Origin of the sequence: Acidaminococcus massiliensis (genome assembly GCF_900095825.1) — a bacterium.
GTDB lineage: Bacteria > Bacillota > Negativicutes > Acidaminococcales > Acidaminococcaceae > Acidaminococcus > Acidaminococcus massiliensis.
On record NZ_LT608315.1, the window covers coordinates 1437748 to 1553090 of the forward strand.

General features: G+C 53.3%; 108 protein-coding genes, 9 tRNA genes, 2 pseudogenes and 2 riboswitches (2 of these 121 only partly in view). Of the genes and pseudogenes, 111 read left to right on the plus strand and 8 right to left on the minus strand.

The window, feature by feature from the left end; all coding sequences use genetic code 11:
- The 15 genes from BQ2657_RS07010 to BQ2657_RS07085 form a co-directional block, all read left to right on the plus strand.
- On the plus strand, positions 1 to 350 hold the end of the coding sequence (locus tag BQ2657_RS07010) for a hypothetical protein (RefSeq protein ID WP_075579996.1). It extends 895 nt beyond the left edge of the window; only the last 350 of its 1245 coding nucleotides appear in the window; its start codon lies beyond the left edge, outside the window; the stop codon is at positions 348 to 350.
- Complete coding sequence (locus tag BQ2657_RS07015; RefSeq protein ID WP_075579997.1) at positions 350 to 985, plus strand: hypothetical protein; 636 nt, start codon at positions 350 to 352, stop codon at positions 983 to 985. Before BQ2657_RS07010 ends, BQ2657_RS07015 begins: the two co-directional genes overlap by 1 nt.
- Position 986: 1 nt before the next feature.
- A complete protein-coding gene (locus tag BQ2657_RS07020; protein WP_075579998.1) occupies positions 987 to 1322 on the plus strand; it encodes a hypothetical protein in 336 nt (111 codons plus the stop codon).
- The gene (locus BQ2657_RS07025; protein WP_075579999.1) at positions 1315 to 2814 is read left to right on the plus strand and encodes a hypothetical protein; all 1500 of its coding nucleotides are present in this window, start codon (positions 1315 to 1317) and stop codon (positions 2812 to 2814) included. Before BQ2657_RS07020 ends, BQ2657_RS07025 begins: the two co-directional genes overlap by 8 nt.
- On the plus strand, positions 2811 to 3935 hold the full coding sequence (locus BQ2657_RS07030) for a radical SAM/SPASM domain-containing protein (protein ID WP_075580000.1): 1125 nt from the start codon (positions 2811 to 2813) through the stop codon (positions 3933 to 3935). Before BQ2657_RS07025 ends, BQ2657_RS07030 begins: the two co-directional genes overlap by 4 nt.
- Positions 3910 to 4269, plus strand: a complete 360-nt coding sequence (locus BQ2657_RS07035; protein ID WP_075580001.1) for a hypothetical protein — start codon at positions 3910 to 3912, stop codon at positions 4267 to 4269. Before BQ2657_RS07030 ends, BQ2657_RS07035 begins: the two co-directional genes overlap by 26 nt.
- A 12-nt stretch (positions 4270 to 4281) precedes the next feature.
- A complete protein-coding gene (locus BQ2657_RS07040) occupies positions 4282 to 4641 on the plus strand; it encodes a hypothetical protein (protein ID WP_075580002.1) in 360 nt (119 codons plus the stop codon).
- A 15-nt stretch (positions 4642 to 4656) separates the two neighbouring features.
- Positions 4657 to 5061: a hypothetical protein gene (locus BQ2657_RS07045; protein ID WP_075580003.1), complete on the plus strand. Its 405-nt coding sequence runs from the start codon at positions 4657 to 4659 to the stop codon at positions 5059 to 5061.
- Entirely contained in the window at positions 5058 to 5900 is an 843-nt protein-coding gene (locus BQ2657_RS07050) for a hypothetical protein (protein ID WP_222704323.1), read from the plus strand. The genes BQ2657_RS07045 and BQ2657_RS07050 overlap by 4 nt, the downstream gene beginning before the upstream one ends.
- Complete coding sequence (locus BQ2657_RS07055; RefSeq protein ID WP_075580005.1) at positions 5893 to 6834, plus strand: radical SAM protein; 942 nt, start codon at positions 5893 to 5895, stop codon at positions 6832 to 6834. The genes BQ2657_RS07050 and BQ2657_RS07055 overlap by 8 nt, the downstream gene beginning before the upstream one ends.
- The gene (locus tag BQ2657_RS07060; protein WP_075580006.1) at positions 6831 to 7481 is read left to right on the plus strand and encodes a hypothetical protein; all 651 of its coding nucleotides are present in this window, start codon (positions 6831 to 6833) and stop codon (positions 7479 to 7481) included. Before BQ2657_RS07055 ends, BQ2657_RS07060 begins: the two co-directional genes overlap by 4 nt.
- A 23-nt stretch (positions 7482 to 7504) precedes the next feature.
- Positions 7505 to 7804 carry a hypothetical protein gene (locus BQ2657_RS07065; protein WP_075580007.1) on the plus strand — a complete coding sequence of 100 codons (300 nt, stop codon included), beginning with the start codon at positions 7505 to 7507 and terminating at the stop codon, positions 7802 to 7804.
- On the plus strand, positions 7789 to 8106 hold the full coding sequence (locus tag BQ2657_RS07070; RefSeq protein WP_075580008.1) for a hypothetical protein: 318 nt from the start codon (positions 7789 to 7791) through the stop codon (positions 8104 to 8106). Before BQ2657_RS07065 ends, BQ2657_RS07070 begins: the two co-directional genes overlap by 16 nt.
- Positions 8103 to 8657: an N-acetylmuramoyl-L-alanine amidase family protein gene (locus BQ2657_RS07075; RefSeq protein WP_075580009.1), complete on the plus strand. Its 555-nt coding sequence runs from the start codon at positions 8103 to 8105 to the stop codon at positions 8655 to 8657. The genes BQ2657_RS07070 and BQ2657_RS07075 overlap by 4 nt, the downstream gene beginning before the upstream one ends.
- 249 nt (positions 8658 to 8906) lie before the next feature.
- Positions 8907 to 9341: a peptidase M24 gene (locus BQ2657_RS07085; RefSeq protein WP_075580011.1), complete on the plus strand. Its 435-nt coding sequence runs from the start codon at positions 8907 to 8909 to the stop codon at positions 9339 to 9341.
- Positions 9342 to 9390: 49 nt separating this feature from the next.
- Here BQ2657_RS07085 and BQ2657_RS07090 read toward each other — a convergent pair whose 3' ends face one another.
- Positions 9391 to 9966 (minus strand): transcription repressor NadR, encoded by a 576-nt coding sequence (locus BQ2657_RS07090; protein ID WP_075580012.1) that lies wholly within the window; start codon positions 9964 to 9966, stop codon positions 9391 to 9393.
- Positions 9967 to 10818: 852 nt separating this feature from the next.
- On the minus strand, positions 10819 to 11817 hold the full coding sequence (locus BQ2657_RS07095) for an N-acetylmuramoyl-L-alanine amidase family protein (protein ID WP_075580013.1): 999 nt from the start codon (positions 11815 to 11817) through the stop codon (positions 10819 to 10821).
- Positions 11818 to 12308: 491 nt separating this feature from the next.
- Here BQ2657_RS07095 and BQ2657_RS07100 point away from each other — a divergent pair, with 491 nt between their 5' ends.
- The 8 genes from BQ2657_RS07100 to BQ2657_RS13845 all read left to right on the plus strand — a co-directional run bounded on the left by BQ2657_RS07100 (position 12309) and on the right by BQ2657_RS13845 (position 22870).
- Complete coding sequence (locus BQ2657_RS07100) at positions 12309 to 12701, plus strand: RNA polymerase sigma factor sigma-70 region 4 domain-containing protein (protein ID WP_075580014.1); 393 nt, start codon at positions 12309 to 12311, stop codon at positions 12699 to 12701.
- On the plus strand, positions 12694 to 12858 hold the full coding sequence (locus BQ2657_RS13105) for an SHOCT domain-containing protein (RefSeq protein ID WP_187119182.1): 165 nt from the start codon (positions 12694 to 12696) through the stop codon (positions 12856 to 12858). Before BQ2657_RS07100 ends, BQ2657_RS13105 begins: the two co-directional genes overlap by 8 nt.
- 45 nt (positions 12859 to 12903) lie before the next feature.
- Positions 12904 to 14241 (plus strand): recombinase family protein, encoded by a 1338-nt coding sequence (locus BQ2657_RS07105; RefSeq protein WP_232709030.1) that lies wholly within the window; start codon positions 12904 to 12906, stop codon positions 14239 to 14241.
- Positions 14242 to 14262: 21 nt separating this feature from the next.
- A complete protein-coding gene (locus BQ2657_RS13255; protein WP_261796539.1) occupies positions 14263 to 14538 on the plus strand; it encodes a hypothetical protein in 276 nt (91 codons plus the stop codon).
- Complete coding sequence (locus BQ2657_RS07110) at positions 14538 to 16103, plus strand: recombinase family protein (protein WP_075580015.1); 1566 nt, start codon at positions 14538 to 14540, stop codon at positions 16101 to 16103. The genes BQ2657_RS13255 and BQ2657_RS07110 overlap by 1 nt, the downstream gene beginning before the upstream one ends.
- 415 nt (positions 16104 to 16518) lie before the next feature.
- Entirely contained in the window at positions 16519 to 16803 is a 285-nt protein-coding gene (locus tag BQ2657_RS07115) for an ESPR domain-containing protein (protein ID WP_075580016.1), read from the plus strand.
- Positions 16804 to 16908: 105 nt separating this feature from the next.
- A complete protein-coding gene (locus tag BQ2657_RS13110; protein WP_198524530.1) occupies positions 16909 to 22194 on the plus strand; it encodes an S-layer protein in 5286 nt (1761 codons plus the stop codon).
- On the plus strand, positions 22175 to 22870 hold the full coding sequence (locus BQ2657_RS13845) for a YadA C-terminal domain-containing protein (protein ID WP_198524531.1): 696 nt from the start codon (positions 22175 to 22177) through the stop codon (positions 22868 to 22870). Before BQ2657_RS13110 ends, BQ2657_RS13845 begins: the two co-directional genes overlap by 20 nt.
- A 247-nt stretch (positions 22871 to 23117) precedes the next feature.
- Here BQ2657_RS13845 and BQ2657_RS07165 read toward each other — a convergent pair whose 3' ends face one another.
- On the minus strand, positions 23118 to 23642 hold the full coding sequence (locus tag BQ2657_RS07165; RefSeq protein ID WP_075580017.1) for a hypothetical protein: 525 nt from the start codon (positions 23640 to 23642) through the stop codon (positions 23118 to 23120).
- A gap of 172 nt (positions 23643 to 23814) precedes the next feature.
- Here BQ2657_RS07165 and BQ2657_RS13260 point away from each other — a divergent pair, with 172 nt between their 5' ends.
- The 37 genes and pseudogenes from BQ2657_RS13260 (at position 23815) to BQ2657_RS07345 (ending at position 57142) form a co-directional block, all read left to right on the plus strand.
- A complete protein-coding gene (locus BQ2657_RS13260) occupies positions 23815 to 24078 on the plus strand; it encodes a hypothetical protein (RefSeq protein ID WP_075580018.1) in 264 nt (87 codons plus the stop codon).
- Positions 24079 to 24500: 422 nt separating this feature from the next.
- A complete protein-coding gene (locus BQ2657_RS13650) occupies positions 24501 to 24692 on the plus strand; it encodes a Dyp-type peroxidase domain-containing protein (protein WP_390621275.1) in 192 nt (63 codons plus the stop codon).
- Positions 24693 to 25448: 756 nt separating this feature from the next.
- Positions 25449 to 25694 (plus strand): SemiSWEET family transporter, encoded by a 246-nt coding sequence (locus BQ2657_RS07185; protein ID WP_187119226.1) that lies wholly within the window; start codon positions 25449 to 25451, stop codon positions 25692 to 25694.
- A 163-nt stretch (positions 25695 to 25857) separates the two neighbouring features.
- Positions 25858 to 26049, plus strand: coding sequence for a hypothetical protein (locus tag BQ2657_RS12875; protein ID WP_143224850.1), 192 nt, complete (start codon positions 25858 to 25860; stop codon positions 26047 to 26049).
- Positions 26050 to 26121: 72 nt separating this feature from the next.
- Positions 26122 to 26346 carry an ATP-binding protein gene (locus tag BQ2657_RS13380; protein WP_187119184.1) on the plus strand — a complete coding sequence of 75 codons (225 nt, stop codon included), beginning with the start codon at positions 26122 to 26124 and terminating at the stop codon, positions 26344 to 26346.
- 71 nt (positions 26347 to 26417) lie between these two features.
- Entirely contained in the window at positions 26418 to 26828 is a 411-nt protein-coding gene (locus tag BQ2657_RS13385) for an ATP-binding protein (RefSeq protein ID WP_187119227.1), read from the plus strand.
- A 339-nt stretch (positions 26829 to 27167) separates the two neighbouring features.
- Positions 27168 to 28359: pseudogene (locus BQ2657_RS07195) on the plus strand (IS256 family transposase).
- Between the two features lie 50 nt (positions 28360 to 28409).
- Positions 28410 to 28703: pseudogene (locus BQ2657_RS13850) on the plus strand (transposase); the annotation flags it as partial.
- A 204-nt stretch (positions 28704 to 28907) separates the two neighbouring features.
- Complete coding sequence (locus tag BQ2657_RS07205; RefSeq protein ID WP_083236202.1) at positions 28908 to 29051, plus strand: ComF family protein; 144 nt, start codon at positions 28908 to 28910, stop codon at positions 29049 to 29051.
- An 88-nt stretch (positions 29052 to 29139) separates the two neighbouring features.
- On the plus strand, positions 29140 to 30987 hold the full coding sequence (locus tag BQ2657_RS07210; protein WP_198524533.1) for an ABC transporter ATP-binding protein: 1848 nt from the start codon (positions 29140 to 29142) through the stop codon (positions 30985 to 30987).
- Entirely contained in the window at positions 30980 to 32854 is a 1875-nt protein-coding gene (locus BQ2657_RS07215; RefSeq protein WP_075580021.1) for an ABC transporter ATP-binding protein, read from the plus strand. Before BQ2657_RS07210 ends, BQ2657_RS07215 begins: the two co-directional genes overlap by 8 nt.
- A 102-nt stretch (positions 32855 to 32956) precedes the next feature.
- Positions 32957 to 34150 carry a pyridoxal phosphate-dependent aminotransferase gene (locus BQ2657_RS07220; RefSeq protein ID WP_075580022.1) on the plus strand — a complete coding sequence of 398 codons (1194 nt, stop codon included), beginning with the start codon at positions 32957 to 32959 and terminating at the stop codon, positions 34148 to 34150.
- Between the two features lie 22 nt (positions 34151 to 34172).
- A complete protein-coding gene (locus BQ2657_RS07225) occupies positions 34173 to 35042 on the plus strand; it encodes a M48 family metalloprotease (protein WP_075580023.1) in 870 nt (289 codons plus the stop codon).
- 166 nt (positions 35043 to 35208) lie between these two features.
- The gene (locus tag BQ2657_RS07230) at positions 35209 to 35688 is read left to right on the plus strand and encodes a CarD family transcriptional regulator (protein WP_075580024.1); all 480 of its coding nucleotides are present in this window, start codon (positions 35209 to 35211) and stop codon (positions 35686 to 35688) included.
- Between the two features lie 134 nt (positions 35689 to 35822).
- A complete protein-coding gene (locus tag BQ2657_RS07235) occupies positions 35823 to 36932 on the plus strand; it encodes a PIN/TRAM domain-containing protein (RefSeq protein WP_075580025.1) in 1110 nt (369 codons plus the stop codon).
- Between the two features lie 31 nt (positions 36933 to 36963).
- Positions 36964 to 38151, plus strand: a complete 1188-nt coding sequence (gene ispD, locus BQ2657_RS13390) for a 2-C-methyl-D-erythritol 4-phosphate cytidylyltransferase (RefSeq protein ID WP_075580026.1) — start codon at positions 36964 to 36966, stop codon at positions 38149 to 38151.
- A gap of 23 nt (positions 38152 to 38174) precedes the next feature.
- The gene (gltX, locus tag BQ2657_RS07245; protein WP_075580027.1) at positions 38175 to 39647 is read left to right on the plus strand and encodes a glutamate--tRNA ligase; all 1473 of its coding nucleotides are present in this window, start codon (positions 38175 to 38177) and stop codon (positions 39645 to 39647) included.
- Between the two features lie 15 nt (positions 39648 to 39662).
- The gene (gene cysS, locus BQ2657_RS07250; protein WP_075580028.1) at positions 39663 to 41108 is read left to right on the plus strand and encodes a cysteine--tRNA ligase; all 1446 of its coding nucleotides are present in this window, start codon (positions 39663 to 39665) and stop codon (positions 41106 to 41108) included.
- A complete protein-coding gene (locus BQ2657_RS07255) occupies positions 41105 to 41584 on the plus strand; it encodes a Mini-ribonuclease 3 (protein ID WP_075580029.1) in 480 nt (159 codons plus the stop codon). The genes cysS and BQ2657_RS07255 overlap by 4 nt, the downstream gene beginning before the upstream one ends.
- On the plus strand, positions 41584 to 42294 hold the full coding sequence (thyX, locus tag BQ2657_RS07260) for an FAD-dependent thymidylate synthase (RefSeq protein WP_187119228.1): 711 nt from the start codon (positions 41584 to 41586) through the stop codon (positions 42292 to 42294). Before BQ2657_RS07255 ends, thyX begins: the two co-directional genes overlap by 1 nt.
- 6 nt (positions 42295 to 42300) lie before the next feature.
- Positions 42301 to 42984: a hypothetical protein gene (locus BQ2657_RS07265; protein ID WP_075580031.1), complete on the plus strand. Its 684-nt coding sequence runs from the start codon at positions 42301 to 42303 to the stop codon at positions 42982 to 42984.
- 120 nt (positions 42985 to 43104) lie between these two features.
- A tRNA-Asp gene (locus BQ2657_RS07270) sits at positions 43105 to 43181 on the plus strand.
- Between the two features lie 3 nt (positions 43182 to 43184).
- Positions 43185 to 43260 (plus strand) — tRNA-Phe (locus tag BQ2657_RS07275).
- A gap of 8 nt (positions 43261 to 43268) precedes the next feature.
- Positions 43269 to 43343: transfer RNA gene (locus BQ2657_RS07280), tRNA-Gly, on the plus strand.
- Between the two features lie 9 nt (positions 43344 to 43352).
- Positions 43353 to 43426: transfer RNA gene (locus tag BQ2657_RS07285), tRNA-Cys, on the plus strand.
- A gap of 72 nt (positions 43427 to 43498) precedes the next feature.
- A complete protein-coding gene (locus BQ2657_RS07290) occupies positions 43499 to 44014 on the plus strand; it encodes a phosphatase PAP2 family protein (RefSeq protein ID WP_075580032.1) in 516 nt (171 codons plus the stop codon).
- Positions 44015 to 44134: 120 nt separating this feature from the next.
- Positions 44135 to 44758: a hypothetical protein gene (locus BQ2657_RS07295; protein WP_222704324.1), complete on the plus strand. Its 624-nt coding sequence runs from the start codon at positions 44135 to 44137 to the stop codon at positions 44756 to 44758.
- Positions 44759 to 44814: 56 nt separating this feature from the next.
- Positions 44815 to 45744: a radical SAM protein gene (locus tag BQ2657_RS07300; RefSeq protein ID WP_075580033.1), complete on the plus strand. Its 930-nt coding sequence runs from the start codon at positions 44815 to 44817 to the stop codon at positions 45742 to 45744.
- 18 nt (positions 45745 to 45762) lie between these two features.
- A riboswitch (ZMP/ZTP riboswitch) is annotated at positions 45763 to 45841 on the plus strand.
- 47 nt (positions 45842 to 45888) lie between these two features.
- Positions 45889 to 47064 carry a phosphoribosylaminoimidazolecarboxamide formyltransferase gene (locus tag BQ2657_RS07305; protein WP_075580034.1) on the plus strand — a complete coding sequence of 392 codons (1176 nt, stop codon included), beginning with the start codon at positions 45889 to 45891 and terminating at the stop codon, positions 47062 to 47064.
- Positions 47065 to 47514: 450 nt separating this feature from the next.
- Entirely contained in the window at positions 47515 to 49203 is a 1689-nt protein-coding gene (gene leuA, locus BQ2657_RS07310; RefSeq protein ID WP_075580035.1) for a 2-isopropylmalate synthase, read from the plus strand.
- A 123-nt stretch (positions 49204 to 49326) separates the two neighbouring features.
- Positions 49327 to 49860, plus strand: coding sequence for an NUDIX hydrolase (locus BQ2657_RS07315; RefSeq protein WP_075580036.1), 534 nt, complete (start codon positions 49327 to 49329; stop codon positions 49858 to 49860).
- On the plus strand, positions 49857 to 50549 hold the full coding sequence (locus BQ2657_RS07320; protein ID WP_075580037.1) for a Crp/Fnr family transcriptional regulator: 693 nt from the start codon (positions 49857 to 49859) through the stop codon (positions 50547 to 50549). The genes BQ2657_RS07315 and BQ2657_RS07320 overlap by 4 nt, the downstream gene beginning before the upstream one ends.
- Before the next feature lie 104 nt (positions 50550 to 50653).
- A complete protein-coding gene (gene pflA / locus BQ2657_RS07325) occupies positions 50654 to 51385 on the plus strand; it encodes a pyruvate formate-lyase-activating protein (RefSeq protein ID WP_075580038.1) in 732 nt (243 codons plus the stop codon).
- Positions 51386 to 51495: 110 nt separating this feature from the next.
- Positions 51496 to 53775, plus strand: a complete 2280-nt coding sequence (gene pflB / locus BQ2657_RS07330) for a formate C-acetyltransferase (RefSeq protein WP_075580039.1) — start codon at positions 51496 to 51498, stop codon at positions 53773 to 53775.
- A gap of 78 nt (positions 53776 to 53853) precedes the next feature.
- Positions 53854 to 53955, plus strand: a riboswitch (SAM riboswitch).
- 88 nt (positions 53956 to 54043) lie between these two features.
- The gene (locus tag BQ2657_RS07335) at positions 54044 to 54871 is read left to right on the plus strand and encodes a MetQ/NlpA family ABC transporter substrate-binding protein (RefSeq protein WP_075580040.1); all 828 of its coding nucleotides are present in this window, start codon (positions 54044 to 54046) and stop codon (positions 54869 to 54871) included.
- Between the two features lie 22 nt (positions 54872 to 54893).
- Positions 54894 to 56213, plus strand: a complete 1320-nt coding sequence (locus BQ2657_RS07340; RefSeq protein ID WP_232709033.1) for a M20/M25/M40 family metallo-hydrolase — start codon at positions 54894 to 54896, stop codon at positions 56211 to 56213.
- Between the two features lie 59 nt (positions 56214 to 56272).
- Complete coding sequence (locus BQ2657_RS07345; protein WP_075580041.1) at positions 56273 to 57142, plus strand: RluA family pseudouridine synthase; 870 nt, start codon at positions 56273 to 56275, stop codon at positions 57140 to 57142.
- A 107-nt stretch (positions 57143 to 57249) separates the two neighbouring features.
- Here the strand turns inward: BQ2657_RS07345 and BQ2657_RS13655 are convergent, their stop codons facing one another.
- The 5 genes from BQ2657_RS13655 to BQ2657_RS07370 form a co-directional block, all read right to left on the minus strand.
- Positions 57250 to 58125: an IS3 family transposase gene (locus BQ2657_RS13655; protein ID WP_408607743.1), complete on the minus strand. Its 876-nt coding sequence runs from the start codon at positions 58123 to 58125 to the stop codon at positions 57250 to 57252.
- Positions 58092 to 58670, minus strand: coding sequence for a helix-turn-helix domain-containing protein (locus BQ2657_RS13660; RefSeq protein ID WP_075578809.1), 579 nt, complete (start codon positions 58668 to 58670; stop codon positions 58092 to 58094). Before BQ2657_RS13660 ends, BQ2657_RS13655 begins: the two co-directional genes overlap by 34 nt.
- 76 nt (positions 58671 to 58746) lie before the next feature.
- Complete coding sequence (gene sfsA / locus BQ2657_RS07360) at positions 58747 to 59427, minus strand: DNA/RNA nuclease SfsA (RefSeq protein ID WP_075580042.1); 681 nt, start codon at positions 59425 to 59427, stop codon at positions 58747 to 58749.
- A 26-nt stretch (positions 59428 to 59453) separates the two neighbouring features.
- Positions 59454 to 60254, minus strand: coding sequence for an MBL fold metallo-hydrolase (locus tag BQ2657_RS07365; protein ID WP_075580043.1), 801 nt, complete (start codon positions 60252 to 60254; stop codon positions 59454 to 59456).
- Positions 60255 to 60353: 99 nt separating this feature from the next.
- Positions 60354 to 61232: a LysR family transcriptional regulator gene (locus BQ2657_RS07370; RefSeq protein WP_143224852.1), complete on the minus strand. Its 879-nt coding sequence runs from the start codon at positions 61230 to 61232 to the stop codon at positions 60354 to 60356.
- A 119-nt stretch (positions 61233 to 61351) separates the two neighbouring features.
- On the opposite strand from BQ2657_RS07370, the gene BQ2657_RS07375 reads away from it, so the two are divergent.
- The 51 genes from BQ2657_RS07375 to BQ2657_RS13120 form a co-directional block, all read left to right on the plus strand.
- Positions 61352 to 62977 carry a malolactic enzyme gene (locus tag BQ2657_RS07375; protein ID WP_075580045.1) on the plus strand — a complete coding sequence of 542 codons (1626 nt, stop codon included), beginning with the start codon at positions 61352 to 61354 and terminating at the stop codon, positions 62975 to 62977.
- A gap of 89 nt (positions 62978 to 63066) precedes the next feature.
- Positions 63067 to 64488 carry an anion permease gene (locus tag BQ2657_RS07380; RefSeq protein WP_075580046.1) on the plus strand — a complete coding sequence of 474 codons (1422 nt, stop codon included), beginning with the start codon at positions 63067 to 63069 and terminating at the stop codon, positions 64486 to 64488.
- 99 nt (positions 64489 to 64587) lie between these two features.
- Positions 64588 to 69525, plus strand: a complete 4938-nt coding sequence (locus BQ2657_RS07385; protein WP_075580047.1) for a nucleotidyl transferase family protein — start codon at positions 64588 to 64590, stop codon at positions 69523 to 69525.
- 28 nt (positions 69526 to 69553) lie between these two features.
- Complete coding sequence (locus BQ2657_RS07390; RefSeq protein ID WP_075580048.1) at positions 69554 to 70540, plus strand: lactate/malate family dehydrogenase; 987 nt, start codon at positions 69554 to 69556, stop codon at positions 70538 to 70540.
- Between the two features lie 25 nt (positions 70541 to 70565).
- The gene (locus BQ2657_RS07395) at positions 70566 to 71669 is read left to right on the plus strand and encodes a flavodoxin family protein (RefSeq protein WP_075580049.1); all 1104 of its coding nucleotides are present in this window, start codon (positions 70566 to 70568) and stop codon (positions 71667 to 71669) included.
- A 297-nt stretch (positions 71670 to 71966) separates the two neighbouring features.
- Positions 71967 to 73337 (plus strand): SLC13 family permease, encoded by a 1371-nt coding sequence (locus BQ2657_RS07400; protein WP_075580050.1) that lies wholly within the window; start codon positions 71967 to 71969, stop codon positions 73335 to 73337.
- A gap of 45 nt (positions 73338 to 73382) precedes the next feature.
- A complete protein-coding gene (locus BQ2657_RS07405; RefSeq protein WP_075580051.1) occupies positions 73383 to 74585 on the plus strand; it encodes a CaiB/BaiF CoA transferase family protein in 1203 nt (400 codons plus the stop codon).
- Between the two features lie 19 nt (positions 74586 to 74604).
- A complete protein-coding gene (locus BQ2657_RS07410) occupies positions 74605 to 75534 on the plus strand; it encodes a hydroxymethylglutaryl-CoA lyase (protein WP_075580052.1) in 930 nt (309 codons plus the stop codon).
- Between the two features lie 161 nt (positions 75535 to 75695).
- Positions 75696 to 76388, plus strand: a complete 693-nt coding sequence (locus tag BQ2657_RS07415; protein WP_075580053.1) for a GntR family transcriptional regulator — start codon at positions 75696 to 75698, stop codon at positions 76386 to 76388.
- 152 nt (positions 76389 to 76540) lie between these two features.
- Entirely contained in the window at positions 76541 to 77974 is a 1434-nt protein-coding gene (locus BQ2657_RS07420) for an anion permease (protein ID WP_075580054.1), read from the plus strand.
- Positions 77975 to 78067: 93 nt separating this feature from the next.
- Entirely contained in the window at positions 78068 to 78853 is a 786-nt protein-coding gene (locus tag BQ2657_RS07425) for a basic amino acid ABC transporter substrate-binding protein (RefSeq protein ID WP_075580055.1), read from the plus strand.
- A 165-nt stretch (positions 78854 to 79018) separates the two neighbouring features.
- Entirely contained in the window at positions 79019 to 79798 is a 780-nt protein-coding gene (locus tag BQ2657_RS07430) for a basic amino acid ABC transporter substrate-binding protein (protein WP_083236204.1), read from the plus strand.
- Positions 79799 to 79825: 27 nt separating this feature from the next.
- Entirely contained in the window at positions 79826 to 80482 is a 657-nt protein-coding gene (locus tag BQ2657_RS07435) for an amino acid ABC transporter permease (protein ID WP_075580057.1), read from the plus strand.
- Between the two features lies 1 nt (position 80483).
- Positions 80484 to 81203: an amino acid ABC transporter ATP-binding protein gene (locus tag BQ2657_RS07440; protein ID WP_075581019.1), complete on the plus strand. Its 720-nt coding sequence runs from the start codon at positions 80484 to 80486 to the stop codon at positions 81201 to 81203.
- 166 nt (positions 81204 to 81369) lie between these two features.
- Complete coding sequence (hpf, locus tag BQ2657_RS07445; RefSeq protein WP_075580058.1) at positions 81370 to 81915, plus strand: ribosome hibernation-promoting factor, HPF/YfiA family; 546 nt, start codon at positions 81370 to 81372, stop codon at positions 81913 to 81915.
- A 184-nt stretch (positions 81916 to 82099) separates the two neighbouring features.
- A complete protein-coding gene (secA, locus tag BQ2657_RS07450) occupies positions 82100 to 84565 on the plus strand; it encodes a preprotein translocase subunit SecA (protein ID WP_345742843.1) in 2466 nt (821 codons plus the stop codon).
- Positions 84566 to 84685: 120 nt separating this feature from the next.
- Positions 84686 to 85786, plus strand: coding sequence for a peptide chain release factor 2 (gene prfB, locus BQ2657_RS07455; RefSeq protein WP_075580060.1), 1101 nt, complete (start codon positions 84686 to 84688; stop codon positions 85784 to 85786).
- A gap of 16 nt (positions 85787 to 85802) precedes the next feature.
- Positions 85803 to 87902, plus strand: coding sequence for a DUF5693 family protein (locus BQ2657_RS07460; protein ID WP_075580061.1), 2100 nt, complete (start codon positions 85803 to 85805; stop codon positions 87900 to 87902).
- Entirely contained in the window at positions 87895 to 88983 is a 1089-nt protein-coding gene (csaB, locus tag BQ2657_RS07465; protein ID WP_075580062.1) for a polysaccharide pyruvyl transferase CsaB, read from the plus strand. The genes BQ2657_RS07460 and csaB overlap by 8 nt, the downstream gene beginning before the upstream one ends.
- A gap of 30 nt (positions 88984 to 89013) precedes the next feature.
- Positions 89014 to 89700, plus strand: coding sequence for a cell division ATP-binding protein FtsE (ftsE, locus tag BQ2657_RS07470; RefSeq protein WP_075580063.1), 687 nt, complete (start codon positions 89014 to 89016; stop codon positions 89698 to 89700).
- Positions 89690 to 90577, plus strand: coding sequence for a permease-like cell division protein FtsX (ftsX, locus tag BQ2657_RS07475; RefSeq protein ID WP_075580064.1), 888 nt, complete (start codon positions 89690 to 89692; stop codon positions 90575 to 90577). The genes ftsE and ftsX overlap by 11 nt, the downstream gene beginning before the upstream one ends.
- 12 nt (positions 90578 to 90589) lie before the next feature.
- Complete coding sequence (locus BQ2657_RS07480; RefSeq protein ID WP_075580065.1) at positions 90590 to 91723, plus strand: murein hydrolase activator EnvC family protein; 1134 nt, start codon at positions 90590 to 90592, stop codon at positions 91721 to 91723.
- 138 nt (positions 91724 to 91861) lie between these two features.
- A complete protein-coding gene (locus tag BQ2657_RS07485; protein ID WP_075580066.1) occupies positions 91862 to 93010 on the plus strand; it encodes a S41 family peptidase in 1149 nt (382 codons plus the stop codon).
- Between the two features lie 18 nt (positions 93011 to 93028).
- A complete protein-coding gene (locus BQ2657_RS07490) occupies positions 93029 to 94363 on the plus strand; it encodes a sensor histidine kinase (RefSeq protein ID WP_075580067.1) in 1335 nt (444 codons plus the stop codon).
- A gap of 21 nt (positions 94364 to 94384) precedes the next feature.
- Positions 94385 to 95230: a deoxyribonuclease IV gene (locus BQ2657_RS07495; protein WP_075580068.1), complete on the plus strand. Its 846-nt coding sequence runs from the start codon at positions 94385 to 94387 to the stop codon at positions 95228 to 95230.
- The gene (gene thiT, locus BQ2657_RS07500) at positions 95227 to 95829 is read left to right on the plus strand and encodes an energy-coupled thiamine transporter ThiT (RefSeq protein ID WP_075580069.1); all 603 of its coding nucleotides are present in this window, start codon (positions 95227 to 95229) and stop codon (positions 95827 to 95829) included. The genes BQ2657_RS07495 and thiT overlap by 4 nt, the downstream gene beginning before the upstream one ends.
- A 162-nt stretch (positions 95830 to 95991) precedes the next feature.
- Complete coding sequence (gene infC / locus BQ2657_RS07505; RefSeq protein WP_198524577.1) at positions 95992 to 96525, plus strand: translation initiation factor IF-3; 534 nt, start codon at positions 95992 to 95994, stop codon at positions 96523 to 96525.
- 18 nt (positions 96526 to 96543) lie between these two features.
- A complete protein-coding gene (gene rpmI / locus BQ2657_RS07510; RefSeq protein WP_075580071.1) occupies positions 96544 to 96741 on the plus strand; it encodes a 50S ribosomal protein L35 in 198 nt (65 codons plus the stop codon).
- 46 nt (positions 96742 to 96787) lie between these two features.
- Positions 96788 to 97141, plus strand: a complete 354-nt coding sequence (gene rplT, locus BQ2657_RS07515; protein ID WP_075580072.1) for a 50S ribosomal protein L20 — start codon at positions 96788 to 96790, stop codon at positions 97139 to 97141.
- 203 nt (positions 97142 to 97344) lie between these two features.
- Positions 97345 to 98196 (plus strand): polysaccharide deacetylase family protein, encoded by an 852-nt coding sequence (locus tag BQ2657_RS07520; protein WP_075580073.1) that lies wholly within the window; start codon positions 97345 to 97347, stop codon positions 98194 to 98196.
- Positions 98193 to 99038 carry a polysaccharide deacetylase family protein gene (locus tag BQ2657_RS07525; RefSeq protein ID WP_083236205.1) on the plus strand — a complete coding sequence of 282 codons (846 nt, stop codon included), beginning with the start codon at positions 98193 to 98195 and terminating at the stop codon, positions 99036 to 99038. The genes BQ2657_RS07520 and BQ2657_RS07525 overlap by 4 nt, the downstream gene beginning before the upstream one ends.
- 26 nt (positions 99039 to 99064) lie before the next feature.
- Positions 99065 to 99892, plus strand: a complete 828-nt coding sequence (locus BQ2657_RS07530; RefSeq protein WP_083236206.1) for a substrate-binding periplasmic protein — start codon at positions 99065 to 99067, stop codon at positions 99890 to 99892.
- A gap of 21 nt (positions 99893 to 99913) precedes the next feature.
- The gene (locus BQ2657_RS07535) at positions 99914 to 100750 is read left to right on the plus strand and encodes a transporter substrate-binding domain-containing protein (protein WP_075580075.1); all 837 of its coding nucleotides are present in this window, start codon (positions 99914 to 99916) and stop codon (positions 100748 to 100750) included.
- A 28-nt stretch (positions 100751 to 100778) separates the two neighbouring features.
- On the plus strand, positions 100779 to 101435 hold the full coding sequence (locus tag BQ2657_RS07540; protein WP_075580076.1) for an amino acid ABC transporter permease: 657 nt from the start codon (positions 100779 to 100781) through the stop codon (positions 101433 to 101435).
- A gap of 1 nt (position 101436) precedes the next feature.
- Positions 101437 to 102162 (plus strand): amino acid ABC transporter ATP-binding protein, encoded by a 726-nt coding sequence (locus BQ2657_RS07545; protein WP_075581021.1) that lies wholly within the window; start codon positions 101437 to 101439, stop codon positions 102160 to 102162.
- A 7-nt stretch (positions 102163 to 102169) separates the two neighbouring features.
- Positions 102170 to 102850 (plus strand): aspartate/glutamate racemase family protein, encoded by a 681-nt coding sequence (locus tag BQ2657_RS07550; protein ID WP_075580077.1) that lies wholly within the window; start codon positions 102170 to 102172, stop codon positions 102848 to 102850.
- 126 nt (positions 102851 to 102976) lie between these two features.
- Positions 102977 to 103243, plus strand: coding sequence for a 30S ribosomal protein S15 (gene rpsO / locus BQ2657_RS07555; protein WP_075580078.1), 267 nt, complete (start codon positions 102977 to 102979; stop codon positions 103241 to 103243).
- Positions 103244 to 103503: 260 nt separating this feature from the next.
- Positions 103504 to 107625, plus strand: a complete 4122-nt coding sequence (locus BQ2657_RS12670) for an autotransporter outer membrane beta-barrel domain-containing protein (protein WP_083236207.1) — start codon at positions 103504 to 103506, stop codon at positions 107623 to 107625.
- A 178-nt stretch (positions 107626 to 107803) separates the two neighbouring features.
- A tRNA-Asp gene (locus tag BQ2657_RS07565) sits at positions 107804 to 107880 on the plus strand.
- A 3-nt stretch (positions 107881 to 107883) separates the two neighbouring features.
- Positions 107884 to 107959: transfer RNA gene (locus BQ2657_RS07570), tRNA-Phe, on the plus strand.
- 8 nt (positions 107960 to 107967) lie between these two features.
- Positions 107968 to 108042: transfer RNA gene (locus BQ2657_RS07575), tRNA-Gly, on the plus strand.
- Between the two features lie 9 nt (positions 108043 to 108051).
- Positions 108052 to 108125, plus strand: a tRNA-Cys gene (locus BQ2657_RS07580).
- Between the two features lie 8 nt (positions 108126 to 108133).
- Positions 108134 to 108222, plus strand: a tRNA-Leu gene (locus BQ2657_RS07585).
- Positions 108223 to 108334: 112 nt separating this feature from the next.
- Entirely contained in the window at positions 108335 to 109603 is a 1269-nt protein-coding gene (gene uraA, locus BQ2657_RS07590; RefSeq protein ID WP_075580079.1) for a uracil permease, read from the plus strand.
- A gap of 78 nt (positions 109604 to 109681) precedes the next feature.
- Complete coding sequence (gene guaA / locus BQ2657_RS07595; RefSeq protein ID WP_075580080.1) at positions 109682 to 111226, plus strand: glutamine-hydrolyzing GMP synthase; 1545 nt, start codon at positions 109682 to 109684, stop codon at positions 111224 to 111226.
- Positions 111227 to 111733: 507 nt separating this feature from the next.
- On the plus strand, positions 111734 to 112003 hold the full coding sequence (locus BQ2657_RS07600; protein WP_075580081.1) for a hypothetical protein: 270 nt from the start codon (positions 111734 to 111736) through the stop codon (positions 112001 to 112003).
- The gene (locus BQ2657_RS07605; protein WP_075580082.1) at positions 111987 to 112265 is read left to right on the plus strand and encodes a DUF4160 domain-containing protein; all 279 of its coding nucleotides are present in this window, start codon (positions 111987 to 111989) and stop codon (positions 112263 to 112265) included. Before BQ2657_RS07600 ends, BQ2657_RS07605 begins: the two co-directional genes overlap by 17 nt.
- 57 nt (positions 112266 to 112322) lie before the next feature.
- The gene (locus BQ2657_RS07610) at positions 112323 to 112946 is read left to right on the plus strand and encodes a hypothetical protein (RefSeq protein WP_075580083.1); all 624 of its coding nucleotides are present in this window, start codon (positions 112323 to 112325) and stop codon (positions 112944 to 112946) included.
- A gap of 368 nt (positions 112947 to 113314) precedes the next feature.
- A complete protein-coding gene (locus BQ2657_RS07615) occupies positions 113315 to 114349 on the plus strand; it encodes a threonine aldolase family protein (protein ID WP_075580084.1) in 1035 nt (344 codons plus the stop codon).
- A 534-nt stretch (positions 114350 to 114883) separates the two neighbouring features.
- Positions 114884 to 115327 carry a nitroreductase family protein gene (locus BQ2657_RS07620; RefSeq protein ID WP_075580085.1) on the plus strand — a complete coding sequence of 148 codons (444 nt, stop codon included), beginning with the start codon at positions 114884 to 114886 and terminating at the stop codon, positions 115325 to 115327.
- Positions 115267 to 115343, plus strand: the 5' end (the start) of a protein-coding gene (locus BQ2657_RS13120; protein WP_232709097.1) for a nitroreductase family protein. It continues 190 nt past the right edge of the window; only the first 77 of its 267 coding nucleotides appear in the window; the start codon lies at positions 115267 to 115269; the stop codon falls past the right edge of the window. The genes BQ2657_RS07620 and BQ2657_RS13120 overlap by 61 nt, the downstream gene beginning before the upstream one ends.

Consider the following 115343-nt stretch of genomic DNA (forward strand, 5'->3'; position numbering starts at 1 on the left):
ATGCCCAAAGGTGGGGAGAAAATCAGATCAGCCAGTACAAGGCCCCGGTAAAATCCGCCAAAATCAGCGGCGTCCGGCTGGAATATCCCTACCCGGATGGAACCTTTAACGTCCGCCATATGTCCACGGAGGGCCTTGCGGAAATCCGGAGACTGGACGGGAACGCGGATACGTATCCCATCAAGAAAATCAAGTATACCCTGTCTGGGGAAAACGGCATCAAGACAGAGATGGAACTGGGCGAGCCTCAGTTTTCCGTGGACCGATACCTGTCCGACATCGAACGCCGGTCCAAGGATATCGAGCAGTCCCAGTCTTCGGCCCTGAAACAATGGAAAGGAGGCAGCTGATGGCCATTCATGATTATCGGTTTGACCCGTTTGAAAATACTTTCAACATCAAAAAGATCTATGACGAAACCCACGTGATCCCCAGCAACAGTCCGTACACCATCCGGCTGACGGAAGTGCCCCAGAAGACTTCTCCTACTACCTTGCAGGTGAAGTTCCAGAACGGGGCGCTCCTTACGGAGGTGTCGGAAGAACCGGCCCAGGGACAGTACTGGCCGGACTATCTCACTACAGAGCATGGCATCGAGGGATGGAATACCGGGACGCTGAAGTTTTCGGCAGCTGACGCGGGAAAGACCGTCCTTGTCACCTATAACGGGATGGGGACCCTGACCGATGACCGGCTCATCGACCAGGTGGAGATCGCCGTCACTTCCAGTACCCAGCCGGAGCGGGAGGCCACGGTAAGCGATGTGAGTTCCTGGGACAATACCATCACTTCCGGCCCGGAGCGGCATTCTTTTACCACCACCCGGGGAAGGCTCAAGACCCACCGGGGCATCCCGGCCGGAACCTACTCCCTGCGGCGGATCCTGCAGGAATTGGTGAACCGTTCCCATACCCAGGAATATACCCGGGAAATCATCTATTCCAACTGTGACTGCGACTGTACCGATGATTCGGGAGGAGGCTAATATGCTGGTCATTGACGAAAATAAGAATATCCAGGTGTCCCAGTACGACACTTTTTCCATTCGGTTCCGCTTCACCAATTACAAGCTGACCCCTGCAGACAAAGTGGTCTTTGCCATTAAGAAGACCACCAACTCTTCCGAAGTGGTCTACACGGATACCTTCTACAATCCGGACAACAACTATGTGGATGTGGTGGTACCCAAGGGAGCCCTGGATTCCCTGGAACCCGGGGCCTACATCTACGACCTGGCCATTATGAACAGCGAGACGGAGCGGATCCTTACCTGCTTCTTTACCAAGTCTTTCATCATCAAGGGGGTGGCCCACAATGTCTGATGCGGCCAATGTGGAAGTGACCCTTACGGTCCAGAACAACACGGAAGTGGAACTGGGGGATGTGGCTGACGGGTACGCCGCCGATCAGGCACGGGCCTATCGGGACAAGGCCGGGGAATATGCGGCGGATGCCTTAAACAGCAAGAACATGGCAGAAGCCTGGGCGGAAAGCGACAGCGCACCGGCTGGAGAAGGAACCCGGTCCAGTAAGTCGTGGAGTGAGGCATCCCAGCAGTGGGCGGAAAGTTCCACTAATCCAGATGGCGTCACCGGAGCACGTTCCGCCAAGTCTTGGTCTGAAACGGCTCGGGCCTGGGCGGAAAGTGACGGAGAGCCGGACGGGGTCACAGGAGCCAGGTCCGCCAAAAGCTGGGCCACGGTTTCCTCCCAAAAAGCAGCGGAAGCCGAAACCAGTGCCAAAGCGGCGGACGCCAGTGCCAAGGCTTCTGCTAATAGTGCGGCTGAAGCGAAGAATTCGCAAGAAAGTGCAACCACCCAGGCCACCCTGGCAAAACAAAGTGCCGACAGTGCGGCAGAGAAACTGGCCCAGATGCAGATCGACCTGAAGTTGAAGGCGGATGTGGATAGCGCCATTCTTACGGGAACCCCTGCAGCCCCTACTCCGGCAGAAGATGCCCAAAGTACACAGATTGCCAATGTGGCCTATGTAAAAGAGAAGATTGCCGAGCTGGTGAATGGCTCGGAGGCTTCTCTCGATACCCTGAAAGAACTGGCCGATGCCCTGGGGAATGACCCGAATTTTGCCACCACCATCATGGAAGCCATCGGGAAAAAGCTGGATGCCACAGCAACCGCCCAGGCCGCTTTGGCCGATGGCAAGGGCAACAACATTGCAGAAACCTATGCCACAAAGGAAGAACTCACCGGGGAAACAGGGACCCTTGCTGCAGTAGCCAAAAGCGGCAGTTACACGGATCTCCTGGACAGACCGGTGATTCCGGATAAGACAAGTCAGCTGACCAACGACAGCCGATATGTTTCCACGGATGCCAACGGGAATGTGACTCTCACCGGGACCCTCACCGCCACGAAAGTCTACAACGCGGTCTATAACGACTACGCTGAATTCTTCCCTCGGGGTGGTGACACCCAGCGGGGGGACATTATCGCCCTGGACGAAACTTCGAATAAAGAGCAATACAGCAAGGCAACGTCCAGCAGCCAGTGTGTGGTGGGGGTCCATACGGAAGACTTTGCCTCCATCATCGGCGGTCGTACCCTTTCTCCGGGAGATGACATCTTAAAGACGAACCTGCCCGCCTACATCCCGGTAGCCCTGGCCGGCCGTGTCCCGGTCCGGATGTATGGGAAAGCCCGGAAGGGAGGCTGGGTCATCCCTTCGGAGATGCCGGGCGTAGGCCGGATGGCCCTGGAAGGAGAAAGCCTCACCCAGGCGGTGGGGCAGATCGTGAAGGACGATACCGCAGAAAACGTGCGGCTGGTGAAAATCATCGTAAGGAGTGGAAGATGAAATATTTAAGAAGGAACATCAACACCGTATTCCTCATGCTGGGGAATTCCTGCAATATGAACTGTGCCTACTGCCTCCAGCACCCTCTGGTGCATAAACCTTTGACCCGGGAGGTGAATCCCGAAATCTATGACTTCCTGGGAGAAGTGGCCCAAGAGAATCCCCGGACTCTTCACCTGCAGTTTTATGGCGGGGAGCCTCTTTTGTACTTTAGAACCATCCGAGAAGTGGTGGAAGAAATCGAAAAAAGAAAAATTCCCATGACCTTTGGCATCATCACCAATGGCCGGGCACTGACGGACGAAATGGTCCGTTTTTTTCATGCCCATCAGTTCTCCGTCACCCTTTCCTGGGACGGGCCTCACGTCTTGGAAACGAGAGGCTATGATGTGTTTTCCGTCCCGGAAACCCGGGAGCGGATCCTGGCCCTGGAGCATCTCTGTCTGTCCGGGGTGCTATCCGCCAGGGCCTATCCCCGGGAAATCCTCCAGGCTTTCCAGCAGATTTCAGAAGAGTACCGTGCCATCATCCATGGCTACCAGGTTGCGGTGAACCTGGACGAAATCATGGATACGGGGCTGCCTCAAAAGGATCTCCTGGAAATCGACTGCGGCCGGGTGGAGCGGGAGATGGAAGACATGACCCTCCGGTTCCTGGAGGGCTTCGGGAAACGGGTCCAGCCGGAGCGGTACACGGAAGAAGCCTATATCCGGCAGCTGTTCCACTGTTTGAAAGACTTCTATCTTACGGGGAAAGGGAAATGGGACCGATATACGGCAGCCTGCGGAAACGGGCTCACGGTGCTGAACCTGGACCTTGAGGGGAACCTGTATCCCTGCCACAACACTTCCCGGAAGGCAGGTTCCATCCATGACGGGTACTTCACTTACCTGCAGCACATCCTGGCGGGGGATCATACCCACGAACACCGGAAAGAGTGCCTTTCCTGCACGGCCCTTGCCTTCTGCCAGGGTGGCTGCAAGCTGGTGGGGGATAAGGCCCGGAAGGCATCCTACTGCCGGCTGAAGCAGGCCGTCTTTACCCCGGTCCTTATGACCATCCAGCAGTACGGGCAGGAGATTTTGGAGAAAAGCCATGGCGAAAAACGGAACCATCAATAAGACGACCTTTACCGATACAGCCGCCATCACAGATTCCAGCGACCTTAAAGTGAAGGCCATCCACGTGACGGAACTGCAGACGGCTCTGACCCAGCTCACATCCTATGCCGCCAACGTGGACAACTGCGGGAACTGCGTGTACTGCCAGACTTGCCAGGGGTGCCAGACCTGCCAGAAATGCCAGAGCAGCAGCTGCCAGTCCACGTCCTGCCAATCCTGCCAGAGCATCTCCCAATGCAGCCAGCGGGACTGTACCTGCCAAACACGGGGCCAGTGTGACTGTAACTGCAACTGCAGCGGAAGCAGCGAATGCAATTGTTCGGACGACTCCTAAGGTGGTGAAACTATGGCGGAAACAGGAGAAAACGTCTTAAAGAAGCATCTGACAGATGTGCAGTCCGGCCTTGAGACCCTATCTACCAAGACGAAGGTGAGCATCGACCTGTCTTCCCTGGATTACGCCCAGGTGAAGAAGGTCAACATCAAGGTACTGGATGCGGCCATCAACAAACTGGAAGAAAACTTTTCGGGGAACTGCTGCCAGGCCAACTGCTGTCAGACCTGCCAGAGCTGCCAGGGATGCCAGACATGCCAAACCTGTCAGGGCTGCCAGACATGTCAGGGATGCCAGGGGTGCCAGACCTGTCAGAAGTGCCAGTATTACATGACGTTCAACTGCAACTGTGACTGCAGTGACGATAGCTAAGGAGGAACGGAAAAGATGATCATTGCCAAAGGAAACGTGCAGACAGCAGAAGGACCGGTTCCCGTGGAGAAACTGGAACCAGGGATGCTGGTGGTGGACCGGGGCCACAGGGCTAGGAAACTCCTCAAAGTGGAACAGGTCCAGCTCCATCAGACCCTTCACTTTGAGAAAAATACCGAGCTGGTCCTGGCAGGGAACAGTGTCCTTTTCACCCTTACCGGGCTGCGGAGTGCCATCAGCCTGAAGAATGTGCGGAAAGCCCTGAACGGGCGGATCCAGATGTTCTTCCAGACATCTCGGGTCCAGGATGATGTGATGAAAGTGAAGAAGGAAGAAGTGACCGGCTATCGGCTGACCATTGAAGGGGGCCGGGATGTGCTGGTGAACGGATATGATGTGGCGGACCGGGAGGTGGAATGATGCTGAAGATTTATTACAACGAAGAATCCAACGCGGACCATGTGGTCCATTTAACCTTGAGCGGGGACTTCTGCAAAGTGGAGTGCAGCAGTGCCATTGACGGCCGGGCTGGATCGGATGCCATTGAGAATCTTCGTCCTTATAGCTCTTATGCCCTGACGGAAAGCAACGGGACGGTAAAAATCTTCCGGCAGCCCATGCAGTCCGACTACCGGTTCCTGGATCTGAACCGGCTGGGGGTATCCATCCGCATGGACTTTGCCATCCTGACCCAGCTGTATGGGAACTATACCATCCTCAGCGTAGACACGGGCATTCTGGCAGACAGGGAACGGGATATTGTGGTCCGGCTCTTTAGCGGGAAGAAGGAGAACTTCACCATCGAAGCGGACCAGGAATATGAGCTACTGCCCTTCAGTACCAGCGACCTGATCCTGGGAGACCATCCCCGGATGAAACTGTGGGACAGCTACAGCCTTTCCGCCGGGGGCCGGGAGCTCATGGCCAACAGGAAAGGGGACCTCATTGATGGGGATCCGGAGGAACCATTCTTTCCCGAAGAAGGTAAAGAGTATATCGACTTCACCATTCAGAAATACAAAGGGGACTTTTCCACCAAAGAAAAGCTCACCCGGGACATCGATGACGAGGAGGTCTTCGTGGATGCTTCCGCAGGCCTTGTGAACAAACGCCGGATTAAATTGGACCACGGGACGGGAAGTTTCCGGCTGTACCCCTTCGGTGTGGAAGGGCCAGTGAAAATCAAGCTGGGCCGGAAATGGTACGAGGTATGGAACGACTATTTTGTCTTTATCGGAAAGGGGGAGCGGCATGGCTGAACCACGGAAAGTGACCCTCTACCTGGGGAGTCAGTGCAATCTCCACTGTGCCTACTGCCATCGGGAAGCCTCCAGTGATGAACAGGGCATTTCCAATAAATTTCTGGAAGAACTGAAACGCAATCCTCCCGGGGCCATCAAGTTCATGGGTGGGGAGCCCCTGCTCTATATGGACGAAATCCGGAAAGTAGTCCGTGCGGTTCCCGGGGCCAAGTTTTCCCTCAGCACCAACGGCATCGGCATAGCAAAACACCTGGACTATTTGCGGCAGCACGGTTTCCAGATCTGCATCAGCTATGACGGGGCGGAGAAAGACCTGCGGGGCTACGACCCTTTTACGGACCTTCTGGATTACCCGAATGTGGCCGTATCCACCACTCTGTACCATGGCAACACAGACCTGGGGGCCATCATGGAGCGGTTCCGAGAGAAGGAGAAAGTCATCGGACGGTCCCTTTCCTTTTTCCCTCATCTCCTTCATGTGACCAATGAAGCCAACCGGAAATATGCCTTGACGGAAGCCGACTACGATTCTCTCCTGGAACAGTACAAAAAGTACGTGGGGCTGTACCTGTCCCGGTTCCGGAGGTTCGGCATCCGGGACAAGCGGTATGAAGGACTCTACCAGACCCTGGAACGGCGGAGCAAGGCACACTATACCTATGGGGAAACCTACTGTAGCAACCGGAAGCTGCGGAAGGTGGATGCCAAAGGGCAGTCCTATCCCTGTCTGTACATCCGGAAAGAGAAACTGGGGAAGGAATGGCTGAACGATCAGAAAAGGCTGCTGGATGCCTTGAGTCCAGCCTGCCGCCAGTGCCCTGTCTACGACATGTGCGGCGGGGCCTGCATCGTGAGCAAGGAGCATGAACTGGAGTGCCGGTTCTGCAAGGCTCTCTACACCTGGTTCAAGAAGGAAGGGAGCCAGCCATGAATTCCCTCTTTATCTTCCCAGAAGCCATCCATACAAAGGATACCATTGCCTTGGACCTGGATGGGAACCGGATGAGCTTTTTCTGCAATAGTGAACGCGTGTTCATCGACCTTGCGGCCCTGCGGAGCGGTTCCTCTACGGTGATCCTGAAGAACCCCATCACCGGGACCGTCTATCCCTTGTTCAATTTCCGGGAAATCCTCCAGGTGATGGACATGGGGCCTCAGGAATTTTTGCGTGTCCTGCAGATTACCTCTTATATGCAGATCGACAAGTCCGGGATGGATACCTTTATCAAGGTGTTCCTGCCCAAGGGGCAGAAAGAACTCAACAGCCGCACCCATGACTTTTCCCGCTTTCCCCATGTGCCTCTTACTGACCTCCATAAGCTGGACCGGGCCTACAGCTGGACGGTCAGGAAGGTGAAGGCCCAGATCCATTATGGCCGGATTGAGGGGTCCCTGGTGTTAGAGCGCTCCGGGTTCTGGAAGGAGCCGGTGTATGTGAGCCATGCCGGCCAGACAAAGGAACTCACGGAAGGGGAGAACACCTTCTCCTTTTCCTGGAGCCCAACAGAAGACGTGTACTGCGGACCGAAATGCGGACGGTACAAAGGCCGGGCCCTTCATGTGACGCCCGGCCGCTAAGCAAAGAAAGGAGGGGGTGCAATATGAATTTCATCAGCTACACCTTTGTGAACGCAGTGATCAGTGCCCTGGCCGTCTTCGGGTGCTGGCTGATCCTGCGTCCCCAGAAAATCGAGAACCTGGCGCTTCATAAGAGCATCGACAATAACACCAAGGCCCTGGAAGATCTGACGGGACTCATCAACGAAATGCGGGTGGCCCAGGCCGGCATCGAAACCAACATCGACAACCTGTGGCACCGGTATAAGGATCTGAAGGGGGAAGTCGATAAGCTCCATGAGCACAACCGGAATCTGGGGAATCCGCCATGTTTGAAAAAGTAAGAGGCTGGCTCAATAAGGGTCTTGGGGCTGTGAAGAAACGGCTTAACCAGTTCCAGCAGCCCATCAAATGGATCGTCATCGGGTATATGGTGACGGTCTTTCTTTTTGTGGTTTCCTATTATGGCTTCTGGGTCTATCTGGCAGTGACGGGGAAAATCCAGCTGCCGGACCTTCTGGCTATGATACGGGAACTGGTAGGGCCTGCCATGGTAGGGTTCATCACCTTCATTGCAGGCTGCTTTGTGGATCTTGACGGGAACGGGATCCCGGATCATTTTGAAAAGGAGAAGGATAAACCATGAAGATTTACATCAATCCGGGCCATATGCCCGGTGTGGACAGCGGGGCCGTCAACGAAGAACATGGGGTCACCGAAGCGGGTATCGTGAAGGAAATCGGGGCAGGGGTTCAGCAGTACCTGAACCGGGTGGGCTATGACTGTATGCTGGTCCAGTCCGACAACCTCTGCGGGGAATCCCCCAACTATACCAACATCTGTGCCAGCGCCAACGGGTGGAAGGCGGACCTCTTTATTTCCATCCACTGCAATGCGGCAGCCGCAGAAGAAGCCCAGGGAACGGAAACTCTGGTGCACAGTGAGGACAGCGAGGAAGCCTATGCCCTGGCCGAATGCATCCAGAACCAGATCGTCCAGAGCCTGGGGACCGTGGACCGGGGTGTGAAGGAACGTCCGGGTCTGGCTGTGCTCCGGGAAACGGATATGCCGGCTGTCCTTGTGGAGACGGCTTTCATCACCAATGAGGACGATGTGCAGCTCCTGATGAATCGGAAGGACGAATTTGCTCGTGCCATCGCCCGTGGGGTGACGGATTATGTGGCCAAGAAAGGATGATGCTCTGTGAACCCGTGTAAAATGAACGATGATTTCCTTTTGGGCTTCCTTCTAGGCATGCTGGCCGGCATTCTTTTCTTTTCTTTACTTTACTCCTCTAAAGAAAATGGCCTGCGAAATTGGCCCAGGAGCCGTTTTTTAGAAGGGACGCAGCCCATGGGAGTCCAGAAAAGAAAAAATCCCGTCATAGTAAGGATATGACGGGATACCGGCCTTTCGGTGATTTTGACGGAAAGAGGGTGGGGATGATTGAGAAAAAACGTCTGTATCTTGCTGCTGTGCTTGTTCTTCTGCTGTCCGCAGGTGTCTTTGGCTTCTACGTATACCATCACAGAAGAGGAACTGACTCGGTTGGAGGAGAATATCAGCGAGCTGCAGAGAATCAACAACGGATTACAGAAGGAATCCAGTCTGCAGAAGAAACGAATGCTGGAATTGGAGACTCAATTGACCGAAGCGCAGACCGAATTACAGAAAGCCAGGGAACTGTCCAATCAGCAAGGGAGTCAATTGAACGAGCTGAAGACGACCTCGATACGGCAGGAAGAATCCTTGAGGATTGCCAACGAATCCTTAGCCGCGTACGAGAAAGAAAACAATAGAACACAGAAACGCCTGAAGGCACAACGGAACCTGGCTTATGGGATTGGAACGGTTCTGCTGGTGGCTTTAGTGCGGCAATAAAGAAAGGGGCTTGAAAATGATTTCTCATTTTCACAGCCCCTTCTTTGTTTTAAAGTGTTGTTTTTTCACCTTCACATGGGACCAACAGTCCCATGCCTTTTAGCCCTTCTTTCAAGGCATTCATATCCTCATTATTTCTTGTTTCGACACTGAGAGTGTGTTTTCCCTGTGTCAGGGCTGTGATTAGGAGCCCTTTTTCCTTCCGGAGTCGGTCCATGTACTGATGCACATCTCTACGACTATACAGGTCCATGGCTATCCGAATTATCCCATATACAGCATGGGACAGAGTCATCCCATGGATAATTCCTCCGTTGTCTACTACTACATTCAGTTCATCTTCCAGCTCTGCTGCATCCATGTTCTGGCTCTGGCAGTTCAGATCTTGCCAAAATTCCTTCCCTTTTTCTGGGTCTTCCAACTTATAGCCTCGCGCTGTCGAAAGAATTTTTTTACCTCCGCTCCGGAGAATGGCCACGTCTCCCACAATGATCTGCCTAGTAACATTCAAGACTTTGGAAAGATATGTCCCGCTTAAGGGTTCCTCTCCTTGTTCCAGCATTTTATACAATTGTGCTCTTCTTTCCCGGTTGTCCATGATTTTCCATTTACCTGCTTTCTCCATAAAGAATCCATTTCGTTGAAGATTCCTGCAGTACTGACGATGTTTATAACCTAAAAGAACATGTGGCATTACTAGAGAACTTTTTTGATTATAGCACAAACTTTCATATAAATTGTGAACAATTTATATTTTTTATCTCATTAATATGTAAATATCCGTGACCAGTATGCAACTATCATATGTAATATGTTATTAACAAATTGTTATCAAACTAAATAGACATCAATATACATTAATATTTACGAAAATTCGCTTTATTGATCTTCTATATTACCCAAAGAGCATTTAGCTAAACAGATGCTGCAATATTACTTAAATTTGAAATCGGACTTCTATTACAGTACTTATACTATAATTTCGGCTTTTTTGAGGGTATATATTTTTAATAGCGCAATGAGCTTACTACGGTGAGAAGAGAAATGCATACCTTTTTTTTTACATGATTTCACATGACAAGAAAATATAACTCTGACACTATTATTTGACATAGGAGGAACAAAATATAGCAGTCGACGAAAAATTTTCTAAAGAAGAGTTAAAAACTAGAAGGGCCATACAACATTTATTTTGAACGACTTAAAGATGAAATTTACTAAAACTCTTTACGGCGCGTTATAGTTCCAGTGGTTATATATCGAATCTATAAAATAAATCAATGAAGATATAGAAATCTGCATCAAATCGGATCAATTTTACTCTGAATAAAAATAAGAGGAAACCTCATAAAGGACAAGCCGATCACTGAGAGTTACGGGCTTTCTATCTTGCGATACGCCATTGCACCATTAATATATTTACAAATGAATGACTTTACGTCTTTCATTAAAGTTGCCAAAATTATAACCTTCCAAATCACTTTTCAAATTGCTCTATCCCCCTCGCAATCGCTTCGGCAATCTTATCTAGAAAACTATCCGACAAAAGCAACTGTTCTTCCCGAGCATTGGTCATAAAAAGACACTCTACAAGGGCACTGGGCATGGTGGACTTCCGGTTGACATACAGCCCGGAATCGTAGATGCCCCGGTCCGGTACATTGGCCGTTGTCATCAGCTCCTTCTGGAGGATGGCAGCAAAACGTTTGTCATAGGGAGTCTTGGGGGTATAATACGTGGAATATCCGCCCACACTCCGGTCCGTACTTGCATTGCAGTGGATGCTGAGGAACAGGTCGGAACCGGATTTTTCGGCCACATCTACACGGGCCTGGAGTTCTTGCTGGTCCGTTGCATCTGGACCATAGACGTCACGGTCACTGAGCTGCGTCAAATAGACTGTAGCGCCCTTTTGCGTAAGAATCTTCTTTACACGAAAGGCAAGGGGCAGTGTAACTTCCTTTTCTTTGAGCCCGGTTTCAAGCCCATGGGTACCAGGATCTGTACCGCCATGCCCCGGATCAAGGGTGATTCGTTTGCCTTTAAGACCGCCACCTACCCGGTATCCACGCGTAAATACCGGCGCCACATCAATGACTATGCGATTCGGCCGCTTGGTTATCGTATCTGCTTTTAAAGAAAAGATTTTAAAGTCAGCCAGGGTTGGGTTTTCATCTGTATGTATATGAATTAGCGTTCCGTTGGTAGTTTTTTGGAAACGGACCGTTTTCACATGGGTGGATTCACGGGGATGGTAGACAGGCGCAATCGAAGCAGCCAGTGTACCTTTAACAAAAACATGGGCCTCTCCTTCTAAAATCTTCATTTCGTAAGGAAGCGGTTGATTTGACTCAATGACAACCCGCAACTGCCCTGCCTGATTGACACCGTACGAGACACCCGTGATATGCCCCGAAGCTTCTGCACGCCCCCAGCAACAAAACAACATACAAAATACCGCAATCCATTTTTTCAATATTTTTCAGCCTCCTGATTTGCAAATAGTTTGCATTTGCATTTAATTATAGCTAGAGAAACCAAACTTGTCAATAAAAAAGCCAGGTTGCTGCTTTAATATTAAAAACTAGAAATACCCATCACGGATTGTAGTTTTCAGACAGATACTTAATAGAAATTACAGTATATACTTTTTTTTTACCAAACAAGATGCCATCATTGCTTGTTGTAAAATCATTCTAGTAAAATAGAAAAATGCAACTATTTAGACAGAAAAAATAGAGAATTGTGAGACTAGAGTAGACTGGAAAATGAAAGAATGTAATGATCCAGTTTACTATATCAAACTTTTATCACGGCTTAGAAAAATGATAATGCCAAGTGATGGTTGAACTAAAATGTTGAAAAACAGGATGCTCTTAACGGGCATTTTTTTTCAACCGAAAGTACTTAATAGCACCCTTTTTGTCCTGTTACTCCTGAAAAACAAATTTTCAGGAGGTATTCGTTATGAAGGACGAACAAAAGAGACAGATCATTGCCCTGCGCCGTGATGGGGCAGGGTATGGCAGCATAGCCTGCCAATTGGGCCTTTCCATCAACACCGTGAAATCTTTCTGCCGGCGAAAAGGACTTGCCGCACCGCCGACAGAGTCCGTTTGTGAGCAGTGCGGCAGCTTCATTGAACAGGCCACTGGTCGGAAACGGAAGCGGTTCTGCTCCGATGCATGCCGGAACAAGTGGTGGAACTGCCATCTGGAACTGGTGAAGCGGAAAGCAGTCTACACCTTTACTTGCCCGACCTGCGGGAAAGAGTTTACCGTCTATGGAAACAGCCACCGGAAGTTTTGCTCCCATGCATGCTACATTGCCTACCGGTTCAGAGGTGTGCGCCATGGATAAAAAGACCTTTCAAAACGAAGCCACCTTCCAGATGACTTTGCATCTGGCCCGAAAGATGCTGTCCCAAAAGCTCATCACCGAGAAGGAGTACCAGGACTTTGAGAAGGATATGATCCGCCGCTGTCAGCCTTTTTCTGGGGACTTATTTACTTGCTAATTGTATCAAACAGAGTGATATATGGTGTCGGAAGGAGCTGATGCTATGCGGACTATCCGTAAAATCGAACAAAGTATACCCAATCTAAGACAGCGCAAGAAGGTGGCCGCCTATGCCCGGGTATCCGTGGAATCGGAGCGGATGCACCATTCCCTTTCGGCCCAGGTTAGCTATTACAGCAGATTGATCCAGAAAAACCCAGAATGGGAATACGCAGGGGTCTATGCCGACTATGGGATTTCGGGTACCGGGATAAAGAAGCGGCAGGAGTTCCAGCGGATGCTGAAAGATGTCGAAAAAGGAAGAATAGATATAATTCTGACAAAATCTATTCAACGATTTTCTCGCAACACAGTGGACTTGTTAAATACTGTACGTCATCTAAAAGAGATCGGGGTAGATGTATGGTTTGAAAAAGAAAATATCCATACAATGAGCGGCGAAGGAGAACTGATGTTGACTATTCTCGCCTCTTTTGCTCAGGAAGAAAGCCGTTCTATTAGCGATAATATCAAGTGGCGATTTCACAAAAAAATTGAACAAGGCATTCCCCATGCAAAGTTTTTGGTTTACGGATATCGGTGGGAACACAATAACTTAGTAATTCAACCAGAAGAAGCCAAGATTATCAGAAAAATTTTTGATGACTATCTAAGCGGAAAAACTAGAAAGGAACTTATACGTGATTTAGAGAAAAATGGGATACGCACTAGATATGGTTATTTTTTTAGAGATTCGAGTATAAGACAAATTCTTACGAATCGGATTTATACGGGCATCCTTGAGATCCAAAAAACTTTTGTAACAGATCCAATCACAAAACATCAAGTTGCTAATAATGGAGAAAAAAGTAAATACATAGTAGAACGCCATCATAAGGCAATTATTACGGCTGCCACATTTGAGAAGGCTCAGCAAGAACTGAAACGACGCAAGGAGATGGGAAAACGCCAGGGTGGTTATGCTAGGGAGTTTTTGAACACTTCTTGCTTCACAGGGATAATAAAATGTGGAATATGCGGGAAAAGCTATACACATGTAAAGCGTAAATATAAAGGCGAATGCCATGAATACTGGACTTGCGAATCGCATAAAGGCAAAGGTACCAATTGTGGTGCTTATGGTTCTGTTCCCCAACCCGTTTTGGAAGAGATATGTGCGACTATTCTTGGTACAGACAGTTTTAATAAAAATACATTTTTTCAGCAAGTAAAAAAGATTGTTGTTCCCGCTTATAAGGTATTGGTTTTCCACTTGAAAGATGGACGCATTATAGAAAAGCAATGGAATTCGACGGCTCGAAAAGAGTGTTGGACAGATGAACTGAAAGAGAAACAGCGACAGTGGATGAAGAAATACCATCAAAATGATGCTTCTAAATGATATACAGCTTTTTCAGAACGTATTTGTTGCCCAATTTGTGGTGTAACTTTTACTCGCTGCTTGGAGAAACGAAAAAGAGAAAAAGTTGCTTATTGGCGATGCAAGGGGAAACGGAAATGTAGTCACGTCACTGGAATTAAAGAAGAGACTTTGAAAATCATTGCCGCTAGTGTACTACAGATGGTTTCTTTTGACGGAGAAATATTTCGAAATAAGGTAGAACGAATCGAAATTCAAAGGGATGGTAGTTTGTTGTTTCAATTTTTTAATGGCTATAGTAAAGGAGTGACACTTTAATGAAAAAAGTACATGTAATACCAGCTTCAATTCAAAAGTATTCAGAGAAACCTCTGGATCGTCATTGCAAACGAAAGGTCGCAGGCTATGCAAGAGTTTCAACAGATCATGATGACCAGCTTACCAGTTATGAAGCCCAGGTCGATTATTATACTCATTACATCAAAAGCCGATCCGATTGGGAATTTATTGGGATGTATACAGATGAGGGTATCTCGGCCACTAACACAAAATATAGAGAAGGTTTCAAACGGATGATAGAGGATGCCCTTTCTGGGAAAATCGATCTAATTATTACTAAGTCCGTTAGCCGTTTTGCACGGAATACGGTGGACAGTTTAATGACGGTCCGTAAATTGAAGGAAAAGGGCATCGAAATCTATTTTGAAAAGGAAAATATTTGGACATTAGACGCCAAAGGGGAACTCCTCATTACGATTATGAGCTCCTTAGCACAGGAAGAAAGTCGTAGTATTTCAGAGAATGTTACTTGGGGACATAGAAAACGATTTGCTGATGGAAAAGTTAGTCTCGCATATAGTCATTTCCTTGGATATGAGAGAGGGGTAGATGGCAATCTAGTAATTAATAAGGAACAGGCAGAGACTGTAAAAGAAATATATCGTTTATTTCTTAGCGGATTCACATATCATTCTATTGCACGCAAATTAACTGAAAAAGGTATTAAAAGCCCAGCCGGAAAAGATTCTTGGTGTGCTGGAACAGTACGAAGCATTTTAACTAATGAAAAATATAAAGGGGATGCTCTTTTACAGAAAAGACTTACTGTCAATTTCCTTACGAAAGAAATGAAGATCAATGAAGGTGAAGTCCCACAGTATTATGTGGAACACAATCATGAAGCCATTATAAGTCCTCAAGTTTTTGATTTGGTGCAGGAAGAGATTTTGAAACGGAAGTCAGGAAAAACACGGTACAGTGGGATATCTATCTTCTCAACAAAAATCAAATGTGGACAATGTGGGAGTTGGTATGGTGCTAAGATATGGCATTCTAATGATTCGTACCGCAGAGAAATATACCAATGTAATAGTAAATTTAAAAATCACTGTAACACACCACATCTTACGCCAGAAAGAATAAAAGAAATTTTTGTGAGTGCCGTTAACAAGCTGATAACAAACAAAAATGAAATTATTGAGAACTTAGAAATGATTCGACAGCAACTATGCCAAACAAAGTCCCTTGAAAAGGAACGAGAACATTTGAAACAGGATATGTTAATTCTTTCTGAAATAATAAAAAAGAATATTGCCGAGAATGCTAGAATTGCACAGAATCAAAATGAGTATGAGAAAAAATATGATGGTTTAATGAACAAGTACAATAAAATGAAAAATAAATACGAAATAATATTAGATAAAATCAAAAAACAGCAAGCACGCAATACGCAGATAGTAGAATTTATTGATCGAATTAAAAAACAAGGTAATATCACTGAATTTAACGAATATTTGTGGGCAAGCCTGGTAGATTTCATTACAGTATACAATGAACAAAATATACGGATAACATTTCGGGATGGGACGGAGATAAAGGTATAAAAGCACAAGACACAAGACTTTGCAATAAAATACTCACTCCATAGGTTAAATTTCAACAAGGGAAAATTAGACTGATTAATCATAATTTTTTAGAAAAACAAAGACAGTTATTTATGAGTAAATATACAAAATAATGAAAAAATATTAAAACAAAAATTCATAGAAAAAACTAAAACAAAATTATGAACATAAAATAAAATAATAATTTCATACTTTGCTATGTTAAAAATATTCCTGTTAAATTCACCACAAAGAGCTGAATAAATACTATATATAGTGTAGAATATACCATAAATGTTAAATGTAACTCTATATATAGATAACTGAACAGATATAAAACATTGTAAAAAACATGGCAAAATGTATTGTTAAGCAGAAATAAGAATGATAGAATAAAACAAAACAAATTCATGAAATGACAAAATTAATTCAAAGATTTTGCCGAATAAATGAATATTTTATCAAAAAGGAGGCGACTAGATTGAATAGGATTTTTAAGGTTATATTCAATCGCGCAAAAGGACAGTATCAGGTTGTGTCAGAATTAGCCAAAAATGGAGGGAAAACGTCAGGAAATTCTTTGCTAAAATCGTTTACTAATTCTGGAGGAACACTGACAAGAAGCATACTAACAGCTATCCTAGTCTTTGGGATCACATATGGGGTAACGCTGAAGTCGTTAATGACGGTGACGTTTTAAATGCTGGAACTAACATCTCTATTGTTAAAGATGATGCAACAAAGACGATTACTGTATCCGCTGACGGAGTCGCTACCAGTACAGAGCTGGAAGCAGTAAAAAACGATGTGCAAAAAAAAACAGACAGATATTGCTACCAATGCTGGAAAAATAACGAATAACAGCACGGAGATCGAAAACAACAAAACTGAGATTGAAAACAACAAAACGGAAATCGCAAACAATAAAACTGAGATTGAAAACAACAAAACGGAGATCGCAAACAATAAAACTGAAATCAGTAAAAATTCTAATGAAATCCAGCAGAATAAGGCAGATATTACAGCAAATAAGAACTCCATTTCGAGTAACACGACAAAAATCAATAACAACACATCAGATATTACAGAATTAAAAAATGTGAATTCTGCTTTGGGGTTGGATAAAACCAAACCGGGAATGAAATATTTTCGCGCAAATTCTTCAGGAGAAGACGCTTCTGCTACGGGAAAAGATGCTGTTGCTATCGGTGTCAGTGCTAAAGCAAGTGGCAAAGACTCTGTTGCATTGGGTGATGATGCTAGATCTTCTTCCTCTGCTGAGAACAGTATTGCCATTGGCCGGAAATCTGTCAGTGGATCCTTTAGTGGCATGACCGCTGATGGGGACAGTTCTACTGTGATTATAGGTGGAGGAAAATCAAGCATATCTATTGGTGATGCAGCAAATGCCCGTGGAAACTCTTCGATTGCACTAGGGGACGGCGCGACAGTTTATAATGACAGGCCGAATGCTCAAATTAACAATAACAGCATGGCAATCGGAACCCAGGCCAGCACCATAGCTTCTAACAATGCGATCGCCCTTGGTAATAAAGCTACTGTAACGAAAAACAGCAATAGTGCGGTGGCAATTGGAGATGGTGCAAAGACTGGTGCAGAAAATGCATTAGCTATTGGTAAAAGCGCTGCTGCTACCGGAACAGATAGTATGGCAGCTGGAACAGATGCCGATGCTAGTGGGTTAAATGCCGTTGCTTTGGGCAAATCTACACAAGCCTCTGGGACAGATGCTGTTGCTATTGGAAGTGGAGCTACTGCTGAAGGCAGTGCCTCTGTGGTTTTGGGAAAAGACGCAAGTGCAAATGCTGTTCGATCTGTCGTACTTGGCCCTAATGCAGGGGTAGGCATGGTAGGAGATGTATTAGGGGCGAAAGGTTCCCATGTAGTCATTGGAGATGGTGCTGGTAATAATGTTGATGGGCAGCAAAATATTGCAATTGGCTATAAATCAGGGAATGATGTAAAAAGTGACCATAATGTTGCCATAGGTTCTGAGGCTGGGACTAATATCGGATCTAGCGGAAATACATCTGAAGGGAAAAATGTTTCTATCGGTTATCATGCTAACAAAAATGACTCTGCTGTTTCGCGAATCCAATCTACTGCATTGGGTAGCGAGACAAAAGCTACTGATGACGCCGTTGCGGTAGGGTATCAAGCCCAAGCAAATGGGAATGGGTCTACAGCAATTGGGTTTAATGCTCAGGCAGCGGATGCAGCTAGCGTGGCTGTAGGGCAGGGCGCACAGGCTTCTGGTGGCAATATCGCCATCGGCAATGATTCCGTGGCCAATGCCTCTATGATCAGTGGAACGGGGTATCTGACAGGGCAGGCAGCACCTAAAACCGCAGTTTCAGTTGGCAATACATCAGCTTTGCGCCGTATTACTAATGTTGCTGATGGGGCCCAAGACCAGGATGCAGTTACAGTAGCACAGCTCAAAAAATCAATAGATGCTACGGTAGCTCAGGTTAATGCTAATGTATCTTCGGCAACAGCAAGTGGTGTTTATTATGACACAGTCACTTCTGGAGATGGAGATAGTATTACCCTTCGGAACAATGACAATAAGGGAACGAAAATTCATAATGTTGCTGCGGGTACCCTGGGGACTGATGCAGCAAATGTAGCCCAGGTTAATGAGATTGTAGATACAGCCAAAACTCATTACTATTCTGTAAAGTCCAATAATCTGAATAATTATGATAACGATTTGGCTACAGGCGAAGATTCTATGGCTGCTGGCGTAAGTGCAAAGGCATTAGGAGATCGAAGTGTCGCACTGGGGAATAACACAGAAGCTCAGAGCATCGGCAGTATCACCGTAGGAGCTGGCTACGAAGACCCGGATAATCCGGGGAGTCTGAAACAGACTCTAGCCATCAGCGGTTACCAATATAATACGGCAATCGGGGCAGGTGCTCAGGCTGCAGGAAATAACTCGCTGGCTATAGGCACTTTGGCAACTTCTTCTATAAAAAATGGTGGAAGTAGCGTAGATAAAGCTGTGACTATTGGCTATTCTGCTGGCGTTTCTGACGACAAGGCCATTGCTATTGGCAGTGAAGCGAAAAGCAACAGCAAAAGCGCTTCCGCTATTGGCGATACAGCTCTGGCATTGGCCGAAAATGCACTGGCAGTGGGAACTAATGCTCAGGCAGAAGGCGTTTCATCTGGAGCAATTGGTACGAGAAACCGGGTTACAGGAACGAATACGTATGTTTTGGGTAGCGAAAATAGTACGAATGCAACAGGAACCGGCGCTGATGTAAGTGCCTTGAATTCAGGGATTTTTGGGAACGAAAATAGTATGGAAGGCGATAGTAATCGCATTGTAGGGAATAAAAACATTCTGAAAATGGAATCCCTAGCCAATAATTCTTCTAACCCGAAAGTCTTTGAAAATATTTTTGTGACGGGTAATCAGAACACGGTAACCGGGGATCCGGATACAAGTACGGCTGGCGATGCAGGTAACGTGTCCGACATTACTGTTACAGGTTCAAAGAATATCGTCAGAGCAAAAAATCAGAAAAACCAAGATCTGACAGATATCCAAATCCTGGGAAATCAGAATACTATTGATGCTACTACTCTGAATACGGATTTGTCTAATACACAGATTCTGGGTAGCTATGTAACGGCTACTTTGGGAAATTCTGTTTATCTTGGGAGCAACTCTACTTATACTGCGTCGGGAGCCAGTACCAAGGGAATAGATACATACAGCAGCAATGGGACATATCAATATGCTGGAGGCACACCTGCTGGTGTTGTAACGGTAGGTTCTGTGGGAGCAGAACGGCGAATTCAGAACGTCGCGGCTGGCTTGGTTAGCGCAAAAAGTACAGATGCAGTAAACGGTAGCCAGCTTTACAGCATGACTCGACCTTTACGTTTTGCGGGAGACAATTCGACCATTGGAAGCACATCTGAAGCAGATGTGAATGTGCTACATCGAGGTTCTGACCAGGCAATGTCTTTCGTGGGCGGTGCTGACAGTAGTAATTTAAGCAATAATAATATTGGGGTGGTTGCCGATTCGTCCAATAATACAATAACCGTAAAACTGGCAAAAGATGTAACTGGGCTGAACAGTGTCACGGCAAATACTGTAAACGCTGATACTGTAAAAGCTGGAGACACAACTGTCAATAATCAGGGCGTAACCATAGCGGGCGGACCTTCTGTAACTAAAGATGGAATCAATGCCAACAGTACAAAAATTATCAACGTGACAGCTGGTACAGCGGACACAGATGCTGTCAACGTAAGTCAGCTAAAAGAAAAAACTAATGAACTTACGGAAAAAGGTTTTGGATTAAAAGATGAGAATGGAAATATCGTTCACAAATCCCTTGGGGATGATATTGAAGTCACAGGGGACGGCAAAAATATTTCTACGAAAGTGGAAAATGGAACGCTGAAAGTAGTCTTGAAAGATGATCTGAATGTAAATAGTGTAACTACCACCGCCGCTGATGGGAATAAGACCGTGACCCAGGGAAGCGGCATGACCATCACGGATAAAGATGGGAATGAGACAACGATTGGTGCTGGCGGTATTACGATTACACCGAAAAATCCGGCGCCTGGGACTTCACCAGTTTCTTTGACAGAAAAAGGACTGGATAATGGCGGCAACCAGATCCACAATGTGGCGGCCGGCACTGCTGGGACGGATGCGGTGAATGTCAGCCAACTGAAAGATGAAATTGCCAAGAATGCCACCAAATTGGTAGACGGAAAAAATACGACAGTTACAGGCATAGGCACAAAGGAAGATCCCTACAAGGTCAATGTCAATGACAATCTGAATCTGGGTGAAAAAGGCGAAAATGGTATAGACGGTTCCATCGGTGTGGCGGGCAAAGATGGCTCAGCTGTTACCATCAATGGGAAAGATGGCTCTATCGGGATGAATGGAAAAGACGGGAAAGATGGGCTTACCATGAAATCTGCGAAGGGTCAGGACGGTGTGGCTGGTTCCAATGGTACCAATGGTATGACCTGTATTGTTTACGAAGATGATGGGCATGTCACCCATGAAGTTGCCACATTAGATGATGGACTGAAGTTTGCGGGAAATACAGGATCTGTGGCCAAAAAACTGAACAGCACCATGACCATCAAAGGGAATGGTACGAAAGCGGACGCAGAATATGATGCTTCCAACATCAAGACTGTAGTGGATGCAAATGGAGATCTGGTCATCGGACTGGACAAGAATCTGAAGGCAGATACGGTTACCGTGGGCGGCCAGGGCAAAGACGGCGCTGATGGCATCAATGGGGCTACTGGTGTAAAAGGTGCCGATGGCAAAGATGGGGTTACCATTTCTTCTATAGGCAAAGACGGAACCAATGGTACTGATGGTCATATTGGCATCAATGGCAAGGATGGTGCTTCTGCGGACATCCATGTTGTAAAAGGTGTGAATGGAGTAGACGGCACGGATGGCTATAATGGCACAGATGGTATTGATCGGATCGTCTATGAAGATCACAATGGGAATACCCAGACGGTCGCCACTATGAACGACGGAATGAAGTATGGCGGTGACGTAGGGAATGTAATCAGTAAAAAACTCAATGGGCAAGTGAATGTAGTCGGGGGCATTACGGATTCTTCTCAACTGTCAACGGAAGACAATATCGGAGTGGTATCTGATGGAAGTGATAACCTGAAAGTGCGGCTTTCAAAGGATTTGAAAGGACTGGATTCGGTTACCACGAAGACAGTTACAGCAGACACTGGGAATATCACGACGGTAAATGCCAGCACTGTCAACGTTGGAGACACCACCATAACGACGGGAGGGATGACAATCCAAAACGGTTCCGCAGGTCAGGATGTTACGCTCAATAAAGATGGGTTGAATAATGGTGGAAATAAGATCACCAACGTAGCTCCTGGAGATGTTTCATCGACCAGTACGGATGCCGTAAATGGAAGCCAGCTGTACCGTGCGGAAAACAGGATCAGCCGATTGGGAGATCGAGTGAACCGTGTTGGGGGCAGGTGCCGCGGCACTGGCAGGATTGCATCCCTTGGATTTCGATCCAGATGACAAATGGGATTTTGCTGCAGGGTATGGGAATTATAAAGATGCTCATGCAGTCGCTATCGGAGCGTATTATCGTCCTAACGAAGATACGATGTTCAGTGTAGGTGGTTCCTTTAGCGGAGGCGAGAATATGGTGAATGTGGGAGTCAGTTGGAAATTTGGACAAAAGAACCATATCTCTCGCTCCAGAGTATCCATGGCCAAGGACATGTTGGCCATGAAAAACCAAATTGAAACACTTACGAAAAAATTGGCTGCTTATGAATCAGGTCAGCCTGCCAAGGCAATCCCTGCATCTACGCACAGCATGAACTTCCCTGATGTACCAGAGAACCACTGGGCTTACCAATATGTGAAAACATTGGCCGAAAAAGGCTACTTGGAGGGATATCCGGACGGAGAATTTAAGGGAGATCGTTCTATGACTCGCTATGAGTATGCTGCGATCATCTACCGAGCTTTACAGAATGGGGCACCTTCTGATGGAAATATGGCCCGGTCGGTGGATGAATTTGGACCTGAACTAGTCAAAGTTCAAAATATCGACCGTTTCCGCGTAGACCGAATTTCCGGTAAAGATAATGATCGACATAAGGTGGAACGTGTACGGGTAAATGATAAAGATAATAAAGCCCAAAATGTGTACCGAGATGTTTACGGAAACCATATTCAAAAGTAGGGCACAGTAGATAAGAAGTATAAAAGCGCCAGTTGCTCGAAAGGAGTGACTGACGCTTTTATATTAGTGTTGAATATAAAGTTGGGCTTGAAGATGGCTTACCAGTAGAAGTGTATAAGTATATAAAATATTGTTTTTTTATGATAGTGTTGATAGATGATATCTGGGAAAATTTTAAATTATGATTGCAGTTTGACTTTTTTATTCATCATCACTTGGTTAATTTAACAGTTGGTGCATATTACAATTATAAGCCACCAACACGGTTTAGAATATATTGGTCATTATTTTTGATTAAATTGTAGAACTCAGATTTGTTATTTACCCAGAGGCCTTCATTTTTTCCATTACCTGCAATCCAAGCCGGAGCTATGGTTTTTACTGAATATGATACATCATAATAGTGATTGTCTGTCTTACTGGTATCGTTTATTGGGCCATTAATTCGATTAATTTTATAATCAAAAATTTGATTTTTAGTGAATAATCTCTCAGATTTATAATAGTCAAATTCTTGGATTAGCATTTTGTTAACAATTTCTTTTTCTGATAATCCCTCTACGTCTGATATTGCTATGTGATTATATTGAACCTTTTCGGATGGTATGGATTCATACGAATAGAATAATAAATATGCAACTCCTATTAGTATAATCACTATGGTTTTTGTTTCTATTTTCTTAGCCTTAATGCATTTATGGATGGTAATAATTATCACAAGAAAAGTGATGATATATAATAAAAGCAAAGAATCACTTATAAATATAATCATTTTTAATATCACCTATTTTCGAAAAGCACAATAGAATTAAAGATTAAAATAAAAAACGCAAGTTTTTAGAAAACAGTGGAATAGATGAGTTATTTTTTACATCGATAAATATTAACTTAAGTATAACGAAGATACGCCAATACAATCAAATTATATCATGAATTGTATATAGATGATAGATGTGAGTAAAATAATAAAGGAACCAGATACAGTTATTGAGCGGGATATGAAATTATTGGCCCTGTTTTTCGAATTATTCCGAACTGCTCTGGGGATGGCATTAGAGCAGCTCGACTTGGAATTAGCAAAGGAATATAAAAAGCAAGGATATGTCATAGAGTGCCGGGATAGGCGGACGGTGCAATGCCTGTGCGGTATCATTTATCCGCCGACGGATGAAAAAGCCAGGAAAGAAAGGCATCTATCGACTGGATAAGCAACTCTGATTGAAACCCTACCAGCAGTCTTTCACTTTGCTGATAAAGAAAGTGACAGAAACGGCTACTAGCCGTGTATATCGAAAAACGGCCGATATTGTGAACTGGTTTACCCTGACGAACCTGAACCATCAAACAGCGAAGCATATCGTGATGCAGTCGGGGGAGCCACAACATTTGATAATGAACCGAAAAAAGTGTATAATGAAGCCAAAATAGCATATTATACGTTATAGGGGGGGAAACTATGGAGGTCAATGCAAATCTTGCACAGGATGTATTCAAGAAAGCGCAAGGATTTTGAGAAGGAGCGGGAGATTGTTGCCGATATCGCTGACCGCATGAAGGCGATTCAGCGTTCGATGGACACATCCGCGTCGCGCCAGAGGCCGTGAAGCTCTCATTTGGGTTTAGCAACCGCGTGGGGGGATATCTTTTTCCAACGGCAAAGAAGACGAAGAAACTTGAGAATTTCAAGGGGATGAACGGAGAACATCACACAGCGCCTGTGACACCCGTCGATTTCTTTCTTCATGTGCGTGCGGTCAGGCGGCAACGAGCTATCTTGTTGTCAATCAGATCATGGGCTTCCTTCGTCCCATTGGGGACGTAGTAGATGAGACACACGGTTTTCACTATTTTGAGGGATGTGCAATCTTTGACTTTATTTATTGACGGAACAGGGAATCCCGTCGGTGAGGAGGCGAAGGAGTGGGCGATCATCGACACAGAGGATCCGGAGTTCATCAACAGACTCTTTCTTTTGCATAGAAATACGCTCACGGCCGCGACGTATGGAGGACACTTCCGACCGGGATGCAGGAGAAGTATATCGGTCGGAGGAAAGACAACGTCTTGAACTCTCCGACGAAGAGAAGGATTCGCATGCGCACAATATCATCTCGCAGGACAACTGTGACGACGAGGAGCATAAGCTTGTGCGCATGAATGTCGTTTTTGCAAATTCCGGCTAAGGGGTGCGCGGTACTTATTTCATTGGTTATGCGCACCATTGGGATGTGACACGGCAGCTGGTCACCAATATGTTCACACAGGATGATTGTTTGCTGAGTATTTGACAGCTGAAAAAGGGCAGTTTTTCTTCATCCCATCGAAGGAACTCTTGGGACGCATCGCCGAAAGGAAATTGTTCTAGGGGCATTAAATATATCAGTATTTCCATAGGTATGTACTAGGGAATATGGTATAGCTCAAGAAATATTGAGCTATACGATTAAATGCTGATTTATTATCAACCACTTTTTGAAGGAGATACAATATGAAAGAAGTATTGAAAAAAGCAGAAGCCAAGGTAGATACTCTGGAAGAGAAAGTTGTGCATCTTGGCAAAGATGCTGTACAAAACAAGATGAGCGTCGTCGGCGTGATTGCCTCTAGTCTGTCCGTTTGTATGTACGTTTCCTATATTCCACAAATCATTGGAAATCTGTCCGGACATCAGGGAGACTGGATTCAGCCGTTTGTTGCATTTATCAACTGCACGATGTGGGTTGGATATGGCTTTTTCAAAAAGAGTCGCGACTGGCCGATTGTTTTTGCCAATCTCCCAGGCATTATCTTCGGTCTGATGGCTGCAATCACCGCCCGTCTTTAAATGCGCAAACGCAGCGATCAACACAAATGATGTAAATCTCAGTGAATGAGAGGGGCTGTTGCATGTGTGAAAATTGCACACATGCAACAGCCTTCTTTTTGGTTCTATAATAAACGCACAAGTACGTCTTTACCACAACCATGTCCAGATTTATGTAGACAACGTGCCTGTTGCTGATGTCTCTTTAACGGATGTCAAAGAGTATTATGTACTACAGGGGCAGCAACATAGCGGTCTGGCGGCCCAAAATGGTATTGCCTGGAATCATGCCATTGCGATTCGTACAGAGAAAGATGTGACAGGAAGGTCTCTGAAAACCTATGATTGGCTTATGGGGGCGATGATCAATGCTTGAACTGAAACATGAATGTCAGTTGTTGATCGACTTTAAAATGACTGAAGCCGCATGCTAGTTGGATGCCTGTCTGTGGAAAGTGCAGCCCGGCGGGATGCCAGCTTCATTTTCTTTTTGGACCAGATTCTAAGGTTACAGAAAAATGTGCAGGAGGATAAGGCCGTAAAGAGACGGGTGAAGCTCTCTCATCTGCCAGAGATGAAGATGCTCGAAGAATTTGATTTTGACTTTCAGCCCAGCATTAACCGGAAGCAGATACAGGAGCTCAGTTCGCTGGCATTTATTGCGCGGGTTTAAAACTTGATTCTTTTTGGGGGCGCTGGGTGTTGGAAAAACGCGCCATGCTACAGCCTTTGCGGTAGCATGCACTGCAGCATGGGAAGACAGCATACCTCATTACACTGTCTCATTTGATGGATGATCTAGAGAAAAGGAATGCAAAAGGTGTGCTGGCGCGGAGACACAAATTTTACGCCCATCCGGATCTTTTGATTATTGATGAGGTTGGCTATATGCAATTGACACGGCAACAGGCAGAAGCAATGTGTCAAGTCATCTGTTCAAGGCATGAGTGGGGCAGTGTGATTATGACCAGCAACAAGTTTTTTAGTGATGGGGGTGAACTTATGAGTGACTTAGTGATAGCAACAGCCATTTTGGACAGATTGTTGCACCATGCACCTGTGGTGAACATTAAAGGAGAGAGTTACCGTTTTAAAGATAGGCTGCGAGCCGGCTTGAACCCAGCTGTCTTAAATCCCGGCCTTGACAATAGATGATAATCGATGATATCTGGGAAAATTTTAAATTATGGTTGCAGTTTGACTTTTTTTTATTGGTTAATTGTAAGATGAAGTTGAACACATAGAAAATCCATAGTGAATGCCTCGTGCCATGATAAGAGCGTCAACAAAAACCACAAGCGAGGTAATCACTATGGACTCTATCAATCAGACCATGAGTTTTCGTACAAAAAAGTACTTGAACCAGAGCGAATGCTTCGGTAATGTCCTTATAATGGTGTAAAAAGAGAAATCACAAAAAATGAGCCATATGCTCATCCTTTAGGTATAATGTAAATCAACCAAAACCCACAGCATACCAAGGAGGAATAACAAATGACTCACCTTAATATTATACTGGATCAGGAAGAAATACTAGCCCTTCTTCCGGTGGATTATGACGGAGCATTCCGAAAATTGCTCCAGGAATGCCTGAACAAGGTTCTCCTGGCAGAATCTACGGAACATCTATGGATCCAGAGAAAGGGCAATGAATCTTCGTGTTGGTACAATCATGCTCACGGTTCCCCATCACCGGAACATCCCATTTAAAACCATGCTCTTCGAAAACTACGCCTGCAGCGAGGCTGCCCTCGTCGCCGGTATGGCAGAAATGGTCGTCAATGAGGTCTCTACCCGCAAAGTCGAGAAAGTCATGGAAGAACTTTGTGGAACAAACTTTTCCAAATCTACTGTCTCCAATCTCTGCAAAGACCTTTCCAAAGATGTAGAAGCATTCCGTAACCGCCCTCTCAACGGCCCATATCCTTTCCTGACGGTGGATGCTACCTACTTCAAGGTGCGTGAGAACCACCGTAACATCTCCAAAGCCTTCATGATAGCCTATGGTGCCAACAGCTATGGCAACCGTGAGATTTTGGGGTTCAACATATATCTGGAAGAATCCACCAATACCTGGAGAGACTTCCTGGATAGTCTCAAGAAGCGAGGCCTGTATGGCACGCTGCTTGTGACCTCTGATGCACACGGTGGCATTAAAGCTGCCTTGCAGAAGGAACTCCCTGAATCTGCATGGCAGCGGTGCCAGTTCCACTTCACCAAGAATATTGGTGAAATGACGCCCAAGAAGTACCAGGCAGGTCTCCGTGCGGAGATCAATGAATTGTTTCAGGCAAAGACTATGAAAGAAGCCATTGAGAAACGGGATGAAATCCTTGCCTCGTACAGCGAAGTGGCCCCCAGAGCAATGGCCTGTCTGGAAGAAGGATTCGAAGATGCCATGACAGTGATGGTCCTACCGAAGGGAATGAGACGGTTTTTCCGTACCTCCAACCACATCGAGCGTGCCAACAGAGAACTCAAGCGCCGCTCAGATGTCATTGGGGTATTCCCGAATGAGACTGCACTAATGCGATTGATGGGTTCAACGCTGATGGAACTGAACGAAAAGCGACAGGCAGGCAAGGCCGTCTTTTCTCACCCAAGCTACGAAGAAATGATGAAAAGTGATACCCCTGCTGAACTGAAAAGAGCAGCAATTCGTCAAATTAACATGGATGCAGCCTAATGATTTCACGACCTAAAGGAATTTACACACAAATTTGGACTTGAATCAGCGAGTTTGCTGATATTACTGAACTAGAAGGTAAAGATTTGACAATTTATTTTGCTCACCTTTATTCATCGTGGGAACGAGGCTCTAACGCAAGGCACAATAGCTTACTCCGGCGATTCATCCCGAAAGGGACTCCAATAAAAGAAGTATCCAACGACACTCTCAAGCGAGCCACTCGCTGGTGCAACAATTTGCCCCGGAAAATTTGGGGTTACAAAACGCCCATGGGCGTTTTCCTTGAGGAAGTAGCCAAACTGGATGATCTACAAGGTGTTCAATTTGATATTGCAATTTAGGAATATTTTCAGAATTAAGCTTTATCTTAATTTGTAGAATCATAAAGTAATTTTCTAAATTAACTTTTAACTGTTGTGGAGCTGGGCAACTTCATTGCAATTAATAAAGAAAAATACTCATGAGAAAGAAATTAAAAATACGGGGAGTTAAAATTAGTACCCACCTATTTTTCTGAAACATGCACACAGTGGTGTTCAAAATCTATGTTATCGTTTGATTGTATTAAAGTCGTGCTGCTCTGTGACGACATCTGCACCACCGGCAGCACCTTGGAAGAAGCCGCCCGGACCCTAAAACGGGGAGGGGTGAAAAACGTATATGCCCTGGCTCTGGCCAGTGGGAATTGAAGAGGTGCTGCACATCCACCCGTGCAGCAGCTCCTTTTTTATGGTAAGCTATAAGGTAGCTCATACTAACGTAAATAGGGGATGTCCTATGGAAAATAACAACCGAAAATCGGGGACAGGGGTTTCCCGCCGGGGTTCCTGGCTGATGATGCTCCGGTCCCTCCGGGAATTCAAAAAAGATGCCCTGCTGACTCCCATCACTGTCATGGGGGAAGTGGTGTTCGAGGCCCTGATCCCCTATGAAATCGCCCTGCTGGTCAATGAGGTGAAGGCAGGCTGCGGACTGGACCGGATCCTCCACTATGCCGGGATCCTGCTCCTCATGGCCCTGTGCGCCCTGGCCTGCGGCTATGTGGCCGGGATCACCTGCGCCCGGGCTTCCTGCGGCTTTGCCAAGAATCTCCGCCAGGACGTGTTCTATCAGATCCAGGAATTTTCCTTCGGGAATATCGACCGGTTCTCCTCCGCCTCCCTGGTGACCCGGCTTACCACGGACATCCAGAATATCCAGAATATCCAGATGGCCTTCATGATGCTGGTGCGCACCGCCTTCCGGGCCCCTTTCAATCTGCTGGCCTCCTTTTTCATGGCCTGGTACATGGGAGGACGGATGGCCCTGTGCTTTCTGGTGGTGATCCCCATCCTGGGCTATGGGCTGTACAAAATCGCCGTGCTGTCCGTGGGCCTTTTCCGGAAAGGCTTCCCTCAGTACGATGCCCTGAACTACAAGGTGGAGGAAAACATCAAAGGCATCCGGGTGGTGAAATCCTTTGTCCGGGAAGAAACGGAAATCGCCAAATTCGATGGAACCGCCCGGAAGGTCCAGGCCATCTTCACCAAAGGGGAACGGTACGTGGCCCTGAACAATCCGCTCATGCAGATCTGCATCTACGGGGTCATGATCTTCCTTTTGACCCAGGGCTCCCGGCTCATCGTCACCACCCGGGGCCGGCTGCTGGACATCGGCCAGTTTTCCACCCTGCTCACCTACAGCTTCCAGATCCTGGGGTCTCTCATGATGTTGTCCATGATCATGGTGATGCTCACCTTTACGGAAGAATCGGTCCAGCGGGTCCGGGAGGTGCTGGAAGAAGCCAGCACCCTCACTTCCCCGGCGGATCCGGTGAAAACCGTCCGGGACGGCTCTGTGGATTTCCAGGGGGTCTCCTTCCAATATGAAGGGAGTACCGGGGAACCGGTGCTCCAGGACATTACCCTGTCCGTCCGGAGCGGGGAAGTGGTGGGGATCGTGGGAGGCACCGGCAGCGGCAAATCCTCCCTGGTCCAGCTGATCCCCCGGCTCTATGACGTGACTGCCGGTTCTGTCCAGGTGGGCGGGGTGGACGTGCGCCGGTACGATCTGGAAACCCTCCGGGAAAACGTGGCCATGGTGCTCCAGAAGAACCTGCTGTTTTCCGGTACGGTGGCGGACAACCTGCGCTGGGGAAATCCCCATGCCACCCGGGCCCAGCTGGAAGAAGCCTGCCGGTGGGCCTGTGCGGACGAATTCATCCGGCGGGCCTGTGCGGACGAATTCATCCGGCGGCTGCCCAAAGGATATGACACCTGGATCGAACAGGGGGGCACCAACCTGTCCGGAGGCCAGAAACAGCGGCTGTGCATTGCCCGGGCCCTGTTGAAACGTCCCAGGATCCTGATCCTGGACGACAGCACGTCGGCGGTGGATACCCGGACGGACCGGGCCATCTGGGACGCCCTGGCCACGGCCCTTCCCGGTACCACCACCTTCATCATCGCCCAGCGGCTGTCCTCCGTGGAACGGGCGGACCGGATCCTGGTGCTGGACAAAGGCCGGATCCACGGCCTGGGTACCCATGCAGAACTGCTCCGAACCGATGGCATCTACCAGGAAATGGCCCGGTCTCAGAATCTGCTGGAAAAAGAAAGGGAAAAGGAGGGGACGCTCCATGGCTGAGAGGAAAAACATCTTCAGCTGGAAAAAGGCCTGGCGGTTCTTCCGGACCCTGTGGGGGTTCTATCCCCGGCTGCTGCCCGGGATCCTGGTGCTGATCTTCATCAATGCGGGGATCCTGTCCCTGCCCGGGATCTTCATGCAGAAGGTGGTGGCCGTGCTGGAAAGAGCCTGGAACCAGCAGCTCCCCTGGGCTGCGGTCCAGCCGGAAATCTACGGCTATGTGCGGATCCTGGCCCTGCTGTACCTGGTGAGCCTTCTGGCCAACGTAACCTACAACCAGCTGCTGGCAGTATTCAACCAGGGGAGCCTGGCCAAATTCCGGGAAAAGCTGTTCACCCATATGGAAACCCTGCCTCTGGGGTATTTCGACCGGCACCAGCGGGGGGACATCATGAGCTATTACACCAATGACGTGGAAGCCCTCCGGCAGATGATTTCCCAGTCTTTTCCCCAGTTGTGCGTCACCGCCGTGACGCTGACGGTGCTTTTGGCCATTATGCTGTATTACAGCCTGTGGATGAGCCTTGTGGTGGTGGGAGGCTCTCTCTGGTCCGTAGCAATCACCCGGAAGGTGGGGGGCCGGAGCGCCCGGTATTTCATGGAGCAGCAGCACACCCTGGCGGACTGTGAAGGCTTCATGGAAGAAAGCATCAACGGGGGCAGGGTGATCAAGGTGTTCAACCATGAAGGAGCAGCCCGGGCAGAGTTCGACCGGGTGAATCAGGCTCTTTTTGATGTCTCCTGCAAAGCCAACCAGTATTCCAACACCCTGATGCCCATCCTGAACAATGTAAGCTATCTGATCTACATCGTCGTGGCGGCCTGCGGAGGCCTGTTCCTGGAAAAGCAGGTACCCAACCTGTCCTTTTCCGGGCTGCCCTTCAGCCTGGCGGTGATGGTGCCCTTTTTGGGCATGAGCCGGCAGTTTGCCACCAATATCCAGATGATCTCCCCCCAGATCAACGCCATGGTCATGGGCATGGCCGGGGCGGAACGGATCTTTGGGCTTTTGGACGAAAAACCGGAACAGGACAGCGGGACCGTGGAACTGCGGCCTCTGGAAGAAGGTACCGGGGGCCGGCACTGGGCTTGGGTGCTGCCGGGACATGGGGAAAAGGAAGAACTGCGGCCTCTCCAGGGAGAGGTCCATTTCCGCCATGTGGATTTCGGCTATGAAAAGGGCAAACCCATCCTCCAGGGCATTTCCCTCGATGCCCTGCCCGGCCAGAAAATCGCCCTGGTAGGGGCTACCGGCGCCGGGAAGACCACCATTACCAACCTGCTCACCCGATTCTACGACATTTCTTCCGGGTCCATCACCTATGATGGAATTCCCCTGGAACAGATCCGGAAAGGGGATCTCCGCCGGTCTTTGGGCATGGTGCTCCAGGATACGGTCCTGTTTACGGCCACGGTGCTGGAAAATATCCGCTACGGCCGGCTGGATGCCACCGATGAGGAATGTGTGGCGGCGGCCAAACGGGCCGGGGCCGATGCTTTCATCCGCCACCTGCCCCAGGGCTATGCTACGGTGCTGAAAGGCGCCGGTGCTGGGCTCAGTCAGGGCCAATGCCAGTTGCTGGCCATTGCCCGGGCGGCGGTGGCGGATCCTCCGGTGATGATTTTGGACGAAGCCACCTCCAGCATCGACACCCGGACGGAACAGATCGTTCAGCGGGGGATGGATGCCCTGATGGAAGGGCGGACCGTATTCGTCATCGCCCACCGGCTGTCCACAGTCCGGAACGCGGACCAGATCCTGGTGCTGGACCATGGGAAGATCCGGGAGCGGGGGACCCACCAGCAGCTCTTGGCCCAAAAGGGGATGTACTGGCAGCTGTACACAGGGGCGTTTGAGTTGGAGTGAAAAAGCAGAAGATGCTGTATGGGAAAGGTGAACGCCACATACAGCATCTCCTGTTTTTATGCTATAATGATACCAATCTACTTAGGAATACAGGTGATCTTAATGGTTAATGAAAAAATGTATGAACTGGGTTCGAAGAAATCCACCATCCGGACCATTTTTGAATACGGCCAGAAACGGGCGAAGGAAGTAGGGGCAGAGAATATCTGCGATTTCAGCCTGGGCAACCCCAACGTGCCCGCCCCTGACTACATCAAGGAAGCAGTCCTGGACATCATGGACGAACTGCCTCCCCAGGCCATCCACAGCTATACGGTGGCTCCGGGAAAACCGGAAGTCCGGGAAACTTTGGCTCAAGATATCAACCGCCGGTTCGGCACCCATTTCACCGGGGCCAACCTGTTCATGGTGGGGGGTGCTGCGGCGGCCATCACCATCTGCTTCAAGGCTTTGGCGGAAGAGGGAGACGAATTCGTCGTCTTTGCTCCTTTTTTTCCGGAATACCGCTGCTTCGTGGAATCCACCGGTGCCAGCCTGAAAGTGGTGCCGGCCCGGACGGAAGATTTCCAGATCGATTTCGACGCTTTTGAAAAGCTGCTGACACCCCATACCAAAGGAGTCATCGTCAACTCTCCCAACAACCCCAGCGGTGTGGTGTATTCCGAAGAGACCATCCGGAACCTGACCGCCCTCCTGGCAAAGAAAGAGAAGGAATACGGCCATCCCATCTTCATCATTTCCGATGAGCCCTATCGGGAAATCGTCTATGGAGACATCCAGGTGCCCTACATTCCTCTCTACTATAAGAATACCCTGGTGTGCTATTCCTACAGCAAATCTTTCTCCCTGCCCGGGGAACGGATCGGCTACATCGTGGTGCCCAGCGAAGTGATGGATTTTGCCAAAGTGTTCGGGGCCATTGCCGGGGCCGCCCGGGTGGAATGCCATGTGAATGCGCCCTCTCTGTGGCAGCTGGTGGTGGCCCGGTGTGCCGGGAAGCCTTCGGATGTGGCTCCTTATGAACGGAATGGGCAGCTGCTGTACCAGGGCCTGAAAGATGCCGGATTCACCGTGCTGAAGCCCCAGGGAGCCTTCTATCTGTTCCCCAAATGCCTGGAAGAGGATGACTACGCCTTCTGCGAACGGGCCAAAAAGTATGATCTGCTCCTGGTGCCGGGGACGGATTTCGGCTGCCCGGGCTATTTCCGTGCTTCCTACTGCATCAGCTATGATACCATCAAAAAATCTCTGCCCCTGTTCAAGAAACTGGCGGAAGAGTATAAAAGTGCAGAGTGAAGAGTAAAAAGGAGGGAGCACGTTGAGCGCCCTTTTGATGATTGTATCTTTCGTTGTTAACTACCTGCTCCTGTCCCTGTGGAGCCCTTTCGTCCTGCTTCTGGCAGCTTTCTTCCTGCCGCCGGATACTCTCCGGTCCTTGGACCAGTCTCCCGGCTGGGAAAACTGGTTCCTGACGGTGCTGGTCCTGGTGCCGGGGCTCTTGATGCAGTTCCCTTTGTTCCAGCGGATGATGATCTTCACCAGCGGCTGGCAGAAAGCACGGGGAACCTATCTTGAGGTGCTGGAACAGGCCTTGGAACCGGTGATCCGCCGGGGCGGACTGGAAGGGGAGAAGTTCCATCTGTACATCAACCCAGAAAAATCTCTGAATGCCTGTGCTTTGGGGGATAACAACATCATCGTCAATGCGCCCATGTTCCAGTATTTCACCGTGGACGAACTGTCCGGTATCCTGGCCCATGAAATGGGTCATCTCCAGAAGGGACACACCTGGAAGCTGCTGCTGCTCTGCGGCATGAGTACGGCCAACCGGGCCTGTTTTCGGCTGTACCGGCTGTTCCTGGCTTTCCTGATGGTCCTCCAGTTCATTCCCCTCCTGGGCTTTATCCTGGTGTTCTTCTGCATGGTGATGAATTTCATCCTCCAGGTAGGGAACTGGCTGCTGGGATGGCCGCTCACCTTGTTCAACCGATACTGCGCCCGGCAGGATGAATATGCTGCCGATGCTTATGCCTGCCAGCTGGGGCTGGGAGCAGAGTTGTACAATGGTCTGGCCAAACTGGACAACCTGTATCACAATCCCCAGCTGGGATTTTTTGGAAAGATGCTTTCCGACCACCCGGCCACAGGGGACAGGCTGGAGAGGATACGGGAGCAGATCGATCAGTGAAAGAGGGTGTTGCACGTTGCGTGCAGCGCCTTTTTTTCTCAAAAAAACGTTGACAGGTATATAAGAAAAGTGTTATAATCTAAAAATTTGACTTGCCAAGATGTTCGTGCTACAATATATACAGTTGTGGTTATTGTATCTACTCTGTACGTAAGGAGGTAGCAGAATGTTTGCAGTGGGTGACAAAGTGCTGTATCCCATGCATGGGGCAGCTGTGATAAAAAACGTGGAACAGAAGCAAATCGACGGCCGTGCAGTCAACTATTTCGTGCTGAAGATGCTGCTCAGCGACATGAAAGTGATGATCCCGGAAGTCAATGTGGATAAGATCGGACTCCGGCCCATTGTAAACAAAGCGGTCCTCCCCAAAGTGGAAGATGTACTGAAGGCCCGGCCGGAGAACAAGATGAAGCGGATCACTTGGAACCGCCGGTACAATATGTATGTGGACAAGATGAAGACGGGGGATATCTTTGAAGTGGCAGATGTGGTCCGGACCCTGGCTGTACAGGAAACCGAAAAGAAGCTGTCTGCCGGAGAACGGAGGCTGCTGACCACCGCCAAACAGATCCTTCTCAGCGAGTTCATGCTGGTGGAAAGCGTGGATGAAGAGAAAAGTGAAAAATGGCTGGACCAATTTGTTTGATAGGAGGGGGTGCTGCACGAAATGTGCAACACCCCCTATTTTTTACACTTTCTTCAAAATTCTGATTCAATCTCTTTTCTTTACTTTAGTAATATTGTAGAATGTAGGTTGATATTATACAAGGAGGTGAAACAATGGTTGAAAAAATCATTAAATTTGTTATCATCCTGGTCTTTGCCGCTCTTGGAGTCTTTCTCATGGAAATCGCCACTCCGCTATTTGGAGAATTCGTTTCTTCCAACTACTTGAAGTGGGGTTTTCTGGGAGTGACGCCTTTGAACCTGATCATGGGCGCCATCGGGGCGTTGGTCTTTGGGTATCTGGGCAAAGCCGCTGCTACGCCGCTGATTCACTACACTCTCCATTATTCGGAGATCCTGGCTTCTTATGTAGCGGATCTGCCCACCGGGGACATTTTCGTCCTTTCCATCGGGGTGATTACCGGCCTGGTGGTGGCGACGCTCCTGGGAACGGCTTTTTCCCGGCTGCCGCTGGTCGGACCGTACATTTCCCTGATTTTCAGTATCATGGGCGCCATCATCGGAGCCAAAGTGGCCTTGAACAAACGCGAGGATATCCTTTTATTTTTTAACAGAGTCTGGTTTGCCCGGAACAAGGAAAGTTCCCGGAAAACCAGTGCTCGCCAAGCTTCCCGCACTTATAAACTTTTGGATACCAGCGTTTTGATCGACGGCCGTATTTTGGAAGTGATCCGCCTGGGCTTCCTGGAAGGAATCATCGTGATCCCAAAATTCGTCTTGGAGGAACTCCAGAAGATCGCTGATTCCGGAGATACCCTGAAACGGAATCGGGGTCGTCGGGGATTGGATATTGTCCGTTCCATCCAGGAAGACAAAGGTGCGGTGGTGGAAATCGCCGACAAGGACTATGATGACGTCACGGAAGTGGATACGAAATTGGTCCGGCTGGCCAAAGAGCTGAAAGGCGTGGTGGCCACCAACGATTTCAACCTGAGTAAGGTGGCAGAGATCCAGGGCGTCCGGGTTCTGAACATCAACGACCTGGCCAATGCCTTGAAACAGGCGGTGCTGCCGGGAGAAGAGCTCCAGATCTATCTGGCCAAGGAAGGCAAAGAGCCGGGCCAGGCCATCGGGTACTTGGATGACGGGACCATGGTGGTGGTGGAAGGCGGCAAGCGCTGCGTGAACTTCACGGTACCGGTGACGGTCACTTCAGTGCTCCAAACTTCTGCTGGACGGATGATCTTTGCCAAACTGAAATGAGACCAAACTGAAATGAGATAGGAATGATGGGATGGATAGAAAACTGGTTTGCATCATTGCCGCGGCAGGTATGGGAAAAAGACTCGGTTTGGGGTATAATAAAAATTATGCCTGCATCGGAGGGATCCCCATCCTGGTACGGAATCTCCATGGGCTGAGCCAAGTCCCCGGACTGGAACTAGCCCTGGTGGCAGTAGCCAAGGGAGAGGAGGAAAGTGCCCGGCAGCTGCTCCAAAAATGGCAGGCTCAGCAGTTCCCCGGCCTTTCCTGGCAGATCGTCACCGGCGGAAAGGAACGGCAGGATTCTGTAGCCAGCGGCATGGCGGCCTTGCCCGCTCATTGCCAGTATGTGGCGGTCCATGACGGGGCCCGGCCTTTTGCCGCTCCGGATCTTTTCTTGAAGGTCTGGGAAAAAGCACGGGAAACGGGAGCTGCCATTGCGGCGGTGCCCTGCAAGGATACTATCAAGGTGGATGATACTCGGGGCTGCGTGGACCGGACCCTGGATCGGAGCCGGCTTTGGGCAGTCCAGACCCCCCAGATTTTCCGGCGGGAACTGTTGGAAGAAGGGTTTGCCCTAGCCCGGGAACGCAGTCTGGCTGTTACCGATGACGCCAGTCTGGCAGAAGCCCTGGGGCAGCCGGTAGCCCTGGTGCGGGGTTCCTATGACAACCGGAAGATCACTACGCCGGAAGACCTGGCATGGGCGGAGGCGCTGGTGGAACGCAAGGAGGAAAAAAAGATGGAATTCCGGATCGGTTCAGGGTACGATGTGCACCGGCTGGTTTCCGGCCGTCCCCTGATCCTGTGCGGGGTAAAGGTGCCCTGGGATAAGGGACTGGACGGCCATTCCGATGCAGATGTGGCCCTTCACGCCTTGATGGATGCCCTTTTGGGGGCCGCGGGGATGGGGGATATCGGCCGTCTTTTTCCGGATACGGACGATGCCTATCTGGGGGCGGACAGCCGGAAACTGCTGGCTGCCGTCCTGGCAAAGATCCGGGCAGCCGGCTGGCAGGTGAACAATGTGGATGTGACCATCATCGCCCAGCGGCCCAAGCTGGCGCCTTATGAGCCGGCCATGCTGGAAAACCTCCTGGCTGACCTGAAGCTGCCGCGGGATGCGGTGAACGTGAAGGCCACCACCACAGAGAAATTGGGCTTTGCCGGCCGGGGAGAAGGCATTGCTGCCGAAGCTGTGGCCAGCTTGACAAGATAAAAACCTTTTGGGAGGAAGATACAATGGAAAAAAATTTAAAAGTACGTTTTGCACCCAGCCCCACTGGGCCGTTCCACATCGGAGGAGCCCGGTCCGCTCTGTTCAACTGGCTGCTGGCCCGGAAAGAGCACGGAACCATGCTGCTGCGGATCGAAGACACCGACCGGGACCGGTCTAAGCCGGAATGGGAAGCCAATATCAAGGCTGCCCTGCGATGGCTGGGCATCGATTGGGATGAAGGGGTGGATGTAGGCGGCCCCAATGGTCCCTACCGGCAGATGGAACGGCTGGATATCTACAAAAAATATACCGACAAACTGCTGGCAGAAGGCAAGGCTTATTACTGCTACTGCACTCCGGAAGAACTGGAAGCAGAACGGGAAGCCCTGACCGCCCAGGGGAAAATGCCCCGGTACATGGGCAAATGCCGGAACCTGACCCCGGAGCAGCGGGCAGCTTATGAAGCGGAAGGCCGGAAACCTACCATCCGGTTCCGGGTGCCGGAAGACCAGGATATCGTGGTCCACGATGAAGTCCGGGGGGATGTGCATTTCGAGTCCAATGGTATCGGGGATTTCGTCATCGTGAAGAGCGACGGCATCCCGACCTATAACTACGCAGTGGTCATCGATGATGCCCTCATGGGGGTCAACTGCGTGATCCGGGCGGAAGAACATCTGTCCAATACCCCTCGGCAGCTGCTGCTCTACGATGCCCTGGGGTTCAAAAAACCCACCTTCGGCCATATTTCCCTGATCTTGGGGCCGGACCACAAGAAGATGAGCAAACGGCACGGGGCTACGTCCGTGGACCAGTACCGGCAGATGGGCTATCTGCCCGATGCCATCGTGAACTTCCTGGCTCTTCTGGGCTGGGCGCCCAATTCTGACCAGGAAATCTTCTCCCGGGAAGATTTGATTCGGGAATTCTCTTTAGACCACGTGGCCAAGAATCCGGCTGTGTTCGACATCAAGAAGCTGAACTGGCTGAATGCCCACTATATGCGCCAGCTGTCTGATGAGGACTATGTGGCCTTTGCCGTACCCTTCATGAAGGAAGCCGGCTATATGACCGGGGAAGAGACCGGGGAAAAGCTGGAATGGCTGAAAAAGGTCATCCTCACTGCCCGGGACCAGGCCGAATTCGGGAAGGAAATCCCGGAAAAGGTGGCTCTGTACTTCACCGATGCCTTCGATTTCGAGACGCCTGAAGCGGAAGCCGTGCTGAAGGAAGAAACGGTGCCCCAGGTGATGGGCCTGTTCCTGGAGAAACTGGCGGCTGCGGAAAATCTGGACCATGCCAGTACCAAAGCCCTGTTCAAGGCCGTCCAGAAGGAAACCAAGCTGGGAGGCAAGAAAGTGTTCATGCCTGTCCGGGTGGCCCTCACCGGAAACCAGCATGGGCCGGAACTGGCAGAAATGATCCCGCTTCTGGGCAAAGAACGTACGGCAGCCCGGATCCGTGGCAGCCTGGCTAAAGCCGGCGTGAGCCTGTAAAGAAAGGAGTCTCTCATGAGCATCCGTGTATATAATGATATGACCCGGCAGAAGGAGGAATTCGTCCCCTTGCATCCAGGGAAAGTGGGAATCTATGTGTGCGGGGTCACGCCCTACAACCATCCTCATATCGGAAACGCCCGGCCCTTTGTGGTCTGGGATGTGATCCGCCGGTTCTTGGATCATGAAGGGTACGATGTGACCTATGTGCAGAACTTCACCGATGTGGACGATAAAATCATCCGGGCCGCCAATGAAGAAGGAGTCACCTGGGATGTGATCGCCAACCGGTACATCAAGGCCTATTTCGAAGTGATGGACAAGCTCCATGTGAAGCGGGCCCATATCTATCCCCGGGTCTCCGAACACATCCCGGACATCATCCACACCGTCCAGCAGCTGATCGACAATGGCTACGGCTATGTGGTGGACGGGGATGTGTATTACCGGGTGGAACGGTTCAGCCATTACGGAGAGCTGTCTGGCCGGAAGCTGGAAGACATGATGGCCGGCGCTCGGGTGGACGTGGACGAACGGAAAGAGAATCCCATGGATTTCGCCCTGTGGAAATCTGCTAAACCGGGAGAACCTTCTTGGGACAGCCCCTGGGGCAAAGGCCGCCCGGGCTGGCACATCGAATGTTCTACCATGAGCACCAAGTACCTGGGGAATACTTTGGACTTCCATGGGGGCGGCAGCGACCTGATCTTCCCCCATCATGAAAACGAAATCGCCCAGAGCGAAGGGGCTACGGGAGTCCATCCTTTTGTCCGGTACTGGGTCCATAACGGGTTCATCACCATCAATGAAGAAAAAATGTCCAAATCCCTGGGCAACTTCAAGACGGTGTATGATCTCTTGAAGGAATACGAACCGGAAACCATCCGGTACTTCATCCTGAATACCCACTACCGGAGCCCCTTGGACTTCAGCCAGGAACGGCTGGCGGAAGCGGGACGGAGCCTGGAACGGCTGCGCACAGCTCAGAACAACCTGCGGGAGATCCAGCAGGTGATCACCGTGGGACCGGATGCAGAAAGCCTGGCCCTCCGGGATAAGGTAGCGGAATTGCGCCAGGGCTTCTTCGACGCCATGAGCGACGATTTCAACACTTCTTTGGCCATCAGCTATCTCTTTGCCCTGGCCAAAGAAATCAATGTATACCACAATGCCATCATCAGCGGAGCCAAGAAGCCTGACGGCAAGCTGGTGGAGCAGATCGCCAAGGCCTGGAAGGAAATGCTGGACGTGATCGGCATCCTGGAAAACGAACCGGCTGCCAACGGAGAAGGGGGCGCCGTGAGCAACGAGGAAGCGGAAATCGCCGCCAAGATCGAAGAACGGCAGGCAGCCCGAAAAGCCCGGGATTTTGCTAAAGCCGATGCCATCCGTGACGAACTGGCTGCCAAGGGAATCATCCTGGAAGATACGCCCCAGGGCGTACGGTGGAAGAGAAAGTGAGATACGAACAGTATCAGAGGCTCCTGGACCATGTGCTGGGGACCTGCGGCAAACCTCAGGAACTGCCGGAACCCCGGCTGATCCATCCGGTGGAACTGGCCTATATCGGGGATGCGGTGTTCTCCCTGTACGTGCGGATGCGGCTTTTGCCTGTGAGCAGCCATGTGCAGGTGCTCCACGATCTGGCCAGCCGGATGGTGTCTGCAGTGATGCAGGCCAAAGCCATGGATGACCTGGAAGAGGCTGGAATCCTGACGGAAGAAGAAGCACAGATTGCCCGGCGGGGCCGGAACACCAAGAGTACGGTGCCCAAAAGCGCCAGTGTCCGGGAATACCGCCAAGGCACGGCGTTTGAGGCTCTGATGGGCTATCTTTACCTGACGGACCGGAAGGAACGGCTCCAGGACCTGATGGACCGATCTTTTGAACGGATCCGTCGAGCTATGGAGGAAGAAAGGAAACAGAAAAAGAAATGATGCATGTGAAACTGCTCCGCTATACTCCCGAACCGGACCGTACCGTAGCCATGAGCGCCCGGCTCTGCTATTCTCCCATCGGGGCGGCGGAACTGGAAACCAAGATGTCCGATAAGGAAGTGGCCAGCCTGGTGCGCCGGCTGGGCCAGATGGGGCACACTTCCACTTTCGAGCATGTGAGCTTCACCTTTGCCATCGAAGGGGTGTCCCGGGTACTGACCCACCAATTGGTGCGCCACCGGATCGCTTCCTACAGCCAGCAGAGCCAGCGGTATGTGAAAGAACACGATTTCGAGACCATTCTGCCGCCCAGCCTGGCTGCCCGGCCGGAATGCAAAAAGGAATTCCAGGACCTGTGCGGAAAGATCCAGGACCTGTACAACAAATGGACGGAAGCAGGGGTACCGGCGGAAGATGCCCGGTACATCCTGCCCAATGCGGCGGAAACCAAGATCGTGGTCACCATGAACGCCCGGAGCCTGCTCCATTTCTTTCAGCTCCGGTGCTGCAGCCGGGCTCAGTGGGAAATCCGTGCCCTGGCCTGGGAGATGCTCCGCCAGGTGAAGGAAGTGGCGCCCATCCTCTTTGAAAAGGCCGGCCCTACTTGCGAAAGCGACCGGGTCTGCCACGAGGGGAAAATGAGCTGCGGACGGCTGGCAAAGCTCCTGGCCCAGGATGCAGCCCAAAAGGCTGCCGGGGAGAAGGCGTAAGCGGCCATGGGGTATAAACCGATCGAAGAGATCCAGCAAGAGACCCGTCAATGGGATTTCATCCAGGGGCTGCCGGACCAGGTGGGGAAGTTCACCAAGAAATTGGTGGACACCATCGACGGCCAGGTGCTCACTATCTGCCGGTATGAAGCCCCCGAACTGCGGGCTCGGCTGGACATCATCTACACTTCCGAGACCTTCGACTACATCGTGGTCCATACCATGGGGATGAATTCCTATCGGGACATCCGGTTCATCTATAAAGACCGGGATGTGTTCGCTCGGAACGTGAGAGCTTACTTGCCCGGGATCCTCCACAGTATGGAAGATCCTGCCAGCGTGAACCTGGGAGAGCAGGTGGCGGAGCACGGAATCCTCACCTGGGAATACGGCAACAGCCTGCCGGAAAAAATCGGTCCCTTCGAGCTGTATATCAAGCCGGCCCATGCCATCGAGCACATCAATGGGTCCATCATCTTGATCGACTATTCCAATTTCGTCCGGATGGATCAGCTGATCATCATGTACAATCGGCTCCGTGACCAGTTCTTCGGGGAAGTGAAGATCAATTCTGTATTCCACGCCTCCATGGATTTCGACAGCAAGAACCTGAAGGTATTGGAAGGGAAGCTGAAAGAGCATCTGGAAGAGACCCTGAAAAAGGTGGATGAGGCAGATCATACCATTTGATTGGACTGCTGCCTTTGGGCGGCAGTCCGGTCGCGGCAGGAGAAGGAGAAAAAAGTCCTTGACTTTTTTCTCTTTCTCTTTTATACTATACAAGTCGGCGCTTGAAAAGGCAGCCGCAACGGCCCAGTAGTTCAGTTGGTTAGAATGCCGCCCTGTCACGGCGGAGATCGTCGGTTCGAGTCCGTCCTGGGTCGCCAATTGCCTCGGTAGCTCAGTTGGTAGAGCAAAGGACTGAAAATCCTTGTGTCCGCAGTTCGATTCTGCGCTGAGGCACCATTCTTCATGCGGAAGTAGCTCAGTGGTAGAGCATCACCTTGCCAAGGTGGGGGTCGCGAGTTCGAATCTCGTTTTCCGCTCCATTTTCATATGGCGACGTAGCCAAGCGGTAAGGCAGAGGTCTGCAAAACCTTTATCCCCAGTTCGATTCTGGGCGTCGCCTCCAAATGGATTAAAGGGGCTGTGAAAAAATGACTTTTCATTTTTTCACAGCTCCTTTTTACAGAAAGAGGGAAAAATGCATCTCGAACGCCATTACGATCTTACCTATGCCCGCCTCATCCGGCCCTTTGTCGGCCATCCTGGCAGGATCCGGGCTCTTCGGCTGGCCAACAGTGCCCTGGTGGTGCTGATGTATATCGCGTATCCCCTGCTTTTGGGGGAACTGTTCTATGAGGGAGGCTTGGTCGGGAATGGCCTGCTGCAGAAAGTTTTCTGGGTGCCGGCCCTTTCTTTTCTGTTGGTGACGGCGGTGCGGCGCTGGATCAACCGTCTCAGGCCCTATGAGGCATGGCCCTTGAAGCCTCTGATCCCCCGGAACAAGCGGGGAGAATCCCTGCCCAGCCGCCATGTGTTTTCTTCCACGGTGATTGCCATGGTATACCTGTATATCCATCCAGCGGCTGGGGTGTGCTTCCTCCTGGTGAGCTTGGCCAGTGCGGCTGTCCGGGTGTGGGGCGGGGTCCATTATCCCAGTGACGTGGCCGCCGGCTTCCTGGCAGGGGTGGGGAGCGGACTGGCACTTTGGCTGTAGGAAAGACTGACTGTACAAAGATACAGACAGGTGCCTCTTGAATTTTCTTTCAATTCCGCGTATAATTAAAGCGGTGTATTATGCTTTGAAATCTTAACGTTGGGAGATGTGCTGAATCGCATGGATAAAGTCGTACTCACTGTTGTCTTATTTTCTTCGCTGACTGTTTCTGTTTCTGCCTCTGCTGCCGGTATGGCGCGGCGTGCGGTGCCTTTCAACTATGGCGCACGTACGTCTTCTGCGTCTTCAGCAGGCGGGTACAGGGTATCTACTATGGAAAACAGAGGGAAAGCCCTGTCCTACAAGCCCATTTCTACCAAGCAGGCCTATGCCTGGCGGCGGGATTTTGGCAAGAGCAACCTGCGGAAGTGGAGCAGCACAGAAGGGATGGATACGTCCTGGAGAAGTAACGGCACTACGGATACGGCTCATTTCAAAGCCTCTACGGTGGCCTTCCTGGATCATCTCAATGACTTGGCCCGGCGGAATGGGGTCACTTTTGTGATCACCGGCGGGGCGGAGCGGGGGTACCATGCTTCCGGCACTTATTCCCATGCAAACGGGTATAAAGTGGATATTTCTGATGAGGGAGCCATGTGGGGATCCAAACCCTTCAAGGTGCTGCATATGGCCCTGGCTCCCTTTAAACACCAGATCGTCCACGAACTGGAAAATGCCCATTATGACATTACCATTTATCCCTACAATTACCGGGGACGGTATTCCTGGGGGTATAAATACTGAGAAATAAAAGGGGCTGTTGCAGGGGCAACAGCCCCTCTTTTACGAAAGGACCCAACATGACCAAATGTACTCTTTGTCCCCATGACTGTGGGGTGGAACGGCCAGAATCTGACGGGGCTCCAGGGACTCTGGGCTGGTGCCGGATGCCCTGGCGGCCTCGGGCGGCCAGGGCGGCGCTCCATCAGTGGGAAGAGCCCTGCATCAGCGGTACCACGGGCGGCAGCGGCACCGTGTTCTTTTCCGGCTGCACACTTCAGTGCGTGTTCTGCCAGAACAGCGAAATCAGCAGGGATGGAAAGGGGTGGGAAGTGACGGCTGCTGACCTGCGCCGGATCTATAGGGAACTGATCGGCCAAGGGGCCCACAATATCAACTTGGTGACTCCTACCCATTTCCTGCCTACCATCTTGGCATCCCTGGAACCGAAGCTGCCGGTGCCGGTGGTGTACAATTGCGGAGGTTACGAAAAGGTGGAGACCCTCCGGCAGCTGGAGGGAAAGGTGCAGATCTACCTGCCTGATCTGAAGTATGTCAGTGAAGAAGCGGCCTGGCGATACAGCCATGCGAAAGATTATTTTGCCACAGCCACTTCTGCCATCCGAGAGATGTTCCGGCAGACCGGGCCCTATGCAATGGATGAGGAAACAGGTCTTTTGAAAAAAGGTGTGATCATCCGGCACATGATCCTGCCCGGGCAGCTGGAGGACAGCAAGAAAGTCATCGACTGGGTGGCGGAAAATTTCGGCCCCGGCCAGGTGCTGTTCAGCCTCATGCGCCAGTATGTGCCCTGCGGCTTGGCCAAACAGGGGCAGTATCCGGAAATCGGCCGGCCCCTTTCTGAAGAGGAATACCAGGAAGTGGAGGACTACCTGTTCCAGAGTCCCATCGAGGATGGTTTCGTCCAGGAAGCCGGTTCCGCCGACAGCCAGTTCATCCCGGCCTTCGATGGGACGGGGGTGAAGGAACAGTTGACCATTTCCCGCTGACAATGCTATAATTGAATGGACAGATCATGTGACTGACGGAAGTGGGTCCACCCACAGGGAGCATGGTCGTAGAACGCCGACCGTCTGGGCACCTGCTGTGGCCCGGGGCCGGCTTTTTCTTTTGACCCTAAGGAGGAATCTTTCATGAAAGAACTGAAACTGAAGTATGGTTGCAATCCCAACCAGATCCCGGCCCGGATCTTTATGCAGAATGGGGCGGATCTGCCCATTACGGTGCTCAACGGCAATCCGGGGTACATCAATTTTCTGGATGCCTTCAACAGCTGGCAGCTGGTGCGGGAACTGCGGAGAGCCACCGGTCTGCCGGCAGCCGCTTCCTTCAAACATGTAAGCCCGGCCGGGGCGGCTGTAGGCCTGCCGCTGACGGATACCCTGAAGAAGATCTACAGCGTGGAAGGCCTGGACCTGTCCCCTCTGGCCAGTGCCTATGCCCGGGCCCGTGGGGCGGACCGGATGAGTTCTTTCGGGGATTTCGTGGCTCTGTCCGACGTGTGCGACAAAGCCACCGCCCTGGTGCTCCAGCATGAAGTGTCCGACGGGGTCATTGCGCCCGGGTACGAACCGGAAGCCCTGGAAATCCTGTCCGCCAAGAAAAAGGGCCGTTACAATGTGATCCAGATCGACCCGGCCTACGAACCGGAAGAACTGGAAACAAAGCAGGTCTTCGGCATCACCTTTGAACAGAAACGGAACAACGACCATATTACGGAAGACCTGCTCCGGAACCGGCCTACGAAGAACAAGGAAATCCCAGAAGCCGCCCGGCGGGATCTTTTGATCGCCATGATCACCCTGAAATACACCCAGTCCAACTCCGTGTGCTATGTGAAGGACGGCCAGACCATCGGCGTGGGCGCCGGCCAGCAGTCCCGGATCCACTGCACCCGTCTGGCCGGGGACAAAGCGGACAAATGGTGGCTGCGTCAGAGCCCCAAGGTGCTGAACCTTCCCTTCCGGGCGGATATCCGGAAACCGGACCGGGACAACACCATCGACGTGTACACTTCTGACGACTGGGAAGATGTGCTGGCTGACGGAGTATGGGAAAACTTCTTTACGGAAAAACCGGAACCCATGACCCGGGAAGAACGGAAGGCCTGGATCGCCAGGAACACCGGGGTAGCCCTGGGTTCCGACGCTTTCTTCCCCTTTGGGGACAACATTGAACGGGCCCACCGGAGCGGGGTGGAATACATCGCCCAGACCGGCGGCAGCATCCGGGACGACAATGTGATCGCCACCTGCGATAAATACAACATCGCCATGGCCATGACGGGAGTCCGGCTGTTCCATCATTGATGGTAAGGGGTTGTTGTACGTGTGAAAATCACCCACGTACAACAACCCCATTTTTTTAACATTTTTTTTAAACATTTTTCCCAAAACGGTTGACAGCCGTTATAAAAAAACTTATAATAAGCAACATCAAGTTCAAAAATGTAATCAAAAATGACTGCGAAGGAAAGAAGATCAGAAAACGGGTTCCCAGAGAGTCGACAGTTGCTGCGAGCCGATAATCCGTTTCTGAATGATGACTGGTTCCTGAGTCGTCCGGGTGATAGGTAGTCCGGAACGGGAGGTCCCGTTACAGGCCTTAGCCTTATACCGAAATGGTAAGAGGTGAAAGGGTCGGTCTTTTGATCGGCTGAATTAGGGTGGTACCGCGTGGAATTTACAACCTCGCCCCTACAGGATACAGGGGGCGGGGATTTTTTATGGCCCGCCTCGGAAAACAAGGAGGAAACCATTATGCATAAGCCCATTAAAAAGTACATTCCTTTCCAAGGAGTCAGTCTGCCGGACCGGACCTGGCCGGATAAGACCATCACCAAGCCTCCCATCTGGTGCAGTGTAGATCTGCGGGATGGGAACCAGGCCCTGGTGACCCCCATGCAGCTGGAAGAGAAGCTGCTGCTGTTCACCACTCTGGTGAAGATTGGATTCAAGGAAATCGAAGTGGGGTTTCCCTCTGCTTCCGATACGGAATATGAGATCCTCCGGACCTTGATCGAGGACAACTACATCCCCGACGATGTGACCATCCAGGTACTGGTCCAGGCCCGTCCAGAACTGATCAAGAAGACTTTCGAGGCGGTGAAGGGTGCCAAGAACGTAATCATCCACTTCTACAACTCCACATCCACCCTCCAGCGGAAAATCGTATTCCGGAAGGATATGGAAGGAATCACAAAAATCGCCGTGGACGGGGCCAAACTGATCCGGGAGCTGACGGAAAAGGAAATCGCCAAAAGCGGCATGAACATCCGGTATGAATATTCTCCCGAAAGCTTTACGGGCACAGAAACCGACTATGCAGTAGAAATCTGTGAAGCGGTGCTGGATACCCTGGGAGCCACCAAGGAGAAACCGGTGATCATCAACCTGCCCTCCACCGTGGAAATGTCCACCCCCAACACCTATGCGGACCAGATCGAATATTTCATCCGCCACATGAAGGACCGGGAACGGGCCATCATCAGCCTGCATCCCCACAACGACCGGGGCGAAGGAGTGGCCGCTACGGAGCTGGCTCTGATGGCCGGAGCCGACCGGGTAGAAGGGACCCTGTTCGGCAACGGGGAACGGACCGGGAATGTGGATATCGTCACCCTCGCCCTCAACATGTACACCCACAATGTGGATCCCCAGCTGGATTTCTCCCACATCAACCGGATCAAACGGATCTGTGAAAGTGTCACCAAGATGAAGGTGGAACCCCGCCATCCCTATGCCGGGGAACTGGTCTTCACCGCTTTTTCCGGGTCTCATCAGGATGCCATCCGGAAAGGCTTCAAGTACATGGCGGATACCAACAGCCGATACTGGGAAGTGCCCTACCTGCCCATCAACCCGGCAGATATCCACCGGGAATATGAACCGGTGATCCGCATCAACAGCCAGTCCGGCAAAGGGGGCGCGGCCTTTGTGATGCAGCAGGCGGTGGGCTACTACCTGCCCAAGGAAATGCATCCGGAATTCGGCCATATGGTGAAGGAAGCAGCCGATGAATACGGCGACGAGCTGTCTGCTACCCAGATTGTGGAACTGTTCAACAAGAAATATGTGGATTTCCGGGGCAAGTACGACCTGGGGGCCCATAAGGTCTACGACAACCATGATGGGGATGAGGATACCAGCACTACTTTTGAAGGAGATATCAAGGCCGACGGCACGGAAATGCACATCACCGGCAATGGGAACGGCCCCATCGATGCCTTCTTCAACGCGTTGAACAAAATCGGGGTGGACGGGTTCGAATTCATCAACTACCATGAACACGCCATTTCCCAGGGGTCCAATTCCAAGGCCATTTCCTATATCGAACTGAAGAAACCGGATGGGAACCATATCTTCGGAGTGGGGATCCATCCCAACATCAATACGGCTTCCTTACTGGGCATCATCAACGCCATCAACCGGGCCATCGCTCGGCAGTGAGGGATTGTGGGGCTGCTGCACGTGTATGGTTTGTACAGGTGCAGCAGCCCCTTTGCTTATTGCATGCCCCAACCTCTTTGCCGTATAATGGAAGAAATATTTTTTGACGAAAGAGGCACCGATATGGAATACTGGGATATCTATGACAGCAGGAAACAGGTCACCGGGCGGAAAATGGTCCGGAATGACTGGCATATGGAACCGGGGGACTACCATCTGACAGTGCTGGCTCTGATCCGGGATGTCCAGGGGAAAATCCTGATCACCCAGCGGAAAGCGGACAAGGAATGGGCCGCCCTGAAATGGGAGATTCCCGGAGGCGGTGTCCGGGCGGGAGAAACCTCCCAGCAGGCGGTGCTCCGGGAAGTGGGGGAAGAGACCGGGCTCCATTTCGCGCCGGAAGACGCCCGGTGCATCCACACTTACCGCAGTGACAGCCCAGCGGAACGGAACAATTATTTTGTGGATATTTATGAATTCCGGGGGAATTTTACCCGGGATCAGGTGAAAATCCAAGAGGACGAAGTGGAAAGCTTCCAGCTGGCCACATCGGCTCAGATCCGGGAACTGGGAGAGCGGGGAGACTTCCTCCACTATCAGCGGCTGGAGGGACTCCTGGAACGAAAAGAAGAGCCGGCAGAGGGAGGGAAGGCATGACCAGCCTTATCCCTGCCCACTGCAAGGCATGCCGGGGGGAATGTCTGAAGAACGTGGAATTCCTGGTAGGGCTGCCGCCGGAAAAGGTGACTACCCTGCTGCGCCGGTCAGTGCGGCTGAATTTTGCCAAAGGGGAGCATCTGTTCCACGAAGGGGAACCCTGTGATGCCATCTACATCATCCACCAGGGGCGGGTGAAGCTGTGCACCTACGATCAAGAGGGCCAGGAACGGATCGCTGGGATCTTTGTGGAACACGATACCATCTGGGAGGGAGTGCTGGTGCCGGACAGCCGGTATTCTGCCTCAGCCATTGCCATGACGGCGGTGGAATGCTGTAAATTGGCCCGTAAGGATTTCGAGGAGGCCATCCAGGAGCCGGAAGTGGCCATGCGGATCATCGCTCTTTTGAGCAAGAAGCTCCATGATGCCAACCGGCGGAACCTTTTGAAGAGCATCGCCGATCCCAAGGAACGGGTGGCCGGGCTGCTGCTGTACCGGTATCGGCGGCAGACCAGCGACACCATCACCATGCGCCTGGAGGAAATGGCCGGCAGCCTGGCCCTCCGCCCGGAAACCATCAGCCGGAAGCTGAAGGAACTGGAACGGGAAGGCTACGTAAAAAAGACCGGCCAGAGCAGCATCAAGGTCCTGGACCCGGACCGGCTGATGGAACTGGTGAATTATTGATTGGAATCAAGGAACCTTTTCCCCAAAACACATACAATGAGACCCATCAAGAGGCGTACGAACTGCGACCCCTTTGATGGGGTCTTTTTTTATCAGGAGGTATTATGATCCAGGGACGTATCCATTCCATTGAAACCTTCGGGTCCGTCGACGGGCCCGGAACCCGCTTCATCATCTTTGTCCAGGGCTGCAACATGCGCTGTTTGTACTGCCACAATGTGGACACCTGGAAATGCGGCCAGGGAGGCCAGCTGAAAACCGCCGATGAGCTGCTGGACCAAGCGGAGCGCTATCGGCCCTACTGGGGTCCGGAAGGGGGCATTACCGTCAGCGGGGGCGAGCCTCTGCTCCAGATGGATTTCCTGCTGGACTTGTTCCGGAAGGCCAAAGCCCGGGGCATCGGGACCTGCATCGACACCGCAGGCCAGCCCTTTACCCGGAAGGAACCCTTCTTCAGCCAGTTCCAGGAGCTGATGGAAGTGACGGACATCCTGCTGCTGGATGTGAAGCACGTCGACCCGGAAGCCCACAAAAAGCTTACCGGCCAGCCCAACGACAACATCCTGGACCTGTTCCGGTATCTGTCGGAAATCAAAAAGCCCATCTGGGTCCGGCAGGTGCTGGTGCCCGGGTGGACCGACGATCCGGTGGCTCTGCAGCGGACCCGGGAATTCCTGGATACCCTCAGCAACATCCAGCGGGTGGAAGTATTGCCTTATCACAACATGGGCCTGTACAAATGGGAACAGCTGGGGATCCCCAACCAGCTGAAGGACGTGAAGCCTCCTACCCAGGAAGAAGTGGACAAGGCTCGGAAAATCTTGGGGGCGGTATAAAATAAGTTAGGTTAAACAAACTTGATTCCAATCAAGGTTTTAAAATGGAAAAACGGCTATGATTAAGCCATGAAAAACGAACCAACGGGAACTCAAAAGGAGGAACTGTAATGAACAGCATCAATCAGAATGTTGCGTGGAGAGGTTTTAAAGGCGTGAAATGGACGGACGATGTGGATGTCCGGGATTTCATCCAGAACAACTATACCCCTTATGACGGGGATGAAAGCTTCCTGGCTGGGCCTACAGAAGCCACCAATAAATTGTGGGGCAGGGTCCAAGAACTCCAGAAGGAAGAACGGGCCAAAGGCGGCGTACTGGACTGCGAAACGGAAGTGGTCTCCAGCCTGACGGCTTACGGCCCCGGCTATATCGATGAATCCATGAAAGATCTGGAACAGGTGGTGGGCCTCCAGACCGACAAGCCTCTGAAACGGGCCTTCATGCCCTATGGCGGCATCAAAATGGCGGAAGAAGCAGCGGAAACCTATGGGTATAAAGTAAACCCCAAGTTCCACAAGATTTTCACCGACTATCACAAGACCCACAACCAGGCTGTCTTCGATGCCTACACCGCTGAAATGCGGAAAGCCCGCCACAGCCACATCGTAACTGGTCTGCCCGATACCTACGGCCGGGGCCGGATCGTGGGGGATTACCGGAGAGTGGCTCTCTACGGCATCGACTTCCTGATCAACAAGAAGAATGAAGATCTGGACAACTGCGGCTGCGGAGTCATGACTGACGATATCATCCGCCAGCGGGAAGAACTGGCGGAACAGATCCGGGCCCTGAAACAGATGAAAGAAATGGCCAAAGTCTACGGCTATGATATTTCTGCTCCGGCCAAGAACGCCAAGGAAGCCGTCCAGTGGCTGTACTTCGGCTACCTGGCTGCAGTAAAGACCCAGAACGGGGCTGCCATGAGCGTGGGACGCATCTCCACCTTCCTGGATATCTACATCAGCCGCGACCTGGCGGAAGGGACCCTGACGGAAGAACAAGCCCAGGAATTGATCGACCACCTGACCTTGAAATTCCGTATGGTGAAGTTCGCCCGGATCCCCTCCTACAACCAGCTGTTCTCCGGCGACCCAGTATGGGCTACCCTGGAAATGGCCGGCATCGGCATGGACGGCCGGCACATGGTCACCCGGAACGACTATCGGTTCCTTCACACCCTGGAAAACATGGGGCCTTCTCCGGAACCCAACCTGACGGTGCTGTATTCTTCCGCTCTGCCGGACAACTTCAAGAAATACGCCGCCCACATTTCCATCACCACTTCTTCCATCCAGTACGAAAACGACGATGTGATGAAGCCCGTATGGGGCGATGACTACAGCATCTGCTGCTGCGTATCCGCCACCCAGACCGGGAAGGAAATGCAGTTCTTCGGGGCACGGGCCAACCTGGGCAAATGCCTGCTGTACGCCATCAACGGGGGCAAGGATGAAAAGTTCCTGACCAAAGACGGTAAACACATGCAGGTAGGTCCGGAATATGCACCCATCACCTCCGACGTGCTGGACTACGGCGAAGTGATGCACAAATTCGACCTGATGATGGACTGGCTGGCTGGGCTGTACGTGAACATCCTGAACCTGATCCAGTACATGCATGACAAATACTACTATGAAGCGGCAGAAATGGCCCTCATCGACACTGATGTGCGCCGGACCTTTGCCACCGGCATCGCCGGCTTCTCCCATGTGGTGGATTCCCTGTGCGCCATCAAATACGCCAAAGTCTCCACGGTCCGGGATGAATCCGGCCTGGTGGTGGACTACAAGATCGAAGGGGACTTCCCCAAATACGGCAACGATGATCCCCGGGCGGATGAAATCGCTGTATGGCTGCTGAAGACCTTCATGACCAAGCTGCGGAAACACCACACCTACCGGAATTCCGAAGCCACCACTTCCATCCTGACCATCACTTCCAACGTGGTGTACGGCGGCGCCACCGGTGCCCTGCCTGACGGACGGAAAGCCTACACCCCGTTCGCTCCCGGTGCCAACCCGGCTTACGGCGCAGAACAGAACGGCCTCCTGGCTTCTCTGAACTCTGTGGCCAAGCTGCCCTATGAATATGCCCTGGATGGGATCTCCAACACCCAGACCATCGCTCCGGAAACCCTGGGCCACAACGAAGAAGAACAGAAAGCCACCCTGGTACGGGTGATGGACGGCTACTTCGACCAGGGAGCCCACCACCTGAACGTGAACGTGTTCGGTGTGGATAAGCTGATCGACTGCATGGAACATCCGGAAAAACCGGAATACGCCAACTTCACCATCCGGGTATCCGGCTATGCGGTGAAATTCATCGATCTGACCCGGGAACAGCAGCTGGACGTCATCGCCCGCCGCGCCCATCAGAAGATGTAACTGTTTTCAGTCTGGTTACAAAAAGTCCTTGACTTTCCTAGTGAAGTAGTGTAGAATCAGAACCATCAAAATCACATACCTTCATCGAGAGCAGCAGAGGGATTTGGCCCTATGAAGCTGCGGCAACCCCCGGAAGGGAAGGTGCCAATTCCAACAGGGATCCTCCCTGGCAGATGAAAAGCGAGCTCAGTCATCGAAAACGCCATCTGCCCAGCAGATGGCGCTTTTCTTTGTGTGGCTTTCGGGAAGGAAAAAAGGAGAGATATTCATGAAACTGAAAAAATGGATTGCAGCAGCGGTATCCGTCCTGGCCCTGGCCAGCTTGGTCAGCGGCTGCGGCAGCGACAGCGGCAAGAAGGCGGCAGCGCCGGCAGAAAAGAAAAGCATCACCGTAGGGATCACCCCAGGGTATTCTGAACAGATCATGGAAGTGGTGAAGAAAGAAGCGGAGAAACAGGGGCTGAAAGTGGAAATCAAGACATTCTCCGACTACGTGACCCCGGACCAGGCGCTGGCCCAGAAGGATATCGATCTGAACTCTTTCCAGCATGAACCCTTCCTGCTGGCCTTCAACAAAAAGAACGGCACCAAGCTGGTGAGCATCGGCAAGACTTACCTGGCGCCCCTGCGGCTCTATTCTACCAAGATCAAGAATGTGGCGGACATCAAGGACGGAGACAAGATCGCCATCCCCAACGATCCTTCCAACGGAGGCCGGGCCATCCTGATGCTGAGCAAGCTGGGCCTTTTGAAAGTGAACCCTGATGTAAAGGCCACGGAACTCACCGTCAACGATATTACGGAAAACCCGAAACACCTGCAGATCGTGGAACTGGAAGCTGCCCAGCTGCCCCGGAGCCTGGATGACACTGCTGCTTCCATCATCAACGCTGGCTATGCCAATTCCGCCGGCCTCTCCACGGACCTGGCCATTGCCAAGGAAGACAACACCAGCCCCTATGTGAACATCATCGCCGCCCGGGAAGAGGACAAGGACAACCCCACCTACAAGAAGTTCGTCCAGATCTTCCAGAGCCAGCCGGTAAAGGACTATATCCTGGAAAACTGCAAAGGCAATCTGGAACCGGCCTGGTAAAAAAAGAAAGGAGAGGATCCCTGTGACAGAAGAAAAATATACAGCCCGTCTCCAGCGGTTCATCCAGTGCGCCACCGTCTCCAACGCCAATGTGGACCAGGTGGACTGGAGCCAGTTCGAGAAACTCCATGCAGCCTTCCGGGAATTCTATCCTCACATCTTCCGCCTGATGGAAGTGGACAAGGTGGGCCAGGCGGGTCTCCAGTTCTATTTGGAAGGAAGCGGCAGCGGGAAGAAACCCCTGCTGCTCATGGCCCATCAGGATGTGGTGGAAGTGGGGGACGGTCGCCAGTGGACCTTCGATCCTTTTGGAGGCGAAATCATCGACGGCTGCATCTGCGGCCGGGGCACCACCGACTGCAAGCACCTGCTGCTGGCGGAACTGGAAGCGGTGGAAACCCTGCTGGCAGAAGGCTGGCGGCCGTCTTACGACCTGTACCTGTCCCTGGGCTACAGCGAGGAAGTATACCTGGAAAATGATGTGGATGGAGCGGAAAAGCTCACCCGGCACCTGGAAGAGAAGGGCGTCCGGCTGGGCACCGTGGTAGACGAAGGGGGCGGTCTGTTCCCTTCGGGGAATCTCCTGGAAGCTCGGATTGGGCTGGCGGAAAAATCTCCGGTGAACTTTGAAATCTGGAAGGACTCTCCCGGAGGCCATTCCAGCCGACCCGGAAAAGGGACCGCTTTGGGGACTTTAGCCAAAGCCATTGTGGCCATCGAAAGCCATCCGTTTCCCTACCGGCTCACCCCTCTGGCCAAAGCTCAGCTGGCGGGGATGGCCGCTCTGAAGGAGGGACGGACAAAGGAAATCTTCCTGGAACCGGAGGCACACTGGGAAGAACTGTGCCGGCTGGCCCAGGATGATCCGGCTCTGGATGCCCTGCTCCATACCACCATCGCCTTTACTATGGCGGAAGCCAGCAAGCAGCCCAATGTACTGCCCAGCCATGCAGCTGCCCAGATGAGCATCCGGGTACTCCAGGGGGATACGGTGGAATCTTGTGAACGGTATTTCCGCCAGTTCCTGCCGGAAGGGGTGGAGATCCGCCATGTTTCCGGGAAGGATCCTCTCCCGGCCTCGGATCCGGAAAGCCATGGAGTGGAGGCGGCGGAACAGGCCCTGCAGGAACAGTACGGAAACCGGGTGCGGACCGTACCCTTCCTGATGCTGGGAGGCACCGACAGCCACTATTATCGGCGGATCGCTGACAATGTGATGCTGTTCTCCGGCTATGTGGAGGATCCCCGCTGGGGAGCTGCCCACCAGGTAGACGAAAAGATTCCCGCCGACGCCCTGCAGGGCAGCGTGGAGTTCTTCAAGAGATTTTTGAAAAAGTATTGAGAAAAAGGGGGGCTGCTGCGGATCATGTGTAGCAGCCCCCCTTTACAAAGGAGCAAGCCATGGAACTGCTTTACCAAGTGGATGGGGATCATGCCGGGTGCTGTGTGCGCCAGGCGGCACGGGGCCCTCTGCACCTTTCCGAAAAACTGTGGCGGAGGATCAAATGGAACGGAACCATCACTGTGAATGGGTCCTTGGTCAGGAGTCCCTCCCACAGGCTGGAAGCCGGGGACCGGCTGGTCCTCCGTTGGGAAGAAACGGCGGCGGTGATCCCGGTCCAGCTGCCCCTTTCCATTTTGTATGAAGATGAAGACCTGCTGGCTGTGGACAAACCGGCGGCCATGCTGATCCATCCTACCTGGGCAGGGGCACGGGATACCCTGGTCCAGGCAGTGGGAGGCTATTTCCGCAGGACGGGACAGGCCTGCGGCATCCATCCCCTGTACCGGCTGGACCGGGACACCACCGGCATCCTGCTGGTGGCTAAATCTGCCTTCGCCAAACATGCCCTGACCAAGAGTCACAGCCAGATTTACCGGGAATATCTGGCCATCTGTGAAGGCCATCTGGAATATCACCAGGGCCGGATTGCTCACCCTATCGGACGGGCGGAAGAAGGTGTGGATCGGTGGACCGTGCGTCCCGACGGCCGGCCTGCGGTAACGGACTATGAAATCCTGGCAGAAGGGGAGGAGTATACGGTGCTCCGGATCCATCTCCTCACCGGCCGTACCCACCAGATCCGGGTCCATTTCGCCCACGAAGGGCATCCTCTTTTGGGAGATCCTTTGTATGGGAAAACCCACCCCATCCTGCAGCGTCAAGCTCTCCACGCCTGGACCGTCCGGTTCTGCCATCCCCGGACTGGAAAAGAACTGTTTCTCCAGGCACCGGTGCCGGGGGATATGAGAAAAGGGGCTGTGAAATAATAGCTCCATGAAAACGAAAAGGAGAGGCTATGAAGAAATGGATTTTGATGTGACCCCAAAAAGTTAGACCTTAGTAACGAGATGGTTTTTACTGTCTCGTTACTTTTTTATGCTGCCAGCAAAGAAAGCCTGTATTGAACAGGACTTTTCCAGCCCAGTTTTTCCTTGATCCTTTGTTCGTTATAGTATTTGATGTATCGTTCGATAGCGGCTTTTAGTTCTTCGTAGCTGTAGTAGATCACTCCATAATACATTTCCTGTTTCATTAAGCCGAAAAAGTTTTCCATTACAGCGTTATCATGACAGTTACCCTTTCGAGACATGCTCTGAAAAATTCGTTCTTTTTTTAGTTTCCTGGTATAGGCCTTCATTTGGTATGCCCAGCCCTGATCGGAGTGAAACGTTCTTCGATATGGACAATCAGCAGTAATTTCGATTGCTTCAGCTTGAGCTTCCAGTATGCTTTCAGCCGAAGGACGTTTGGCTATTCCATAGCTGATGATTTCATCATCGAACATGTCCAGGAAAGGATCCAGATAAAGCTTGTGCAGGGTCAGATGTCCCTGTGTATCTACTTCATAATATTTGAATTCTGAAGTATCGGTCGTAATCTTCTGATGTGGGATATTCGTCTCAAAACGACGATGTATTCTATTCGGAGCAATGGTCCCTACCTTACCCTTATAGGAACTGTATTTACGGCTTTTCCGGGTAAAGGATGTTACCTGAAGGCTCAGTTTCTGCATGATACGTTGAACTTTCTTCTTGTTCACGCAAATCCCTTGATTCTTCAGCTCACCGGTCATGCGCCGATATCCATAATCTTTATGCTGGCTGCGGATTTCCTGTATTTTGTCCTCTACTTCCTGGTCTGGATTCACGCGGTCAAACCGTTTCTGCCAGTACATATAGGTCGCTTTGGGCATTTGAGTATAGGAGAGAAGGTCTTTCAATTTGAATGATCTTCGGAGACTGGAGATGATTTTCGCAACTCTCTCATTTTTGCTTCGTCCTCTAAACGCAGTCTCCTCAGTTCTTTTAAAAAAGCATTCTCTATACGGAGTTTAAGATTTTCATCCTCTAACTCCTTGACATGTTCCACACTGATGTCGACCATCGGCTGCTGAACCTGGGTATCTGTTTTTTTGGTTTGAGATTTGTTCAAAGTTCTCTTCCTGCCTTTTTTATGTGACCGTAAAGCATCTGGTCCCGCAATTCTAAATTCATTGACCCATCTGGCAATCATTGATGGGTTGTTGATCCCTACTTGAATTGCTAGTTCCTGATATGAGATTTCATTTGTTAAGTAAGACTCTACCACAGAAAGTTTTTCTTTGAAAGAGTATATTTTTTGAGAGCGGGATCTTTTCAGTCCATCATCACCAAATGCCTTGTAAGCAGCAACCCACTTTAGCAGCTGGCTGCTACTTGCCATCCCATATTTACGTGAAATAGAAATACACCCTTCGTCACTGTTCAAATATTCCAGTACTATTTTTTTCTTAAATTCATAGCTGTGTTTTGCCATAAAAAACTGACCCCCAATTGTTAGATTTTTGGTCTAACAATTGGGGGTCAGCTCATTTCTCATTTCTTCACAGCCTCTATTTTATCTTTACCGGTACTTCTTTCCCGATCCATAGGGAATCAGGGGTTACTTGGCAGTCATAGGCCAGGAGATGGACGCCGGCCTCTTGGGCGTCCAGGAGAGCTTGGCCGAAATCCGGATCTGTTTTCCAGTTGGGTTCGAAATGGTCCACGTTTTCCATCTGGATCACCAGGAACACATAGGCTCCGTATCCTTCCCGGCCGGCTCGGATCAGTTCGTGGAGGTGCTTGGCCCCCCGGGCGGTAGGGGCATCGGGGAAGCGGACCACCCCATTTTCTTCCAAGGTAACGCCCTTGACTTCCAGGAAGGCTTTCCGGCTGCCCTGTTCCAGATAGAAGTCGAAGCGGGACTGGTCATACCGGTATTCCGGCTGGATCCGGGTCAGACCGGGGAGACCGCCCTGTTCCAGCCATTCTTGGACCACTTTGTTGGGGGCTTGGGAATCCATGTTGATCAGCCGGGTCCCTTTTTCCACGGCCACCAGGTCATACTTGGTCTTCCGTTTGGGATTTCCGCTGGCTGTCAGGTAGACCCTGGCCCCGGGGACCAGCAGTTCCCGGCAGCGGCCGGTATTCTTCACATGGCAGGTTTCTTCCCGGCCACCGATCTCCACCTGGGCGATGAATCGATTGGGCCGGGCCAGGAACCGGCCGGATGTAATGTTGGGATAGTGCATAGGGTATTGAGGAGTCCTTTCTTTTTTTACCACACTTTCAGGCACTCCAGGTCGTTGGGGATGAACAGATTCCCCTTGTAATATGTTTTCCCTTCGGCGGTGTAGAGGGCCTTCCGCTGGGGAAGGCAGGTGTCTTCCGTGTGGTACAGGATCAGATTGGGGACCTGGAGCCGGTCCCCATTTTCACAGGCTTCCCGGACCGTGGAGTGATGCTTTTCGTAGGGACGGAACCGTTCCCGGTCCCGGTAGAGACAGAAGGCCTCGTGGAGCAGCCACTGGCTCCCGGCCAGCCGGGTGAAATTGGCGTCGTTCAGAGGTTCATCCCCGCAGCAGCCCAGCTTGTGCCCATTGCTTTCCAGAGTATAGCCGAACTGCCGGGCCTTGGTGGAATGGATGTCGAAAAAGGTCACATCCCAGCCACGGATCTTCAGGGTCTCCCCGTCTTCCACCGGGATGAAATGGAGCCGGGTATCCAGGAATCCCAGATCCCCTGGATCCAGCAGCAGAGCTGCCGTGGAGCGGAGCAGATGGATCACTTCCTCATGGCCATAGATCCGGGCTTCCCCCACATAAGTCCCCCGTTTCATAGCCTTGACGATCATCCGTATGAGCCAGAACACCCCCAATACATGGTCCATGTGTCGGTGGGTCACAAAGATGTCCTTGATCTTCTGCCAGGGGAGACGGGCCCGCTGGAGCTGCCGCAGGATCCCGTTGCCCCCGCCCCCGTCCACCAGAAGGTACCGTTCATTCTGCCGCAGGACGTAGCAGGTGTTGTAGCAGCGGGTGGAGATGGCATGCCCCGTGCCCAAAAAAAGAATTTCCATAAATCGCTTTTCCTTCCGTAGAGTTGTCTATAGTATACCCTATGGAACCAGTAGAAGAAAAGAGGGCGGGGAAAAATGAAGCCGTGAAAGAATAGCTTTTCATTTTTTTACAGCCTCATTTTTCACAAAGGCCAGGAATTTTCCTAAGGCTGGATGAGTCCGGGGATCCTGGAGCCACACCAGGTTGATGCTGGCCGCGGGGACCCCTTGGAGGGGAATGGCTGCCAGCTCCTTTTCCACTTGGGCGAATTCTTCAGAAAGGAACCCTACCCCGGCACCGGAGCGGATATAGGATAGGATGGTGAACACCTGGCTGGTCTGGTGGAGAATCTGGGGTTCCGTCCGGGCTTGGGCGAAGAGCCGGCGGAGGTAGCGGGTCTGGCCGAAGGTATCCGGGAATAGCACCAGGGGCTGGTCGGCCAAGTCCTGGAAGGATACTTCCTTTTTCTGGGCCAGGGGATTCTCCGGAGCGGTGAACAGTTCCAGCCGGCTCTTTTTCAGCACTCGGCAGTGGTAAGGAGGCAGGGGCAGATGGTTGGTGACGCACAGGATCAGGTCCAGTTCCTGACGGTCCAGGAGGCCGTAGAGTACACTGGCGGTATCTTCTACCGTCCGGAGCTGGAAATAGGGATGGGCTGCCAAAAATTCCCGGTGGAGCTGGGGAAAGATGGTATTCCCGCACATGGGGACAACTCCGATCCGCAGGATCTGCCGGCCGGTCTTTAGGGAAGCTGCCAGTTTTTCTAGTTCCTCGCTTTCTTTCAGCCAGCGCTGGCAGCCTTCCCACAACTTCCGGCCTTCTGGGGTCAAAGAAATGGTGCTGTGCTGCCGTTCGAACAGGGCCACCCCGCAGTCCTGTTCCAGTTCTTTGATGGCTTTGGAGACGGCGGGCTGGGAGATGTGCAGTTTTTCTGCCGCCCGGGAGAACGTCCCCCACTGGCAGACCGCAGCAAATGTGGGGATCAGGGATAGACGCATGGACATCCGCCTTTCTTAAAATATAACCTACAGTTATGTAAAACAACAAATTGATAGTTCACAAAGTTATCCTAATAGAGTATAACAGGAGCATCAGAAAAAAGAAAGGTGCGATACAGATGAAAAAAGGCTATGCACGGATTAATGATCCCTTTTTGAATAAAGGTACGGCATTTACGGAAGAGGAACGGGAACAATTCGGCTTGGTGGGAATCCTGCCTCCTGTGGTCCAGACGCTCCAGGAACAGGTGGACCAGGCGTATGGGAATGTCCGGAACAGGGAAGGGGTCAGCGCCAAACGCCATTACCTCATGAACCTTTTCAGCCGGAACCGGACCCTGTTCTATGCCCTATTCCAGCAGCATGTGAAGGAATTCATGCCCATTGTGTACGATCCGGGGATTGCGGAAAGCATCCGGAACTACAGTGATTTCTTCGTGACGCCCCAGAATGCGGTGTACCTTTCCATCGACCGGCAGGACCAGTTGGAACAGGCTCTGGTGAACGGAGCGGAAGGTCGCCGGATCCGGCTCATGGTGGTCACTGACGGGGAAGCCATCCTTGGCATCGGAGACTGGGGAACCAACGGGGTCAGCATCTCCACCGGGAAGCTGATGGTCTATACGGCGGCAGCCGGCATCGATCCCTCCCAGGTGCTGCCCGTGGTGCTGGACGCCGGGACCAATCGGCAGAGCCTGCTGGAAGATCCCCTCTATTTGGGGGTGCGCCACAGCCGGGTGAAAGGGGAAAAGTACCTGGCCTTCGTGGACCGGTTCGTAGCCACGGCGGAGCGGCTCTTCCCGGGGCTGTACCTCCATTTCGAAGATTTCGGCCGGGACCATGCGGCTCAACTGCTGGATAAATACAAAAACGCCCATCCCGTGTTCAATGACGATATCGAAGGGACGGGGATCATTACTTTGGCTGGGATCCTGGGAGGCCTGGCCATTACGGGAGAAAAGCTCCGGGACCAGAAATACCTGTGCTTCGGAGCAGGGACGGCCGGCTGCGGCATCGTCCGGCGGATCTATCTGGAAATGCAGGAACAAGGGCTGACCGCGGAAGAAGCCCGGCAGAGATTCTACCTGGTGGACAAGCAGGGCCTGCTCTTTGACGATATGGAAGACCTGACACCGGAACAGAAGCCCTTTGCCCGGAAGCGGGAGGAGTTTGCTCCTGGGGCCCGGCTGGACACTCTGGAAAAAGCAGCGGCCGCCATCCATCCCACCATCCTGGTGGGGACCTCCACCTGTGCCGGCGCCTTTACAGAATCCATCGTCCGAGAAATGGCTTCCCACTGCATCCGTCCCATGATCTTCCCCTTGAGCAATCCCACGGAACTGGCAGAAGCCAAAGCCTCTGACTTGATCCGTTGGACGGAAGGGCGGGCCCTGGTAGCCACCGGGATCCCCTCGGAACCGGTGGAATATAATGGTGTCTCTTACGCCATCGGCCAGGCCAACAATGCCCTGATCTATCCGGGGCTGGGGTTGGGGGTCATTGCCAGCCAGGCCCGGCTCCTCACCGACGGGATGATTTCTGCCGCCGCCCATTCCTTGGGGGGCATCGTGGATCCGGCCCAGCCCGGTGCTGCCGTCCTGCCGCCGGTTTCTCGGCTCATGGATTTTTCCGAAACGGTGGCCGCTGCGGTGGCAGGAGAAGCTCGGAAGGAAGGCCTGGCCGGGAAGGAATTTTCCGATCCCCAGACGCTGGTCCGGTCCGCCAAATGGACACCGGTCTACTGAGCACCGGAAAAGTTTCCAATTTTTTCTTTTTCCGAACAATTTAAATGAGGTACAATAAAAAAATCTGATGAAATTCTAAAGAAAGAAGGATGTATCTCTTGACCGTTTCGAAAAAATGGAAACAACTGTCCCTTTGTATCTTCCTGGGAATCACTTTCTTCCTGATCCCGGCCCCGGGGGATCTTGCTCCTGCCGGCTGGCATGTGTTCGGCATCTTTGCCGCCACCATTGTGGGATTGATCCTGAAGCCCCTGCCCATGGGGGCGGTGGCTCTCCTTTCCCTGACGGTCCTGTGCCTGACCCACACTTTGGAACTGGAGGAGGCCCTCAGCGGGTTTTCCAATTCCACCATCTGGCTGATCGTGACGGCCTTCTTCATTTCCCGGGGCATCATCAAGACCGGCCTGGGAGAGCGGATCGCTTATCTGTTTGTGGAGCGCTTCGGGAAAAGGACCCTCTTTTTGGCCTATTCCCTCATTGCCAGCGATGTCCTGATGGCCCCGGCCATGCCCAGCAACACGGCCCGGGCGGGAGGGATCCTGGCTCCCATCGTGAAATCCTTGGACCTGGCCTTCGATTCTGATCCGGAAAAGGGGACGGAAGATCGGCTGGGGCGGTTCCTGGTCCCTGCCATCTTCCACACCGATCTGGTCATTTCTGCCATTTTCCTCACTTCCATGGCAGCCAATCCCATGGCGGTCAGCTTTGCAGGGAGCGTGGCCGGAGTCCAGATGACCTGGGGCGGTTGGCTGGCTGTTTCCTGGCTGCCCGGGGTGGTTTCCGTGCTCCTGGTCCCGCTGCTCCTGTACCGGCTTTTTCCGCCTCGGCTGAAGGAAACCCCGGAGGCGCCGGCCTTTGCCCGGCAGAAACTGAAAGAGATGGGTCCTCTGAAAAAAGAAGAAAAGGCCATGGTGGCCATTTTCCTGCTCCTCATCCTCCTGTGGGCAGGGGGACACAGCCTGGGCATCCATGAAACTCTCACAGCCTTCATCGGCCTCTGTCTGCTGCTCCTGACCGGGGTGCTGGAATGGGAGGACGTAAAAGGGGAGAAAGGGGCTTGGGATACCCTGGTCTGGTTCTCCGTCCTGGTGATGCTGGCCAACCAGATGAATGCCAAGGGGATGATCCCCTGGTTCAGCCGGGAGATGGGGCTCCTGGTATCCGGTGCCGGTGGCTTTACGGCCATGACGGTGCTGGCCCTCATCTATTTCTACTCCCATTATCTTTTTGCCAGCGGTACCGCTCATGTGAGCGCTATGTATGCGGCATTTCTCGGCGTCATGGTCAGCGCTGGGGCACCCTCTGCCATGGGGGCCTATGTGCTGGCCTGGTTCAGCAGCATGTTCGGCTGCCTGACCCATTACGGCTGCGGTCCGGCTCCCATCTTTTTCGGTATGGGCTGCCTGACCCAGAAAGAATGGTGGAAAACCGGTTTCCTCCTATCCCTGTTCCACCTTGCCGTCTGGGGCGGCCTGGGCTGCCTGTGGGGAAAGGTGATAGGGGTGTGGTAAAGTGTGAAAAGGGGGTGCTGCGCGTGCAGCACCCCCTTTTTCCGTGCTATAATGGAACCATCGATGACAGAAAAGTACCACTTGTCTGGGAGAACTTTCATGAAAGAGATGGAAAATACAATCAATTTATGGGAATCGCTCCAGGAGGCGGTGCGCACGCCGGCCTTCTGCAAAGCTGTAGGCCTTACCTTGGAACAGGTACAGCAGCAGCTCAAAGCCTGCCGTCTGGAGGAAGCCTGTCCCCTCCTGGAAAGCACCGCCGATCCCCAAGGCCGGTTCTCTGCCTCGGCTGCTTTGGAGATCCTCCGAGGCTTCCTGCCGGTCCTGGCGGATGAACCGCCCCAAGGCTGGCTGTCTGACTGCTACCAGTATCTGCTCCGTCAGATCTTCCCGGAAACCACGGAACCGGAGCCTCCGGAAGCCGCCCTCCGCTACGGAGCCGGACGGCGGACCCTGCTCCAGCTCCTCCGGGGCCTGTACCATTACGAAAAGCTCCGCTGTCCCTTCGATCCCCGGATGAACATTGCCCTGCTGCCGGTGAAAGAAGTCCGGAAGGAACATTATACCCGGGAATATCTGCGGTTCTGCACCTTGGTCCGGGACCGGTATTTGTACGAATTCATGCGCCTGGGGACGGAAGTGACTCCCTTCAATACCTTGGGGCATATCGGCGGGGTGTCCTATGTGGCGGTGTTTATGGCCCGGCAGCTCCACAAACAGGGGGTGCCGGTGGATGTGGCCCTCATTGCCGGGGCTGCGGCAGTCCATGATATGGGCAAATACGGCTGCAAGAAAGGAGAGGAGAAACGAGTCCCCTACCTCCATTATTATTATACGGACCTTTTCTGCGAACGGGAAGGGCTGCCCCAGATGGGGCACATTGCTGCCAACCATTCGGTGTGGGATCTGGAATTGGAGAACCTGTCTGTGGAATCCCTGCTGCTGATTTATGCAGATTTCCGGGTGAAAAGCTTCCGGGATCAGGATGGGAAGGAAGTGGTCCGTTTCTACACCCTCCGGGAAGCCTTTGACGTAATCCTCCGGAAGCTGGACGATGTGGATGGGGCCAAGCGCCAGCGCTACCAGAAGGTGTATATGAAACTGGCGGATTTCGAGGCCTATATGGAAGAAATGGGGGTCACCACGGAACTGCCGGCTGATTTTGCCTCGGCACCGCGCCAGGAAAAAGTCCGGCCCCGGCGGGAAAATGTCCTCCTGGAAGGAGAAGAGGTGGTCCGCCAGCTGAAATATGCCGCCATTGCCCACAACATCCGGCTCATGAGCCTTTTCCGCAGCGAGCGGGATTTCGGCAACCTGATCGAAGCCGCCCGCAGCGAGCAGAACTGGAAGAACCTCAGAGCCTATATCAGCATCTTTGAAGAATATTCCACTTACATGACGGAACGGCAGAAGCTGATGACCCTCCAGTTCCTGTATGAGCTCCTGAGCCACCAGGAAGAGGACATCCGAGTCCAGGCAGCCACTCTCATGGGGAAGATCGTAGCCAATTTCAACGAACGCTACACCAAGGAACTGCCACAGGGGGTGCTGCTACCCCGGAAGAAGGTCACCAACCAGACCTTGTTCCGGCAGTACCTGGACCAGATCATCGATCCGGAGCGGCGCTATACCCAGCAGCACAAGAACCGGATCGGCTCCTGTCTGGGACCCTTTGTCCGGTCGGTGCTGGCCACCCGGTACCAGCGGCTGGGGACGGCCCAGGCCAACATCGTCGAAGAAGAGCATCCCACTGCCCCCTATCTGGACGTGCTGGCGGGCTGGTATCAGCTGCCGGCGCCTACTCCGGAACAGCGGATGACCCTGCTCCAGGCTCTGCTGTTCCTCCGTCCGGAAGATCTCACTAGGGAATTTTGCCAAAAAGTAGAGCAGACACTGGAAGAAGCGGCGGGGGATCCCATCCTCATTGTGCGGATCGGAGCCCTTTATGCTGCCCACCATCTCTTCGGGGAAAAAGCAGGAAAAGGAACCTTCGTCCTCCAGCTGCTCCGGACCATGGACCTGCCGGAAGATCCCCAGGCTTTTGCCGAAAGGGAAAGCAGCCTCTTCCTAGAAGACCTGAAAAGTGGGGTCCACTGGATGATCAAGATGGCCAACATCCATCTCATGTGCCACGCCCTGCTGCACCGGAAAGAACCGGGGAATGTGATGCACTTGGGGATGCATCTGTGCAACTTGGTGAAGGTCAGCGAATACCTGGCCGTGCGCCAGGCGGCCGGAGAAGCACTTCTGGAGATCGCCGATTCCATGACTTACGCCCAGCGCAACGAAATGGCGGTGGAGCTGTTCAACGGCCTGGAAATCGGGGACCTGCAAATCACCAAATACGTGCCGGAATACCTGGGCCGGATGATCTTGAAGCTGCTGCCGGAGGAACTGGATGAATTCCTCTCTTCCCTCCGGGAAGACATGGATTCCACCAATTTCCAGCTGGCCGGGGCGGCGGTGGATACCATGGGGGTAGTGCTGGAAAATTTCCAGGCATTTGCAGATCGGTTCCCCGGAGCGGGGGGAGAAAACGAAAAACGCCAGCTCCGGCTGCTCTACGCCATCCTCCGGGCCTTTGCCCATTACAACCGGGAACTGAGCCGGGATGCTTTCCGGGACCTGGCCGCTTACGTGTTCCGCAGCCGGCAGATGTCGGATGGCCGGAAGGATTTCCTTTTCCTCCACAGCTGCAAGAAGATCTGGGTGCTCCTCAACGAAAATACTGAAGGGAAACTGGATTTCTACAGCAATGCGGCGGTCCTGAACCATTTGTACCGATACATCGGCCGGGTGGAAGCCCAAGGGGGCGGCTTCGCCTTCCCCGCAAAGCGGAAGGTCTGCTTCTACCCCGGCACCTTCGATCCCTTCAGCAGCGGACACAAAGCAGTGGCCCGGCGGATCCGGGATATGGGGTTTACAGTGTATCTGGCCCTGGATGAATTCTCCTGGTCTAAACACACCCAGCCCCGGCTCATGCGCCGGAAAATCATGAACATGTCCGTGGCGGATATGGAGGATATCTATCCCTTCTCGGAGAACCTGCCGGTGAACATCGCCAACCCGGAAGATATCCGGAAACTGAAGGCAATCTTTGCCCACAAGGAACTGTACCTGGCTGTGGGATCCGATGTGGTGGAAAATGCCTCGGCTTACCGGCTGGAGCCGGCGGAAGATTCCATCCATTCGGTGAACCATATCATATTCCAGAGGGAGACTCGGGAAAATTCCAACTGGTACACGGATGCTCCGGCCCGGCAGGAACAGGAAAAGACCGCGGAAAAGAAGATCCGGGGAAAGATCCTCCATCTGCGGCTGGATAAATTCTACGAGGATGTGAGTTCCACCCGGATCCGGGAGAATATCGATCAGAACCGGGATATTTCCGCTCTCATAGACCCGGTGGCCCAGAACTTCATCTATGCAAACAATTTGTATCTCCGGGAACCTGCCTATAAGCACATCTTGGAAGCCAGGGAAATCGGCATCGGAGAATTCCGGCCCCGGAAAGGGGAGGAATTGCCCCATCTTCCGGAACTCTTGGAAGGAAAGGGGACGGACGGCCTGCTGCTCCGGCGCTATCTGGAATGGCGGGGCGAAGACGGCCGGCCGAAGGTCTTTACCCAATATGTGGACAGCGGGGAACGGGGGAAACATCTGGCGGCTTTCGGAGCGGTGCACCAGGTGCCGGTCCGGGAACTGCTCCTGGAATTCCAGGATCCCCAGGCGGCAGAACACATCCGGGAAGAAGCTTCTGGGCGCATTGCGGCCCTGGGGTATTTTGCGGTCAGCGGGGACAGTCCCATCTCCCATCCAGGACAGATCCTCCTGACGGAGATGATGACGGAACTGATCAACCGGGATTTCACTTATGTGGTTTACCATCCGGTGGATCCTTCCGGCTATCGGGAAGAGGCCATCGGAGCCTTGGTCCGCCAGGGCTTTGTGGATATCGCTCCGGAAGGGGCGTCCCATCCTCTTTATGCCGTCCAGATCAAATCCCCGGTGGTATTGTTCCGGGATGTGGAAACCACCATCAAGAATCCCTTCAACAAGAATCCCCGGGTGCTCCGGGCCCTGGATCGGGCCCACAACAATCTCCTGCGGGTGCTCCGGAGGCTCTATCCGGGGAAACTGATCCTTTCCTTCAACCCCAGCGCCATGCACTACCGGATCATCCAGAAAGTGGCCCGGCTCAATGGGGTCTCCACCTTGGAAGATCCCAAGAAACGGCGGGGACCCTACATGTCCGTCCCCTTCGGGAAGGCCCTCAGCGATGTGCTGGTGCCTAACACGGTAACCAAAGCCCTCCATATCGAAAAGTACTTCAATCGGGCCGTGAAGGGGTTTACCTTGGCGGAAGCTCATCATTACGCTACCGTGGATAACCAGGTGAAGACCATCCGGTCCTTCCGCCGGCCGGTGATCCTCATCGACGATCTGCTGGAAAAAGGGCATCGGATGCGGATGCTCACGCCCTATCTGAAAAAGAACGACGTGGAAGTCCGGGAAGTATTGGTGGGGGTCATGACCGGCTATGCCATGGACCTGATGGCCCAGCAGGGCCTCCACTGTGAAAGCGCTTACTTCCTGCCGTCCCTGGAACTGTGGCTCAACGAGCGGGACTGCTATCCCTTCATCGGCGGGGACAGCATCGATAATGCCAACAACTACAGCGGTTATGACCGGAATCCTTCGGTGAACCTGATCCTGCCCTATGTGAAGCCAGAATTCATCTGCGGCGGAGAGGCGGATGCGGTGAACCTCTATTCCCTTACCTGTCTCCAGAATGCCCGGCTGATCATGGAGACCCTCCAGGACGAATACCAGGCCCTGTATGAAAAACGGCTCACTTTGAAGCGGCTGGGAGAAGTGCTTTCCGTGCTCCGGATCCCGGATATGGATATCGGGGTGAAATTCGACGCCAACATGGACCCCACCCGTTTCATCGACAACGACATCGAACGGCTGGTGCGGCTGCGCTGGGGAGAAGGCGGCATCCGGCTGCAGGAAAGGAACCGGGGTGGCGAATGAGCCGGTCCATTGGAAAGGAGCGAAAGAGATGGAAAAAGAATGGTATCATATCAGCGATCTGCCGAAAGAAGTGGGGGTTTCCCATCCCCTATCCCTGGCTGGACGGCCGGCGCTCCCGGCCAAGAAACGGGTGCACATCCTGGCCCTGGGGGATGTGGGCCGGACCATGCTCCTGGGGCTCCGGCTCCTGGGGGCGGACCAGATTGCTTCCATCGGTCTCTGCGACCTGGACGAAAAAAAACTCCAGCGGCTGGAAATCGAAATCAACCAGATCCGCTATCCCTTCCCCACCGAGGAACAAGTGCTGCCTCCTGTGGACATCATACCGGAAGACCGGCTCTTTGCCTGCGATGTGTTCATCTTCTGTGCCACCAAGGGCACGCCTCCCATCGGGGCTAAGGGGGATATGCGGATGATCCAGTTGGAGGCCAACCGTGAGCTGGTCCGGCATTTCGGAGAACTGGCTCGGAAGGCGGCTTATAAGGGGCTGGCCTGCATCGTCTCCGATCCCGTGGACAACCTGTGCCGGGCCTTTTGGGAAAGCTCCGGCCTGGCGCCCTGGCAGGTCCAGGGGTACGGGCTGGGGGTCATGCACGCCCGGGCCTGCTACTATGCGGAAAAGGATCCCCAGCTGAGCCATTATCTTACGGAAGGACGGGCTTTCGGACCCCATGGCCAGGACCTGGTGATCGCTGACAGCCTGGAACAGTACGATGATGCCCTCTCCCGGGAACTGACCCGAAAGACAGTGGCCTGCAACCTGGAAGTCCGGGCTCTGGGATATAAGCCCTATCTGGCGCCGGCTCTTTCCAGTGCGGCCCTTTCCATCCTGCTGACCCTCCGAGGGGCCTGGCATTACGGATCCCTGTATCTGGGTGACCAGGAAGAGGGAGCTTTCTTGGGCCTGAAGAACCGGCTGACGGAAACAGGTTTCGAATATGAGGATCCGGCTCTTTGCCCCGCCCTTTACGGACGGATCCGCCAGGCCTATCTGAATCTGTGCCGGATGAAGTGACCGGCTGCTGCAGGAAGGGATTGCTATGTTCTATGTGATCAAGCTGGGATGGCAGGAAGAAGAGGATACCGGGCGGGTGGACCGGGTGCTGGCCAGGGCCCTCCGGGACCATCCTCATCAGGTGGTGGGGACAGCTGCGGAATTTGCCCGGCTCTTCCCGGAAGAGGGCCCTAGGGGACCTCAGCGGCTGCTTTTTGTGGTGAACCTGGCCCGGGGCGGCATGAGCCTGGGGTTCGCCAAGCTCATTGCCTATGTTTCCCAGCACCGGCACTGCCTGGAAAACTGCGTGGGCAGCGTTGTGGTGGACGGGGCGGAGGAACTATTCACCAAGAAGGCCGGCCGGGAGATGATTTTCCTGGCCAACCGGTCCGGCTGCAGCTTCCCCGGCGCTCCCCTTGTGGAAGCTACTGGCTCCCTGTACAATTTCAACATCCAGGCCAAGCTCCAAGGAGTGGACAACCTGGAAGCCTACGAAAATGCCGTGGAACGGCTGGTGAGACAGCTCCTGGCCTTCCAGGGGGCTCCGGTACCGGAAGGGAGAAAGCACCGGATCGCCCTGTTCCATGCCAGCAGCCGGAAGACCTCCAACACCCTGCTCCTTTGGAGCCTGGTCCGCCGTGCCATGGGCAGCCGGGCCCTGGTGCGGGAAGTGAACCTGCGGAACGGCACCGTGGTGGATTGCCGGGGCTGCAGTTACGAAGCCTGTCTTCATTTCGGGGAGCAGGGGGATTGTTTTTACGGGGGCGTCATGGTGGAAGAAGGGTATCCTGCCATCCGGGAAAGCGATACCCTGGTGTTCTGCTGTCCCAATTACAATGATGCGGTGAGCGCCAACATCATGGCTTTCTTCAACCGGATGACCGCTCTGTACAGGAAAGATTTCCTGGAATTCGCCAAAAAGCGGGTCTTTGCCCTGGTGGTCTCCGGCTACAGCGGGGGAGACATCGTGGCGGAGCAGATCATCGATGCCCTGAACTGCAACAAGAGGTTTCTCCTGCCACCCCATTTCGCCCTGATGGAGACCGCCAACGATCCGGGAAGCATCCTCCTGAATGAGGGAGTGGAGCAAAGGGCACAAGAGATGGCGGAGAGGATCGCAGGGAGTCCGGAATCAGAAGCCTCAAGATAAGAGCCGCCTAGTTGGCCGAATCCTTTTGATTGCAGAGGATCCAAGTTGGAATCATCGAAATAGTACTGTCCAGAAAAGACAGTACTATTTTTATTTATCTTTATAGAAATATGAATTTACAAACTGCTGAAAAATCGGGAAAAATAATAAATTTAATGACAGGGTAAGTCCGTCAGATTAAAAAGAAATGTCTAAAAATTCTAGTAAAACCTATTGCATTTTTTGTGGGAAAGAGGTATATTGTTGTCGACAAGAATTGTCGACAAAAGTTGTCGAGCAAAATGGGAGGCGGAAAAAATGATCGCAATAATTGCAATCGTAATGATCGGTATCATGATGTTCGTCTTGATGAGGAACAAGGCTCACCCGGTAATTGCCTTTTCCATCCTGCCAATCCTGGCCGGGATCGCACTGGTATTTACCGTAGGAATCAACGGACCCAAAGGTGAGATCCTCAGCATCAGCGATCAGATCGGTGTTGTCATTGAAAAATGGGCAGCCGGCGGTGTAAAGACCACCATGTCCAATGCAACCCTGTTCATCTTCTCCATCATGTATTTCGGGATGATGAGCGACGCCGGGATGTTCGATCCCATCGTCCATGGGCTGACCAAGATTTCCGGGAGCGACCCCGTCAAGGTATATTTGACCACCTGCCTGATCGCTCTGGTGTCCCAGGCTGATGGTGCTACGGCTACCACTTACCTGGTTACGATTCCTGCTATGTTACCTTTGTTTAAAAAACTGAAACTGAATGTACTGAGTATGCTGTGCTTGATCGGTGTGACCACAGGGAACTGGAACATGGTCCCCTGGGGCGGCACCATCATCCGTACGGCGACGACCGTGACCAACCTTGGTACTCCGGCAACTCCGAACGGCCTGTGGGTCAAAATCCTCCCCACTGAACTCCTGGGTATGGTATTAGCACTGGCACTGGCAGTCTGGTTCGGCATGCTGGACCGGAAACGCCTGACCAAGGAATACGGCCCGGATTACTTCAAGAACATCGCTCTGGACGGCCCGCAGATCGACCAGGAAACAGACGACCTGAAACGGCCGAACCTGCTGGCCTTCAACCTGATCCTGACCATCGCCGTGATCGTATCCATGGTGGTCACCAAAGTCCCTGCTTACTTGGCCTTCATGTTGGGCACCGGCATCGGCGCCTTCGTGAACTACCGCGGCCTGGCTACCCAGACCAAAGTCCTGGAAAACCATGCCAGCACCGCCATCGGTACGGCATCCACTTTCCTGTGCGCCGGCGTATTCCTGGGTATCTTCAAGGACTCCGGCATGACCCTTGCTCTGGCTAACCTGATCCTGGGCGTCCTGCCTCATGCTCTCCTGATCCACGCAGGCCGTATCATCGGTATCCTGGGTTCTGTGGTCGGTCTGGTATTCAGCCCGGATCTGTACTACTACTCTCTGCTGCCGGTTGTGGGCGAAGTGGTGAAGGCCGTTGGGGGCAGCCCCGAAAAAGTCGGCCTGGCCATGCTGATCGGCGAAAACATCGGTGTTCCTATTTCTCCCTGCGTACCGACCACGTTCCTGGCCATCGGCCTGGCTGGCGTACAGCTGAAGGATCACATCCTGTATTCTCTGAAATATGATCTGCTGGTATCCGCCATTATGGTTGTGTTTGCCATGATGATGGGTGTGGCTTGATGGAAAATCCGCTTTTGTGCAATAGATTTTAGGAGGTAATCAGTAATGGATGATGCAAAAGGTCTTTTGGAAGGTGTCGTTGTTCTGGATCTGACCCGGGTGCTGGCAGGGCCTTACTGCTGCGCTCTCCTGGCCGATATGGGGGCCACGGTGATCAAGATCGAGAACCCCAAGGGCGGGGATGATTCCCGTCACATGGGACCCTTCATCAACGACAACTCTGTATACTACGCCAACTTCAACCGCAGCAAATATGGCTGCACCATCAACTTCAAAGCTCCGGAAGGCAAAGAGATGTTCAAGGAAATGGTGAAACAGGCCGATGTGGTCATCGAAAACTACCGGCCCGGCACCATGGAGAAACTGGGTCTGGGCTATGACGATGTCCTGAGCAAGATCAACCCCTCCCTGATCTACGGCGCTGTCTCCGGCTTCGGCCAGACCGGCCCTTACAGCCGGCGGGCGGGCTATGACATCATCGGCCAGGCCATGGGCGGCATGATGAGCACCACCGGCTGGCCCGGCGGCGAACCCACCCGTGTAGGCACCCCCATCGGGGATGTATTGGGCGGCCTGAACCTGTGCATCGGCGTCCTGGCAGCCCTGGTGAACCGGGTAAAGACCGGCAAAGGTGAAAAGGTGGATGTGGCTCTGGTGGATTCCGTGGCCGCGGCTATGGAAAACATCACCATGATCTACCAGGCAACGGGCCGGATCCCTCAGCGGATCGGCAACCGGTATGAATCTACCTATCCCTATGATTCCTTCCCGGCCAAGGACGGCAACGTGATCATCGGCACCGCCAACAACAAGCTCTATGACATCCTCTGTGACGTGATGGGCAAACCGGAATTGAAGACCGATCCCAAGTTCAAAGATGTGAAGGACCGGGTGGCCAACCATGTGGAAATGCGGAAGATCGTCTCCGATTGGACCAGCCAGTACACCATCGACGAAGTGGTGGAAACCTTGAACAAAGCCGGCGTACCTTCCTGCCAGGTGAACACCCTGGACCGTCTGGTGAAGGAACCCCAGGTGGCCGGCGATCGGAAGATGTTCCCGGAAATGGATCAGCCGGGCATCGGCAAACTGAACATCACCGCCGCGCCCCAGCACTTCACCCGGACCAAGGCCTGCATCCGGAAAGCAGCTCCTCTCCTGGGCGAAGACAATGCAGCCATCTTCAAGAAGTTCCTGGGCTATGATGCAGCGAAACTGGCAGAACTGAAAGACAAAGGCGTCATCTGAGGGGAAGGTGCAGGAAATCATGGGAAAGAAAATCGAAATCGTCGAAGTGGGGCCCCGTGACGGGTTCCAGAACCTGAAAGAATACCTGCCGGCAGAAAAGAAACTGGAAATCATCGATTCCCTGATCGCCTCCGGCGTGAAGCATATGCAGATCACTTCCTTCGTCCATCCCAAGGCCATCCCGCAAATGCGGGATGCGGCCCAGGTGGCGGAGACCTGCCTGAAGAAATATCCGGATCTGGACCTGTTCGCCCTGATCCCCAACTACAAGGGAGCAGAGAACGCCCGGAAAGTGGGTATGAAGAAGGTCACCAACGTGATCTCCCTCAGCGAATCCCACAACAAGGCCAACATCAACCGGACGAGAGACGAATCCTTCGAAGGATTGGAAAAAATCGTGAAGGATTTCTCAAAGGATATGGAAGTGTGCCTGGATGTGGCCACCGCTTTCGGCTGCCCCTTCGAAGGGAAGTTCTATGATGTGAAGCCTCTCTTGGCCTTCCTGAAACGAGGCCATGACATGGGGATCCGTTCCTTCACCCTGTGCGATACAGTGGGCCTGGCGGATCCGAAACAGGTCCGGGAATTTGTGAAAGCCTCCCTGGAAGAATTCCCGGATTCCCATTTCGAAGTCCACATCCACGATACCCGGGGCATGGGCTTGGTGAACACCCTGGCGGCTGTGGAAGCCGGCATCGGCGGTGTCCAATCCACCCTGGGCGGCTTAGGGGGCTGCCCCTTCGCACCGGGAGCTTCCGGCAACACGGCTACGGAAGATCTGGTATTGATGTTCAACGAAATGGGCTACGACACAGGCATCGATTTCGCCAAGATCCTGGCCGCGGCCAAGAAAGAACATGCAGAAGTGGAGGGGAACTATTCCGGCCACAACATCAATATCCAGAACAATACCGGGTGCTGCACGCCTCCTCAGCAGCATAACGAGTAAATAGGAAGCAAGGGCTGTGAAAAGTACCGTACATTTTGTCGGTCATTTTTCACAGCTCTTTTTTAAAGCAATGTTAAATTATTTGTATTTGCGGAATCCTGAGACAAAAATGTGATATACTAAATAAAAAAGAGAAAAAAAGAGAAAGCAGGTGAAGTTGGATGGAAATCTATGAGATGCCCCGGTTGGAGGGAGAAACCAACAGCGATTACGTATATCGGAGCCTCCGGGAAAGCATCATCCGGATTACACTCCGGCCGGGGGAAATCATCAGTGAACCCCTGCTGCAGAATTATTTCCAGATGAGCCGCAGCCCCATCCGGGAAGCCCTCAGCATCCTGAAACACGAAAATCTGCTTTCCGTGGCTCCCAAATCCCGCACCCAGGTGGTGCTCATGAACAAGCGCCTCCTGATGGAAAGCCGCTATCTCCGGTGCGTCATGGAAGAAAAGATCCTCAAACGGATCCTGGAAAAAGATACGGAACCCCTTCAGCAGCAACTGAAGAAAATCATGGACGAAGCGGAAGACGCCATGAAGCATCGGTCTTCCGCTGTTAAAGTCATTTTTGACTATGACAGCCTGTTCCACCGGACCGTCTTCGAATTCGCCGGCTTCAGCTACCTATGGGATATGATCCGCACCTATAACATCCAGTACAGCCGGTTCCTGAACCTGTATGTGGAAGAAAAGCTCTATGGAGAGAGCTTCCTGCCGGACCACCGGAAGCTGATCCAGCGGATCAAAGACAAGGATTGGCCCCACCTGGAACAATACGTCAATGACAACTACGCCCATGTGGAAGGGTATCTCCGGGAACTGGAAACGAAACATCCCAGTTATTTTGACAATTGAAAAAGGGGTGTGAAAAAATCTACACCCTGGTCACGGCCCGCGACTCATGGCCCAGGGACTGCTGCATGCGCAACAGCCCCTTTTCTTATCTTCTTTTATGGAGTATGATAGAAAACTGTACGCAGCAGTTGCTGCTGACTAACTCAATCTCCATGAAAGAAGGTCTGTTTTTTTTGAAAGCTGCAAGCAAATGGAAACGATTCGGCTTCTGCCTGGTCCTAGGCACCCTGTTCTTCCTGGTGCCGCCTCCCGGGAGCCTTTCCCCGGCGGGTTGGCACGTCTTCGGAATCTTTGCCACCACCATCCTGGGGCTGATCCTGAAACCCATCCCTACTGGAAATATGGCCCTCTTGGCCATTGTAGCCCTGTGTCTCACTGGGACCCTGACTTTGGAAGAAGTGCTCAGTGGGTTTAGTTTGCCTACCATCTGGCTGGTTGTGGTAGCCTTCTTTATCTCCCGGGGCATCGTGAAAACCGGCCTGGGGGAGCGGATCGCCTACCTGTTCGTGGAGCGGTTCGGCCGGAAACCTCTGTTCTTGGCCTATTCTTTGGTGGCCAGCGATCTGATCATCGCACCGGCCATGCCCAGCAATGCTGCCCGGGCGGGAGGGATCCTGGCTCCCATCGTCCAGTCCCTGAACACCACTTTTGGCTCCGATCCCAAACGGGGGACGGAGAAACGGCTGGGGAATTTCCTGGTGTCGGTGGTGTTTCAGTGTGACGTAGTGATTTCTGCCGTATTCCTTACCTCCATGGCTGCCAATCCCATGATCGTCAGCTTCGCCGGAGACCTGCTGGGGATCCAGATGACCTGGGGCGGTTGGTTGGCTGCTTCCTGCGTCCCCGGGATCCTTTCCTTGCTCCTGTATCCCCTGGTGATCTACCGGATCGATCCGCCGGAGCTGAAGGAAACGCCGGAGGCACCGGCCTTGGCCCGGGAGAAGCTGGATGCCATGGGTCCCCTGAAACGGGAAGAGAAAGTCATGGGGCTGATTTTCCTGCTGCTCATCGCTCTGTGGTCCGGAGGGAGATATCTGGGCATCAGCGAGACCCTTACCGCTTTCATCGGTCTTTGCTTGCTGCTCCTTACGGGGGTCCTTTCCTGGGAGGATGTGAAAAGCGAAAAGGGGGCCTGGGATACCTTGATCTGGTTCGCCATCTTGGTGATGATGGCGAACCAATTAAACGCCAAGGGGATGATTCCCTGGTTCAGCCAGGAGATGGCTGGGCTGGTAGCCGGTACCAATGGCCTGGCAGCTATGGTGGTCCTGGGGTTGGTGTATTTCTATTCCCATTATCTCTTTGCCAGCAGCACTGCCCATGTGAGTGCCATGTATGCCGCCTTCCTTACGGTGATGGCCAGTGCCGGGGCGCCTCCAGCCATGGCGGCCTACATCTTGGCCTGGTTCAGCAGCCTGTTCTGCTGCCTGACCCATTACGGTTCCGGCCCGGCCCCTATCTTCTTTGGCGCCGGGTACGTCTCTCAGAACCGGTGGTGGGGAATCGGTTTCCTCCTTTCCCTGCTGTCCCTCCTGATCTGGGGAGGTCTGGGCAGCCTATGGGGGAAGCTGCTGGGGTTGTGGTAAAGATTTACGATTGCATAAAAATTAATATTGATGTATAATTATCACAACATAACCCACAAAACCCTGTATATGGGCCAACAAGGAGGAATATTTATGAAAAAGATAAAGATGTTCGCTGGAATCCTGGCCGGGCTGATGCTCTGCGCTGCAGCAGCCGGATGCGGGGGCGGTACGGGAAGCGGAGACAAAAAGGCTGCAGAGAAGAAGGAACTGATCGTAGGGACGAATCCTTCTTTTGCCCCCTTTGAATTTACGGACAAGAAAGACGGCAAGGTCATGGGCTTCGACATCGACCTGATCAACGCCCTGGCCAAGAAAGCCGGATATGAAAAGGTGACCGTCAAAAGCATTGCCTTCGATGGGCTGATCCCTTCACTAGAATCTGGGAACATCGATGTATCTATCACGGGGATGAGCATCACCGACGAACGGAAGAAAAAGGTGAACTTCACCGATCCCTATTATGAATCCGGATTGATGGCGGTGGTGAAGAAGGATAATACAGCCATCAATGGCCTGGATGATCTGAAGGGCAAGACCATTGCGGTGCAGCTGGGCACCACCGGGGCCAAATATGCGGAAACCATCGAGGGAGCGAAGGTGAAGACCTTCGATTCTTCGGATCTGGCCTGCCTGGAACTGAAGAACGGGGGAGCCGATGCAGTGATCAGCGATCTGCCGGTGCTCCAGTACTTCCTGAAACAGGGGGGAAGCCAGTACGCCAAGAGCGTGGGGACTCCCAAGAAAGGCGACTTCTACGGCATCGCTACAGCCAAGAAGAACAAGGACATGTGCGACAAGCTGAACAAAGCCTTGGCTGAACTGAAGAAGGACGGGGAATACCAGAAGATCTACGACAAGTGGTTCAAGGCGGAGTAAAGAAAAAGGGGCTGTTGCATGCGCAACAGCCCCTTTTTGGGCTCGCGCCCCGTGACTCACGACCCATGGAGTGAATTTTTCCACACCGCCCTTTTCTCGAAAACCAGTTGTATAAACATACGCAAAGCTGTATAATGATTACATTATGAAGATGGAGGGAAGATCATGAAAAAAATCTCTGCTGTAATGTGCGTACTGGCTGCCCTGATGCTGGCTGTAGCTGGCTGCGGGAGCGATACCAAACAGGCTGCCAATGACCAAAAAGCGATCAAAGTAGGGACCGAACCCACCTTTGCTCCTTTTGAATTCCAGGAAAAAGATTCCAAGGAATTCGCCGGTTTCGATATGGACCTGGCTCGGGCCATCGGCAAGCAGCTGGGTAAGAAAGTGGAAATCCAGAACATGGGCTTCGATGCCCTGATTCCGGCCCTGAATTCTGGGAACATCGATGTGGTGGCTGCCGGCATGAGCATCACTGACGAACGGAAGAAGGCAGTGACTTTTTCCGATCCTTACTATACTTCCGGCCTGGTGGTGGTGGTCACCAAGGACAACAACGAAGTCAAGGGTGTGAAAGATCTGGAAGGCAAGAAAATCGCCGTGCAGATCGGCACCACTGGGGCTGACAAAGCGGCCAAGGTCCCCGGAGCCAAAGTCACTTCCTTCAATACCAATGCGGAAGTATTCCTGGAACTGGAAAACAAGGGCGTGGATGCAGTGATCATCGACAGACCGGTGGCCCAGTACTACCTGACTAAGGAAGGCAAGGAGAAGGACAAGATCGTAGGGGACACCATGGATGCGGAATCCTACGGCTTTGCTTTCAAGAAGGACAGCAAACTGGCTGCAGATTTCAACAAGGCTCTGGCTGAACTGAAGAAGAACGGGGAGTATGACAAGATCTACACCAAATGGTTCGGCAAAGATGCCAAGGCTGCCAAGTAAGCGGCCTCTGGAAAAGGACGAGAATGCATGAATTTTGAGATCATCAAAGAATCCCTGCCCCTGCTGCTTGCCGGGGCAGGCATCACTGTAGAAATCACGGCAGCGAGCGTGGGCCTGGGCCTGGCGATCGGTGTCATCGTGTCCCTGATCAGGCTCTGCGGGATCAGGGCACTGCGCATTTTAGGAGACATTTATGTGACGTTCCTCCGGGGGACGCCTCTTTTGGTCCAGATCTTCCTGGTGTATTTCGCCCTGCCGGCGTTGATCCATCACCGGGTGGACGCTTATGTGGCCGCCATTTCCGCCTGCTCCATCAATTCCGGGGCCTATGTAGCGGAAATCTTCCGGGGCGGCATCGAATCCATCGACAAGGGACAGATGGAAGCCGGCCGGAGCTTGGGCATGACCTGGTGGCAAACCATGCGCCACATCATCCTGCCCCAGGCCTTCAAGCGGATCATTCCGCCTCTGGGCAACGAATTCATCGCCATGCTGAAGGATTCTTCCCTGGTGTCCGTCATTGGGTTCGAAGAATTGACCCGGCGGGGCCAGCTGATCATCGCCCGGACCTATGCTTCTTTTGAGATCTGGCTCAGCGTGGCCATCATCTATCTGGTCATGACATTTGCCGTGGCTCGTTTCGTAGGCGTCCTGGAAAGGCGGTATAAGAAAGATGAACAATGAAATGATCAAAGTCCAAGGACTCCGAAAAAGTTACGGGGACAATGAGGTCCTCAAGGGCATCGATGTGACCATCGCCGAACAGGAAGTGGTGGTGGTGATCGGTCCCAGCGGCGGAGGGAAGAGTACTTTTCTGCGCTGCCTGAACTATCTGGAAGTGCCCACCGCCGGCACCATCACTTTTGACGGGATCCCCCTCAACGGGGAAGCCAACATCAACGAAGTGCGGAAAGAAGTGGGGATGGTGTTCCAGCGGTTCAACCTGTTCCCCCATATGACGGTGATGGACAACCTGATTTTGGCGCCCATGATCGTCCGCCACGAATCCAAAGAGGAAGCGGTGGAAAAAGCCAAACTGTACCTGGACAAGGTGGGCCTGCTGAACAAGGCAGAGGCCTATCCGGGAAGCCTATCTGGGGGCCAGCAGCAGCGGGTGGCCATTGCCCGGGCCCTGTGCATGAAGCCCAAGGCCATGCTCTTTGACGAACCCACATCTGCCCTGGATCCGGAAATGATCAACGAAGTGCTGGACGTGATGAAGAACCTGGCCCAGGAAGGGATGACCATGGTGGTGGTGACTCATGAAATGGGCTTTGCCCGGGAAGTCGGGGATCGGATCCTCTTCCTGGACGGGGGAAAGATCCTGGAACAGGGTGACCCCACCGAATTCTTCGCCCATCCTAAAAACGAACGGGCACAGAATTTCCTTTCGAAGATATTGTAAGAAGGGGGTGCTGCACGTGTATGGTTTTCACACGTGCAACAACCCCTTCTCTTTTATCCAAAAATTTTACATTTTCCCCATTTTCTTTGCAGGGATTTCTGCACAGTTGTAGAATAGTATTAATAACAACGATGGGAAATGTCCCATTGGTGAGGAGGTAGTTATTATGGCAGTCAAAGTTCGTGGTAAAAACATCGAGGTTACCCAGGCATTAAGAGATTATGTGGAAAAACGTGTCCAGACCATTACCAAGCAGTTCAAGACCGTAGGAGAGATTACGGCGGTGATGCGGGTGGAAAAGGGGAACCATATCGTTGAAATCACGGTCCCGGCCAGCGGCATCGTCCTGAGAGCCCAGGAATCGTCCGAAAATATGTATGCATCCATCGACCAGTGTGTGGAAAAGATCGAACGGCAGATCCACAAATATAAGACCCGTCTGATGAAACGGAAATACAGCAATTTCCGGGATGCAGAACCGGCTCCCCTGCCGGATGTAACTGAAGAAGTACCGGAAGAGACGGAAGAATTCAAAGTGGCCCGGACCAAGAACTACACCATGCGGCCCATGGGCGTCCAGGAAGCCATCATGCAGATGAATATGCTGAACCATGATTTCTTCGTATTCTTCAATGCGGAAACGGAAAAGATCGCCATCGTCTACCGGAGAAAGAGCGGGGATTACGGCCTGATCAATCCGGAACTGGCCTAAAGGACCTTGAGGAGGGTCCCTTTCCGGGAATTCATGAAATTTTTACAAAGAGTCGAGGCATTTGCCCCGACTCTTTTTGACTTTCATATACGCATTTGTTACAATTAAAAAATAGATTTAGAATGATAGTTTTGCGCCTGGAGCGCTGCAGTATCGAGGAGTGATATACTTGCTGGAAAACCTGATGAAACTGGTCTTTGGGGACCCTAATAAGAAAGAACTGAAGGTCTGCCAAGGCTATGTGGATAAGATCAATGCGCTGGAACCGGAAATGTCCGGTCTCAGCGATGCCCGTCTGTGTGCCAAGACCCAAGAATTCAAGCTGCGCCTGTCCAAAGGGGAGACCCTGGACGACCTGCTGCCGGAAGCCTTCGCCGTGGTCCGGGAAGCTTCCCGCCGGGTGCTGGGGCTGCGCCATTTCGATGTGCAGCTGATCGGGGGCTGTATCCTCCACCGGGGGAACATCGCCGAGATGCGTACCGGTGAAGGGAAGACCCTGGTGGCTACCCTGCCGGCCTATCTGAATGCCCTGGAAGGGAAAGGGGTCCATGTGGTCACCGTCAACGACTACCTGGCCCGCCGGGACAGCGAAGATATGGGCCGGGTGTACCGGTTCCTGGGCCTTTCTGTAGGGCTGATCATCCACGATATGGATTATCCCGCCCGGAAGGCGGCCTATGCAGCGGACATCACCTACGGCACCAACAATGAATTTGGGTTCGACTACCTCCGGGACAACATGGTGGTCTCTCTGGACCAGATGGTCCAGCGGCCTCTCCATTATGCCATCGTGGACGAAGTGGACTCCATCCTCATCGATGAAGCCCGGACCCCGCTGATCATTTCCGGCCCTGGGGAAAAATCCACGGATCTCTACAACATCATGGCCGATGTAGTGAAGAACTTCAAGGAAAAAGAAGATTACACCGTGGATGAGAAGCTCAAGACTGTGGCTCCTACGGAAACTGGGATCGCCAAGGCGGAAAAGCTCCTGGGTGTGAAGAACATGTATGATCCGGAAAATGGCACGGACCTGTCCCATCAGCTGATGGAAGCCCTGAAGGCCAAGGCCCTGATGATCCGGGACCGGGACTATGTGGTGAAGGACGGGGAAGTCATCATCGTGGACGAATTCACTGGCCGTCTCATGTACGGGCGCCGGTATTCCGAAGGGCTGCACCAGGCCATCGAAGCCAAGGAACATGTGAAGGTGGAACGGGAAAGCCAGACCCTGGCCACCATCACCTTCCAGAACTACTTCCGGATGTACGAGAAGCTTTCCGGGATGACGGGCACGGCCAAGACGGAAGAACAGGAATTCCAGAAAATCTACGGCCTTAGCGTGTATGTGGTGCCTACCAATAAACCCAATATCCGGATCGACTATCCGGATGTGATCTACAAGACCAAGAAGGCCAAGTACCGGGCCGTGGTGAAGGCCATCGAAGAACTCCACGCCATCGGCCGTCCGGTGCTAGTGGGGACCACTTCCATCGCCCAGAGCGAGGAACTGTCCGCCATGCTCCATAAAAAAGGCATCCAGCACAATGTACTGAATGCCAAGTACCACGAAAAGGAAGCCGAGATCGTAGCTGATGCCGGCCAGATGGGTGCTGTGACCATTGCCACCAACATGGCCGGCCGTGGTACGGATATCACCCTGGGCGAAGGGGTGGCCGAACTGGGTGGGCTCCATATCATCGGTACGGAACGCCACGAATCCCGCCGGATCGACAATCAGCTCCGGGGCCGCTGCGCCCGGCAGGGAGACCCTGGCTCCACCCGGTTCTATCTGTCCCTGGAAGATGATCTGATGCGGCTCTTCGGCTCTGACAATATTTCCGGGATCATGGACAAGCTGGGGATGGACGAAGATGAGCCCATCGAACACCGGCTGGTCACCCGGTCCATCGAGAACGCCCAGAAGAAAGTGGAAAGCCGGAATTTCGACATCCGGAAACACGTGCTGGAATATGACGATGTGATGAACGAACAGCGGGAAGTGATCTATGACCAGCGCCGGAAGATCCTGGAAAAGGCGGATCTGAAGGAAACAGTGCTGGGCATGGCGGACCACATCGTGGACCGGACCATGGATATGTATGCCCCTAAAGAAGCCTACAGCGAAGACTGGGATGTCCCTGCCATGATTAAATATGCAGAGGAATTCTATGCACCCCTGGGCCGGCTGAAGGCCGATGAACTGTCCAATATGAGCCGGGAGGAACTGGAGGAATCCCTCCACAAACTGGCCCATGCCTATTATGATGAACGGGAAGCCGCCATCACTGCCCCCATCATGCGGGAACTGGAGAACCTTGTGATGCTGAAGGTGGTGGATACCCACTGGATGGAACACCTGGATGCCATGGATGCCCTCCGGGAAGGGATCGGGCTCCGGGCTTACGGCCAGCGGGATCCTCTGGTGGAATACAAATTTGAAGCTTATGATATGTTCGAAGCCATGAAGGAAGCCATTGTGGATGATGTGGTCCGGTACATGTACCGGGTGAACGTAGTGACCCAGCCTACGGTGGAAGACCATCTTTCCGAGGCTTCTGTGAACAACCCCAACGTGGACGGGACGGCAGAAGGAGCCCAGGCTCCGGCAGAACTCCATAAGGCGGAGAAAAACAGCGGGTCCAAGTGACCTTGGGGCTGAGGCCGGGCAGGAAAGGCTGAAGCACAAAAGGGATGCAGCAAACGGAGCTGGGGAAACCCGGCTTCGTTTTTCCCATTTTTATTTTCGAAAAGAAAGGGCTGGAATATCTTGTTACTGGAAGAACTGAAACCGGCGATCACCCAACTGAAAGAGAAATTGGACGAATTGAAAGGCGGGCTGAAGATCGCCCAAAAAGAAGAACGGATCGAAGACCTGGAGCATCAGATGGCAGCACCCGGTTTCTGGGATGATCCGGACAAGGCCCAGGTAGTGGCTCAGGAAGCCAACAACCTGAAAAGCGAAGTGGAGACGTACCATGGGCTTTCCCAGAAACTGGAGGATGTGGAGACCCTCTGGGAAATGGCCATGGAAGAAAAGGATGACAGCCTCCAGGGCGAAATCGAGGAGGAAGTGGAGAACGCCCGGAAGACCCTGGCAGACTTGGAACTGGGCATGCTGCTCAGCGACCAGTACGATGCCAACAACGCCATCCTGACCCTCCATGCCGGGGCCGGCGGCACGGAAGCCCAGGACTGGACCAACATGCTGCTGCGGATGTACACTCGGTATGCGGAACGGAAAGGGTTCACCGTGGAACTCCTGGACCTGCTTCCTGGGGAAGAAGCCGGGGTGAAAAGTGCCACTCTGACCATCCAGGGGCACAATGCCTATGGCTACCTGAAAAGTGAGAAGGGGGTCCACCGGCTGGTGCGGATCTCTCCCTTTGACGCCAACGCCCGGCGGCACACTTCTTTTGCCGCAGTGGACGTCATGCCGGAACTGGACGAAACCGTGGAAGTGGATTTGAACATGGATGATGTACGGGTGGACTACTATCGGGCCAGCGGCGCCGGCGGACAGCACGTCAACAAGACTTCTTCCGCCGTCCGGATGACCCACCTCCCCACCGGGATCGTGGTCCAGTGCCAGAACGAACGGAGCCAGCTCCAGAACAAGGAACGCTGCCTGGCCTTGCTCCGTGCCAAACTGTATGAATACGAAAAGGCCATCCAGGACAAAAAAATCAGCGAGATCGCCGGGGATTACCAGGCCATCGAATGGGGCAGCCAGATCCGCTCCTATGTATTCCAGCCCTACACCATGGTGAAGGACCATCGGACCGGTGCAGAAACCGGCAACATCCAGGCCGTGATGGACGGGGATCTGGACCCGTTTGTAGAAGCGTATCTGCGAAGCCTGAAGCACTGAGCAGCGGGGTGGAGCGATGAAAACCTATGAGAAACTTTTCCTGACCCTGGTGGGCCTGGGGCTGGCGGCATCTTTGTGCCTGAACTGGCAGCGGATCCAGGTGGAACGGGCCAACAAGACCATTGAGACCGTCATGGAATACAACAGCCTGGTGCGTATGGCCCAGGAGGAAGGGGTCCCCAAGGAACAGGTGTTCAAGGAGTTCCGGGACAGAGGAGTGACCACCCTTACGGTATTCGATACCAGCCTGGACAAACTGGCCCAGAAAGGGTCGGTGAACGTACTGACGGGGGCACAGCTTTTGGAACTGGCACGGGTCCAGCAGCTCCGTCCGGAATGGCAGGCCATCGTAGACAAGCCGGACTTTTTGGTGGATGCCTTGTACATTTCTGCCGGTACCAGTGAGCGGGCTTTGAAAGAAGTGGAAGAGGACATCCGGCTCCGGTTCGGGAAAGAACGGATCGTTGAACTGAGCGCCTCTCCTTTGATCCTTCGGTTCGATGGGGACACCATCATCAGCAAGAATCCCATTGCCGGGGATGAACGGGGGGTCCGGGAAATGGACCTGGGGCCTTCTACGGATGAGCTCCAGGATGTGACGAAGAATGGCTTCCTGGTGGCCATCCGTCCCACCAATTATTGTGAACGGTACACCGCTGCCGCTGCCAGCGAAGAAGAACAGATCAACGCCTTCTTCCGCCGGCTGGATGACAGCGGAGCCAAAGTGAGCCTGATCATCGGCAGCGGCAAGCAGATGCTGGGGAATAAGAAGTACCTGCCTCTGGTGGCCCAGAACCTGCTCCAGCGGCACATTACCATGGGTATGGTGGAAGGGGTCACCCAGCTCCAGTTCGTAAAACTGGAAGGGATGACCGAACTGGCCAGACTGGCTGACTACCAGGTGGCCCGGACCTATGTGATCGCCGATGCGGAACAGCGGAAAATGCAGGTGTTCGATGCCTTCCGCCGCTGGTCCCTGGCGGATGAGGAACGGAACATCCGGGTGAACTACATCAAGACCTTCCTGACTCCCCGGGACAACAAGACCCTGCTCCAGACCAACCTGGACTATGTGGACCGGGTGACCCGGGACGTGGCCAGCAAGGGCTTTGCCAAAGGACCGGCGGATATTTACAAGGTCTATCAGCCCAGCCGGCTGTGGTACATCCCCATGGCCTTCTCTCTGGCCGCCGCCTGGTGCCTGTATTTCCTGCTCCTGGGCATCCTGCCGGAAAGACACTATGTCAAAGGGGTGGGGATCTTCGGGGCGTTGGTGACCGCCGGGCTCTTTGCCGGTCCTTTGGGTCTTATGGCCCGGCAGGGGGTGGCTTTCGGAGCCGCTGTGATCTTCCCGGTACTGAGCATGCACCGGATGATGGGAATCTGGCGGAAGAACGGATCCAAAGGCAGCCTGGGAACTGTGGCTCTGCGGACCTGTGTCCATCTCTTTGAGACAATCCTCCTGTCCCTCATCGGGGCGGCCATGGTAGGAGGCATCCTCAGCGATACCCGTTTCCTTTTGGAAATGGATATCTACCGAGGGGTGAAGGCTACCTTCATGCTGCCGGTGGTGCTGACCTTCCTGCTGTTCCTCCGGACCCATGGCCTGTGGCAGCAGGGAGAAGACTGGCGGAAGCCTTTCCATCGGGTGATGGGATTCCTGGACCGTCCTCTGAATTTGAAAGCTCTGTTCATCCTGGGGGTGTTCGCTTTCGTGGCCTGGGTGTTCATCGGCCGCAGCGGCCATACGGCTGGGGTGCCGGTGCCGGCCATCGAACAGAAGCTCCGGTTCTTCTTGGAAGAGACCATGTGGGCCCGTCCCCGGGAAAAGGAATTCATGATCGGCCATCCAGCTTTCTTCCTGGCGGCCTGGGCGGCCTGGAAGAAACTGCCCACCTGGTTCTATGGGCTCTGCGTCACGGGAGCGGCCATCGGCCAGGGCAGTGCGGTGCAGACTTTCGCCCATATGCGTTCGCCCATCCTCATGAGCTATGTACGGGCCTTGGACGGTTACGGGGTAGGCGTGGCAGCTGGGCTCATCGCCCTGGCCATTTTCGCCCTGGCTTATCCCCATGTCCAGGCTTTCTATCAAAAGAGGAGGAATCCCCTTGGGTAAGATCCTGATTTCCGGGTATTATGGCTTTTCCAATGCAGGAGACGAAGCCATGCTCACCGCCATCGTGACCAGCCTGAAAGAGCAGGCCCCCCAGGTGGAACTGACGGTACTCTCCGGCCATCCGGAAGTGACCGCACGGCTCCACCCGGTAAAGGCCATCCATCGGTTCGATCTTTGGGGAATCTGCCGGGCTATGGCTGGGACGGACCTGCTCCTTTCCGGAGGAGGCAGCCTGCTCCAGAACGTGACCAGCCGGCTCAGTCTCTACTATTACCTGTCCATCATCGCCCTGGGGACTCTCCTGGGGAAGAAAGTCATGCTCTTTGCCCAGGGCATCGGGCCCATTCGGGGAAGCTTCAGCCGTTGGCTGACCCGGCTGGTCTGCCAGAAAGTGGATTTGATCACCGTCCGGGATGACGGCTCCCTGGACGACTTGAAAGCCATGGGGTTCTCCCCGGAAAAAATCCGGGTCACCAGCGATGCGGTGTTTTCCCTGCCGGAAGGCCGGAAGGAAGAAGGGACCCTTCTTTTGGATCAATTGGGGGTGGATCGTTCCCGGCCCCTGGTGGGGTTCGCCCTCCGGCACTGGAAGGGAGAAGAACGGTTCATCCAGGAATTTGCCAAGGCGGCGGATGCTCTGAAGCACCAGTACCAGGCCCAGATCCTTTTCCTCCCTCTCCAGTTCCCGGCGGACGCCCAGCTTTCCGCCCAGGTGGAAGCTGCCATGGAAGACAGCCGGGATGTATTCATCCTGGACCAGAAATGCTCCACCCAGGGATATCAGGACCTGATCTGCAATCTCCATCTTCTGATCGGCATGCGGCTCCATGCCCTGGTGTTCGCGGCCATCAACGATGTGCCCTTTATGGCCATCTCCTATGATCCAAAGGTGGACCGGTTCGTGGACGGGATGAAGGGGAATGTGGTGGACACCATCGGACGGATCACCAGTGAAGAATTGGTCTCCATGGCCGGACGGCTGTGGCATGCGGACGGACGGCAGGGCAGAGAACGGATCTGCGCCCTGCGGGAAGAAGCCCGGGCCAATATCGGCCGGGCACTGGAACTGATCCATCGCTAAACGAAAAGCAAAGATACAGGAGGTCGATCCATGCTGGAAATGCGTCATGCAGGCAAGGTCTATCCTGGCGGGGCGGTGGCCCTGGAGGATATCAACGTACATATCAAGCCGGGGGAGTTTGTGTTCCTGGTGGGCCCCAGCGGGGCCGGGAAATCCACTTTCATACGGATGATTTCCCGGGAAATCGAACCCACTTCCGGGCAGATCCTGGTGGACGGGGTGGATGTGATGAAACTGAAACGGGGAGATATCCCCTATCTCCGGCGGCAGCTGGGGATCGTCTTTCAGGATTTCCGCCTGCTCAATGACCGGACGGCCTATGAAAACGTGGCTTTTGCCATGCAGGTGATCGAAGCCCCCGGCCATAAGATCCGGAAACGGGTCAGCGAAGTGCTGGAATTGGTGGGGCTGAAGGATCGGGGAGACAATTATCCCGGAGAGATGAGCGGCGGCGAACAGCAGCGGGTGGCCATCGCCCGGGCCATCGTCAATGATCCTCTCCTGGTGATCGCTGATGAACCCACCGGCAACTTGGATCCGGAGACCAGCAAGGACATCATGGAGATCTTCACCCAGATCAACAACAACGGCACCACCATCATCATGGCCACCCATGACAAGACCATGGTGGATTACATGCAGAAACGGGTCATCGCCCTGGAAAACGGGCGGATCGTACGGGATGACCGCAAAGGAGTCTACGGGTATGAAGTTTAGTACGAAATGGTATTACATCAAGGAAACCTTCACCTCCCTCAAGCGGAATTCTCTGATGAGCATTGCTTCTATCAGCACGGTGGCCCTGTCCATCCTGGTACTGGGGATCTTCCTCACCATGGTGCTCAATGTGAACAACCTGGCCAGCCATCTGGAGAACCAGGTCCAGGTCACCATCTATATGGATGACAGTGCTTCCGCAGAACAGCTGAAACATATGGAAAAGGTCCTCCGGAGCACTGCCGGGATCGTGAAGGTGACTCCCCGGACCAAGGAAGAAGCCCTGGCTGAATTCCGGAAACGGCTGGGGGAACAGCAGAAGCTCCTGGCGGCCTTGGGGGAGGACAATCCCTTTCCGGCCTCCTTTGAGATCCAGGTGGACAATCCAGAACGGATCCCTCAGCTGGTGGCCCAGTTCCAGCAGATGCCCGGAGTGGAAACGGCCAAATTCGGCCAGGAAGTGGTGGAACATCTCTTCCAGCTCACCCGAGTGCTGCGGATCGGGGGGATCCTGCTGATCGTCCTTTTGGCCATCGCCACTCTGTTCATCATTTCCAACACCATCCGGATCACCGTCTTTGCTCGGCGCCGGGAAGTGAATATCATGAAATACGTGGGCGCCACGGACTGGTTCATCCGCTGGCCTTTCCTGCTGGAAGGGATGCTCATGGGTTTTGCAGGGGCGGTGATCGCTTCCCTGATCCTGGTCCAGGGCTACAATGCCATCCAGGCCAAAATCTATGGGACCCTGGCCTTTTTCCCCATGCTCCCCAGCTGGCCCACCATGGGGTATCTATCCGCCGGGCTGATCTGTGTGGGGACCTTGATCGGGGCCCTGGGCAGCAGCATTTCCCTGCGGAAGTTCCTGGATGTATAGGAGGCGGTGGGCATGAAAAAAGGCACAGCCCTCCTGGCGGCCCTCCTGGCCGGACTCCAGCTTTCTGTCCCGGTTTCCTGGGCGGAATCCATCGAGGACAAGAAGGCGGAACTGGAAGATGTCCAGCGCCAGATGGATGAGAAGGATGCCCAGCGGGAACAGAAGAAGCAGGAAATCGGAAATGCCGTGGAACGGCTCATTGCGGCCCAGAACGAACTGGCGGAGGCCAAGCGGAAACTGGCGGCCATCGAAAGCCGGCAGCGGGCCCTGGAAATCCGGATCCGGCAGAATGAGGCGGCTCTGGCAGCCAAACAGCATGATTATGATGTGACCCGGAAAATCTACGAGAAACGGCTGCGGGATATCTATGAAAACGGCCAGGTGAACTATCTGGATGTGCTGCTGGGGTCTGCGGACTTCCGGGATTTTGCTTCCCGGATGTACCTGCTCCAGCGGGTGATCCGGCGGGATTTCGACCTGATCGACCGGCTGGAAGTCCAGAAAGAGGCCCTGCTGGAGCAGAAGGCCCAGCTGGAAGAAATCAGGCACCAGCTGAATTTCGCCTATGCGGAAGGCCAGGCGGAACAGAAAATCGTGGCCCAGAAGACCGTGGAGCGGCAGGCCCTCTATGAGCAGGCCTTGGCAGAAAAGGCCCAGCTGGATGCAGAGTATGAGGAACTCCAGCGGAACAGCCAGGAAATCACTGCCATGATCCAGCGGATGGAGGAAGAAGGCCGGCTGATGCCACAGGCTGGCGGCACCGGTCAGCTCTCCTGGCCGGTGAATGGGGAGATCACTTCTCCTTTCGGATGGCGGGTCCATCCCATCTGGGGAACCCAGATCTTCCACGCCGGGCTGGATATCGGGGCCGATTACGGGGACCCGGTCCATGCTGCGGACAGCGGTACCGTGGTCTATGCCGGCTGGATGGGCGGCTACGGGAATGCGGTGATGATCGACCACGGGGGCGGTATGGTGACTCTGTACGGGCACAATTCGTCCATCACCGTGGGCGAAGGGGAACAGGTGAGCAAGGGGCAGACCATTGCCCTGGCCGGCAGCACCGGCAATTCCACTGGTCCCCACTGTCATTTCGAAGTCCGGATCCACGGGGAAGTGGTGAGCCCTCTGCAGTATCTGCCGTAAAAGAGTGCAGAGTGAAGAGTAAAGAGCAGAGATGATTTCTGCATTCGGTGGCAAACGCCCGGCGTTTGCCTTCCAGCGGCCAGTGACAATTGACCAGTGACAGGGATGCTGCCGGGCAGCATCCCACAGAGGCAAATTATGTTCAAGAAACGTTATACCGCCCCCCAGCTGTTGGGGGTATTCTTCCTGTCCCTGGGTGTGTTCAGCGGCGGGACCTATTATTTGATGAAAAACTGGATCGGAGACCCGGGAGCCCTTTTCCAGATCGTCCGGACCATGCACCTGATCCAGCGGCATTATGTAGGGGAAACCGATCGGAAAAAGATCTATGACGGGGCACTCAAAGGCATGGTAGGGGTCCTGAACGACCCTTATTCTTCCTACCTGGACAACCAGGATTTCGAAGCCCTTTCCACCATGACCGAAGGCCATTTCGGCGGAGTGGGCATGGTGATGGGCCTGCGGAAGGACAACCAGTTCGTGGTGGTCTCCCCCATCGAAGACACTCCAGCTTACAAAGCGGGAATCAAGGCGGGAGACATCCTGCTGAAAATCGATGGGGAGGATCTGAGCGGCCAGAGTCTCAATGAAGTGGTGAAGAAGATCCGGGGGCAGGACGGTTCCCAAGTGACTCTGACCTTGAAACGGGGCAGTGAAGAAGCCAAAGACATCACCGTGACCCGCAGCGATATCAAGCTGAAAAGTGTCTATGGGCGCATGGACGGAGACGGCATCGGCTACATCCGGGTGACCAATTTCAACGAAGATACGGACAAGGATTTCGGGGAAAAACTCCAGCAACTCCGGGATCAGGGGATGAAAGCCCTGGTGTTGGATCTCCGGGACAATCCGGGAGGCCTCCTGGAAAGCGGCGTGGGGGTGGCCCGGTATCTGGTGCCCAAAGGCCCCATCGTGTCCGTCACCGACAAGGATGGGAACACCCAGACGGAATCTTCCAGCTTGGAAAAAGTGGATTTTCCCCTGGCAGTGCTGGTGAACCATGGGACGGCCAGTGCGGCGGAGATCGTTTCCGGTGCCATCCAGGATACGGGATCCGGGAAGCTCTTCGGGGTGAAGACCTACGGCAAGGGCGTGGTCCAGAATATTTTCCTCCTGAGCAACCAGACGGCGGTGAAGCTTACCGTAGCCCGGTATTATACCCCCAGCGGGAGGAGCATCGATAAAGTAGGCATTACCCCGGATGAGGTGGTGGAAGCCGCCGGTGAAGAAGGGGCCAACCAGCTGCAGGCGGCGGAAAATTATCTTCGTCAGCAGCTCCAACAGTAAGGGCAAGGAGCGTGGAACATGGAAATCATCAATACCCTGGGTAGTCAGATTGCAGGCTGGAAGGCCCTTTTAGCGGGCGAAGCGGGAAATCTTCCGCCTCTGCCTTTCCTGAAGACAGGTGCGGAGATCCTTCTGGGGCTCCTGGTCCTTTTCTTCATCGCTTACCGGTTCCGGACCCATCAGCTGCGCCGGGAGCGGAAGATGCGGTACCGGATCGCCCGGATGATCGCCCACCTGTGTGATACCTATGAAAGCCTGGAAGATGTGGATTGGAAGAAACAGAAAGTCTATCGGTATCGGTTCGTGGACGGGGATCTCCAGATCCAGGAACGGGACATCGACGGAGTGGGGGACCTGATCGGCCCGCTCCATCCGGGGGACGCCCTGAAGTATTCAGAGGAATATCTGAAGGGAGCCATCGAAAAGGCCATGAAGACCTGCAGCCAGGTGGAGTTCACGGCACGGGAAAAGGGACCGGATGGGGAGTTCCACTGGAAATCCTTCCTGTTCCAGGGTCTCAAGAATGACAAGATCCACAGCCGCAGCTGCCTTTTGTTGAAACGGGGCGTGGATGACAGCCACTGTGCAGAAATGGAAAAACGGGCCCAGCTGAGCCTGGATATGAATGAGGCGCGGGAAGCGGCCCAGGCCAAGAGTGAATTCCTGAACCGTTTCAGCCAGGATACCCGGGAAGCCCTCCGGGACATCATGGGGAACCTGACCCTCACCAAGGATGAAGTGGATCCCCAGCGGCGGAAGGAATATATGGACGAAAGCCAGGAGGAAGTCCACTATCTCATGGCCATGATCGAAGATGTGAAGGAACTGTCCGACATCGAGAACGGGAACCTGGAAATCTGCAGCGAGGAATTCAATGTGGATGGAACGTTGGAGAAAATGAACCAGCTGTTCCAGAAAGAAGCAGAAAAACGGGGCATCTCCTACAGCTGCACCGTGGAACCCCTTCTGTATCCCCATTTGATCGGAGATGAGAAGCGGCTGGAACAAGTGCTCCTGAATCTCCTGACCCATGCCCTGCTCTTTACGGATAAGGGACAGAAGGTCCTGTGCGCGGTGCGCCAGAAACTGGTGAAGAACAAGAAAGCAGCCATGGAATTCACCGTGCTCTGTGCCGGCATGAAAGTGCCCCAAGAAATGGTGGACAAGGCCTTCCTGCCCTTCGAACTGACCCGCCAGGTGGGGAACGCCCGGGTCCACGGAGGCTTGGGCCTTGTGGTGACACAGCGGCTGGTCCAGCTTCTGGGAGGCCAGATCAAGGCGGACAATGCAGAAGGCCGGGGGATGCGCTACATCATCGAGCTGCCTTTTGCCTTTGCCAGCAGCGTCAAGTAATTTGAAAGGAAGAATCGCGAAATGCTTCATATCGGATGTCATCTGTCTTCCAGCAAAGGGTTCGCCGCCATGGGGAAGACGGCCCTTGCCATCGGGGCGGACACCTTTGCCTTTTTCACCCGGAACCCCCGAGGCAGCCGGGCCAAAGCCATCGATCCTAAGGATGTGGAAAAGTTCCAGGCCCTGTGGGCGCCCAACCGGTCCATTCCCCTGGTGGCCCATGCCCCATATACCCTGAACCCGGCTTCCAGCAAGGAGGACGTGCGGACCTTTGCCCAGGAGACCATCGGGGATGACCTGGAAAAAATGGAAGCTATCCCCGGCAATTATTACAATATGCATCCGGGAAACCATCTGGGTCAGGGAGCAGACACCGGCATCCAGCTCATCGCAGCCTGCCTCAATGCTGTACTGCCCCGGGCGGAACATACCACCCTGCTTTTAGAGACCATGGCCGGGAAGGGGACGGAAGTGGGGCGGACCTTTGAAGAGCTCCGGGCCATCATCGACCGGCTGGAACTGCCGGAAAAAGTAGGGATCTGCCTGGATACCTGCCATGTGTGGGACGGGGGCTATGATATCGCCTCCCATCTGGACGGAGTGCTGGAAACTTTCGACCGGGTCCTGGGGCTGGACCGGCTGAAGGCCATCCATCTCAACGACAGCAAGAATCCCCTGGGAGCCCACAAGGACCGGCATGAAAAGCTGGGCTTGGGGTGCATCGGTCTGGAAGCCCTGGAAAGGGTCGTGGACCATCCGGCTCTCCGGGATCTGCCCTTTATCCTGGAGACACCCAATGAGCTGGCAGGCTACCAGGAAGAAATCTGCCTGATGCGCCGGGCTCGGGAAGCAGGGGAGGCACGATGAAGCTCTTTGCCATGCTGGGAAAAAGCCCCCTGACCCTCCTGACCCTGCTGGGAGTGTTCCTGCTCCTGGCCTTTTTGCTGCGGACCCGAAAGGTGAAGCTCACTACACATCAGGCTGCCGTCTGCGGACTGCTTCTGGCCCTTACCCTGGTGCTGAGCCTGCTGCCCCTTTACCGGATGCCCTACGGCGGCACCATCACCCTGGGGGGCATGCTGCCCATGATGCTCATCGCTTTTGCCTATGGTCCGGAAGTGGGGATCATGGCCGGCTTTGTCTACGGGCTGCTGAACCTGCTGCTGAATCCCTATATCCTCCAGCCGGTCCAGGTGCTCTTCGATTATCCCCTGCCCTTTATGGCCCTGGGGCTGTGCGGATTCTTCCCCCAGCGTCCTTATCTGGGCATGACAGTGGGGGTGGGTATCCGATACTTGTTCCATTTCATCTCCGGGGTGGCCTTCTTTGCCAGCTACGCGCCCAAGGGCATGTCCCCGGCAGTCTATTCCCTGGTGGCCAATGGCACCTACCTGATCCCGGACTTGGTGATCTGCATGGTGCTTTACCGACTGCTGCCCATGGACCGGTTCCGGAAGATGATGTAAAAAAAAACTTGCATATTTTTCTTCTTGTGGTATAATAATCAAGTAACCAAAGTAGAGGCCACCTGCTTCTCACCTTGCGGCAACGCTCGACAGGGTCAATGATAGGGATTTGCAACGGGTGGACTTTGGTTCGCCCGTTTTATTTTATTGTTTCAAAATTTATTGGAGGTGAACGTCATAGCAAAAGATGAACTGCGGATCAATGAAGCCATCCGCGCAAGGGAAGTTCGTGTCAACTCTGTGGACGGGGAACAGTTCGGGATCATGTCCATCCATGATGCCCTGCACCTGGCCGAAGAAAAGCACCTGGACCTGGTGGAAATCGCCCCGAAAGCCAAACCTCCGGTCTGCCGGATCATGGATTACGGCAAGTATCTCTATGAACAGCAGAAAAGAGAAAAAGAGGCCCGGAAACGCCAGAGAGTCATCGATGTAAAGGAAGTCAAACTCCGGATCCGCATCGAAGACCACGATTTCGAAGTCAAGACCAAGAATGCCATCCGCTTCTTACAGGGCGGTGACAAGGTAAAAGTTACCATCATGTTCCGGGGCCGGGAAATGACCCATCCGGAACTGGGTGAACAATTACTGAATAGAATGGCTGACCAACTGCAGGAAATTGCCACTGTGGAAAGAAAGCCGAAGCTGGAAGGACGCAACATGATCATGATCGTTGCTCCCAAAAGTTCCAAATAACAAGGAGGATGTCCAATCATGCCGAAAATGAAAACCCGCAGATCTGCTGCTAAACGCTTCAAAGCCACCGCTACCGGTGAATTCAAACGTGGTAAAGCTTTCCGGAGCCATATCCTGGAACACAAATCTCCTACCCGCAAGAGAAACCTGCGCAAAGCAGCTCTGGTCCACAAGACCGACCACGAACGCGTAGCCAAGATGCTGCCCTACGCATAATTCCACTGTCAGAGAGATTGCAGAGATTCCAAGGAGGAAATAACAAATGGCAAGAATTAAAGTCGGCGTAACCGCCCATAGACGTCATAAACACATCCTGAAGCTGGCCAAAGGCTACAGAGGTTCCAAGAGCAAGCTGTTCAAGAAGGCCAATGAAACCGTCATGAAGGGCCTGATGTATGCCCGCCGTGACAGAAGAGCTAAGAAACGTGAATTCCGTCAGCTGTGGATCGCCCGGATCAACGCTGCCACCCGGGCCAACGGCCTGAGCTACAGCCGTTTCATCTGCGGACTGACCAAAGCCGGTGTCGTGCTGGACCGGAAAGTGCTGGCCGACATGGCTGTCAACGATGCTGCCGCTTTCACCAAACTGGTGGAAACCGCCAAGGCTGCACTGTAAGAGAGATTGTAGAAGGGGTTGCTGCATGTGTGATCTTTACACATGCAGCAACCCCTTTGTCATGCCTAAATTGTACCAAATATTACAGTACAAATACTTATACATATTTTATGAAAAAATATTCACACCACCCCACAACTATGGTATAATATCCTTTATCATCAGCGAGACTTACATTATTATTCTTACAGAGGGTGAAACCAGTGATTTCTTTGAAAAATGGAGACGGGATCCAGTGGCCGGAGGGCAAACGGATCGCCGTCATGCTGACCTTCGACTTCGATGCGGAACTGCTGCGGTATTCCGTCATCGGGAAGCGGAAAATCGGCTTTGCAGATGTATCACGGGGCCAGTATGGGCCCAAGGAGGGGCTGAAACGGTGCCTGGCCATGCTCCAGCGGCATCAGCTGCCTGCCACGTTCTTCCTTCCGGGGGAAATCATCGAAAAGTATCCGGAACAGTGCCGGGAAATTGCAGCCGGGAAGTATGAAATCGCTTATCACGGCTATGACCACAACAACACCATCGGGATCCCGGAAGAAGAGGAAACCGGGAACCTGGAAAAAAGTGAGGGACTGATCCAGGAACTGTCCGGCCGGAAACCGGTGGGGGCCCGGGGCCCTCTGGACGCTCTCCAGGAGTACAGCCTGGACCTGTTCAGCCGCCGGGGTTATCTCTATGATTCCACCCTGAAGGACTGCGACTGGCCCTATGTGCTGGAGAACGGCCTGGTGGAACTGCCCACGGATGTAGCTGTGGACGATTTTTCTTATTTTTACTTTTCCTATGCAGATGAAGCGCCCATCAACTGCAGTTACCTGCCTGACGATGTGTATGCCATGTGGCAGGATGCCTTCGACGAACTGGCGGCAGAAGGGGACAAGATCATGGTCCTGAAACTCCATCCCCAGCTCATCGGCCGGGTCAGCCGGATCGCTATGCTGGAACGGTTCATCCTGTATATGCAGCAACGGGGGGCCTGGATCGCCGACTGTGAGACCGTGGCCCGGTATGTGAAAGAATTCTATAGGGTAAAGGAGAGCGAAACGAAATGAACATGAATTGGCCGGATCACAGACCCATGGCCCTGTGTCTCTCCTTTGACATCGACGCAGAGACCTTGTGGCTCACAAGGAATCCCATCAATTACCATCATCCTGTCCATGTTTCTCGGGGACGGTATTCCGTCAAGCAGGGGATCCCCCGGATCCTTTGGCTGCTGGAGAGCGAAGGGGTCAAGGCCACCTTCTTCACCCCGGCCTACACGGCAGAACTCCATCCGGACGTGATCCAGGACATCGACGCCCAGGGCCACGAAATCGCCTACCATGGCTATCTCCATGAAGCCTATGACGATTATGAGAAAGAAAATGCCCTGATGGAGAAATGTGAGAAGATCTACCAGGGGATCATCGGCAAACGGCCCATGGGAGACCGGAGTCCTGATGGACTCCTGTACGATTTCCATTTGAAGCTTTGGCTGGAGAGAGGGTATATTTATTCTTCCAACTGGCGGGATACGGACCGTCCCTTCATCCATCAGCTGGATGGGAAGCCCATCCCCATCGTGGAACTGCCCAAGGACAGCATCAACGATGACACTTCTTATGATATGTATACCATCCAGCACCCGGAGCACTACTACTTGAAGAGCGGACGGGAAATGGTGCAGATCTGGAAGGAAGAGCTGGACGGCCTGCTGGAAGAGGGAGGCTACATGAATTTCGTCATGCATCCCCAGTTCATCGGCCATCCGGGGTATATCCATGCCCTGCGGAGCTTCATCCGCTATGCCAAGGACCATGGAGTGTGGATTGCCACCGATGAACAGGTGGCCCGGCATCTCCTGGCCCAGAACGGATTCCCGGAATATGGGGAAAAACAGGAAGGAAAATAAGCAGAGAGATTTGAAAGGAGCTTGGAATGATGAAAGCAAAATGGATGAAAATGATGGCGGCGGCCCTGGCTGCAGTTTCTGCCTCCTTGGTGATTGCCGGGTGCGGCGGCAGCGCAAAGAAAGAAGCCAAAAAAGAAGAGGGAGGGACCCTGCGGGTCGCCATGACGGCCACCTTCCCGCCTTTTGAATATGTGGACAGCAAGACCCAGAAGTTCACCGGCATCGATGTGGACATCGCCAACTACATCGCCAAGAAGCTGGGGAAGAAAGTGGAAGTCACCGATATGAAATTCGCCTCCCTGATCCCCACCCTTCAGAGCGGCCGGGCGGACATGGTGATCTCCGGGATCTCTCCCACGGCCAAGCGCAGTGAAGTGGTCAGCTTCACCAAACCCTATTTCTACCCGCCCAAAGCCATCGTGGCCAAGAAAGGGACCAACTTCACCACCCTGGAAGCCCTGAAAGGCCATAAGGCCGGTGCCACCATGGGCACCACCTATGTGAAGGAACTGAAATCCGTGCCGGGCATCGATGTAGTGGAACTGGACAGCGCCACCATGGCCGTCCAGGATGTCTTGAACGGCCGTCTGGATGCTACCGTGTGCGACGGCACCCATGCCATCGTGTTCTGCCAGGAACATCCGGAACTGGAAATGCACATGATGAAACTGTCCACCAGCAATGATGACACCTTTGCCATCGCCTTCCCGAAAGATTCCAAGGATGTGGAAAAAGTCAACGCCATCCTGGATGAAATGAAGAAGAATGGGGATTTCCATAAGATCCTGGTGAAGCATATGGGCGAAGAACAGACGGCGGATTATGAAAAGAAAGTCAAGGAACTGGGCCTGTAACAAAGGAGAAGGGGAAATATCATGGAACTGCGCAAGAAACTGCTGGCTGGATTGGCCATCGGACTGTCCGCCCTGCTGATCGCTGGCTGTGGCGGATCGGATACCAAGAAAGAAGCCGCCAAGGGAGCGGACGGGGGAAAGAAGCTGGTGGTGGCCATCAACGCCACCTTCCCGCCCTTTGAAAGCGTCAAGGAAGGCACCAAGGACTACACGGGCATCGATATCGAGATTGCCAAGTACATTGGGAAGAAGCTGGGGAGACCGGTGGAATTCCAGGATATGAAGTTCGCTTCCCTGGTCCCTACCCTCCAGAGCGGCCGGGCGGACATGATCATTTCCGGGATCTCTCCCACCGCCAAACGGAAAGAAGTGGTCTCTTTCTCCAAGCCCTATTATTTCCCCATGAAGGCTCTGATCTTCAAGAAGGGGGCCGGATTCAAATCCCTGGCTGATCTGAAGGGGAAGAAAGCAGGGGCTTCCATGGGCACCACTTATGTGAAGGAACTGAAGGAAGCCGGCGGCATCGAAGTGACGGAACTGGACAATACCCCGCTGGTGGTCCAGGACATCAAGAACAGCCGTCTGGATGCCGGGCTCTTCGATTCGGCCCAGGCCTCCGTATTCGTGAAGGAGAATCCGGAGCTGGAAATGGCCATCCTGGATCTGCCCGTGGTCAACGACGATACCTTTGCCATCGCCCTGCCCAAAGATTCCAAGGATGTGGCCAAGATCAACGACATCCTGAAAGAAATGAAGTCCAACGGGGAATTCCACAAGATCCTGGTGCAATACCTGGGAGAAGCGGCCGCCAAGCAGTATGAAGCAGCGGAAGCCAAATTGGACATTGCCAAACAATAATCCCACTTGAAAAGAGAAGCGAAATCCTATGTTTAAATTTTCCGTTTTAGTGCCATATCTGCCCCTTCTGGAAAGTGCTGTGTGGGTGACGTTGAAATTCACCTTCTTCTCCACCTTCCTGGGGTTCATCGGGGGCTTTTTCCTGGCCCTCATCACCATCTCCCGGAACCGGATCCTGGCGCCCCTGGCCCGGTTCTATATTTCCGTCTTCCGGGGGACACCGCTTTTGGTGCAGCTGATGCTGATCTATTTCGCCACGCCCCAGATCACTGGATATACTATTTCAGCCCTGGAAGCCGGGGTCCTGTCCTTTGGACTGAATTCCGCGGCTTATATTTCAGAAGCTCTCCGGGGCGGTATCCTTTCCGTGGATAAAGGCCAGTGGGAAGCAGCCCTTTCCCTGGGGGTGCCCAAGCACCGGTTCATCCTGGACGTGATCCTGCCCCAGGCCATCAAGAATACTTTCCCGGCCCTGATCAACGAAAGCATCGCCCTCCTGAAGGATTCCAGCTTGGTTTCCGTCATCGGGGTGGCCGATACCCTGCGCTGGGCAGATTTGATCCAGGCCAAGACTTTCCGGGCTTTTGAAGCCTTCATCGTAGCGGCTGCCGTCTATTATGTGCTGGTGATGATCCTCACCTTTGTGGGAGCTTATTTTGAAAAGAAGGTGCGTATCAGTGACTGACATCATCCAAGTAGAACATGTAGCAAAAAGTTTCGGCAGCCTGGAAGTGCTGAAAGACATCACCCTCAGTGTAGGGAAGGGGCAGGTGGTCACCATCATCGGTCCGTCCGGCAGCGGGAAATCCACCCTGCTCCGGTGCCTGAACCTGCTGGAAAGACCCAATGCCGGAAAAATCATCTTCGAAGGCCAGGATATCCTGGCACCGGGGGTCAAGATCGCGGACATCCGGAAAAAAGAAGTGATGGTGTTCCAGCACTTCAATCTGTTCAAGAACATGACCGTGCTCCGGAACGTGACCTATGCTCCCATGGTGGTCAACGGAAAGAGCCGGGAAGAAGCGGAAAAGGACGGCCGGGAGCTCTTGGCCAAGGTAGGCCTGGGAGATAAAGCGGACGAATATCCCAGCCGGCTTTCCGGGGGGCAGCAGCAGCGGGTGGCCATTGCCCGTGCCATGGCCATGCATCCCGATGTGCTTTTGCTGGACGAACCCACTTCTGCCCTGGATCCGGAAATGGTCAAAGAGGTGCTGGACGTGATCCGGGACCTGGCCAAAAGCGGCATCACCATGGTGCTGGTGACCCATGAAATGGGCTTTGCCCGGGATGTGTCCGATGTGATCCATTTCATGGACGGAGGCTACCTGGTGGAAAGCGCTCCTCCGGCGGAATTCTTCGCCCATCCCAAATCGGAACGGGCCCGGAAATTCCTTTCTAAGATCTTAGCCTGAGGTGCCTATGAAGATCCGTATCATCAACCCGGATTACGGGGTAGGGGAAAAAAACATGGCCCAGCGCTGCCGGATCCTCCAGCAGTTCGTGGGGCCCGATGTAGAACTGTCCATGGTCTGCCTCACCCGGACGAAAGTGGAAATCGACAGTGCCGCGGATGTAGTCCTGGCCGGGGCGGAGATCTTGGACCTGGCCCAGGAGGCGGAACAGGAAGGCTGTGATGCCGTGGTACTGTACTGCTTTTCCGATCCGGCGGCGGAAGCCTGCCGGGAACGGCTGAAAATCCCTGTAGTGGGCGGAGCCCAGGCATCGGTGCTCTTGGCGCCGCTCGTGGCCAGGCAGGCTGGGGTCATCCTCAGCGACCCTTCCCGGATCGGGGAAAAGGAACTGTTCCTGCCCACTTTGGGCATCGCTCCCGGCCGGATCAAGGCCATCGGGGCCATCCATTTCCAGGGAAGATCCATCTGGGACAACCGGGAAGAAGCCTTTTCTCAGCTGGCGGAAGAAGGCAGCCGGCTGATCCGGGAAGCGGGAGTCCAGAGCCTGATCTTGGGCTGCCTGTCCTTTTTAGGATTGGCCCGCCCCCTCAGCGAAAAGCTGGGCGTGCCGGTGATCGACCCTGCCGTAGCCGCCGTCTGTACCGCAGAAAGCTTGGTGCGGCAGGGACTCCTTTTCCCTTGCACCTGACTGTAAAGTATGTTATAATTCCAGAGTGCCGAAAGGGCACAGTATCTGAAACCTTGGCGCTGCTGCGCGACACTCCGACGCCAGCTGCAGCCAGAGGCTTTTCTATGACCAAGGAGGAAAAGAAACATGTTGACACCTGCCAGAAAGAAAGAACTCATCGAAACCTATCGGATCAATGAACAGGATACCGGATCTCCGGAAGTCCAGATCGCCATCCTGACCGAACGGATCGGCTATCTGACCGAACACCTGAAGAACAACAAGAAGGACCATCATTCCCGCCGGGGCCTGCTGAAAATGGTCGGCCAGCGCCGGGGTCTGCTGAACTACCTGATGAAGAAGAACATCGAACGGTACAGAAGCATCGTAGAAAGACTGGGCCTGCGGAAATAATTCCAGAAGGGATCCAAAGGGGTCGCTGCACATGTAAGAAACACATGTGCAGCGACCCTATTTTTTATATTTCTCTTGACATTGATACAAATCCGAATATGTTACAATACTTTGTGATTCAAGCGAGTAAATCAGATGGATTGTTCTGAATTTTATCGGAAATGAGAGAACTGTGCTATAATATAGTCAATTGTTGAACAAGTGTATTCAATTCATTATTCAACCAATTGTTATCTTTAGTGCAAGGAGCCTGATTGCCGATGAAAAAACAACTTCCGAGACCAACGACCCTGGGGCTCACGGCCGCTGTGCTGCTGTCCCTGCTTTCCTGGCAGGGGAAAGCACAGGCCGATGCCCGGACCTATGAGTATGTGAACAAATGGAGCGGAGATGCCACAGAGGGAGATCCCATCACCGTAAAGCATCTCCAGGGATGGAACCAGGATCAGGTGACAGTAGGGAAAGACAGTACCCGTCAGGTGACCATCGAGGACTACGGGGGCGGCAACGGAGGAGATGCCACTGTCCTGGGGAAAAACATTTCCTTTACCGGTGGATTCACCACCGGAGGCACCATCCATGCCGGGAGCGCAGATACAGAGAACCTTTCAGCGGTGACCGTCAATGCGGTGCAGCTGGGGGGACAGAGTGCCGGGGGAACGGTGGACCTGGACGGGAAGAACCTTTCCGTCACTGGCAGCCAGGGCGTCAATGTAGCAGGGGGCAGTACCCTCAGCCTGGGTACCCGCTACATGACGGGGAATCTGCACATCCAGACCCTCAGCGTATCCGGCTCCAGCACCGTAACTATCGGCAATGCCAATGCCGGGAACATCACCATCGATGAATTCGGGGTGGGCGGGACCCAGACCTCTTCCACGGGGGAACCCATCCTGAACACCATCACTGTTTCTGGGAACAACCTGTCCATCGGGAATACCCGGGCTTCTGAATCCAATGCCCAGGTGACCTTTAACGCCCGGGGCAATGTGACCGCCAAAAACGGCCTGGTGATGACCGGATCCTACCTTCCCAGCTCCGCTCCCTATGCTTCCGTCACGGTGAACGCGGGGGGAGATGTGGAATTGGGAACATACGGCCAGACCTCCAGCCCCTGGAACCGGAATGCGGCCTTGGCTGCTGTGGGGGGCCATGCCAAGATTGCTGTGACGGCCGCTGGGAAAGTGGATGCTTCCGGAGATTTCACCGTGACTGGGGACGGCAGCATCCGGGTGAAAGCCGCCAGCATCTCGTCGGACGGTCTCCTCCATGCCACCGGTAAAGATGCCAGCTTGACCCTCATCGCAGAAGATCCGGCGGGGAACCGGGGGGATATCACTGCTCAGGAACTCCAGGTGGACAGCCAGGGGACCGCTTCCCTTACGGGGAAGACCATCACCCTGGCTCCGGAGGCGGATGGCAGTTACTTCCATCGGTCCCTCCATGTGACGGACTGTGATGTGGATATGGATGCAGATGAAATCAATCTGGCTTCCGGAATCTTATTCAACGGGACCGCAAAGTTGGATCTGAAGGCTGCCCGTAAGCTGACCATCGGGAATGCCCTGAATGAAAATTCCTATGATACCAGTGCCATCCGTCTTACCTACGGCGGTTACGGAGAAACGGGCACCGGGCAGCTCTATGCCGGCGGCAGCCAGGCGGAGGTGACGGTGAACGGTTCCGTGGCCGTGACAGGGACCAGCAATCAGGATGAATTGGCCTGGTTCAACGGGAAAAATCTGGTCTTCAATGCTTCCAGAAAGCCGGCTTTGACGGATACTTCTTCTGATATGTACAACGCGGTAGCATTGGACTTTACCGATTCCCAGTTCTGGTCCGGCAATGTGGATACCACGGAGACCACTACAGTGAACGGCCATATCTTGACCAACGGATCCAATGCCTTCGTTCTCTATGGCAGCCAGGCAGTCACCCTGAACGGGCTGAAAGGGGATTTCGAAAATAACAAGAACGCTTTTTCCCTCACCGACCGAGGCAGTTCTTCCATCCAGATCGGGGATGCAGATACGGCCCAGACTACGGTGAACGGGGAAATCGTCACGGGAAAAGATACCATCCTGTATGTGGGCGGGAAAAATATCCTTTTGGACAACGCCGGCTATACGGCCCTTTATGCCAACGCCAACAGCAGATCCGTGGAAATTGGCCGGACGGCGCCGGAAGGAAGTACCTCCGATACGTTGGCCATCAAAGGACGGCTGCTGGTCAACGGGGTCGCCCGGATGGATGTAGTGGGGAAAAATATCACCCTCAGCGACGGGGCCGCTCCGGACAGCGGGACCCTGGGGACCACGGTGAAGACCAAGGAAGACGGGACTTCTACGGACCCGGACAGCCATACCCATGACGCTGTAGTGATCCAACAGGCTGCGGACAATGCCCTGGTCATCGGGGAAGCGGATTCCAACGTGAGCATCGATGGCCGGCTGGTGGGCCTCAATGGAGGGTATTCCGTGGACGGAGACACCATCCACATCTATGAAGGTTCCAATAAAAATCAGAACCTGATCCTCACCACCGGTGGCGCTGTGAACTTGGGCCATGATGGGACCCGTCTGCTCCAGATCGACGGGGGCATCTGGGCCCTGGGGGATTCTGCCAACAAAGTGGCTCTGGAAGGGAAGGACATCCTCATCGATCCGGCCAGCGGTATGCGGGCGGTCCAGGCCAATGCCATGCCGGTAACGATCGGCGGCAGTGCAACAGAAAATGCAGTGGTGAAGGGAGAAATCTGGTCCCTTTCTGAGAAAGCTCCCATCACCTTGGATGCCAACCACTACGTCCTTTCAGCCAATGGCAGCACCTATGCGGCCCGTTCTTCCGGAGGCGGTTCCGTCACCCTGGGCCATGAAGGCAGCACCGGGGTCATCGACGGGGATCTGACCGCTGCTGCCGGCAGTTCTCTGGAGGCGTATCTGAAAGGCAGCGGTTCCCAGCTGAAGGGCAAGGTGGATGACCAGAATCTGGATTCCGGGATCGCTCCCGACGCTGGGATCACCCTTCATCTCAATGACGGTGCCATCTGGAATCTGGATGGCGATTCCAAAGTTACCAGTCTTCAGGCCGATAAGGGGATCATCCATCTGAATCAGGATACGACTGATCAGAGCCTGTATACGGGGAACTTCGCCGGGGACGGGGCGGTTGTCCTTATGGGCCACCAGGGGAATGCCCAGGTGAATGACCGTCTCTATGTGAAAGGGGCCCATACGGGGACCACCCAGCTGCAGCTCCATGCGGTCAAGGGAAAATGGACCGACGGGGCCATCGGGTCCGTCCTGGTCAGTGTAGGGGAAGAACAGGGAAAATTCTATGTGCCGGATCAGGAAGACCGGCTGTTCTTCCACCGGGTGCTCCTGGACACCCATGAAAAGAGCAAGGGAGATGCTGTCACCCAGGGCTACAATACTGATTGGTATCTGAAGGGCTTCCAGAACCTCCCCACCGATGACAAGGGTCATCATACCCATTTCGTCCAAAGCATGATGGGGCTCCAGGGTATGAACTACCAGATGTGGCGGGAAGATACGGACAGCCTGTTCAAACGGATGGGGGACCTGCATACCCAGGATGCCGCACCGGAAGGGGTCTGGGCGAGAGCCGCCGGGACCCGGAGCCAGCGCAGCGGGGAAGAAGGAGCCTTTACCCTCCAGCACCATCAATACCAGGTGGGCTATGACAAGCTTTTGGGAGAAAATGGGAAAGAACGTCATTACCAGGGCATTGGCCTGGGCTACAGCCGGGGCACGGGGACTTTTTACGGAGGGACTTCCGATCTGACCGGCATCAGCCTGGGACTCTACGATACCCATGTGAAGAAGGACGGCCAGTACTGGGATTTCGTCCTGAAGGGCCAGCATCTCTCTGATGAAGTGTATGGCAGCTACGGAGCCAAAGGGACCCTGGACAACAACGGCTTCACCGCCGGGGCGGAATACGGCTGGAAGAAGCACTTTTCCGGAGGCTGGTTCCTGGAACCCCAGGCCCAGTTCACCCTGGGCTGGCTGAAGGGGGCCTCTGCGGACCTGGCCAATGGGGTCCGGTATGAGGAAAACAACATCCACAGTGCGGTAGGACGGGCCGGATTCCGGGCCGGGTATGAAGACCACCGGGCCCAGTTCTTCGTAAAGGCGGACTGGTTCCACGAATTCGGAGGCAGCGGGGAGATCCGCTTCGCCGACGACGAAGGGTTCCTGAAGCTGGACCGGGATTACGGGGACAACTGGTTCGAATACGGCTTCGGCATGGCCGTCCAGCTGTCGCCCCAGAGCCAGTTCTACCTGGAAGGAGAAAAGAGCAGTACCGGCACCTACCGGAAGAACTGGAGCTGGGATGCCGGGGTGAGATGGAAGTTCTGAGGAGACAACATCCCGATTCAAAGAAACCCGCTGCCCGGGTTCTTTCCAAAGGCTAGAGGCGAGAGAATAGTGACGGAGATGGGAAAATCATTTCCCATCTCCAATTTTTCCTTGACATTTCCCTCACTATACAGTATACTAATTAAATCGACAGCACCTGAAGGTGCTGTCAGACAACGGCCCAGTAGTTCAGTTGGTTAGAATGCCGCCCTGTCACGGCGGAGATCGTCGGTTCGAGTCCGTCCTGGGTCGCCAATTGCCTCGGTAGCTCAGTTGGTAGAGCAAAGGACTGAAAATCCTTGTGTCCGCAGTTCGATTCTGCGCTGAGGCACCATTCTTCATGCGGAAGTAGCTCAGTGGTAGAGCATCACCTTGCCAAGGTGGGGGTCGCGAGTTCGAATCTCGTTTTCCGCTCCATTTTCATATGGCGACGTAGCCAAGCGGTAAGGCAGAGGTCTGCAAAACCTTTATCCCCAGTTCGATTCTGGGCGTCGCCTCCAACTTTTTCGCCGAGGTGGCGGAACTGGCAGACGCAAGGGACTTAAAATCCCTCGGAGAGTGATCTCCGTACCGGTTCGATTCCGGTCCCCGGCACCATTGAAATTTGAAAGACTGTTGCATAGGCAGCAGTCTTTTTTTGTGTGCCGAATCTGGAGAAAGATATGGTACAATAAGGGAGATCAAAAAGAATACAAAGGAGTCATGACCCATGGAAGAACGACGAATCATCCACGTGGAAGAAAAGCTTCCGGTCCTGGAAACCATTCCCCTGAGCCTGCAGCATCTGTTTGCCATGTTCGGCTCCACCGTACTGGTGCCTTTTCTCCTGCACGTGGACCCTGCCACAGCCCTGTTTATGAACGGGGTGGGGACCCTGCTGTACCTGACCATCTGCAAATGGAAGCTCCCTGCCTATCTGGGCTCCAGCTTTGCTTTCATTTCCCCTGTGCTGGCCGTCTGTGCCACCCCGGGGATGACCTACGGAGACGCCCAGGGAGGTTTCATCGCCTTCGGGCTCTGCTTCATCCTCATCGGCCTCATGGTGAAGAAAATCGGCACCGGCTGGATCGATGTGCTGTTCCCGCCCGCGGCTATGGGGTCCATCGTGGCCATCATCGGCCTGGAACTGGCGCCTCTGGCCCTCAACATGAGCGGGTTCGTGGATCCGGTCCAGGGGATGACCAACGGCCAGGCCATGACCATTTCCATGTTCACCCTGATTGTCACCATCCTGGCCACCGTCCTGGGCCGGGGTTTCATCGCCATCATCCCCATCCTCATCGGGGTGGTGTCCGGCTACGTCCTCAGCTGGTGCATGGGAGTGGTGAACTTCTCTGCGGTGGAAACTGCCGCCTGGTTCTCTTTCCCCACCTTCTATCAGCCCCGGTTCAACCTCTCTGCCATCATGATGATCCTGCCCGCCCTGTTCGTGGTGCTGGCAGAACATCTGGGCCATCTCTTCGTCACCAGCGACATCGTGGGCCGTGACCTGATCAAGGATCCCGGGCTCCACCGGTCCCTCATGGCCGATGGCCTGTCCAACGTGCTCTCCGGGTTCCTGGGTTCTACTCCCAACACCACCTACGGGGAAAATATGGGAGTCATGGCCATCACCGGGGTGTACAGCACCTGGGTCATCGGAGGAGCCGCCATTTTTGCCATCTTGTTTTCCTTCATCGGGAAAGTGGCTGCGGTGATCCACGGGATCCCCACCCCGGTGATGGGCGGCGTCTGCATCTTATTGTTCGGTTTTATCGCTGCATCCGGTCTGCGGATGATGGTGGAGCGGAAGGTGGATTTCACCCAGCCTAAGAACCTGATCCTTACGGCTGTGACCATGATCAGCGGTCTTTCCGGGGCGGCAGTCCACATTGGGCCCGTCCAGCTCAAAGGCATGGGCCTGGCTACGGTAGTGGCCATCCTGGCCAGCCTGGCATTCCTGATTTTCGAAAAATTAGGCCTGTCCAACGAAAAATAATCGGATTTGGAATTGAAAGAAATCGCGAAGTATGGTATATTGTTTTAAATATTACAAACTACCAAAGGGAGGCAGAATATGGAGAATTTACAGCATGAGGTTGTCCTGGTGGTTGACTTCGGCGCACAGTACAGCCAGCTGATTGCCAGACGCGTCCGTGAATGCGGTGTGTACTGCGAAATCATTCCTTACAATTATACCCTGGATCAGATCAAAGCCAAAAATCCCAAGGCCATCATCCTGTCCGGCGGTCCCAACAGTGTCTATGCGGAAAATACTCCCAGCGTAGATGCCGGGGTCTTTGCAATGGGGATCCCCGTCCTGGGCATCTGCTATGGAGACCAGTTCATGACCAAGGCCCTGGGCGGCAGTGTAGCCCATGCGGGCAGCGGGGAATACGGCAAGACCGCCGTGGTGCTGGACAACGAAACCCGCCTCTTCTCCGGCTTGGAAAAGAACAATGTGTGCTGGATGAGCCATCAGGACTATGCGGAAAAGGCTCCCGAAGGCTTCACCGTCATCGCCCATACGGACGAATGTCCCATTGCCGCCATGCAGAATGAGGACAAGAAGCTCTATGGCGTCCAGTTCCATCCAGAAGTGATGCACACTCCCTTTGGCAAGCAGATGTTCAGCAATTTCCTGTTCAATATCTGCAATCTGTCCGGGGATTGGACCATGTCTTCCTTCGCCCAGAACAAGATCCGGGAAATCCGGGAAAAAGTAGGGGACAAGAATGTGCTCTGCGCCATGAGCGGCGGGGTGGATTCCTCCGTAGCTGCCGTCCTGGTCCACAAGGCTGTGGGCAAGCAGCTCACCTGCGTATTCGTGGACCACGGCCTGCTTCGGAAAGATGAAGGAGACCAGGTGGAACAGGTCTTCAAACGGGACTTCGACATGAACCTGATCCGGGTCAACGCCCAGGACCGTTTCCTCAGCAAACTGAAAGGGGTCAGCGACCCTGAAAAGAAACGGAAGATCATCGGGGAAGAATTCATCCGGGTCTTCGAAGAAGAATCCCAAAAAATCGGTCATATGGACTTCCTGGTCCAAGGGACCATCTATCCGGACGTGGTGGAATCCGGCGGTACCGGGACCTCTGCCACCATCAAGAGCCACCACAACGTAGGCGGCCTGCCCAAGGACATGAAACTGGGCCTCATCGAACCTCTCCGGGAACTGTTCAAAGATGAAGTCCGTGCCGTGGGCGAAGAACTGGGCATCCCTTCCGAACTGGTATGGCGCCAGCCCTTCCCGGGCCCTGGCCTGGCCATCCGTGTCTTGGGCGAAGTCACCGAAGAAAAGCTCCACATCGTCCGGGAAGCCGATGCCATCTTCCGGGAAGAAATCGCCAAAGCCGGCCTGGACCGATCCATCTGGCAGTATTTCGCCTGTCTCCCCAACATCCGCAGCGTAGGGGTCATGGGTGACTTCCGGACCTACAGCAATACCATCGCCCTCCGTGCCGTCAACAGCACCGATGGCATGACTTCTGACTGGTCCCACATTCCCTACCACGTACTGGACATCGTGTCCCGCCGGATCGTCAACGAAGTTCCCGGGGTGAACCGGGTGGTCTACGATATCACCAGCAAGCCGCCGGCGACGATTGAGTGGGAGTAAGCGGCTAACACATAATATCGGGGCACAATAAGGGCCCATCTGCTTTGTCAGCGGGAGATTTGGATTGCGGCATGTACGCCTATGTACTATGCCACAATCCAAATCTCCCGCTTTCGCGCATCTGGACCCTTCTTGTGCCCCGGCCGAGATTCGCGGGATATGCACCCATCTACTTTGTCAGCGGGGAATTTGGTCCGCGGCATGTACGTCCATGTACTATGCCACGAACCAAATTCCCCGCTTTCGCGTATCTGGGTACATCTCCCGCGCCTGGAAGAGAGTCGAAGGCAAAAAAAGACATCAGACACGGCCGGAGGCCTTCAGATTCCAGACGTCAGCTTGTTGGCGATGAGCAGATCGGTACTGCATCTAAAGCGGACAAAGCTGAAGTCTGCCTTCTGGGAGGCCCGCCAGGGCCGGTTCTGACGTCTTCTAAGGGCTCCAGGACAACTGTCTGGAAATATGGTACAATAAAATGAAAAATAATCAGCAAAGGCGGTGGAGAATATGCGGTATCCATATATGACATTGGCCGATGAAACGGAAATCAGCCATTCCAGCATGGGGGATGATGGAACTGTCCGAGTCTATATCGAAACACCTTGTGAAGGCGGATTCCATCATGCAGAATGTATCCTACCTGGATATCAGTGGAAAGATATACAGGGTTATCCTGCGGAAAAGATACAGGAATTCGATTCTTTCCTGCATCATAATGCCCATATGATCCTGGAACTGGCGCAGGCCGGAGGTTTTGCCCATGCCACAGCTGTTTAGAATCGGGCCCTATTTAGTGTATTTCTGGTCCAATGAAAACAATCCGGTAGAGCCGGTACATGTCCATATTGCAGAAGGCAGGCCTTCCCCAAATGCCACGAAAGTGTGGATTACAGAAAGCGGGAAGGCTCTTCTCTGCAACAATCATTCCAAGATTCCTCAAAGAACTTTGGTTATGCTTTTAAGAATTATAGAGGCAAACAGTGACTATATTTTGCAAACCTGGAGAAAGCATTTTGAGGAACTGCGTTTTTATTGCTGACAACAGACAATTTGGTAAAATAAGTATATCATCAACACAACGAAAGGGAGTGTTCTCATGATGCAGGGTGTTCGCTTCTTTCTCTCCCTGCTGCTGGCACTGGGGATGCCGGCAGCGGTGCTGGCCAGTCATTTCATCCCTATGGAACGGGCTTTCCTCCAGATCCCGGATTCTTCCTCCAAAGTGGTCCAAAAAGATTTTTCTGAAGGAAAACGGAAAATGCATTTTCTGGGAGGTCGGACCCGCATGGGCAGCCCGGCACTGGTGGCCGTCCGGAAGGGCCATTTCCTGGAACAGGACAGCGCCCTCTGGCAGGACATCCGGCCCAATGATGCCAACCGTCACATCACCTACAGCATCGAACAGCTCAAAGATACCGACACCGGCCGCTTTTTCTACAGCGTCACACCGGGACTTTCCCATTCCGACTGTCTCTTTGAAACCATGCTCATCGGCTATGACAAAGAAGGGAAAAAGGTCCAGGAATTTATCAACAGCAAGAATTTCTATGCCCCCCATGGGGTGGACATCGATTCCATCATGACCCACCGGGGCAATCTTTACTTGGCCAAATACGATTTCGGCGGCTTCCAGGACGGGACTGTCTATCGGCTGATCTGGAACCCGGAAAAGGATTGGTTTGGGTTTGAACAGGTGAGTCCTGGCGAGGCACGGAGCTGACGCATAACCCAGGCACGGGAGATGCACCCATCTACTTTGTCGGGTTCGCGTATCTGGGCACATCTCCCGCGCCTGGAAGAAAATCGGGCCCATCTGCTTTGTCGAATTTGCGCATCTGACCTACTCTGGTGCTCAGGGAAAAAACCGAGGGAGAAAACAGACATCAGACACGGCCGGAGGCCTGCAGACATCAGATATCAGCTTGTTGGCGATTGAGCAGGGTGCTGCATCTGCATCGGACAAAGCTGACGTCTGCCTTCTGAGAGGCCCGTGAGGGCCGGTTCTGGCGTCTTTTAAGGGATTTGGGACAAAGGGCTGGATTTATGATAGAATCAAGGGGTAAATCATCTTTTCAGGGAGGACTTATCATGATCCGATTCAACAATGACTACAACCACGGGGCCCATCCCAACATCCTGGAAGCCCTGGTCCGTACCAACGATACCCAGTTCAGCGGTTATGGCACCGATGAATGGTGTGACAAGGCAGAAAAAATGATCCTGGACTTGTGCCAGTGTCCCCAGGGCAAAGTGTATTTCTTCCCAGGAGCCACCCAGGTGAACCTGGTGACCATCGCGGCCTTTCTGGGCTCTTGTGACAGTGTGGTCTGCGCTTCCACCGGTCACATCAATGGCCATGAATGTGCTTCTATCGAAAATACCGGCCACAAGATCCTGGTTTTGCCCCAGAAAGACGGGAAAATCACCGCCGCCCAGATTGAACAGGAAGTCCGGTCCTATTATGATGCCGGTGAACCGGAATGGCTCACCCGGCCTTCACTGGTCTATGTTTCTTTCACCACTGAATACGGCACCCTGTATTCCAAAGCGGAACTTACCGCCATTTCAGAAGTCTGCCGGAAATATGGGATGGCTCTCTTTGTAGACGGAGCCCGGCTGGCCTATGGATTGGCTGCTCCGGACAATGACCTGACCCTGCCGGATTTGGCCCAGCTTACGGACGCTTTCTACCTGGGCGGCACCAAATGCGGCGCCTTTTTTGGGGAAGCGCTGGTCCTTACCCATCCGAAAGCTGTCCGCCGGTTCAAGGCCCATATGAAACAGAGCGGAGCCGTCCTGGCCAAAGGCTGGCTTCTGGGCCTTCAGTTCTATACTCTGCTCCGGGATGGCCTGTATTTTAAACTGGCTGCCCGGGCGGATGCCTTTGCCCTTCGGATCCGGGAAGCCTTCCGGCAGAAGGGGATCCCTGAATACGTGGTCAGTCCCACCAACCAGCAGTTTGTGGTCCTCACTCCGGAAAAGGCGGAAAAATTGGCCCAAAAATATGTCTTTGAAAAAGAAGGGAACCTGGAAGACGGCCGGCTGGTGGTCCGCTTCTGCACCTCCTGGAGTACGGAGGAGGGGGAGGTGGAGGCGCTTATCGCCGACATCGCCGACGCATAACCCAGGCGCGGGATATGCACCCATCTGCTTTGTCAGCGGGGAATTTGGTCCGCGGCATGTACGTCCATGTACTATGCCACGAACCAAATTCCCCGCTTTCGCGTATCTGGGTACATCTCCCGCGCCTGGAAGAGAGCTGGGCCCATCTGCTTTGTCGTATTCGCGCATCTGGACCCATCTCGTGCGCCTGGCAGGAATTGGGGAAGAAGAAAGATGTCAGACACGGCCGGAGGCCTGCAGATTTCAGACGTCAGCTTGTTGGCGATGAGCAGATTGGTATTTGCATCCAAATCGAACAAAGCTGAAGTCTGACTTTTGAGAGGCCCGTAAGGGCCGTTTCTGACATCTTTCCAACTATGCCTGCTTTACAGAAAAATGTTGACAAAGAGGGAATGACGGTGTTATTATATGCATGCGCATACAAATGAAACCGAAATCACAAATGGATCTTGGTTTGGATTTTCCAAAAATATGCATGCGCATGCAAAAAATAATTCCAATCAGAAAGAGATAAACAAAAAAGGAGAGAACAACATGGAAGAAAAAAGCATTCAGGACGCATTGATCAACAGAAGATCCATCCGGGATTTCAGCAGCAAGCAGGTATCAGAAGAGACCATCCGGGACATCGTGAAGGATGCCAGATGGGCCCCGTCCTGGGCCAATGGCCAACCCTGGAAACTGTATGTGGCGCTGGGCAAAGCAGCTGAAGAAATCCGCCGGGATTACAGAAATGGGACGGCCCGTCAGGAAGGACCAGAGATGCAGTCTTACCAGGGAGAACGCTGGGGCCGTCGGGAGCAGCTGAACATGTCCCACTGGGGAGGGCAGCTGCAGCAGTTCCTGGGCAGCGAAGGCAGGAAGTTCGGACAGAGCCAGCAGGACCTGTTCAATCCCCTGCCATTGCCGTCATTACCATATCCGCCCAAGGTCCTCTTTGGGAGGTCTTTGATGCCGGAGCTTTTGAGGAAAGCCTGATGCTCAGTGCCTACAA

Bases quoted from the DNA above. Each gene is read 5' to 3' on its own strand.
- BQ2657_RS07530 (WP_083236206.1), top strand. From the start codon at position 99,065: ATGATGAAAGCAAAATGGATGAAAATGATGGCGGCGGCCCTGGCTGCA.
- ftsE (WP_075580063.1), top strand. From the start codon at position 89,014: ATGCTGGAAATGCGTCATGCAGGCAAGGTCTATCCTGGCGGGGCGGTG.
- BQ2657_RS07375 (WP_075580045.1), top strand. From the start codon at position 61,352: ATGAAAAAAGGCTATGCACGGATTAATGATCCCTTTTTGAATAAAGGT.
- BQ2657_RS07610 (WP_075580083.1), top strand. From the start codon at position 112,323: ATGATGCAGGGTGTTCGCTTCTTTCTCTCCCTGCTGCTGGCACTGGGG.
- BQ2657_RS07045 (WP_075580003.1), top strand. From the start codon at position 4,657: ATGATCATTGCCAAAGGAAACGTGCAGACAGCAGAAGGACCGGTTCCC.
- BQ2657_RS07605 (WP_075580082.1), top strand. From the start codon at position 111,987: ATGCCACAGCTGTTTAGAATCGGGCCCTATTTAGTGTATTTCTGGTCC.
- BQ2657_RS07235 (WP_075580025.1), top strand. From the start codon at position 35,823: ATGGTTGAAAAAATCATTAAATTTGTTATCATCCTGGTCTTTGCCGCT.
- BQ2657_RS07460 (WP_075580061.1), top strand. From the start codon at position 85,803: ATGAAAACCTATGAGAAACTTTTCCTGACCCTGGTGGGCCTGGGGCTG.
- BQ2657_RS07525 (WP_083236205.1), top strand. From the start codon at position 98,193: ATGAACATGAATTGGCCGGATCACAGACCCATGGCCCTGTGTCTCTCC.
- BQ2657_RS07035 (WP_075580001.1), top strand. From the start codon at position 3,910: ATGGCGAAAAACGGAACCATCAATAAGACGACCTTTACCGATACAGCC.
- BQ2657_RS07020 (WP_075579998.1), top strand. From the start codon at position 987: ATGCTGGTCATTGACGAAAATAAGAATATCCAGGTGTCCCAGTACGAC.
- BQ2657_RS07210 (WP_198524533.1), top strand. From the start codon at position 29,140: ATGGAAAATAACAACCGAAAATCGGGGACAGGGGTTTCCCGCCGGGGT.
- BQ2657_RS07300 (WP_075580033.1), top strand. From the start codon at position 44,815: ATGACCAAATGTACTCTTTGTCCCCATGACTGTGGGGTGGAACGGCCA.
- BQ2657_RS07205 (WP_083236202.1), top strand. From the start codon at position 28,908: ATGTTATCGTTTGATTGTATTAAAGTCGTGCTGCTCTGTGACGACATC.
- BQ2657_RS07365 (WP_075580043.1), bottom strand. From the start codon at position 60,254: ATGGAAATTCTTTTTTTGGGCACGGGGCATGCCATCTCCACCCGCTGC.
- rplT (WP_075580072.1), top strand. From the start codon at position 96,788: ATGGCAAGAATTAAAGTCGGCGTAACCGCCCATAGACGTCATAAACAC.
- BQ2657_RS07395 (WP_075580049.1), top strand. From the start codon at position 70,566: ATGTTCTATGTGATCAAGCTGGGATGGCAGGAAGAAGAGGATACCGGG.
- BQ2657_RS07600 (WP_075580081.1), top strand. From the start codon at position 111,734: ATGCGGTATCCATATATGACATTGGCCGATGAAACGGAAATCAGCCAT.
- leuA (WP_075580035.1), top strand. From the start codon at position 47,515: ATGCATAAGCCCATTAAAAAGTACATTCCTTTCCAAGGAGTCAGTCTG.
- BQ2657_RS07165 (WP_075580017.1), bottom strand. From the start codon at position 23,642: ATGATTATATTTATAAGTGATTCTTTGCTTTTATTATATATCATCACT.
- BQ2657_RS07295 (WP_222704324.1), top strand. From the start codon at position 44,135: ATGGATAAAGTCGTACTCACTGTTGTCTTATTTTCTTCGCTGACTGTT.
- BQ2657_RS07410 (WP_075580052.1), top strand. From the start codon at position 74,605: ATGGGAAAGAAAATCGAAATCGTCGAAGTGGGGCCCCGTGACGGGTTC.
- thiT (WP_075580069.1), top strand. From the start codon at position 95,227: ATGAAGCTCTTTGCCATGCTGGGAAAAAGCCCCCTGACCCTCCTGACC.
- guaA (WP_075580080.1), top strand. From the start codon at position 109,682: ATGGAGAATTTACAGCATGAGGTTGTCCTGGTGGTTGACTTCGGCGCA.
- BQ2657_RS07495 (WP_075580068.1), top strand. From the start codon at position 94,385: ATGCTTCATATCGGATGTCATCTGTCTTCCAGCAAAGGGTTCGCCGCC.
- BQ2657_RS07290 (WP_075580032.1), top strand. From the start codon at position 43,499: ATGCATCTCGAACGCCATTACGATCTTACCTATGCCCGCCTCATCCGG.
- BQ2657_RS07370 (WP_143224852.1), bottom strand. From the start codon at position 61,232: ATGCGTCTATCCCTGATCCCCACATTTGCTGCGGTCTGCCAGTGGGGG.
- BQ2657_RS13105 (WP_187119182.1), top strand. From the start codon at position 12,694: ATGGATAAAAAGACCTTTCAAAACGAAGCCACCTTCCAGATGACTTTG.
- gltX (WP_075580027.1), top strand. From the start codon at position 38,175: ATGGAAAAAAATTTAAAAGTACGTTTTGCACCCAGCCCCACTGGGCCG.
- BQ2657_RS07115 (WP_075580016.1), top strand. From the start codon at position 16,519: ATGACAAAATTAATTCAAAGATTTTGCCGAATAAATGAATATTTTATC.
- cysS (WP_075580028.1), top strand. From the start codon at position 39,663: ATGAGCATCCGTGTATATAATGATATGACCCGGCAGAAGGAGGAATTC.
- BQ2657_RS07615 (WP_075580084.1), top strand. From the start codon at position 113,315: ATGATCCGATTCAACAATGACTACAACCACGGGGCCCATCCCAACATC.
- uraA (WP_075580079.1), top strand. From the start codon at position 108,335: ATGGAAGAACGACGAATCATCCACGTGGAAGAAAAGCTTCCGGTCCTG.
- BQ2657_RS07025 (WP_075579999.1), top strand. From the start codon at position 1,315: ATGTCTGATGCGGCCAATGTGGAAGTGACCCTTACGGTCCAGAACAAC.
- BQ2657_RS07105 (WP_232709030.1), top strand. From the start codon at position 12,904: ATGCGGACTATCCGTAAAATCGAACAAAGTATACCCAATCTAAGACAG.
- thyX (WP_187119228.1), top strand. From the start codon at position 41,584: ATGCATGTGAAACTGCTCCGCTATACTCCCGAACCGGACCGTACCGTA.
- BQ2657_RS07185 (WP_187119226.1), top strand. From the start codon at position 25,449: ATGAGCGTCGTCGGCGTGATTGCCTCTAGTCTGTCCGTTTGTATGTAC.
- BQ2657_RS07305 (WP_075580034.1), top strand. From the start codon at position 45,889: ATGAAAGAACTGAAACTGAAGTATGGTTGCAATCCCAACCAGATCCCG.
- BQ2657_RS07540 (WP_075580076.1), top strand. From the start codon at position 100,779: ATGTTTAAATTTTCCGTTTTAGTGCCATATCTGCCCCTTCTGGAAAGT.
- sfsA (WP_075580042.1), bottom strand. From the start codon at position 59,427: ATGCACTATCCCAACATTACATCCGGCCGGTTCCTGGCCCGGCCCAAT.
- BQ2657_RS07030 (WP_075580000.1), top strand. From the start codon at position 2,811: ATGAAATATTTAAGAAGGAACATCAACACCGTATTCCTCATGCTGGGG.
- ispD (WP_075580026.1), top strand. From the start codon at position 36,964: ATGGATAGAAAACTGGTTTGCATCATTGCCGCGGCAGGTATGGGAAAA.
- BQ2657_RS07440 (WP_075581019.1), top strand. From the start codon at position 80,484: ATGATCAAAGTCCAAGGACTCCGAAAAAGTTACGGGGACAATGAGGTC.
- BQ2657_RS07335 (WP_075580040.1), top strand. From the start codon at position 54,044: ATGAAACTGAAAAAATGGATTGCAGCAGCGGTATCCGTCCTGGCCCTG.
- BQ2657_RS07265 (WP_075580031.1), top strand. From the start codon at position 42,301: ATGGGGTATAAACCGATCGAAGAGATCCAGCAAGAGACCCGTCAATGG.
- BQ2657_RS07075 (WP_075580009.1), top strand. From the start codon at position 8,103: ATGAAGATTTACATCAATCCGGGCCATATGCCCGGTGTGGACAGCGGG.
- BQ2657_RS07480 (WP_075580065.1), top strand. From the start codon at position 90,590: ATGAAAAAAGGCACAGCCCTCCTGGCGGCCCTCCTGGCCGGACTCCAG.
- BQ2657_RS07415 (WP_075580053.1), top strand. From the start codon at position 75,696: ATGGAAATCTATGAGATGCCCCGGTTGGAGGGAGAAACCAACAGCGAT.
- rpsO (WP_075580078.1), top strand. From the start codon at position 102,977: ATGTTGACACCTGCCAGAAAGAAAGAACTCATCGAAACCTATCGGATC.
- ftsX (WP_075580064.1), top strand. From the start codon at position 89,690: ATGAAGTTTAGTACGAAATGGTATTACATCAAGGAAACCTTCACCTCC.
- BQ2657_RS07535 (WP_075580075.1), top strand. From the start codon at position 99,914: ATGGAACTGCGCAAGAAACTGCTGGCTGGATTGGCCATCGGACTGTCC.
- BQ2657_RS07315 (WP_075580036.1), top strand. From the start codon at position 49,327: ATGGAATACTGGGATATCTATGACAGCAGGAAACAGGTCACCGGGCGG.
- BQ2657_RS07215 (WP_075580021.1), top strand. From the start codon at position 30,980: ATGGCTGAGAGGAAAAACATCTTCAGCTGGAAAAAGGCCTGGCGGTTC.
- BQ2657_RS07485 (WP_075580066.1), top strand. From the start codon at position 91,862: ATGTTCAAGAAACGTTATACCGCCCCCCAGCTGTTGGGGGTATTCTTC.
- BQ2657_RS07015 (WP_075579997.1), top strand. From the start codon at position 350: ATGGCCATTCATGATTATCGGTTTGACCCGTTTGAAAATACTTTCAAC.
- BQ2657_RS07620 (WP_075580085.1), top strand. From the start codon at position 114,884: ATGGAAGAAAAAAGCATTCAGGACGCATTGATCAACAGAAGATCCATC.
- BQ2657_RS07345 (WP_075580041.1), top strand. From the start codon at position 56,273: ATGGAACTGCTTTACCAAGTGGATGGGGATCATGCCGGGTGCTGTGTG.
- pflA (WP_075580038.1), top strand. From the start codon at position 50,654: ATGATCCAGGGACGTATCCATTCCATTGAAACCTTCGGGTCCGTCGAC.
- BQ2657_RS07100 (WP_075580014.1), top strand. From the start codon at position 12,309: ATGAAGGACGAACAAAAGAGACAGATCATTGCCCTGCGCCGTGATGGG.
- BQ2657_RS07425 (WP_075580055.1), top strand. From the start codon at position 78,068: ATGAAAAAGATAAAGATGTTCGCTGGAATCCTGGCCGGGCTGATGCTC.
- BQ2657_RS13110 (WP_198524530.1), top strand. From the start codon at position 16,909: ATGTGCAAAAAAAAACAGACAGATATTGCTACCAATGCTGGAAAAATA.
- BQ2657_RS07040 (WP_075580002.1), top strand. From the start codon at position 4,282: ATGGCGGAAACAGGAGAAAACGTCTTAAAGAAGCATCTGACAGATGTG.
- BQ2657_RS07430 (WP_083236204.1), top strand. From the start codon at position 79,019: ATGAAAAAAATCTCTGCTGTAATGTGCGTACTGGCTGCCCTGATGCTG.
- BQ2657_RS07055 (WP_075580005.1), top strand. From the start codon at position 5,893: ATGGCTGAACCACGGAAAGTGACCCTCTACCTGGGGAGTCAGTGCAAT.
- BQ2657_RS13260 (WP_075580018.1), top strand. From the start codon at position 23,815: ATGATAGATGTGAGTAAAATAATAAAGGAACCAGATACAGTTATTGAG.
- BQ2657_RS07400 (WP_075580050.1), top strand. From the start codon at position 71,967: ATGATCGCAATAATTGCAATCGTAATGATCGGTATCATGATGTTCGTC.
- BQ2657_RS07065 (WP_075580007.1), top strand. From the start codon at position 7,505: ATGAATTTCATCAGCTACACCTTTGTGAACGCAGTGATCAGTGCCCTG.
- BQ2657_RS07050 (WP_222704323.1), top strand. From the start codon at position 5,058: ATGATGCTGAAGATTTATTACAACGAAGAATCCAACGCGGACCATGTG.
- BQ2657_RS07110 (WP_075580015.1), top strand. From the start codon at position 14,538: ATGAAAAAAGTACATGTAATACCAGCTTCAATTCAAAAGTATTCAGAG.
- BQ2657_RS07390 (WP_075580048.1), top strand. From the start codon at position 69,554: ATGGAAAAAGAATGGTATCATATCAGCGATCTGCCGAAAGAAGTGGGG.
- pflB (WP_075580039.1), top strand. From the start codon at position 51,496: ATGAACAGCATCAATCAGAATGTTGCGTGGAGAGGTTTTAAAGGCGTG.
- BQ2657_RS07490 (WP_075580067.1), top strand. From the start codon at position 93,029: ATGGAAATCATCAATACCCTGGGTAGTCAGATTGCAGGCTGGAAGGCC.
- rpmI (WP_075580071.1), top strand. From the start codon at position 96,544: ATGCCGAAAATGAAAACCCGCAGATCTGCTGCTAAACGCTTCAAAGCC.
- BQ2657_RS07550 (WP_075580077.1), top strand. From the start codon at position 102,170: ATGAAGATCCGTATCATCAACCCGGATTACGGGGTAGGGGAAAAAAAC.
- BQ2657_RS07060 (WP_075580006.1), top strand. From the start codon at position 6,831: ATGAATTCCCTCTTTATCTTCCCAGAAGCCATCCATACAAAGGATACC.
- BQ2657_RS07070 (WP_075580008.1), top strand. From the start codon at position 7,789: ATGTTTGAAAAAGTAAGAGGCTGGCTCAATAAGGGTCTTGGGGCTGTG.
- BQ2657_RS13660 (WP_075578809.1), bottom strand. From the start codon at position 58,670: ATGGCAAAACACAGCTATGAATTTAAGAAAAAAATAGTACTGGAATAT.
- secA (WP_345742843.1), top strand. From the start codon at position 82,100: ATGAAACTGGTCTTTGGGGACCCTAATAAGAAAGAACTGAAGGTCTGC.
- BQ2657_RS07090 (WP_075580012.1), bottom strand. From the start codon at position 9,966: ATGGAGAAAGCAGGTAAATGGAAAATCATGGACAACCGGGAAAGAAGA.
- BQ2657_RS07380 (WP_075580046.1), top strand. From the start codon at position 63,067: ATGTATCTCTTGACCGTTTCGAAAAAATGGAAACAACTGTCCCTTTGT.
- BQ2657_RS07420 (WP_075580054.1), top strand. From the start codon at position 76,541: ATGAAAGAAGGTCTGTTTTTTTTGAAAGCTGCAAGCAAATGGAAACGA.
- BQ2657_RS07385 (WP_075580047.1), top strand. From the start codon at position 64,588: ATGAAAGAGATGGAAAATACAATCAATTTATGGGAATCGCTCCAGGAG.
- BQ2657_RS07220 (WP_075580022.1), top strand. From the start codon at position 32,957: ATGGTTAATGAAAAAATGTATGAACTGGGTTCGAAGAAATCCACCATC.
- BQ2657_RS07230 (WP_075580024.1), top strand. From the start codon at position 35,209: ATGTTTGCAGTGGGTGACAAAGTGCTGTATCCCATGCATGGGGCAGCT.
- BQ2657_RS12670 (WP_083236207.1), top strand. From the start codon at position 103,504: ATGAAAAAACAACTTCCGAGACCAACGACCCTGGGGCTCACGGCCGCT.
- BQ2657_RS07435 (WP_075580057.1), top strand. From the start codon at position 79,826: ATGAATTTTGAGATCATCAAAGAATCCCTGCCCCTGCTGCTTGCCGGG.
- BQ2657_RS07320 (WP_075580037.1), top strand. From the start codon at position 49,857: ATGACCAGCCTTATCCCTGCCCACTGCAAGGCATGCCGGGGGGAATGT.
- BQ2657_RS07405 (WP_075580051.1), top strand. From the start codon at position 73,383: ATGGATGATGCAAAAGGTCTTTTGGAAGGTGTCGTTGTTCTGGATCTG.
- hpf (WP_075580058.1), top strand. From the start codon at position 81,370: ATGGCAGTCAAAGTTCGTGGTAAAAACATCGAGGTTACCCAGGCATTA.